Annotated in this window: 77 protein-coding genes, 1 tRNA gene and 5 pseudogenes (1 of these 83 running past the window's edge); 52 read left to right on the plus strand and 31 right to left on the minus strand. The window is 71.7% G+C overall.

Annotated elements, in window-relative coordinates:
* Nucleotides 1-430: 430 nt before the first annotated feature.
* Nucleotides 431-604 carry a DUF6104 family protein gene (locus tag ACH4OW_RS17670; RefSeq protein WP_398028685.1) on the minus strand — a complete coding sequence of 58 codons (174 nt, stop codon included), beginning with the start codon at nt 602-604 and terminating at the stop codon, nt 431-433.
* Nucleotides 605-771: 167 nt separating this feature from the next.
* Here ACH4OW_RS17670 and ACH4OW_RS17675 point away from each other — a divergent pair, with 167 nt between their 5' ends.
* From ACH4OW_RS17675 to fxsT, 7 genes are all read left to right on the plus strand, one after another.
* The gene (locus ACH4OW_RS17675) at nt 772-1,125 is read left to right on the plus strand and encodes a CU044_2847 family protein (protein WP_360141375.1); all 354 of its coding nucleotides are present in this window, start codon (nt 772-774) and stop codon (nt 1,123-1,125) included.
* Nucleotides 1,125-3,236 (plus strand): trypsin-like peptidase domain-containing protein, encoded by a 2,112-nt coding sequence (locus ACH4OW_RS17680; protein WP_398028689.1) that lies wholly within the window; start codon nt 1,125-1,127, stop codon nt 3,234-3,236. Before ACH4OW_RS17675 ends, ACH4OW_RS17680 begins: the two co-directional genes overlap by 1 nt.
* Nucleotides 3,237-3,421: 185 nt before the next feature.
* Complete coding sequence (locus ACH4OW_RS17685; RefSeq protein ID WP_398028691.1) at nt 3,422-4,468, plus strand: AAA family ATPase; 1,047 nt, start codon at nt 3,422-3,424, stop codon at nt 4,466-4,468.
* 6 nt (nt 4,469-4,474) lie between these two features.
* Nucleotides 4,475-7,777, plus strand: coding sequence for an SAV_2336 N-terminal domain-related protein (locus ACH4OW_RS17690; protein ID WP_398028694.1), 3,303 nt, complete (start codon nt 4,475-4,477; stop codon nt 7,775-7,777).
* Between the two features lie 82 nt (nt 7,778-7,859).
* Entirely contained in the window at nt 7,860-8,087 is a 228-nt protein-coding gene (locus ACH4OW_RS17695) for a YxD-tail cyclophane-containing RiPP peptide (RefSeq protein ID WP_360141363.1), read from the plus strand.
* Nucleotides 8,088-8,167: 80 nt separating this feature from the next.
* Nucleotides 8,168-9,409: an FxsB family cyclophane-forming radical SAM/SPASM peptide maturase gene (locus ACH4OW_RS17700; protein WP_398028697.1), complete on the plus strand. Its 1,242-nt coding sequence runs from the start codon at nt 8,168-8,170 to the stop codon at nt 9,407-9,409.
* Nucleotides 9,410-9,567: 158 nt separating this feature from the next.
* Nucleotides 9,568-12,573 (plus strand): FxSxx-COOH system tetratricopeptide repeat protein, encoded by a 3,006-nt coding sequence (gene fxsT / locus ACH4OW_RS17705; protein WP_398028699.1) that lies wholly within the window; start codon nt 9,568-9,570, stop codon nt 12,571-12,573.
* Between the two features lie 89 nt (nt 12,574-12,662).
* On the opposite strand, the gene ACH4OW_RS17710 is transcribed toward fxsT, so the two are convergent.
* The 4 genes from ACH4OW_RS17710 to ACH4OW_RS17725 form a co-directional block, all read right to left on the minus strand.
* On the minus strand, nt 12,663-16,478 hold the full coding sequence (locus ACH4OW_RS17710) for a multifunctional oxoglutarate decarboxylase/oxoglutarate dehydrogenase thiamine pyrophosphate-binding subunit/dihydrolipoyllysine-residue succinyltransferase subunit (RefSeq protein ID WP_398028701.1): 3,816 nt from the start codon (nt 16,476-16,478) through the stop codon (nt 12,663-12,665).
* Nucleotides 16,479-16,716: 238 nt separating this feature from the next.
* Nucleotides 16,717-17,919, minus strand: coding sequence for an ATP-binding protein (locus ACH4OW_RS17715; protein ID WP_398028703.1), 1,203 nt, complete (start codon nt 17,917-17,919; stop codon nt 16,717-16,719).
* A complete protein-coding gene (locus tag ACH4OW_RS17720; protein ID WP_360132296.1) occupies nt 17,916-18,656 on the minus strand; it encodes a response regulator transcription factor in 741 nt (246 codons plus the stop codon). The genes ACH4OW_RS17715 and ACH4OW_RS17720 overlap by 4 nt, the downstream gene beginning before the upstream one ends.
* Nucleotides 18,657-18,733: 77 nt before the next feature.
* A complete protein-coding gene (locus ACH4OW_RS17725) occupies nt 18,734-19,480 on the minus strand; it encodes a spermidine synthase (protein ID WP_398028706.1) in 747 nt (248 codons plus the stop codon).
* A 234-nt stretch (nt 19,481-19,714) separates the two neighbouring features.
* Between ACH4OW_RS17725 and ACH4OW_RS17730 the strand changes: the two genes are divergently transcribed.
* The 4 genes from ACH4OW_RS17730 (at nt 19,715) to ACH4OW_RS17745 (ending at nt 24,278) form a co-directional block, all read left to right on the plus strand.
* Entirely contained in the window at nt 19,715-20,617 is a 903-nt protein-coding gene (locus ACH4OW_RS17730; protein WP_398028709.1) for a rhomboid-like protein, read from the plus strand.
* Nucleotides 20,618-20,656: 39 nt separating this feature from the next.
* Nucleotides 20,657-21,046 (plus strand): VOC family protein, encoded by a 390-nt coding sequence (locus tag ACH4OW_RS17735; RefSeq protein WP_398028711.1) that lies wholly within the window; start codon nt 20,657-20,659, stop codon nt 21,044-21,046.
* A gap of 122 nt (nt 21,047-21,168) precedes the next feature.
* Complete coding sequence (lon, locus tag ACH4OW_RS17740) at nt 21,169-23,577, plus strand: endopeptidase La (RefSeq protein WP_398028713.1); 2,409 nt, start codon at nt 21,169-21,171, stop codon at nt 23,575-23,577.
* Nucleotides 23,578-23,705: 128 nt separating this feature from the next.
* Nucleotides 23,706-24,278 carry a Uma2 family endonuclease gene (locus ACH4OW_RS17745; protein ID WP_360132281.1) on the plus strand — a complete coding sequence of 191 codons (573 nt, stop codon included), beginning with the start codon at nt 23,706-23,708 and terminating at the stop codon, nt 24,276-24,278.
* Between the two features lie 32 nt (nt 24,279-24,310).
* Here ACH4OW_RS17745 and ACH4OW_RS17750 read toward each other — a convergent pair whose 3' ends face one another.
* Nucleotides 24,311-25,165, minus strand: a complete 855-nt coding sequence (locus ACH4OW_RS17750) for a lysozyme (protein WP_398028715.1) — start codon at nt 25,163-25,165, stop codon at nt 24,311-24,313.
* Between the two features lie 266 nt (nt 25,166-25,431).
* Here ACH4OW_RS17750 and ACH4OW_RS17755 point away from each other — a divergent pair, with 266 nt between their 5' ends.
* On the plus strand, nt 25,432-25,911 hold the full coding sequence (locus ACH4OW_RS17755; protein ID WP_360132326.1) for a MarR family transcriptional regulator: 480 nt from the start codon (nt 25,432-25,434) through the stop codon (nt 25,909-25,911).
* Between the two features lie 117 nt (nt 25,912-26,028).
* Here the strand turns inward: ACH4OW_RS17755 and ACH4OW_RS17760 are convergent, their stop codons facing one another.
* The 3 genes from ACH4OW_RS17760 to ACH4OW_RS17770 all read right to left on the minus strand — a co-directional run bounded on the left by ACH4OW_RS17760 (nt 26,029) and on the right by ACH4OW_RS17770 (nt 29,141).
* Complete coding sequence (locus ACH4OW_RS17760) at nt 26,029-27,384, minus strand: cytochrome P450 (protein ID WP_398028718.1); 1,356 nt, start codon at nt 27,382-27,384, stop codon at nt 26,029-26,031.
* A 36-nt stretch (nt 27,385-27,420) separates the two neighbouring features.
* Nucleotides 27,421-28,131, minus strand: a complete 711-nt coding sequence (locus ACH4OW_RS17765) for a TetR/AcrR family transcriptional regulator (RefSeq protein ID WP_398028720.1) — start codon at nt 28,129-28,131, stop codon at nt 27,421-27,423.
* 164 nt (nt 28,132-28,295) lie between these two features.
* Nucleotides 28,296-29,141 carry a protein phosphatase 2C domain-containing protein gene (locus ACH4OW_RS17770; RefSeq protein ID WP_398028722.1) on the minus strand — a complete coding sequence of 282 codons (846 nt, stop codon included), beginning with the start codon at nt 29,139-29,141 and terminating at the stop codon, nt 28,296-28,298.
* Nucleotides 29,142-29,624: 483 nt separating this feature from the next.
* Between ACH4OW_RS17770 and ACH4OW_RS17775 the strand changes: the two genes are divergently transcribed.
* The 5 genes from ACH4OW_RS17775 to ACH4OW_RS17795 all read left to right on the plus strand — a co-directional run bounded on the left by ACH4OW_RS17775 (nt 29,625) and on the right by ACH4OW_RS17795 (nt 35,276).
* Nucleotides 29,625-32,435: a nitrate- and nitrite sensing domain-containing protein gene (locus ACH4OW_RS17775; protein ID WP_398028724.1), complete on the plus strand. Its 2,811-nt coding sequence runs from the start codon at nt 29,625-29,627 to the stop codon at nt 32,433-32,435.
* Nucleotides 32,432-32,920: a roadblock/LC7 domain-containing protein gene (locus tag ACH4OW_RS17780; protein WP_360132264.1), complete on the plus strand. Its 489-nt coding sequence runs from the start codon at nt 32,432-32,434 to the stop codon at nt 32,918-32,920. The genes ACH4OW_RS17775 and ACH4OW_RS17780 overlap by 4 nt, the downstream gene beginning before the upstream one ends.
* Nucleotides 32,917-33,318, plus strand: a complete 402-nt coding sequence (locus ACH4OW_RS17785) for a DUF742 domain-containing protein (protein WP_360132261.1) — start codon at nt 32,917-32,919, stop codon at nt 33,316-33,318. The genes ACH4OW_RS17780 and ACH4OW_RS17785 overlap by 4 nt, the downstream gene beginning before the upstream one ends.
* 4 nt (nt 33,319-33,322) lie before the next feature.
* Entirely contained in the window at nt 33,323-33,964 is a 642-nt protein-coding gene (locus tag ACH4OW_RS17790; RefSeq protein WP_360132258.1) for an ATP/GTP-binding protein, read from the plus strand.
* Nucleotides 33,965-34,025: 61 nt separating this feature from the next.
* The gene (locus ACH4OW_RS17795) at nt 34,026-35,276 is read left to right on the plus strand and encodes a styrene monooxygenase/indole monooxygenase family protein (protein WP_398028727.1); all 1,251 of its coding nucleotides are present in this window, start codon (nt 34,026-34,028) and stop codon (nt 35,274-35,276) included.
* Here the strand turns inward: ACH4OW_RS17795 and ACH4OW_RS17800 are convergent.
* The 6 genes from ACH4OW_RS17800 to ACH4OW_RS17825 all read right to left on the minus strand — a co-directional run bounded on the left by ACH4OW_RS17800 (nt 35,273) and on the right by ACH4OW_RS17825 (nt 41,792).
* Entirely contained in the window at nt 35,273-36,811 is a 1,539-nt protein-coding gene (locus ACH4OW_RS17800; RefSeq protein WP_398028730.1) for an alpha/beta hydrolase, read from the minus strand. The genes ACH4OW_RS17795 and ACH4OW_RS17800 overlap by 4 nt on opposite strands.
* A gap of 105 nt (nt 36,812-36,916) precedes the next feature.
* Nucleotides 36,917-38,053 carry an NlpC/P60 family protein gene (locus tag ACH4OW_RS17805; protein ID WP_398028732.1) on the minus strand — a complete coding sequence of 379 codons (1,137 nt, stop codon included), beginning with the start codon at nt 38,051-38,053 and terminating at the stop codon, nt 36,917-36,919.
* A gap of 260 nt (nt 38,054-38,313) precedes the next feature.
* A complete protein-coding gene (locus tag ACH4OW_RS17810; RefSeq protein ID WP_398028733.1) occupies nt 38,314-39,468 on the minus strand; it encodes a chitinase in 1,155 nt (384 codons plus the stop codon).
* A 181-nt stretch (nt 39,469-39,649) separates the two neighbouring features.
* Nucleotides 39,650-39,913 carry a hypothetical protein gene (locus ACH4OW_RS17815; protein ID WP_360132243.1) on the minus strand — a complete coding sequence of 88 codons (264 nt, stop codon included), beginning with the start codon at nt 39,911-39,913 and terminating at the stop codon, nt 39,650-39,652.
* Between the two features lie 85 nt (nt 39,914-39,998).
* Entirely contained in the window at nt 39,999-40,739 is a 741-nt protein-coding gene (locus tag ACH4OW_RS17820; RefSeq protein WP_398028735.1) for a TetR/AcrR family transcriptional regulator, read from the minus strand.
* Nucleotides 40,740-40,844: 105 nt separating this feature from the next.
* Nucleotides 40,845-41,792 (minus strand): diiron oxygenase, encoded by a 948-nt coding sequence (locus ACH4OW_RS17825; RefSeq protein WP_398028737.1) that lies wholly within the window; start codon nt 41,790-41,792, stop codon nt 40,845-40,847.
* 170 nt (nt 41,793-41,962) lie between these two features.
* On the opposite strand from ACH4OW_RS17825, the gene ACH4OW_RS17830 reads away from it, so the two are divergent.
* Nucleotides 41,963-43,078: a ferritin-like domain-containing protein gene (locus ACH4OW_RS17830; RefSeq protein ID WP_398028739.1), complete on the plus strand. Its 1,116-nt coding sequence runs from the start codon at nt 41,963-41,965 to the stop codon at nt 43,076-43,078.
* Nucleotides 43,079-43,091: 13 nt separating this feature from the next.
* Here the strand turns inward: ACH4OW_RS17830 and ACH4OW_RS17835 are convergent, their stop codons facing one another.
* A complete protein-coding gene (locus ACH4OW_RS17835) occupies nt 43,092-43,508 on the minus strand; it encodes an ATP-binding protein (RefSeq protein WP_398028742.1) in 417 nt (138 codons plus the stop codon).
* A 166-nt stretch (nt 43,509-43,674) separates the two neighbouring features.
* Here ACH4OW_RS17835 and ACH4OW_RS17840 point away from each other — a divergent pair, with 166 nt between their 5' ends.
* The 3 genes from ACH4OW_RS17840 to ACH4OW_RS17850 are packed head-to-tail and all read left to right on the plus strand — an operon-like array spanning nt 43,675 to nt 45,024.
* Complete coding sequence (locus tag ACH4OW_RS17840; RefSeq protein ID WP_398028744.1) at nt 43,675-44,550, plus strand: helix-turn-helix domain-containing protein; 876 nt, start codon at nt 43,675-43,677, stop codon at nt 44,548-44,550.
* 11 nt (nt 44,551-44,561) lie between these two features.
* Nucleotides 44,562-44,753, plus strand: a complete 192-nt coding sequence (locus ACH4OW_RS17845) for a DUF397 domain-containing protein (RefSeq protein WP_398028746.1) — start codon at nt 44,562-44,564, stop codon at nt 44,751-44,753.
* Nucleotides 44,746-45,024 (plus strand): DUF397 domain-containing protein, encoded by a 279-nt coding sequence (locus tag ACH4OW_RS17850; protein WP_398028749.1) that lies wholly within the window; start codon nt 44,746-44,748, stop codon nt 45,022-45,024. Before ACH4OW_RS17845 ends, ACH4OW_RS17850 begins: the two co-directional genes overlap by 8 nt.
* On the opposite strand, the gene ACH4OW_RS17855 is transcribed toward ACH4OW_RS17850, so the two are convergent.
* The 4 genes from ACH4OW_RS17855 to ACH4OW_RS17870 form a co-directional block, all read right to left on the minus strand.
* Nucleotides 45,021-45,857 (minus strand): ABC transporter ATP-binding protein, encoded by an 837-nt coding sequence (locus tag ACH4OW_RS17855; RefSeq protein WP_398028752.1) that lies wholly within the window; start codon nt 45,855-45,857, stop codon nt 45,021-45,023. The two genes, ACH4OW_RS17850 and ACH4OW_RS17855, sit on opposite strands and share 4 nt — an antisense overlap.
* A gap of 68 nt (nt 45,858-45,925) precedes the next feature.
* Nucleotides 45,926-46,378 carry an HD domain-containing protein gene (locus ACH4OW_RS17860; RefSeq protein WP_398028754.1) on the minus strand — a complete coding sequence of 151 codons (453 nt, stop codon included), beginning with the start codon at nt 46,376-46,378 and terminating at the stop codon, nt 45,926-45,928.
* A gap of 89 nt (nt 46,379-46,467) precedes the next feature.
* The gene (locus tag ACH4OW_RS17865) at nt 46,468-47,922 is read right to left on the minus strand and encodes a penicillin-binding transpeptidase domain-containing protein (RefSeq protein WP_398028757.1); all 1,455 of its coding nucleotides are present in this window, start codon (nt 47,920-47,922) and stop codon (nt 46,468-46,470) included.
* Nucleotides 47,919-49,439 (minus strand): FtsW/RodA/SpoVE family cell cycle protein, encoded by a 1,521-nt coding sequence (locus ACH4OW_RS17870; protein WP_398028760.1) that lies wholly within the window; start codon nt 49,437-49,439, stop codon nt 47,919-47,921. Before ACH4OW_RS17870 ends, ACH4OW_RS17865 begins: the two co-directional genes overlap by 4 nt.
* A gap of 622 nt (nt 49,440-50,061) precedes the next feature.
* On the opposite strand from ACH4OW_RS17870, the gene ACH4OW_RS17875 reads away from it, so the two are divergent.
* Entirely contained in the window at nt 50,062-51,300 is a 1,239-nt protein-coding gene (locus ACH4OW_RS17875) for a cytochrome P450 (RefSeq protein ID WP_360132323.1), read from the plus strand.
* Between the two features lie 68 nt (nt 51,301-51,368).
* On the opposite strand, the gene ACH4OW_RS17880 is transcribed toward ACH4OW_RS17875, so the two are convergent.
* Nucleotides 51,369-52,601: a cytochrome P450 gene (locus ACH4OW_RS17880; RefSeq protein WP_398028763.1), complete on the minus strand. Its 1,233-nt coding sequence runs from the start codon at nt 52,599-52,601 to the stop codon at nt 51,369-51,371.
* Between the two features lie 740 nt (nt 52,602-53,341).
* Between ACH4OW_RS17880 and ACH4OW_RS17885 the strand changes: the two genes are divergently transcribed.
* The 10 genes from ACH4OW_RS17885 to ACH4OW_RS17930 all read left to right on the plus strand — a co-directional run bounded on the left by ACH4OW_RS17885 (nt 53,342) and on the right by ACH4OW_RS17930 (nt 65,354).
* The gene (locus ACH4OW_RS17885; protein WP_360132203.1) at nt 53,342-54,175 is read left to right on the plus strand and encodes a sugar phosphate isomerase/epimerase family protein; all 834 of its coding nucleotides are present in this window, start codon (nt 53,342-53,344) and stop codon (nt 54,173-54,175) included.
* The gene (locus ACH4OW_RS17890) at nt 54,168-54,563 is read left to right on the plus strand and encodes an acyl carrier protein (RefSeq protein ID WP_398028766.1); all 396 of its coding nucleotides are present in this window, start codon (nt 54,168-54,170) and stop codon (nt 54,561-54,563) included. The genes ACH4OW_RS17885 and ACH4OW_RS17890 overlap by 8 nt, the downstream gene beginning before the upstream one ends.
* Nucleotides 54,560-58,021, plus strand: coding sequence for a thioester reductase domain-containing protein (locus tag ACH4OW_RS17895; protein ID WP_398028769.1), 3,462 nt, complete (start codon nt 54,560-54,562; stop codon nt 58,019-58,021). The genes ACH4OW_RS17890 and ACH4OW_RS17895 overlap by 4 nt, the downstream gene beginning before the upstream one ends.
* Before the next feature lie 37 nt (nt 58,022-58,058).
* On the plus strand, nt 58,059-58,919 hold the full coding sequence (locus ACH4OW_RS17900) for a 3-hydroxyacyl-CoA dehydrogenase family protein (RefSeq protein WP_398028772.1): 861 nt from the start codon (nt 58,059-58,061) through the stop codon (nt 58,917-58,919).
* Nucleotides 58,916-59,209, plus strand: a complete 294-nt coding sequence (locus ACH4OW_RS17905; RefSeq protein WP_398028774.1) for an acyl carrier protein — start codon at nt 58,916-58,918, stop codon at nt 59,207-59,209. Before ACH4OW_RS17900 ends, ACH4OW_RS17905 begins: the two co-directional genes overlap by 4 nt.
* Nucleotides 59,206-60,324 carry an acyl-CoA dehydrogenase family protein gene (locus ACH4OW_RS17910; RefSeq protein ID WP_398028776.1) on the plus strand — a complete coding sequence of 373 codons (1,119 nt, stop codon included), beginning with the start codon at nt 59,206-59,208 and terminating at the stop codon, nt 60,322-60,324. The genes ACH4OW_RS17905 and ACH4OW_RS17910 overlap by 4 nt, the downstream gene beginning before the upstream one ends.
* Nucleotides 60,321-61,319 (plus strand): 3-oxoacyl-[acyl-carrier-protein] synthase III C-terminal domain-containing protein, encoded by a 999-nt coding sequence (locus tag ACH4OW_RS17915; RefSeq protein ID WP_360132185.1) that lies wholly within the window; start codon nt 60,321-60,323, stop codon nt 61,317-61,319. Before ACH4OW_RS17910 ends, ACH4OW_RS17915 begins: the two co-directional genes overlap by 4 nt.
* A complete protein-coding gene (locus ACH4OW_RS17920) occupies nt 61,316-62,467 on the plus strand; it encodes an HAD-IIIC family phosphatase (protein ID WP_398028778.1) in 1,152 nt (383 codons plus the stop codon). The genes ACH4OW_RS17915 and ACH4OW_RS17920 overlap by 4 nt, the downstream gene beginning before the upstream one ends.
* Nucleotides 62,464-63,717, plus strand: coding sequence for an MFS transporter (locus tag ACH4OW_RS17925; protein WP_398029077.1), 1,254 nt, complete (start codon nt 62,464-62,466; stop codon nt 63,715-63,717). The genes ACH4OW_RS17920 and ACH4OW_RS17925 overlap by 4 nt, the downstream gene beginning before the upstream one ends.
* An 80-nt stretch (nt 63,718-63,797) precedes the next feature.
* The gene (locus tag ACH4OW_RS17930; RefSeq protein ID WP_398028780.1) at nt 63,798-65,354 is read left to right on the plus strand and encodes an AMP-binding protein; all 1,557 of its coding nucleotides are present in this window, start codon (nt 63,798-63,800) and stop codon (nt 65,352-65,354) included.
* A gap of 10 nt (nt 65,355-65,364) precedes the next feature.
* Here ACH4OW_RS17930 and ACH4OW_RS17935 read toward each other — a convergent pair whose 3' ends face one another.
* A complete protein-coding gene (locus ACH4OW_RS17935) occupies nt 65,365-66,102 on the minus strand; it encodes a 4'-phosphopantetheinyl transferase family protein (RefSeq protein ID WP_398028782.1) in 738 nt (245 codons plus the stop codon).
* A 108-nt stretch (nt 66,103-66,210) separates the two neighbouring features.
* Between ACH4OW_RS17935 and ACH4OW_RS17940 the strand changes: the two genes are divergently transcribed.
* The 7 genes from ACH4OW_RS17940 (at nt 66,211) to ACH4OW_RS17970 (ending at nt 88,844) form a co-directional block, all read left to right on the plus strand.
* The gene (locus tag ACH4OW_RS17940; RefSeq protein ID WP_398028784.1) at nt 66,211-76,950 is read left to right on the plus strand and encodes an amino acid adenylation domain-containing protein; all 10,740 of its coding nucleotides are present in this window, start codon (nt 66,211-66,213) and stop codon (nt 76,948-76,950) included.
* 97 nt (nt 76,951-77,047) lie between these two features.
* Nucleotides 77,048-77,527 carry an MSMEG_6728 family protein gene (locus tag ACH4OW_RS17945; RefSeq protein ID WP_398028786.1) on the plus strand — a complete coding sequence of 160 codons (480 nt, stop codon included), beginning with the start codon at nt 77,048-77,050 and terminating at the stop codon, nt 77,525-77,527.
* A 640-nt stretch (nt 77,528-78,167) separates the two neighbouring features.
* The gene (locus ACH4OW_RS17950) at nt 78,168-78,656 is read left to right on the plus strand and encodes a hypothetical protein (RefSeq protein ID WP_398028788.1); all 489 of its coding nucleotides are present in this window, start codon (nt 78,168-78,170) and stop codon (nt 78,654-78,656) included.
* Between the two features lie 147 nt (nt 78,657-78,803).
* Nucleotides 78,804-79,115, plus strand: a complete 312-nt coding sequence (locus ACH4OW_RS17955) for a hypothetical protein (protein WP_398028791.1) — start codon at nt 78,804-78,806, stop codon at nt 79,113-79,115.
* A 171-nt stretch (nt 79,116-79,286) separates the two neighbouring features.
* Nucleotides 79,287-86,306, plus strand: coding sequence for a toxin glutamine deamidase domain-containing protein (locus ACH4OW_RS17960; protein WP_398028794.1), 7,020 nt, complete (start codon nt 79,287-79,289; stop codon nt 86,304-86,306).
* The gene (locus ACH4OW_RS17965) at nt 86,303-86,572 is read left to right on the plus strand and encodes a DUF6406 domain-containing protein (protein ID WP_398028796.1); all 270 of its coding nucleotides are present in this window, start codon (nt 86,303-86,305) and stop codon (nt 86,570-86,572) included. Before ACH4OW_RS17960 ends, ACH4OW_RS17965 begins: the two co-directional genes overlap by 4 nt.
* A gap of 49 nt (nt 86,573-86,621) precedes the next feature.
* On the plus strand, nt 86,622-88,844 hold the full coding sequence (locus tag ACH4OW_RS17970; RefSeq protein WP_398028799.1) for an SUKH-4 family immunity protein: 2,223 nt from the start codon (nt 86,622-86,624) through the stop codon (nt 88,842-88,844).
* Between the two features lie 106 nt (nt 88,845-88,950).
* On the opposite strand, the gene ACH4OW_RS17975 is transcribed toward ACH4OW_RS17970, so the two are convergent.
* From ACH4OW_RS17975 to ACH4OW_RS17985, 3 genes are all read right to left on the minus strand, one after another.
* Nucleotides 88,951-90,258 (minus strand): SUKH-4 family immunity protein, encoded by a 1,308-nt coding sequence (locus ACH4OW_RS17975; protein WP_398028801.1) that lies wholly within the window; start codon nt 90,256-90,258, stop codon nt 88,951-88,953.
* 147 nt (nt 90,259-90,405) lie between these two features.
* Nucleotides 90,406-92,451: an ATP-binding protein gene (locus ACH4OW_RS17980; RefSeq protein ID WP_398028803.1), complete on the minus strand. Its 2,046-nt coding sequence runs from the start codon at nt 92,449-92,451 to the stop codon at nt 90,406-90,408.
* Between the two features lie 557 nt (nt 92,452-93,008).
* Nucleotides 93,009-93,194 carry a hypothetical protein gene (locus ACH4OW_RS17985; RefSeq protein ID WP_398028805.1) on the minus strand — a complete coding sequence of 62 codons (186 nt, stop codon included), beginning with the start codon at nt 93,192-93,194 and terminating at the stop codon, nt 93,009-93,011.
* A 1,698-nt stretch (nt 93,195-94,892) separates the two neighbouring features.
* Here ACH4OW_RS17985 and ACH4OW_RS17990 point away from each other — a divergent pair.
* Nucleotides 94,893-95,600, plus strand: a complete 708-nt coding sequence (locus ACH4OW_RS17990; RefSeq protein WP_398028808.1) for a tyrosine-type recombinase/integrase — start codon at nt 94,893-94,895, stop codon at nt 95,598-95,600.
* A gap of 650 nt (nt 95,601-96,250) precedes the next feature.
* Here the strand turns inward: ACH4OW_RS17990 and ACH4OW_RS17995 are convergent.
* Nucleotides 96,251-97,294: pseudogene (locus ACH4OW_RS17995) on the minus strand (IS701 family transposase); the annotation flags it as partial.
* 143 nt (nt 97,295-97,437) lie between these two features.
* Nucleotides 97,438-98,430 (minus strand): aldo/keto reductase, encoded by a 993-nt coding sequence (locus tag ACH4OW_RS18000; RefSeq protein ID WP_398029079.1) that lies wholly within the window; start codon nt 98,428-98,430, stop codon nt 97,438-97,440.
* Between the two features lie 943 nt (nt 98,431-99,373).
* On the opposite strand from ACH4OW_RS18000, the pseudogene ACH4OW_RS18005 reads away from it, so the two are divergent.
* The 3 genes and pseudogenes from ACH4OW_RS18005 to ACH4OW_RS18015 all read left to right on the plus strand — a co-directional run.
* Nucleotides 99,374-99,790 (plus strand): annotated as a pseudogene (locus tag ACH4OW_RS18005) (transposase); the annotation flags it as partial.
* A 101-nt stretch (nt 99,791-99,891) separates the two neighbouring features.
* Nucleotides 99,892-101,064, plus strand: coding sequence for a DNA cytosine methyltransferase (locus tag ACH4OW_RS18010; protein ID WP_398028810.1), 1,173 nt, complete (start codon nt 99,892-99,894; stop codon nt 101,062-101,064).
* A 17-nt stretch (nt 101,065-101,081) separates the two neighbouring features.
* Entirely contained in the window at nt 101,082-102,161 is a 1,080-nt protein-coding gene (locus ACH4OW_RS18015; protein WP_398028812.1) for a restriction endonuclease, SacI family, read from the plus strand.
* Between the two features lie 527 nt (nt 102,162-102,688).
* Here ACH4OW_RS18015 and ACH4OW_RS18020 read toward each other — a convergent pair.
* Entirely contained in the window at nt 102,689-103,006 is a 318-nt protein-coding gene (locus ACH4OW_RS18020; RefSeq protein ID WP_398028814.1) for a hypothetical protein, read from the minus strand.
* Nucleotides 103,003-103,467: pseudogene (locus ACH4OW_RS18025) on the minus strand (transposase); the annotation flags it as partial. The gene ACH4OW_RS18020 and the pseudogene ACH4OW_RS18025, both read right to left, overlap by 4 nt.
* A 277-nt stretch (nt 103,468-103,744) precedes the next feature.
* Here ACH4OW_RS18025 and ACH4OW_RS18030 point away from each other — a divergent pair.
* A pseudogene (locus ACH4OW_RS18030) lies at nt 103,745-104,008 on the plus strand (transposase); the annotation flags it as partial.
* Here the strand turns inward: ACH4OW_RS18030 and ACH4OW_RS18035 are convergent.
* Nucleotides 103,984-104,414, minus strand: a pseudogene (locus tag ACH4OW_RS18035) (IS5/IS1182 family transposase); the annotation flags it as partial. The pseudogenes ACH4OW_RS18030 and ACH4OW_RS18035 overlap by 25 nt on opposite strands.
* Before the next feature lie 475 nt (nt 104,415-104,889).
* On the opposite strand from ACH4OW_RS18035, the gene ACH4OW_RS18040 reads away from it, so the two are divergent.
* Complete coding sequence (locus tag ACH4OW_RS18040; RefSeq protein ID WP_398028816.1) at nt 104,890-106,071, plus strand: tyrosine-type recombinase/integrase; 1,182 nt, start codon at nt 104,890-104,892, stop codon at nt 106,069-106,071.
* Between the two features lie 292 nt (nt 106,072-106,363).
* Here ACH4OW_RS18040 and ACH4OW_RS18045 read toward each other — a convergent pair.
* Nucleotides 106,364-106,435 (minus strand) — tRNA-Arg (locus ACH4OW_RS18045).
* A 189-nt stretch (nt 106,436-106,624) separates the two neighbouring features.
* On the opposite strand from ACH4OW_RS18045, the gene ACH4OW_RS18050 reads away from it, so the two are divergent.
* The 7 genes from ACH4OW_RS18050 to rho form a co-directional block, all read left to right on the plus strand.
* On the plus strand, nt 106,625-107,179 hold the full coding sequence (locus ACH4OW_RS18050; RefSeq protein WP_398028818.1) for a response regulator: 555 nt from the start codon (nt 106,625-106,627) through the stop codon (nt 107,177-107,179).
* A gap of 74 nt (nt 107,180-107,253) precedes the next feature.
* Nucleotides 107,254-108,618, plus strand: a complete 1,365-nt coding sequence (nrtL, locus tag ACH4OW_RS18055; RefSeq protein WP_398028821.1) for an ArgS-related anticodon-binding protein NrtL — start codon at nt 107,254-107,256, stop codon at nt 108,616-108,618.
* 257 nt (nt 108,619-108,875) lie between these two features.
* Nucleotides 108,876-110,267 carry a diaminopimelate decarboxylase gene (gene lysA, locus ACH4OW_RS18060; RefSeq protein WP_398028823.1) on the plus strand — a complete coding sequence of 464 codons (1,392 nt, stop codon included), beginning with the start codon at nt 108,876-108,878 and terminating at the stop codon, nt 110,265-110,267.
* A gap of 179 nt (nt 110,268-110,446) precedes the next feature.
* A complete protein-coding gene (locus tag ACH4OW_RS18065; protein WP_360132126.1) occupies nt 110,447-111,775 on the plus strand; it encodes a homoserine dehydrogenase in 1,329 nt (442 codons plus the stop codon).
* An 8-nt stretch (nt 111,776-111,783) separates the two neighbouring features.
* A complete protein-coding gene (thrC, locus tag ACH4OW_RS18070) occupies nt 111,784-112,860 on the plus strand; it encodes a threonine synthase (protein ID WP_360132124.1) in 1,077 nt (358 codons plus the stop codon).
* Between the two features lie 363 nt (nt 112,861-113,223).
* Nucleotides 113,224-114,141: a homoserine kinase gene (gene thrB, locus ACH4OW_RS18075; protein ID WP_360132121.1), complete on the plus strand. Its 918-nt coding sequence runs from the start codon at nt 113,224-113,226 to the stop codon at nt 114,139-114,141.
* Nucleotides 114,142-114,502: 361 nt separating this feature from the next.
* Nucleotides 114,503-115,343, plus strand: partial view of a transcription termination factor Rho gene (gene rho, locus ACH4OW_RS18080; protein ID WP_398028828.1) — the 5' end (the start) only. The gene runs 1,217 nt beyond the window's last position; 841 of the gene's 2,058 nt are visible here — the first part of the coding sequence; its start codon is at nt 114,503-114,505; its stop codon lies off the right edge, out of view.

Below are 115,343 nucleotides of genomic sequence, written 5' to 3' on the forward strand. Positions count from 1 at the left end.
CTGGTGTTGCGAGCTGTCGGCTGCGGGGACACCCCCCTGCACGTCCCCTCCGGCCGGTTCGGCAGCCCCGCGCGAGTGGGGGTGGGGGAGGGAAAAGACACCAGCAGCGCAGCAACCAGGAGGCGGTCTCCTCGCCACCGGGGGCCCACCCGGGGAAAGGCAAAGAACTGCCCCCCTTCGGGGGGCCTCGGCCACGACGGCGGGGTGGCCGCTATCCGGGCCCGGGGCCGGGGACACGCAGGGGGCTCCCCGCAGCCGACACGTCGCAACGCCAGGTTCAGCGTTCCAGACAAGGCTTCCGCGACTGCGGTGAGGAGAGACCCCTGCGGGGCCCCGGCCCCCCCACCCACCGGGCCTAACGCGCAAACGCGCGCCAGCGCGAAACGCGCGCAGCGCGACCAGGCAAGTGGGAAACCGCCCGCGTAGCGGGCTATTCCTCGTCGTCCAAGCGCGCCAGCCACGTCGCCAAACGTTCCACCGGGACCTCGAAGTCCGGGTTCAGGTCGACGAAGGTGCGCAGCTGTTCGGCCACCCAGCCGAGGGTGACCTCCTCCTCGCCGCGTCGGCTCTCCAGTTCCTCGATACCGCGATCCGTGAAATACACGCGCTCTCCACCAGGGTTCTTCGGGACGTACCCGGCCAGGATAGGCAGGCGCCCGACCCTCTCGCGTCACTCGCACCCTGGGGATAACCTGATCACCTGTCAGGGGAGACCATTACCACGGCCCTGTAGCAGTGTGCGTTGCCGCTCAGGGGGAGCAGGAGGCCGTGATGCGCGATCGCGCACATCTCATCGAGCTGCCCGACGGGACGGCGGTCTGGGCCCGGGTGTCCCGGCTGGACGTGGCCGGTGAGCCGGACGGGGAATTCGACGACGTGGGGGCCTGGGAGACGCTCGGCGCCCGGGTGGAGGGGCTGCGGGAGCTGGTCGGCGGGGTCGCCGCGAGTCTGCGGGAGGCGACCGAGCGGGTGGCGCCGGACGAGACCAGCGTGAGTTTCGGGGTGGAGGTGTCGGCGAAGCCGGGCCGCGCCGTGGCGATGCTCGCGGACGGTGAGGCCAAGGCGAACCTGTCGGTGACGCTCACCTGGCGCCGCCAGGAGGCGCCGGGCGATTCGGGTGCGTGATGGCGTCCCCGGAGGGCGGTCACGGGCGTGGTGAGGGGCGGGCGGACCGCGAGAAGTACGCGCGTCTCCTGGGGCACGCCGGGCGCGCCACCGTCGCCGTCTGCCCGCCACCGGGTGCGGGCGTGCACCCGGCGCAGCTGTGGGGCAGTGGTGTTTTCGTGGCCCCGGGGTGGGTGCTGACCTGCGCCCATGTGCTGGCCGCCGGTGACGGCCGGCGGCGTCCCACGGGGCCGGGCGGGGAGGTCGGGGTGGAGTTCGACGGCCGGGTGGTGGCGGCGCGCCTGGAGTACGACCTGAGCCGTCCGGCGCCCGTGGGCCCGTCCGGCGAGGACGCGGGGCAGGAGGCGGACGACGCCGGGCCCGGCGCGGAGCCGGGGCCGCGGGTCGACCTGGCGCTGTTGCGGCTGCTCGATCCGGGGGTGGTGCACCCGTGTGCCTGGCTGAGTGACCAGCCCGCGGCGCTTCTGGAGGACGCGTTCATCTTCCGGGGGCACGACCGGAGCGCGGTCGATCCGTTCATCGCGGTCCGGTTCGGTGCCCGGGATGCCCGCGGCCTCCAGTTCGGCAGTGACGTGCGCGTCACTCCGGGGGCGTCCGGCGGCCCGCTGCTGGACTGCGACCGGGGCGAGGTGGTCGGGATCGTCAAGGGCAGTCACCGCGAGGACCTGGTGGGTCTCGCGGTGCCGGTCACCGAGCTGCGCCGGCTGGCGCCGCACCATCTGGTGCCGGGGGCCGCGGGGCTCGGCGAGGACCCGTATCACGCGCTGATGTGCGGGCACGACCGCTGGCACTGGGCGGGGCAGGATCTCGGGGGTTCGGGCGAGCCCACCTGGTTCGACGCGCAGCACGCGATCATGTCGGGGCGCGGCCGCCTGTGGGGTGTGCAGGAGCGGCTCCAGGCGCTCGACCTGCTGGCGTCGCTGCCCGCGCCCCGTGACCCGCTGGTGGTGGGCGCTGCGGTCGCCGAGGCACTGGGCCGGGCGGATCCGGCGGGCCGTACCGGCCGTGCCGGGCCGTGGACGCTGCGTACCTGGCGGGACGGTCACGGCGCGCTGTACCAGGGGAGCGACCCGTATACGGAGCTGTGCGCCTTCGTGCACTACCTGCGCATCGTCGCGCAGCGCACGGCCGACGAGGCGCGCGGCGCGCCGGGGGACGAGGGCGCCGGGGCGCGCGCGGCGGCGGAGCGGCTGGCGCAGTTCGTGACGGCCAAGGCGGTGGTGCTGCTGCCCAGGGACCGTGAGCGGATCGGCCCGGTGCGGCGGCGCCCGGACGCGGTGCTGGTGGAGTTCGAGCCGCTGCACTACGACGACGCCGGTGGGCGGCAGCTGTTCAACTGGTCGGTCAGCGAGGGGTACGGGAAGGGCCAGTGGCAGCGCGTGGAGGTTCAGGAGGCGCACGAGGGGATGACCTTCGAGCAGGCCCGTGACCAGGTGTTGCAGCGGCTGGGCCCGCGGCTGCTGCGTGCCGACGACGCGGCGGGCGGCGTGCGGGTGCGCCTGGAGGTGGCGGTGCCGGAGGATCGCTGGCACACGCCGGCGGACCGCTGGCGGGTGCCGGCGTCGACCCGCCGTGCGGCGCGCTTGCGGCCGCTGGGCCCGGCGCGTGCGGTGGTGCTGCGCGACCAGGGGCGCCGCCAGGAGGTGGACCCGGCCTGGCTGCGCCGCTGGGAGGGCCTGGTCGCGGCCGGGCGGCTGACCGCGCTGCGGGTACCGGCCGGCGCCCGGGCCTCGGCGTCGGGGCTGTCGCGGCTGCTGGAGGAGGCGGCCGAGGGGGCGGTGCCGGCGATGTGCCGTTCGGTGGTGGAGGGGGTGGGGCAGGAGGCCGTCGGCTGGACCCTGGACACCGGCCATCCGGTCGCGCTGTGGGTCGCGGAGGGGCACGGCGCGCGCGACTGCGACCGGGTGTGTGACGAGTTCCACCGTGAGGTGCGGCAGTTGCTCGGCGCGCCGAAGGCGGTCGCCGAGATTCCCGAACTGGTCCGTGAGCTGCGGGCGAAGGCGGCGGAAGGGGGCGCTTCCTGGGCCCGGGACCTGGTGCTGCTGTACGACGATCCGGGCAACCCGATCCCTCAACTGTTCGCGCGGGGGGCGCAATTGTCGCCTCCGTGACACCCCTGGAGACCGGAAAACGCCCCGTATGCTTCCGTCCGGCTGGCTACTGTCCTAGCGTCGTGAGAGATTGCTAGAGGGCGGGTTCGGGGAGGACGGGAGAAGCGGGTGTCCACGCTTCCCCGGGGTCTTCCGCGGTCTTTCGCCCCCTGCCCGACGGCCGGCCGGCGACGAGGAGTTCCGACGTGAGCGACTGGCTCATCTACCGTGGCGCAGGGGCCCCGCACGACGGCATCGAGCAGTTACCACCGCCCCCGCCCTGGCGGGATTTCGACGGCGGCCCGCTCGTGGCGCCGCCCGCCGCCCTGGACCACGCCTCCGAGCGCAGGCTCGGCGTACAGCGCCGCGAGGCGAGTTACCACCGGCCGGGCGAGACGGAGCGCGAGCTGGTCAACGCGGCGCTCTACCTGCGCCGCCCCCTGCTGGTGACGGGCGCGCCGGGCAGCGGCAAGTCCACCCTGGCGCACTCGGTCGCGTACGAACTGGGTCTCGGGCGGGTGCTGAACTGGTCGATCGTCAGCCGCAGTTCGCTGCGCGACGGGCTGTACGAGTACGACGCCATCGGCCGCCTCCAGGACCTCCAGATCGAGCGCGCGGCCCGGTCGGAGCCGGAGTCGGCGGACGGCCCCCGGGTGCAGGAGCCCGGGGGCGGCATCGGGCGCTATATCCGCCTCGGTCCGCTCGGCACGGCTCTGCTGCCGGCCGCCAAGCCGCGTGTCCTGCTCGTCGACGAGCTGGACAAGAGCGACATCGACCTGCCGAACGATCTGCTCAACGTGCTGGAGGAAGGGGAGTTCCGGATTCCGGAGCTGGAGCGGCTGGCCGGATCCGCCCCCGAGGTGCCGGTGCTCGGCGACGACGGCAGCCAGGTCACCGTGCGCGACGGCCGGGTGCGCTGCCGCGCCTTCCCGTTCATCGTGCTGACCAGCAACGGCGAGCGGGACTTCCCCGCGCCGCTGCTGCGCCGCTGCATCCACCTGAACATACCGACGCCCGACAAGGAGCGCCTCGCCGACATGGTCAGGGCGCACTTCGGCGAGAGCGCGGCGGCCGATTACGAGTCGGTGATCGACCGCTTCCTGGACCGCGAGCCCGGCGACGTGCGCGCCGTCGACCAGCTGTTCAACGCCATCCACCTGACGCAGAAGGCCGGCTGGGCGGACGAGGACGAGGAGGAGACGCGGCGGCGCCTGACGGCCGAACTGCTGCGGCCCCTGGATCGGACCAGGTGAGCCGCGGTGCCGGCCGGCGAACCGGGCTTCGGCCCCCTCGGTGAGATCGTCGCGCGGCTGCGCGCGGCCGGTCTGCCCGCCGATGCCCGCGCCATGGCGGACGCGCTGTGGCTGGCCCGGTGGATCACCCCGGAGGCGCCCGGAGGCGGGCAGCCGCCCGCCGACGATCCCGGCCAGGCCGGCACACACAGGCCAAAACCGGCCACTTTCTCCGTCGATCCCCGCGGCCGGGAGCCGGCCCGCGACGCCCCTTCCCGTACGGAGCCCGCCGCGCGCGACCGCCCCCGCCGCACGGAGGTGGAGCTGCTGCCGGCCCAGGACGACCGCGCCCTCGCCCCCGGCCGCGGGCGGCTCGGCGAGGTCGGCATCCCCGTCGCCTCCGCCTTTCCCGGCCTGCTGCCGCTGCAACGCGCCCTGCGGCCGGTGCAGCGCTACCACCCGCCCGTGGCCCCGGCCCGGCGGGAACTGGACGAGGCCGCCACCGCCGACCTCTCCGCGCACGCCGAGCTGATCATCCCGGTGCTGCGCGGCGTCCGCCGCCGCGCGGCCGGCATGCGCCTGTTGATGGACGGCTCCTCCTCGATGGCCGTATGGGAACAGATGCTGCACGACCTGCGGCAGGTCTGCGAAAGGGTGGGGGCCTTCCGCGACGTGACGGTGCACTGGCTCCACCCGTACGGCGACGAGGTCGGCGTCGCGGCCGGGCCGGGGCGGGACGCCCCGCTGCGCCCGGCCGACCAGCTGCACGACCCCACGGGCCACCACCTCACCCTCGTCGTCAGCGACTGCGCGGGCCCCCTCTGGCGCGACGGGCGCATCCAGCGGCTGCTCTACCGCTGGGTGGCCGACGCGCCGCTCGCCGTCGTGCAGCCCCTGCCGCAGCGCATGTGGTCGCGCACCCTGTTCCCCGCCCTCGCCGGCACCCTCGTACGCCGCCAGGGCCCGTACTGCGCCCTGGACTTCAAGCCCGCCAGGCGCCGCCGCCGTGCTCCGTCGGCGGACGGGCGCGGGCGCGAGGAGGGTCGCGAGCGCGCCGTGCCGGTGCTCTCGGCGGCGCCCGCCGCCCTCGGCTCCTGGGCCAGGCTGGCCGCGGCCGAGTCCGGCCTCTCGCTGCGCGGCGCCGCCGCCCTCGTACGCCGCGACCACGGCCTGGGCGCGGACCTCACGCGCCGCCACGAGCTGCCCGAACCGGCGCGGCTGGTACGCGAGTTCGAGCAGACCGCCTCGCCCGACGCCCGCCACCTGGCCGTCCACCTCTCGGCCGTGCCGCTCGCGCTGCCCGTCATCCAGCTCGTGCAGCGCGCCATGCTGCCCCAGACCGGCCCGGCCGAGCTGGCGGAGGTGCTGCTCAGCGGTCTGGTCGAGCAGCTCACCGACCCGGCGGTACCGGCCGGGCGCGAGGCCGGCGGCCCCTGGTACGAATTCGCGCCCGGCGTGCGCGACGAGCTGCTGAGCCGCCTGAGCGCCGGCGAGGCCGCCCTCGTCCTCAAGCACTGCTCCCTCTACATCGAGCGCACCTTCGGCCGCAGCGCCCGCAACTTCCCCGCCGTCGCCGTCGCCATGCTCTCCGGCAGCGGCCGGGAACCGGCGACCGGGCAGCGGGCCGTGCCCGAGCCGTTCGCGCGGGTCTCCGAGCGGGTGCTGCGCCGCTTCGAACCGGCCCTCAGGACGCCCGCACAGCTGACGTACGCGCCCGACGGCCCCGCCGCCGAGGGCGCGGCCCTGCTGGAGCGCTACGAAAGCGACGGCACCGTACGGGACTTGATCGAAGCCGTACGCCTGCTGCGCGCCGCGACGCAGCAGCTGCCCGCCGCGGGCACCGACCTCGCCCGCGCGCTGCTGCACGGCTGGGCGAAGTGGCGGCAGCCGGACGCCCTGGAGGAGGCGGAGCGGGCGGTACGGGCGGCGGCCGAGGCCGTCGGCGAGGACCCGGCCCAGTCGCCGGACGGGGACGGCGAGGCGCGCGTCAGGGCCCTGATCGTGCTCGCCAGGGTCCGCTACGCCGGTGCGCAGGAACGCGGCGCGGCGGGGTACCCGGACGGCGAGCGCGGTGCGCTGGAGGACGCCGCGCGCCACCTGCAGGACGCCTGCGGGCTGATGAGCCTGCTGGACCCCCGCGTATTGGAGAGCATGGTGCTGCGTACCGAAGTGCTGCGGCGGCTCGCCGCGCTGCCCTCGGCCGCCGTGTCCGGGCACGGGCGCGCCGGCGACCCGCTCGGCGAGGCCGAGGAAGCCCTGACCACCCTCCTCGAACAGTGGCCCAGCGGCGAACAGGTGCCCGGCGAGATCTACGCCGCGCGCGGCGGCGTCCTGCTGGACCAGGCGCGCCGCGCCGCCGGCCGCGAAACCGGCGCCGACACGCCCACCGGGGCGCTCGCCCTGCGCGCCACCGCCGACCTGGACACCGCCACGGTCCTGCTGCGCCGCCGCGGCAGCGGCGCCGACCGCAAGGTGTGCGAGACGCTGCTGGAGCTGGCGCAGGCCCGCAGCCTGCTCGGCGGCGCGCACGGCCCGCCCGCCGTGCTGCCCGTCCTGGAGCGCGCCCGCGCGCTCGCCCGCGAACTGGACGACCCGAACCTGGAGGCGGAGGCCCTGGCCCGTACGGCGACCGCGCACCGCTCCCTGCACACCCGCACCGGCGACGTCCACGCGCTGGACGCGGCGATCGACGCGCTGGCCGCCGCGCTCCGGCTGACCACCCCCGACTCGCCCGAGCACAGCTCCCTGCTCGCCGAGCGCGGCGCGGCCCTGCTGCTGCGCGCCCGGCTGGAGCCCCCGGGCGAGCCGGGGAAGCGGCTGGCCAACGAGGCGGTGCACGTGCTGCGCGAGGCGCTCGCCCGGGTCGCCCCGCACGATCCCGCGCTGGGCTCCCACCGGCTGCTGTTCGGGCGCGCCCTGCGGCTGCGCAACGACCGGCAGCCCTCGCTGGCCGACCTGCACGAGGCCGACTGGGTGCTGGAGCTGGCCGCGCGCGGCTCGGAGGACCCGGCCGTGTGCGCGGAGGCGTGGCTGGAGGTCGGCGACGTCCAGCTGTCCCTGGACCGGCGCTTCGGCTCCCGGGAGCGGCACGACCGCGCCGCCGCGAGCTACCGCAGGGCGGCGGCCGACGCCGAGCGGGCGGGCAGCCCCCTGCTGGCTGCGCGCGCCCACCACCGCAGGGCCGGGGTCCTGGAGGACACGGCGGGGCCGCAGGCGGCGCTGCCGGCGTACCGGGAGAGCTGGGAGCAGTGGCAGCGCGCGGCCGAGGAGAACGGCCCGGAGGCCCGGCGCACGAGGGAGCGGATGCGCGCCCTGGAACCGTCCGAATGACCGGCTGACCCGGCCGGTCCGGGGGTTTCCGTGCCCGGGCGCGCGGGAAAACACCCGTCCACCCGGCCCAGAGGAGAACAGCGTGGCGACAGTCCCCGTCACCGGTACGGCCCCGGCCGCACCGGCCGAGCCGTCCGGCCCGTCGGCCGAGCCGCTGCCGGACTTCGGCGGTGTCGATGTGGCCGCGGTGGCCGCGCGGACGGGCCACCCGGTGCTGGGGGCGGTGGCGTCCCTGCTCCTGCGCAACTGGACACCCGCGGCCGAGGCGGTGGCGTACTACGACGACGGGCCGGGCCCCGACGTACGCTGAGAGGCTGGCGCGTACCGGCCGCCGACGGCGGTTTTTGGGCAATCGGGCGGCGGATCCGGCCAGTTGTCGTTGCCCTGTGCATGACTCCCGGTGGCCGAGCCAGATATGGCCACAGCGGGGCCCCTGCCGGGGTGCCCGGACGTCGGAAGCAGGCAGGGGGCGGCGTCGTGGTGTGCCAGAGCCGTCCAGACACCGCGGTCCCCTTCCGGCAGTTCGTCCTGAAGACCCACAGCCGCTGCAACCTCGCCTGCACCTACTGCTACATCTACGCGGGCCCGGACCGCAGCTGGCGCGACCGCCCGCCGCACGCGCCGCCCGGCACCGTACGCCAGACCGCCCTGCGCATCGCCGAACACGTACGCGCCCACGGCCTGCGCGACATCCGCGTCGACCTGCACGGCGGCGAACCCCTGCTCACCGGGCCCGGACCGCTGCTCGACCAGGCGGCCGCGCTGCGCGCGGCCCTGCCGCCGGACTGCCGCGCGCACCTCGGCGTGCAGACCAACGGCACCCTGCTCACCGAGCCGGTGCTCGACGCCCTGGCCGGCGCCGGGTTCCGCGTCGGCCTCAGCCTGGACGGCGGCACCCCGGGCCTCAACCGCCGGCGCCTGGACCACGCGGGCCGCGCCTCCTGGCCCGCGGCCTCCCGCGCCGCCCGGCTGCTGGCCCGCCGCCCCGGCGTCTTCGCCGGCATCCTGTGCACCATCGACCTCACGTCCGACCCGGCCCTGGTCTACCGCTCGCTGCGCGCGCTCGGCCCCCCGATGCTCGACTTCCTCCTGCCGCACGCCAACTGGACGAGCCGCCCGCCGGTGCCACCGGGACCGGCGGGCCCCACCCCGTACGGCGACTGGCTGTGCACCGTCTTCGACCTGTGGTGGGGCGAGCCGGGACCGGCACCCCGGGTCCGCCTCTTCACCGAGATCATCGGCCTGCTGCTGGGCCGCCCGAGCACCAGCGAAGCGGTCGGCCTGTCGCCCGTCGTCGCGCTCGTGGTCGACACCGACGGCGCCATCGAGCAGGTCGACTCCCTCAAATCGGCGTACGAGGGTGCCGCCGCCACCGGCCTGGACGTCTTCCGCAACAGCTTCGACGAGGCGCTGGGCCATCCGGGCATGACCGCCCGCAGGCTGGGCGCCGACGGCCTGTGCGCCCAGTGCCGCTCCTGCCCGCTGCTCACGGTGTGCGGCGGAGGCAACTACGCCCACCGCTACCGCGCCGGCGGCACCGGCTTCCGTAACCCGTCCGTGTACTGCGCCGACCTGGAACGGGTGATCCGGCACATCGCGTCCCGGCTGGCGGCCGAGGTGCGCGCGGGCTGACGACCACGGCCGGTACGGCACCGGCGCCCTTATCCGTCAACTGGCGTACTGTAAACACGTCCTGACGTGGCGTCGCCGCGAGGGAGGACACTTGGGCTATCGTGCCGAACAGCCAGCTCGCGCACGCGCGGACCACCGCACCCCGAGGAGACGGTCGCATGGTCGGTACGTCCGGTAACACCGGCTCCGGAGAGCACATCACCATCAGCTACGCGGGCTTCAACCGGCCGTGGGCGGCGTGGATTTCGCACCAGCTCGAACAGCTCGGACACGGCACCACCATGCTGCGCTGGGACCCGCCCGCCGACAGCCCCCTCACCGAGGAACTGGCCGGCCTGCTCGCCGCCGAGGGCCGCCTGCTGATGGTGCTCGACGACTGGTACTTCAAGCTCGGCCCCAAGACCCACGAGGAGTGGACGTCCGCCCTCCAGGAGGTGGTGCCGGACCACTCCGAGCGGTTCGCGGCCGTCAGCGTGGCCACCCAGCGGCTGCCCGCCACCGCGTCCGTGCTGCGCCCGGCCGACCTGCGCGACCTGGACGCCGTCGAGGCCAACCGGCGCGTCCTGAACCGCCTCGGCGTGCCGGCCGCCAAACGGCGCCCCGCCGACCCCGACGCCAACGCGCCGCGCTTCCCCAACGACCCGCCCGAGATCTGGAACATCCCCCGCCGCAACAACCGCTTCACCGGCCGCGACACCGCGCTGGAGGAGCTGCACGGCAAGCTGGCGGGCCCGGTCCCCGGCCTCGGCCAGCCGCTGGAGACCCGGATCGCCCTGTACGGCATCTCCGGCGTCGGCAAGAGCCAGATCGCCGCCGAGTACGCCCACCGCTTCGGCAACGACTACGACGTCGTGTGGTGGATCAGCGCCACCAACCGGGGCGCCGCCCGCGAGCAGCTCGCCGAGCTGGCCACCCGCCTCGGCCTGCCCGTCGGCCAGGAGCTGGGCGACCGCATCCGCGCCGTCCACGAGGCGCTGCGCGTCGGCCGCCCGTACCGCCGCTGGCTGCTGATCTTCGACAGCGCCGACGACATGGAGCAGATCGAGGACCTGGTGCCGGACGGCCGCGGGCACGTCCTGATCACCACCCTCACCCGCGACTGGTCCGGCTCCGGCAGCGCCCAGGAGATCGAGGTGCTGCCCTTCACCCGCATCGAGTCGGTCGCCTACGCGCGGCGGCGCGCCCCGCGGCTGACCAACATGGAAGCCGACAAGCTCGCCGACGCCGTGCAGGACCTGCCGCTGCTGCTCGCCCAGACCGCCGCCTGGCTGGACGCCAACCCGATGGCGCCCAAGGAGTACATCGAACTGATCCGCCGCGGCGAGCCCAGCCTGGTCGGCATCCGCATCTCCACCGACTACCCGATGGCCTTCCAGACCAGCTGGGCCATAACGCTGAACACCCTGCGCGAGCGCAGCCCCGCCGCGGTCGAACTGCTCAAACTGTTCGCCTTCTTCGCGCCCGACGCGATCCCCGTGCCCATGCTCGCCCGCGCCCGGCGCGGCGACCTGCCCGAGTACCTGGCCGACCTGGCGGCCGAGCCGATCAGCTGGAACACCGCGCTGCGCCGGCTCACCGAGTCCACCGCCGTACGCCTGGACTACCAGGTCGCGCAGACCACCACGGACCCCGCCGTGGAGACCGCGCAGATGCACCGGCTCTACCACCGGTTCCTGCGCAGCGACATGCCCGAGGACGAGCGGGACGCCATGTCCGCCACGGCCTGCCGGGTGTTGGCCACCGCCGACCCGCAGAGCCCCTCCGACACCAGGACCTGGGAGCGCTACGCCGCCCTGATCCCGCACCTGGAACCGGCCGGGGTCCTGGACAGCCCGGAGACCTCCGTCCAGGAACTGCTGCTGAACTGCATCGAGTACCTGCGGGTACGCGGCGAGTACCGGATCGGCCTGCGGCTGTGCGAGCAGTTCCTCTCCCGCTGGCGCACCCGCATCGCGCCCACCCAGCGCACCATGCTCGTGATCACCCACCAGCACGCCAACATGCTGCGCAGGCTGGGCCGCTACCGCGAGGCCGAGGCGGTCGGCAGCGCCATCGTCGAGGAACTCGCCGCCGAACGCGGACCGGAAGACGGCTCGCTGCTGCGCGCCCAGGACGGCCTCGCCGGCACCCTGATGGCCCTGGGCTCCTACAGCCAGGCGCGCGACATCTTCGACTCGGTCGTCCGCGGCCGTACCGAGCTGCTCGGGCCCGAGGCGCCGCTGACCCTCTCCTCGCGCAGCAACCTCGCCTCGGCGCTCAGCGCGCTCGGCCGCTACGAGGAAGCGCTCACCCTCTTCGGCGAGGTGCTGCTGGTCTGGGAGCGCGAACTGCGCTCCCGGCACCACCTCACCCTCGGCGCGGTCTCGTCCTACGCCCGCGTGCTGCGCCTGCTCGGCCGCTACACCGACGCGCTCTCCCGCCAGGAGATGAACGTCCGCCTCTATCACCAGGTCATGGGCCGGCACACCCCGATGACCCTGCGCGCCGAGCACAACCTCGCGCTGTGCATGCGCCGCTCCGGCGCCGTCACCCAGGCCGACGCGCTGATGGCCGACGTGGTGGAGCGCTCCCGCCGGGTGCACGGCCCCCGCCATCCGGAAACGCTCATGATGCAGGCCAACTACGCCACCTTCCTGCGCGAGCACGGCGATCTCGGCGAGGCCAAGGAACTGGGCGAGGAGGCCGCAGACCGGTACCGCACCCTGGTCGGCGAGGCGCACCCGTTCACCGTCGGCACACTCGGCAACACCGGCCTGGTGTGCTGGGAGTTCGGCGAGCGGGACAACGCCCTGGCCATCGCCGAACGGGCGCTGAGCGGCATGACCGAAGCGGTCGGTCCCGACCACCCCTGGACGCTGGGCTGCGCCCTGAACGCCGCCGGCGCCCGCAACCGCGTCGACGACGAGGAGAGCGCCGCCGAGCTGAGCCGCGACACCCTGGAGCGCGCCAAGCGGGTGCTCGGCGACACCCACCCGCTGACGCTCTCCGCCAAGACGGCCCTCGCCGACGACCTGCGGGCGCTGCGGCGCGGCCAGGAGGCGTCAAAGCTGGAGCAGGAGGCCGTACAGCAGCTCACCGAGACCCTGGGCGCCGAGCACCCCCACACCCTCTCCACCCGCCGCCGGCGCCGCCCGTACTGGGACTTCGAGCCGCAGCCGGTCTGAGAAGCCCGCAGGCGAACGGCCAGGGGCCCCGCCGCGAACGAGTGACGTTCGCGGCGGGGCCCCTGGCTATCACACCGGTGGGGTGCGGGCTACGCGTCGAACGCCTCGGCGATCAGCGCGGCCTGCTCGGCCTGGTGGCGCTTGGCCGAACCCACGGCCGGCGACGAGGAGTGCGGCCGCGAGATGCGGCGCAGGCGCTCGCCGTGCGGCACGTCGGCACCGACGGACAGGTCCAGGTGGTCGATCAGGTTCAGACCCAGGAACGGCCACGCACCCTGGTTCGCCGGCTCCTCCTGCACCCACAGGTACTTGCCCGCGTTCGGGTACTTGGCGATCTCCGCCTGGAGCTCCTTGCCGGGCAGCGGGTACAGCCGCTCGATACGGACCAGCGCCGTGTCGAACGCGCCGCGCTTGACCCGCTCCGCCTCCAGGTCGTAGTAGACCTTGCCGGAGCAGAAGATCACCTTGGTGACGTCCCCGGCCTTCGCCGCGTCGTCCCCGATGACCGGGCGGAAGCCGCCCGTGGTGAACTCCGCCGTCTTCGACGCCGCGGCCTTGAGACGCAGCATCGACTTCGGGGTGAAGACGACCAGCGGCTTGTGGTGCGGGTTGTGCACCTGCCAGCGCAGCAGGTGGAAGTAGTTCGACGGGAGCGTCGGCATGGCGACCGTCATGTTGTTCTGCGCGCACAGCTGGAGGAAGCGCTCGATACGGGCCGAGGAGTGGTCCGGGCCCTGGCCCTCGTAGCCGTGCGGCAGCAGCAGGGTGACGCCGGAGGTCTGGCCCCACTTCTGCTCCGCCGAGGAGATGAACTCGTCGACGATGGTCTGCGCGCCGTTGGCGAAGTCACCGAACTGCGCCTCCCACAGGACCAGCGCCTCGGGGCGGGCGAGCGAGTAGCCGTACTCGAAGCCCATCGCCGCGTACTCGCTCAGCAGCGAGTCGTAGACGTTGAAGCGCGCCTGGTCCTCGGACAGGTAGAGCAGCGGGGTGTAGTCCTCGCCGGTCTCCCGGTCCACCAGCACCGCGTGGCGCTGGCCGAAGGTGCCGCGGCGGGAGTCCTGGCCCGACAGGCGGACCGGGGTGCCCTCCATCAGCAGCGAGCCGAAGGCGAGGGTCTCGCCGGTGCCCCAGTCGATCGTGTCGTCCTCCACCTGGGCCGCGCGGCGCTGCAGCTGCGGCAGCAGGCGCGGGTGGACGGTGACCCGCTCGGGGATGTTGACCTGGGACTCGGCGATCCGCTTGACGACCTCCTGGGAGATCGCGGTGTCCACGGCGACCGGGAACTCGGCCTGCGGCTCCGGCACCTCGGGGGCGGCCGGGGCGGTGGTGGCCTCGCGGACCTCCGTGAAGACCTTCTCCAGCTGGCCCTGGAAGTCCTGGAGGGCCTGCTCGGCCTCCTCCAGCGTGATGTCGCCGCGGCCGATCAGCGACTCGGTGTAGAGCTTGCGCACCGAGCGCTTCTTGTCGATCAGGTCGTACATCAGCGGCTGCGTGAAGCCCGGGTTGTCGGTCTCGTTGTGACCGCGGCGCCGGTAGCAGATCAGGTCGATGACGACGTCCTTGTTGAACGCCTGGCGGAACTCGAAGGCGAGGCGCGCGACGCGCACCACGGCCTCCGGGTCGTCACCGTTCACGTGGAAGATCGGCGCCTCGATCATGCGGGCCACGTCCGTGGCGTACATGGAGGAGCGGGCCGACTCCGGCGCGGCGGTGAAGCCGACCTGGTTGTTGATGACGATGTGCACGGTGCCGCCGGTGCGGTAGCCGCGCAGCTGCGACATGTTCAGCGTCTCGGCGACCACACCCTGGCCCGCGAAGGCCGCGTCGCCGTGCAGCTGGACCGGCAGGACGGTGAAGTCCGTACCGCCCTTGCCGATGATGTCCTGCTTGGCGCGGGAGACGCCCTCGACGATCGGGTCGACCGCTTCGAGGTGCGAGGGGTTGGCGGCCAGCGAGACCTTGATCTGCTCGCCGTCCAGGCCGGTGAAGGTGCCCTCGGCGCCCAGGTGGTACTTCACGTCGCCGGAGCCGTGCATCGACTTCGGGTCGAGGTTGCCCTCGAACTCGCGGAAGATCTGCGCGTACGACTTGCCGACGATGTTGGCGAGCACGTTCAGGCGGCCGCGGTGGGCCATGCCGATGACGACCTCGTCCAGGCGCGACTCGGCGGCCGAGTCGATGACCGCGTCCAGCAGCGGGATGACGGACTCGCCGCCCTCCAGGGAGAACCGCTTCTGGCCGACGTACTTCGTCTGGAGGAAGGTCTCGAACGCCTCGGCGGAGTTCAGGCGGCGCAGGATGCGCAGCTGCTCCTCGCGCTCCGGCTTGGAGTGCCCGCGCTCGACCCGGTCCTGGATCCACTTGCGCTGCTTGGGGTCCTGGATGTGCATGAACTCGATGCCGGTGGTGCGGCAGTACGAGTCGCGCAGCACGCCCAGGATGTCGCGCAGCTTCATCATGGTCTTGCCGGCGAAGCCGCCGACGGCGAACTCCCGCTCCAGGTCCCACAGCGTCAGCCCGTGCTCGATGATGTCGAGGTCGGGGTGCTTGCGCTGCTCGTACTCCAGCGGGTCGGTGTCGGCCATGACGTGGCCGCGCACCCGGTAGGCGTGGATCAGGTCGAAGACCCGGGCCGCCTTGGTGACGTCGTCGTCGTGGGAGACGTCGATGTCGCGCAGCCAGCGCACCGGCTCGTAGGGGATGCGCAGCGACTTGAAGATGTCGTCGAAGAAGTCGTTCTCGCCGAGCAGCAGTTGGTTCATGATGCGCAGGAACTCGCCGGAGGCGGCGCCCTGGATCACGCGGTGGTCGTACGTGCTGGTCAGCGTCATGACCTTGGAGATGCCCAGCTTGTTCAGGGTGTCCTGCGAGGTGCCCTGGAACTCGGCCGGGTAGTCCATCGCGCCGACGCCGATGATGAGGCCCTGACCGGGCATCAGGCGGGGCACGGAGTGGACGGTGCCGATGCCGCCCGGGTTCGTCAGCGACGCGGTGACCCCGGTGAAGTCGTCCATCGTCAGCTTGTTGTTGCGGGCGCGGCGGACGATGTCCTCGTACGCCTGCCAGAACTCGAAGAAGCTGAGCGTCTCCGCCTTCTTGATGGCCGCGACGACGAGCTGGCGGTCACCGTTGGGCTTGACCAGGTCGATGGCCAGGCCGAGGTTGACGTGCTCGGGCTTGACCAGCGTCGGCTTGCCGTCCTTCTCCTGGAAGGAGTAGTTCATCGACGGCATGGCCTTGAGGGCCTGCACCATCGCGTACCCGATGAGGTGGGTGAAGGAGACCTTCCCGCCACGGGCGCGCTTGAGGTGGTTGTTGATGACGATGCGGTTGTCGAACAGCAGCTTCACCGGGACGGCGCGCACGGACGTGGCCGTGGGCAGCTCCAGGGAGGCGTTCATGTTCTTCGCCACGGCGGCGGAGGGGCCACGGAGGGTGACCAGTTCCGGGCCTGCGGGCGCCTCGTCGGGCTTCACGTCGTCCTTCTTGGCTGCGGGCTTTGCGGGTGCGGTCTTCGCGGGAGCGGCCTTGGCGGGCGCCGGGGCGCTCGCGGCGGGCTCGGCCGGGGCGGCGGGCTGCGCCGCGGCGGGCTCGGCGGCCTTCGGCGCGGGCTGCTGCGCGGCGGGGGCCGCGGGCGCGCTCGGTGCGGCCTGGGGCGTTCCGGCGGCCGGAGTGGCGGGGCTGCCGGCACTCGCCGGGCTCGGCGCGGTGGCGCCCGCTCCCGGCTTGTAGTCGGCGAAGAAGTCCCACCAGGCTCGGTCTACCGAGTTCGGGTCCTGGAGGTACTGCTGGTAGATCTCGTCGACGAGCCACTCGTTCGGACCGAACGCGGCAGCAGGGTTCTTACCCTGCCCCTCTTGGTCAGTCGAAGTGCTCGAACTGTTGGGGGACTGTGGCGACACGGCGGCAACCGCCCTCTTCCGCTTCCTAAGGTGGTGGACAGCGGGAATAAAGGCTACGCCTCTCCCGACCTTTGGTGCAGTCCGGGAGGGTCAGTCGTCGTGCACGTCACATTCAGCAAGAGGTTTCGGGGCATGACTTGGCGGGAAACACCCATGGTTCGCCTGCATCCGGGTAGGGGGTATCACCGTCGCACCCCGGATGTGAGTGCTTCCACCACCGACCCTACGTCACCCGGCGTCAGCCCCGCGTGGAGTCGCTCCCCGGAAGAGTGACCCGGATGCGGCAGCCGCGCGGGGATTCGGCCACTCCTATCCGCCCGCCGTGCAGATCCACCGCCCAGCGGGCGATCGCCAGGCCCAGCCCCGTACCGCCGTCGCTGCCCGGGCCGGGCGCCGCCGGGTCCCCCCGGTTGAAGCGCTCGAAGACGCGGTACCGCTCGGCCGCCGGAATGCCCGGCCCCTCGTCCTGCACCTCCAGCTCCAGGCTCTCGGGCGTCTCGCCGCGCCGCGCCCGCACCGTGACCCGGCCGTGCCGCGGGCTGTGCTTGATGGCGTTGTCGATCAGGTTGGCCACGACCTGGTGGAGCCGCTCGGCGTCCGCGTGCGCCGTCAGTTCGGGTGGCGAGACATCCAGGTGCAGGTGCACGTCCGTACGGGTGTGGGTGCCGGAGCCGGCCAGCGTCGCGGCGCCCCGGCTCATGTTGGCCTCCTTGAGCACCCCGGACAGGTACGGCCACACCTCGAAGCGCCGGGAGTGCAGCGGGACCACTCCGTTGTCCAGCCGGGACAGGTCGAGCAGGTGCTCGACCAGCCGCCCCAGCCGCTCGGTCTGCTTCAGCGCTGTGCGCATCGTCTCCGGATCGGGGTCGCAGACGCCGTCCACCACGTTCTCCAGGACGGCGCGCAGCGCCGCTATCGGGGTGCGCAGCTCGTGCGAGACGTTGGCCACCAGCTCCTTGCGGTGGGTGTCCACCGCCTCCAGGTCGGCGGCCATCCGGTTGAAGGCGTCGGCCAGGTCGCCGAACTCGTCGCGCCGCCCGCCGCGCACCCGGCGGGTGTAGTCGCCGTCCGCCATCGCCCGCGTCACGTCCGTCATGTCGTCCAGCGGCGCGGTCAGGCCCTGCGCGACGAACTGGGTGACCAGCAGCGAGGCGATGATCGAGAAGACCGTGATGACCCGCAGCTCGGTGTCGGAGTGGATGGCGACGAACACCAGCAGGGTCGTGATGACGACCGAAACGATCACCAGCGCGCCGAGCGCCGCCTTGACCGAGCGGTACGGGTCCAGCGGGCGCAGCCCCTCCCAGACCCGCTTCCAGGTCGGTTCCCAGAACCGCTCCCGCAAGCCGCCGAGCCCGTCCCACGCGCGCTCCCGCGCCCGGCCGGCGCCCGGCTCCCGGTCCTGGTGCGCGGCCGGCCTGCGGCGGGCGGGAGCCGTCATACCGGCGGGGTCTCCAGCGCGTACCCGACGCCGTGGACCGTACGGATGCGCTCCGCGCCGATCTTGCGGCGCAGCGCCTTGATGTGGCTGTCGACCGTACGGGTGCCGGACGCGTCCGCCCAGTCCCACACCTCGGCCAGCAGCTGCTCACGGGAGAGCACCGCGCGCGGCGTGTTGGCCAGGCACACCAGCAGGTCGAACTCGGTCGGCGTCAGGTGTACGTCGGTGCCGCGCACCCGCACCCGGCGCTGCGCGTGGTCGATCTCCAGCTCGCCGAGGCGCAGGATGCCGCTGCGCGGCGTGTGGGCGGCCAGCGCCGCGCGCTCCACCCGGCGCAGCAGCACGTGCACGCGCGCCGCCAGCTCCCGCATGGAGAACGGTTTGGTCATGTAGTCGTCCGCGCCGACGCCCAGCCCGACCAGCATGTCCGTCTCGTCGTCGCGCGCGGTGAGCATCATGACCGGGACCGGGCGCTGGGCCTGCACCCGGCGGCACACCTCCAGTCCGTCGAAGCCCGGCAGCATCACGTCCAGGACCAGCAGGTCGGGCTGCCACGCCTCGGCGGTGTCCACCGCGGCGGGGCCGTCGGTCGCGGTCTGCACCTGGAAACCCTCGGCGCGCAGCCGGGCCGCGATGGCATCCACGATCGTGGGGTCGTCCTCCACGACAAGGACCCGGCGCTGGGCGCCGGGCGTGGCCGCGGCGGTGCCGCCCTGGGTGGTCTGAGTCTGATCCATCGCCCGCCCCTGCGTGTCCCCGTGTGCGTGGTCGCATCCTGCTGGGGAGCAGCGTAAGGGCAGGGTGTGACCGTCGGCTACGCGCCCTTGCGCGCGAGGTGCACCACGTCGGGGACGCCTCGGACAACGGGGATCTCTTCGGTACGTACGCCGGTGAACCCGGCATTTCGCAGCGCGGCTTCGAACGCGGCGGAGGGCTGCGCCGACCACACGGCGAGCACCCCGCCGGGCCGCAGCAGATCCCGGCAGGCGGCGAGACCGGCGGGGGAGTAGAGGCCCCCGTTGTCCTCGGTGACGGTCCACTCCGGGCCGTTGTCGATGTCCAGGCACAGTGCGTCGAAAACCCGCCCGCCGGCGCCCTCGCGCACGTACGCGACCAGGTCGGCGGCGACGACGTCGGTACGGGGGTCGGCGAGCGCCGCCCCGGACACGGCGGCCAGCGGCCCCGCCCGGTGCCAGTCGATGACCGCGGCCTCCCTCTCCACCACGGTGATCCGCCCCCACCGGTCCTCCTGCACGGCCCTGACCAGGGAGAAACCCACGCCCAGCCCGCCGATCAGCACCTCGGGCGCCGCCGGCCCGCCGGCCAGCTCCGCCAGCGCCGCGTCCACCAGCAGCCGTTCGGACCGCCCGTCGGAGGTGTCCATCAGAAAGCACCCGTTGGCGATGATCTCGAAGTGCTCCCCGCGCTGCCGCAGCACCACCTCGCCGTACGGGCCCTCGCGCCGGTCGAGGGTCAGCGGACCCTCCGGCGGGGCACCTCCTGGGACGGGGGAGCCGGGTACGTGCACGGGGTGAGGCACGGCGTGCGCGGGGTGAGACATGGCGTCCATCCTGGCGAACACCCGAAGGCCGGGTCCAGCCGATTAGGCCCGCCGCCGGGACGCGCCGGTGACGCACGTCACTGACACAGCTCGCTCATGGGTTGAACGTGCAGGCTGTCCAGGACGTAGATCCAGTGGACGGGGATCGACCACGCGGGGCACGCGGCCGAGGGGGTACGGGCGCGGCCCGCCGGCGGCGCCACCCGGCGCCACGACGGAAGGGGCCTGGAACCAGTGAGCCGGGTTGCGACGGCAGACACCACCGCCTCCGAGCGGACGGCCGCCGAGGGGACGACGTCCCCCGACAGGGCACGCGCCCAGGAGACGGCGTCCCTCGAAGGGGTTCCCAGACAGCGGAGTGCCGCGACACCCGAAGAGCCCGCCCCGGACACCACGCCCCCGCCGCCGCTGCCGGACCCCGCGCCCATACAGGCACCGGCATCCACACCCACACCCGAATCCACTCCCACACCCACCCCCGCATCCATACGATCCCTGCCGCGGCCCTGGCGCCTGCTGCCCACCCCCCTCGGCGCCCCCTTCACCTTCGGCTACGCCCTCCTGCTCGTCGTCACCTCGCTCTTCGCCGAGCACGCCGACCCCGACCTGGTCTACGCCCTGCTCCAGGCATCCAGTACGGACGTCGAGCACCTGGCGCAAGCGCCCCTGCTGGTGCTCGTCGCCAGCGCCCTGTGGATCGCCGGCGGCATGACCTCCGCGTTCGCCATCGCCTTCCTCTTCGTCCTCACGGCACTGGAACGCCGCGCCGGCCCCCTGCGTACGGCCGCGGTCTTCTTCGGCGGCCACGCGATCGCCACCCTCGCCACCGAACTCCCCGTGGGTGCCGCGGTCGCCCTCGGACACCTCCCCGCCGATTCCCTCCAGCGCCTCGACTACGGCATCAGCTTCGGCGTGATGGCCTGCACCGGCGCGCTGGCGGGCCTGCTGCCCGCCTGGGCCCGGTGGCCCCTCCTGGCGGCCGTGACCTGGTTCGCCGTCGACAACCTGCTGATCTCCGTGGACCCCGTCAGCGACTCGGGCCACCTCCTGGCCCTGATCCTCGGAGTGCTCACCTGGCCGCTCCTGCGACGCCGCCGGGAGCCGCGCGAACCCGCGATTGTCAGTGCCTGCCGCTAGCTTCCTGGGCAACACACCTACGGGAAGAAGAGGCACACCATGCGCATGATCTTCGTCAACCTGCCGGTCAGGGACATCGCCGCGTCCCGTGAGTTCTTCACCCGCCTGGGCTTCGCGTTCAACCCGGAGTTCTCCGACGAGCAGACGCTCTGCATGGTCGTCGAGGAGAACATCTGCGTGATGCTCCTCCAGGAGTCCCGCTTCCGCGAGTTCATCAACGGCGACATCAGCGACGCCGCGAAGACCAAGGAAGTCCTCACCTGCCTGTCCTGCGACAGCCGCGAGGAGGCCGACGACCTGCTCGCCAAAGCCCTCGCCGCCGGTGCCACCCCCTGGAAGCCGGCCGTCGAGGCGGGCCCCATGTACGGCGTCAGCTTCCAGGACCCCGACGGTCACGTGTGGGAACTGATGCACATGTCCCAGGACTGAGGTCCCGCCCCGCCGGGTGGCACGCGCAGCTGATCGCTCACAGCGAACACGAGTAAGGGAACATCTCCGGGCTCAGCAGCATTGAGTGGGTATTGCTCAACTTGCCTGCCGAAGGGGAGATCATGGCTTCGACGTCCGCCTCGCTCACTCTGCCCGTGCTGCCCCTCGACGACGAGGTGGTCCTGCCCGGCATGGTGGTGCCCCTGGACCTGTCCGAAGCGGACGTGCGCGCCGCGGTGGAAGCCGCGCAGTCCGCCGCCTCACCGGGTAACAAGCCGCGGGTGCTTCTTGTGCCGCGGGTCGACGGCGCCTACGCCGGCGTCGGCGTGCTCGGCCGCGTCGAGCAGGTCGGCCGGCTGTCCGACGGCGACCCCGGCGCGCTCATCCGCGGCCTGGGCCGCGTGCGGATCGGCGCGGGCACCACCGGCCCCGGCGCCGCCCTGTGGGTGGAGGGCACCACCGTCGAGGAGACGGTGCCCGACCCGCTGCCCGGCGCCGTCGCCGAGCTGGTCAAGGAGTACAAGGCCCTGACCACCGACTGGCTCAAGAAGCGCGGCGCCTGGCAGGTCGTGGACCGGGTGCAGCAGATCGAGGACGTAGCGCAGCTCGCGGACAACTCGGGCTACTCGCCGTTCCTGAGCACCGAGCAGAAGGTGCAGCTGCTGGAGACCACCGACCCGGTGGCGCGGCTCAAGCTCGCCACCGAGGCGCTGCGCGACCACCTCGCCGAGCAGAACGTCGCGGAGTCCATCGCCAAGGACGTCCAGGAAGGCGTCGACAAGCAGCAGCGCGAGTTCCTGCTGCGCCGCCAGCTGGAGGCCGTCCGCAAGGAGCTGGCCGAGCTGAACGGCGATCCGGAGGACGAGGGCGAGGACTACCGCGCCCGCGTCGAGGCCGCCCAGCTGCCCGAAGAGGTCCGCAAGGCGGCCCTCAAGGAGGTCGACAAGCTGGAGCGCTCCAGCGACCAGAGCCCCGAGGGCAGCTGGATCAGGACCTGGCTCGACACGGTGCTGGAGCTGCCGTGGAACGAGCGCACGGAGGACGCGTACGACATCCCCGGCGCCAAGGAGATCCTGGACGCCGACCACGCCGGCCTGGAGGACGTCAAGGAGCGCATCACCGAGTACCTGGCCGTGCGCAAGCGGCGCGCGGACCGCGGCCTGGGGTCGGTCGGCGGCCGGCGCGGCGGCGCCGTGCTGGCGCTGGTGGGGCCGCCCGGCGTCGGCAAGACGTCGCTGGGCGAGTCCGTGGCCCGTGCCATGGGCCGCGAGTTCGTCCGGGTCGCGCTCGGCGGCGTACGGGACGAGGCGGAGATCCGCGGCCACCGGCGTACGTACGTCGGCGCGCTGCCCGGCCGTATCGTCCGCGCCATCAAGGAAGCCGGTTCGATGAACCCGGTCGTCCTGCTCGACGAGATCGACAAGGTCGGCTCGGACTTCCGGGGCGACCCGGCCGCCGCCCTCCTCGAAGTCCTCGACCCGGCGCAGAACCACACCTTCCGCGACCACTACCTGGAGGTCGAGCTGGACCTGAGCGACGTGGTCTTCCTGGCCACCGCCAACGTCCTGGAGGCCATACCGGAGCCGCTGCTCGACCGCATGGAACTGGTCCGACTGGACGGCTACACCCAGGACGAGAAGGTCGTCATCGCCCGCGACCACCTGCTGCCCCGCCAGCTGGAGCGGGCCGGCCTGGAGCCCGGCGAGGTCACGCTCACCGACGAGGCGCTGCACAAGCTGGCCGGCGAGTACACCCGCGAGGCGGGCGTACGGAACCTGGAGCGCGCCGTCGGGCGCCTGCTGCGCAAGGTCGCGGCCCAGAGCGAACTGGGCGAGCGCGACCTGCCCTTCGCGGTGGGCGTCGACGAACTGCGCCCGCTGATCGGGCGCCCGCACCACACCCCCGAGTCGGCGCAGGACCCGGCCGAGCGGCGTACGTCCGTCCCCGGCGTGGTCACCGGCCTCGCGGTCACCGGCGCGGGCGGCGACGTGCTGTACGTGGAGGCGTCGCTCGCCGACCCGGAGACCGGCGCGTCCGGGCTCCAGCTCACCGGCCAGCTGGGCGACGTGATGAAGGAGTCCGCGCACATCGCGCTGTCCTTCCTGCGTTCGCACGGCGCGGAACTGGAGCTGCCGGTCGGCGACTTGAAGGAGCGCGGTGTCCACCTGCACGTACCGGCGGGAGCCGTGCCCAAGGACGGGCCGAGCGCGGGCGTGACGATGACGACCGCGCTGGCCTCGCTGCTCTCCGGGCGGCAGGTGCGCCCGGACGTGGCGATGACCGGTGAGGTCTCGCTGACCGGGCGGGTGCTGCCGATCGGCGGCGTCAAGCAGAAGCTGCTCGCGGCGCACCGGGCGGGCATCACGACCGTGGTCATCCCCAAGCGCAACGAACCGGACCTGGACGACGTCCCCGCCGAGATCCTGGAGAAGCTGGACGTCCACCCGGTCTCCGACGTCCGCCAGGTCCTCGACCTGGCCCTGACCCCGGCCTCGTCCCCGGCCCCCCGGGAGGTCCCGGCCGCGGCGTGACGGACGCGACCGGCCACGGCGGCCCGGAGTTCCCTGACACGGGGGCTCCGGGCCGCGCGTGTCCCGGTCACCGTGCGTATCGTTGTACTGCGCGACTGCCCGCACTTCGCGGCGGTGGGGAGGAGCGCATGATGACCATCGAGCCGGCGGGCGGCTGCCCGCTCAGTCTGGACCTGCTCTTCGACTGGCTGGAGCGGATGCCCGTGCCCGAGGGCTACAAGTCCGAGGTCGTCGGGGGAGCGGTCTGTCTGTGGCCGCAACGGGACTGGCACTGGCACAACACCATCGGGACGATCGAGCAGTTGATGGGTGCCTACCCGAGGAAGCGGCTGAAGTCCGACGTCCGTATCGATTTCCCCGGCCACTTGAACGGCTTCGCGAGCGATGTGGTGGCGATGGCGGAGGACGCGGCCGCGGACGACGAGGGGCGCTGGTGCTGCCGGGACATCGACTTCGTCGCCGAAGTGACGTCCCGGGAGACAGCGCGGAACGACTACGGTCCCAAGAAGGACGCCTACGCGCTGGCGGGTGTGCCTGTCTACCTCGTTGTCGATCCGCACCTCGGCCAGTGCCACCTCTTCACCGATCCCGAGCGCGGTACGTACCGTCTCCACCCGGCCGTCGCCTTCGGTGATCCGGTGGACCTGACCCGGACGGTCGTCGGGCTGACGCTGGAGACGGCGGACTTCTGCCGCGCGTGACGGTCCGTGCCGTGCCGGGACCCGTCGGCGTCTCACCCGTTCGCCAGCGCCTGCAACCGGTCGTACGCCCCGTTGAACCGGTTGCGGTCGCCGACCGTGGTGCCGGACGACGTGTACTGCCAGATGGTGTGGAAGTCCCAGCCCGCGGGGAGTTCGCCGGCCGAGGTGCCGTAGCGGGGGAGCCACAGCGGGTTGACGGCGCCGAAGCCGGTGTAGTTGCCGGTGCACTGTTTCCACCAGCTGGTGGAGGTGTAGATGACGGCGTCCCGGCCGGTGCGTGCCTTGTAGGTGGCGAAGAAGTCCTTCATCCAGGCGACCAGGCCGGCCGCGGTCTTGCCGTAGCAGGTCGGGCCGTACGGGTTGTACTCCATGTCGAGGGCGCCGGGCAGGGTGCGGCCGTCCTTGGACCAGCCGCCGCCGTGGTCCGCGAAGTAGTCGGCCTGGGCCGCGCCGCTGGAGGTGTCCGGGGTGGCGAAGTGGTAGGCGCCGCGGATCATGCCGACGTTGTAGGAGCCGTTGTACTGCTGGGCGAAGTAGGGGTTGGTGTAGCTGGTGGACTCGGTGGCTTTGACGTAGGCGAAGCGGACGCCGCCGTTCCAGAGGGTCTGCCATGGGACGTTGCCGTTGTGGCTGCTGACGTCGACGCCTTCGACGGAGGCGAGGGACGGCGGCGGTGCCTCGCCCGGCGCGTCGCCCTCGTGCTTGGCGATCTGGGAGCCGGCCCAGTCCAGGCCGGGGTGGGTGGGCTCGGGGGCCGGTCCGTGCGGGGCGGCGCCGGCGGTGCCCGGCAGGGTGAGGAGGAGGGCGGTGACGGTGAGGAACACGCCGGCGAGGGCCGCGTACGAGCGGGGGCGGCGGTGGGAGGGGCCGGATCTGTGCACGGGCATACGTGCCTCCGAAGATCTCGGTGAACTGGCCGTACCGGCGACGGCTTGGCGTAGGGGCTCGGTGCGGCGCCTTGGTGTGGCCATGTCAGGAACGTCCATCGACGGTACGCGCGTAGATGCGGGCCGCAAAGAGGGGAGCCGGGGTTCCGTTGGTCTACTCCTGCGAAATACTGGACACGCTGCGGCTTCGGCCGCCGCTGGCAGAAACTTTCACGGTCCGGAAAGCGGGAGAGGGCGCTGACGTGCACGACACCAGAGCCGACAAAATGCCGGGAGGCGACGAGCCCAGTGGCGTGGACCAGGTGTTCCTGTCCCTGGAGCGGGAGTTGGCGGTCTTCCTGCGCCGCGCCCGCGCCACCTCCGGCGAGCTGGCGCGGGACATCCACCCGGAGCTGGAGTCGGCGGCGTACGGCCTGCTCGTACGCCTCGCCGACGCGGGCCGGCAGCGCGCCACCGACCTCGCCGGCTACTTCGGCGTGGGCAAGGCGACGATGAGCCGGCAGCTGCGCGCCCTGGAGGACCTCGGCCTGATCGCCCGCGAGCCGGACCCCGCCGACGGCCGGGCCGTCCTCGTGCGCCTCACCGACGAGGGCCACGACCGGTTCAGCCGCGTACGCAACGGCCGCCGCGCCCAGTACGCCCGCAGGCTCGCCTCCTGGGACCGCCGCGAGGTCGCGGAACTGGCCAGGCTGCTGCACCGGTTGAACGCGGAGCAGGACGCGGAGGAGAGCTGCGCCAAAGGCTGAGAGCCGGCGCGCGGGCCCCGGCGGGACCATACGCACCGGCTCCCGGCCCGGTGCCCGGCGGGCGGAGGACGGCCGCCTCCTCCGCGGACGGCCGGCGTTCCGTCCCGCCGGTCACGCCTACGGGTGCAGCCTCAGCGGAAGCCGGCGCAGCCGCCAGGTGCCGGGCCGCCGCATGCGCTCCTGCTTCTCCAGTTCCTCCGGGGTGAGGGCGAGCGCCATGTCCGGGTAGCGCGCGAGCAGCTTGCCGAAGGCGACCTCCGCCTCCTGCCGGGCGAGCGAGGCCCCCAGGCAGTAGTGCATGCCGTGCCCGAAGCCGACGTGGTCCTCCGCCCGGCCCGCCGGCTGCCGTGTCAGGTCGAGCCGTTCGGGGTGGGTGTAGTGGCGCGGGTCGTGGTTGGCGGCGACGAGGCTGAACATCAGCATGTCGCCCTGGCGGACCTGCGTGCCGGCCACCTCGGCGTCCTCGGTGGCGTACCGCGGCTGGGTGGCCTGGATCGGCCCGCACCAGCGCATCAGCTCGTGGACCGCGCGCGGCAGCAGGGCCGGGTCCTCGTCGAGCAGGCGCCGCTGGTCGGGGTGGGTGAGCAGGGCGACGGTGCCGTTGCTGATGAGGTGGGCGGTGGTCTCGTGGCCGGCCAGCACCAGCGTCAGGACCAGGGTGGCCATCTCGGTGTCGCTCAGCCGGCCGCCGTCGTCGTCCTGCACCCGGATGAGCGCGCTGAGCAGGTCGTCCCGCAGGTTCGCGCGGCGCCGGCCGATCAGCTCGTGGAGGTGCTCGACCATGGCGGGTACCGCGGCGCCGACGCGGCTCGGATCCAGGGAGGCGAAGGCGGCGCCGAACTGCCGCCACAGCCCCCGGTCCGCCTCGTCGATGCCGACCAGCTCGCAGATGACGGTGATCGGGAGCGGGTAGGAGAAGTGCTCGATGAGGTCGACGACGCCGTCCTCGGCGTGGCCGGGCAGCCGGTCCAGCAGCTCGTCGGTGATGAGTTCGACGCGGGGCCGCAGGTCCTGGATGCGGCGGGCGGTGAAGGCGCGCGAGACCAGGCGGCGCAGCCGGGTGTGGTCCGGCGGGTCGCTGGACAGGATCGACTTCACGATGTACTCGCGCAGGTGGCTGGGTACGCCGAACAGCTTGACGAGCCGTTCGCGCGGGTCCTCGCCCTGGTGGCCGGGCACCCGGCTCGGGTCGTTGACGAACCGCGGGTCGCGCATCACCTCGCGCACCACGTCCAGGCGGGTGACGAGCCAGAGGGGCGTGTCGTCGAAGAACCGGGCGCGGACGAGCGGGGCCTGTTCGCGCAGCTTGCCGTAGCCGGTGTACGGGTTGTCGAGCAGCTCGGGTTCCATGAGGTTCGGCTCACCCGGGTGCAGGCCGACGTAGTTGGGCAGCGTGTCGGGCACGGCGACGGAGTCGGAGGCGGACGCGCCCGGCGGGGTGGCCGCGGCGGATTCGGTGGACGATGTGGTCATCGTGCGTTCTCCTCTCGATCAGGGTGTGACCGGGGATCACTGGCGTAGTTGCCGCCGGGTTTCCTGCCGGCTCAGTTCCTCCAGGCGCGCGTAGCGCGCGATGATGCCGGGCGCGGCTGCGGCGGTGAGCCGCGGGTCGGGGTCGGCGTGGGTTTCCAGCGCGTTGCGGATCGTGTGGCACAGGAGGTCGGCCCGTTCCTCGGGCCGGCCCGGCGCGCGTTCGGGAAAGAGCACCTCGGCCTGGAAGAAGCCGCCGGCCGTCGCGAGGCAGGTGTACATCTGCCGGTCGATACTCAGGTCCTCGCGCACCAGGCCGTGGGCGCGCAGGTCGGTCAGCTGCGAGCGCAGCGTCTGGTGGCTGGTCTCCACCAGCTCCGCCATCTCTTTCTTGGCGACGTCGTGCAGCCGCCCCATGATGTCGGAGTCGTCGAGGTACAGGGCGCGCAGTACGGGGTCTTCGACGAAGTCCAGGAGGGCTCCGCGCAGCAGGCGGCTGGGCAGTATGTCCCGGCTGTCGGCCCGCATGCGTTCCAACTGCCTGCGGTGCTGCCCCGACTGGGCGCGCAGGACCACGGCCAGCAGCAGCGCGTCCTTGTTCTTCCAGTGCAGGTAGACCGTGCCCTTGCCGACGTCCGCGCGGCGGGCGATCTCGTCGGTGGTCACGCGGCGGTAGCCCCAGGCGAGCAGCAGCTCGCACGCGGCGTCCAGGATGCGTTCGCCCCGTTCCGTACGCTCCGCTGCTTCCACGTTCCCCCCTGACCGCGTGACCGGATTTCTCATCTGGTCACACAGTCAAAGTTAGGCCGGGCGGAACCCGTCGTATAAGGCCGTTTTCAGCCGCCCCCTGCCCGCCCCTGCCCGCCCCTGTCGCCTCTGCCGGTCTCTGCCGCCGCTGCCCGCCCTTGCCCCTCTTACGGCTCGACCAGGATCACCGTTGCGTCGTCCCGGGACTTGCCGCGCGGGAACCGGGCGCCCGCCGGGTCGGCGGCCTCCGCCGCGCGCACCCGGTCGACCAGGGCCTGCGGCCCTTCCTTGCGCACCACCGCGAGGCAGTCGGCCCAGGACCCCTCCCCGAAGACCTCGACCCACCGCGACGCCCCGTCACTGAGCGCGGTCAGCGACCGCACTTCGGAGCGCGGGAAGGAGCCGGTGACCGCGCGGGCGGCCACCGCCGGGTCGGCCGCCGCGGTGAAGAAGCCGCCCTCGGCGTTGCGCAGCGCCTCGACCGCGGCCCCGTACTCGCGGCCCGCCGCCGCGCGTTCGGCGGAGCCGCGCGGCAGCGCCCGTACGGCGTCGCGCAGGGCCTGCACGGCGGGCGGCAGTTCGTCCAGGCGGGAGTCCAGGACCGGCCGCACCGAGCCGTCGGGGTGCTCGACGAGGAGGACGGAATCGGACAGGACCAGGTACTCGACGGTGCCGGGCGACCACCGCGCGGCCACCACGGTTGCCTGTGGCGTGCGTGCGTGAGAAAGGTCACAGGTGGAGCGGTGAACTTCGGCCGTCCGGGAGAGGGCGGCCGAAAGTGTCTCAGGGAGCGTCATATCCCGGAATGAACCGGACAGTTCGAGCAATGCGCCGCCCAGCCGGGCGGTGAACCACGGCACTCCGTGGGCGCACCCGACGTCGTCGGGCGGCGGGGTCACGCCGTCCAGCAGGACCAGGACTCCGCCCTGGCCGGAGGCGGGAAGGGCGACGGACGCGTAGTCCTCGTTCGGGTGTTGGGGGTCTCCCGGCTCGGTGGCCAGTTCGATGCGCATGCGGGCCAGTCTGCCGCAGCGGGTCCGGTTTCCCGCGGTGTGCGCCGTTCGCCGGGCCTGGGTGCGTAGCAGCAGGTCAGAGCCGTAACAGGGGCTTGAAATCGCGGTCGGCCCGGATGCGGGCGCGCATCTTTCCAGGACTCCGTACGGTTCTCCAAACCCGTCCGGGGGTTGCGGAGGGTTGCACGCCGCGACGGCCAAGATCGGAAGTTGATGGTCAACTTCCGATTGATGTTCACTCATTCGAGTGGCCGGGTGTGCGTTGCCGGGCCGCTGCGCGATGCCGGTGGAATGGTCGTGGCCCGGATCTTGGGTGGGGCCGGAACGCTCGTCGCGACGCGCAGAGCCGGGCTGTTTCCCTCGCGGACGTGCGAATTGCTGCGGACCTCGCGGCCTTCGCACGGATACGCGCCGCGAGCGGAGAGCGATCCGGGTCCGCGGAACCACACGGTGTGGGCAGGCGAGACAGGAATGCGAGCAGCGGTGCGGAAGAAGCGGCTTCGGGACGGCGCGGTCGGGCCGGAAACACCGGCCGGTTCGGTTTCGGGTACGGCTCAGGGCGTCGGCCCGGCCGCACCCCCGGGGACCGTTCCGGCACCGGCAACCGGCACCGGGCCCGGCGGCAACGGGTCCGCCGCCCCCAAGAAGACCCCGCCCAAGGGCGCGCCGCCCGCCCCCGTCCCGGCGCCCGCCGGCCGCCCCGCACGGGTGCGCAACCGGCTCGTCGTCGCCGTGGCCGTCGCCGCGGCCGCCGTTCTCGGCGCGGGCGCCCCCGCCGTCCTGTCCGCCGTGGACGACGCCCACGACTCCCAGCGCCTGGTCGACCTCGCGGGGCTGAACGCCCGCGCCGTCACCCTCGCGCACTCCCTCGCCGACGAGCGCGACGCGATGACCGAGTACGTCGCCGCGGGGCGCACCGCCAAGTCCGGCGCCGGCGTCTCGGAGTCCCAGCGGGCCCGCGTGGACCGGCAGATCAGCGAACTGCGCGCGGTCTCGCACGGCGCCGCCGGAGCCACCGACACGTACCGGGCCGCCGACAAGCTCCTGCGCGCGCTGCCGGAAACCCGCCAGAAGGCGTTGTCCGGCCCCGGCCAGGCCACCGACACCCTCAACGACTACACGGCCGCGATCCAGGCGCTCGGCGCCCTGTCCGACGCCGTCGCCCGCGACCTGCCCGCCCGCGCGAACGAGGCCGCCCCGGACGCCCGCGCCCTGCCGCAGCTCGGCCGCGCCACCGACCAGGCGTCCGTCACCCGCGCGCTGCTGGTGCCGGCCCTCGCCAACGGCGGCCCGCAGGCCCGGCTGACCGCCGCGGCCCAGCAGTCGTACGTACGCGAACAGGCCGCGCTGGCCGCCTTCAAGCAGTCGGCGAGCACCAAGGCGCAGGACGCCTACGAACGCACCGTCAACGGCGGCGACGTCAACACCGCCGAGCGCTACCTCACCCGGCTCACCGACCAGCCGCGCCTGGACACCGCCGACCAGAGCCTGAGCAGCGCGCGCGTACAGGCCGCGCTCACCGCCCGGATCGGCCTGATGCGCGGCGTCGAGGCGTCGATGGCCACCGCCGACATCGACCGGTTCGGCGCGCTGCGCGACGACGACGTGACGGCCATGGAGCTGCGTATCGCCCTGGTCGGCGCCTGCCTGCTGATCGCGGCCGGCGCCGGTATCTCCGCGTGGCGCTCGGTGACCCGGCCGCTCGCGGCGCTGCGCCTGGGCGCCAAGCGGGTGGCGGCCGACCCGGCGGGCGAGCCGCCGGTCGGGTTCAAGGGCCGCAACGACGAGTTCGCCGACGCCGTACGGTCCGTCAACGCGCTGCACGCCCACGTGGGCGAGACCGCGCGCCGGGTCGCCGAACTGGAGGCCGAGCGGGCCCGGCTGATCGGCGGACGGCAGCGGCTGGCCACCGAGCGCGCGGCGCTGCGGGAGGAACGGGAGTCGCTGCGGCAGGAGATCGCGGACCTCACCGGGCGGATGACGGCGCTGCGCACCGGCGTCCAGGGCCGGTTCGTCAACCTCGCGCTGCGCACCCTGGGCCTGGTGGAGCGCCAGCTGACCGTCATCGAGTCGCTGGAGGAGAAGGAGCAGGACCCGGACCGCCTGGAAACCCTCTTCAAGCTGGACCACTTCGCCGCCCGCATGCGGCGCAACAGCGAGAACCTGCTCGTGCTGGCCGGCGCCGAGCACAGCACCGCGCACCCGGGCCCGGTCCCGCTGCTGGACGTGCTGCGCGCCTCCGTCAGCGAGATCGAGCGGTACGAGCGGGTCCGCGTCCAGTCGCTGCCGCCGCACTCCCAGGTCGCCGGGTTCGCCGCCGACGACGTCAGCCACCTGGTGGCCGAGCTGCTGGAGAACGCCACCGCCTTCTCGCCGCCGGACTCGCACGTCGAGCTGTCCGGCTGGCTGCTGGAGAGCGGCGAGGTCATGCTCTCCGTCCAGGACGAGGGCATAGGGATGACCGCCGACCGGCTGGCGGAGCTGAACGCCCGCCTGGCGGACGCGGCGGAGCCCGCCGGCGACAGCCTGGAGGCGGCGGACGAGCCCCTCGGGCTCGGCCTGTACGTCGTCGTCCGGCTCGCCGCCCGGCACGGCGTGCGCGTACAGCTGCGGGACCAGAAGCAGGGCGGCATCACGGCCGTCGTCGTGCTGCCCGCGTCCATCCTGCCCACCCGGCCCGTACCGGCGGCCGCCGCGCCCGCGCCGCCCGGCGAGTCCGGCGCCGGCCAGAACCTGCCCGGCTCGGTCGCCGAGGCCAACTCCAACACCCTCCAGGCGCGGCTGCCGCGCCTGGACCCGGCGGCCGGGAGCGCGGACCAGGGCGAGCGCGCCCCCACGGGCGACCCCCTGGTGGCGGCGGCGGAGCGCGCCGTGGACACCGCCGAACACGACAGGGCCCAGGACGCGGCACGCCCGGCGCCCGGGACCGCGGCCCCGGCCGCGGAGACGACCAGCGGGACCGGCGCGGCAGGACCGTACGCCGCCGGGCCCGGCGAACACACCCGGGCGGACGCCGCGACGCCGCGCCGGGTGACCGATCAGGGACTGCCCAAGCGCACGCCCCGGATCGTGGCACGGAAGCCCCCCGCCGCACCCCGCACGGGCAACGCGGCGGCCACCGCCGACGCCCTGCGGGCCCGGCTCGGCGGCTTCCAGCAGGGGGCGCGGGACGGCCGGCGCGACGTCGAGGCCGAGATCGCGGAACGTACAGCGGAGCAGACCATCCCACAGACGGACACCGACGGAGCGGGGGCCCCGGGAGAGAGCCACGTTGTCGAGGAGGCACGCGATTGAAGGCGCAAGCGACCACTGCTTACGGACTGAGCAGTCAGGCACGGAATCTGCACTGGTTGCTGACCAACCTGGTTGACGAGGTACCGGGCATCCGCTCGGTCGCGGTGGTCTCCTCCGACGGACTGCTGCTGCTCTCCTCCGACCCGAAGGCCGCCGCCACGGCGGCCCCGGGCGGGCAGCCGGCGGGGCCCCGCGGGTCCAGCGCGGATTTGGCGACCATCGTCTCCGGGCTGGGCAGCCTGACCACCGGCGCCGCCAAGCTGATGGACGGCGGCGCGGTCAAGCAGACGATGGTCGCGATGGACGAGGGCAGCCTCTTCGTCATGTCGGTCAGCGACGGCTCGCTGCTCGGGGTGCACGCCGCCCCGGACTGCGACATGAGCGTCATCGCCTACCACATGGCGCTGTTCGTCGGCCGGGCCGGCCACGTCCTCACCCCCGAACTCCGCAGCGAGCTGCGCAAGTCGATGGAGAGCGCCCAGTGAGCAACGCCCCCAAACTCCCCGTGCGCGGCGGGGACAGGAAACCCTCGCGCGTGCGCCCGTACTCGCTCACCGGCGGGCGCACCCGCTTCGGCCACGTGCTGCTCGTCGAGACGTTCGTGGCCGCGCTGGACGGCCCCGAGGAGCGGCGCGAGCTGACCTCCGGCGGCTGGGGCGACCGGGTGATGCCGGAGATGCGCGCGATCGTCGAGCTGTGCCGCCGCATGCGCTCGGTCGCGGAGATCTCCGCGCTGCTCAAGATGCCGCTGGGCGTGGTCCGCGTCCTGCTCAGCGATCTCGCAGACCAAGGAAAGATCCGCGTCTACGGCACCGGGCACGGCCCCGGCCGGCCCGACCGCGCGCTGCTCGAAAGGGTGTTGGGTGGACTTCGCAGGCTCTGACACGATGACGGCCACTGCGGCCGGGGCCGCCGGAGCGCCCGAGGTGTCCGCGGCGGCCGACGAGGCGGGGCTGCAGAGCTGGCAGACGGATCGTTCCCGCGCGCCCATCGCGACCAAGATCGTGGTGGCGGGCGGCTTCGGCGTGGGCAAGACGACCTTCGTCGGCTCGGTCTCCGAGATCACCCCCTTGCAGACCGAGGCGGTGATGACGCAGGCCAGCGAGGGCACCGACGACCTGTCCGCCACTCCGCACAAGACCACGACCACGGTCGCGATGGACTTCGGGCGGATCACCCTCGAATCCGACCTGGTGCTGTACCTGTTCGGTACGCCGGGGCAGCAACGTTTCTGGTTCATGTGGGACGACCTGGTACGCGGCGCGATCGGCGCCGTCGTGATGGCCGACACCCGCCGCCTGGACGACTGCTTCCCCGCGCTGGACTACTTCGAGAGCTGCGGCCTGCCGTACATCGTCGCGGTCAACCACTTCGAGGGGACGGCCGAGTACGCCGTCGAGGACGTACGCGAGGCGCTGACCGTGCCGCCGCACGTGCCCGTCGTGATCATGGACGCGCGCAAGCGGATCACGGTCGTCGACGCGCTGCTCGCGCTCGTCGCCCACGCCCTCGAAGCCACTCCCGAATAGCCCCGAGCCGCCCCCCCCGTACCGCCGCCGCCCCCCCCGTACCTGGGAAGAGAGCACCACCATGCGGAAGATACTCATCGTCGGAGCCGGCCAGTCCGGTCTCCAACTCGCCCTCGGACTCCAGTCCGCGGGCTACGAGGTCACCCTCATGTCCAACCGCACCGCCGACGAGATCCGCTCCGGCCGGGTCATGTCCACGCAGTGCATGTTCCACACCGCGCTCCAGCACGAGCGCGACCTGTCGCTCAACTTCTGGGAGAGCCAGGCGCCGCGCATCGAGGGGCTGGGCGTCTCGGTCGCCGCCCCCGGCAGCCACGCGGAACCCGGCGGCACCCAGCGCGCCGTCGACTGGGTCGGCAAGCTGGACGGCTACGCCCAGTCCGTCGACCAGCGCCTGAAGATGGCCGGCTGGATGGAGACCTTCGCGCAGCGCGGCGGGCAACTCGTCATCCACGGCGCCGCCGTCTCCGACCTCGACTTCTTCGCGAGCCGCTACGACCTGACGCTGGTCTCGGCGGGCAAGGGCGAGCTGGTGTCGATGTTCGGCCGCGACGCGTCCCGGTCCCCGTACGACGCACCGCAGCGCGCCCTGTCCGTCGCGTACGTGCACGGCCTGGGCCCGCGACCCGAGCACCCCGACTTCGACGCGGTGCGCTGCAACCTCGTACCGGGCGTCGGCGAGCTGTTCATCATGCCGACGCTGACCAACTCGGGCCGCGCCGACATCCTCTTCTGGGAAGGCATACCCGGCGGCCCGCTGGACGTCTTCGCAGGCGTCCGGGACCCCAACGAACACCTGGCGACCACCCTGGAGCTGATGGAGCGCTTCACTCCCTGGGAGTACGCGCGCGCCACGAAGGTCGAGCTGACCGACGCCAACGGCACCCTCGCCGGCCGCTACGCGCCGACCGTGCGCCACCCCGTCGGCCGGCTGCCCTCGGGCGGCCTGGTCCTCGGCGTCGCGGACGTCGTCGTCGCCAACGACCCGATCACCGGCCAGGGCTCCAACTCCGCGTCCAAGTGCGCCGCCTCCTACCTCGCCTCGATCATCGAGCACGGAGACCGCCCCTTCGACGCGGACTGGATGCAGACCGCCTTCGACCGCTACTGGGAGACCGCCCGGCACGTCACGAGGTGGACCAACGCGATGCTGGCGCCGCCGCCGGAGCACGTGCTGAACCTGATCGGCGCGGCCGGACAGCTCCAGCCGGTCGCCGACCGGTTCGCGAACGGTTTCAACGACCCGGCCGACTACGACAACTTCTTCTTCGAGCCGGAGAAGACCGAGGCGTACCTGGCTTCGCTCGGCTAGCGGACCGACCCGGGCGCCGGGCAGCCGGCGTCCTTCGCCGGCGCGGCCCCCGTGAGCAGGTACCGGTCCACCAGGGTGTCCACACACCGGTTGCCGTTCCCGTACTGGCCGTGGTCGCCGCCGCCGACGGTGACCAGACGGGAGCCGCGCAGGGCCCGGTGGGCCGCGAGCGCGCCCTCGTAGTGGGCGGCCGGGTCGTGCCAGGAGGCGAGCATGAGCGTCGTCGGCAGGCCCTTGCCGGTGACGTGGACGCGCGGGGCGCGGGAGGCGGGCCAGGCGGCGCAGGTCGCAGCAAAGGCCAGGGACCGCGCCCCGACCAGCGGGTACTTCGCGGTGTACGCGGCGGTACGGCGCACCCAACCGTCCATGTCCCGGCTCCACGGGGTGTCGTTACAGGTCACCGCCGTGTACTCGGCCAGGAACTCCGGGCTGAGGTAGCCGCTGAAGACCTTCCGGGCCGCGCCGCGCCCGGCCGGTGCGGCGGTGTCCCAGTGGTCGAGGGCCGCGAGCGCGGTGGCCAGCGGCGCGAAGCCCTCGGCTGCGTTGTAGACGGCCTGGCTGGTGCCGAAGTCCAGGCGGTTGGGGGTCACCCGCTGCCCATTGCCCAGGTCGGCGGGGTGGTCGCGCAGGGCAAGCCGCCGCGCCTCCCACTTCGCCTTCGCCTCGGGGGCGGTGCGCCCGTAGTGGTACGTGGCGTCGCGCGCGGCCAGCCAGGGCAGAAAGTCCTGCTCGAAGCGGCGCTGGAAGCTGAGCGGCTGGCCCTCCTCGAAGGTCTGCCACGTGCCGGCGAAGCCGACCGGGCTGTCCAGGACGAGCCGGTCGACGCGGTGCGGGAACTCCGTCGCGTAATAGGCGCCGATCATGGTCGCGTACGAGGGACCGTAATACGCGATCTTGCGGGCGCCGAGCAGCGCGCGGAACAGGTCCATGTCGCGCACGGTCTGGTCGGTGGTGACGTACGGCGCCAGACCGCCGCCCCGCTCCTGGCAGGCACGGGCCAGCTGCCGCGAACGCCGCACGACGCCGCGGACCGCCCCGGCCGAGCGGTCCCGTGAGTCGTCGCCGAAGAACGCGTCGAACTCCTCCTGGGTCTGGCAGCGCAAGGGGGCGCTGAGCGGCAGCCCGCGCTGGTTGAAACTCACGATGTCGTACGCGGCGGCCACCGCGGGCGACCTCCCGGCGAACTCCGCCGGTCTGCGAAGGCCCTGCCCGCCCGGCCCGCCCGCCGCCATCATCAGGACGCCCCGCCGGGCGGCCGGACCGGCCGCCCGGTGCCGGGACACGGAAACGCCGATGTCCGGGCCGCCCTCGGGGCGGTGCCAGTCGCGCGGCACGGTCATCGTCGCGCACTCCAGCGACGGCGCGCCGTCACAGGTGTGCCAGTCGAGCCGCTGCTCCGTGTAGCGCGCGGGAACGTGCCCGCCGCCCGCGGCAACGGCGGACCCGGTGGCCGCCGGCAGCAGCGCGGCCGTCGCCACGGTCACCAGTCCCGCCACGGAGACGCTTCGCCACCGGCGCTTTCCGAACACCCGCATACGTTCCTCCCCTGTAGGCACGTACGGCTGTGTGCCGTACGGGAACGATGCTGCGCTGCGCGGCCGGGGACGTCGATGAAGCAGGTGTGAGTCCCGGGGGTGGTGTCAGTACCACCGCGGCGGCACGTACGCGCTGAGCGCCGCGGCGTCCCGGTCCGGGCGTACGGCGCCGAGCAGGGGGTTCGCCGCGATGGGGGAGACCTTGACCCGGGCGCCGGGGCGCGGGGCCTGGACCACCTTGCCGTCGCCCAGGTACATCGCGACGTGCGTGGCGCCGGGGAAGTAGAGCACCAGGTCGCCGGGGCGCAGCCGGCTCAGCGGTACGTGCGGCAGCTGCCGCCACTGCTCCTGGCTGGTGCGCGGGACGGGCCGGCCGGCGTGGGACCACGCCTGCGAGGTGAGGCCGGAGCAGTCGAAGGAGTCGGGCCCCTGCGCGCCCCAGACGTACGGCTTGCCGACCTGCCGCAGGCCGTACCGGACCGCCCGCTCGCCGCTCGCCGAAGGGGCGCGTGCCCCGCGCAGCTCGCCGGACGACAGCAGGCTGCGCTGAGCGTCGTCCGTGCCCTCCTGTTCCATCCGGCCGAGTGCGGCGAGCTGGTCCTCGGAGAGGCCGGAGAGCAGTTCCTCGACCTCTTTGAGGCGGCCTTGCACCGCGTCCCGCTGCTGTTTGCGCTGCTCGGTGAGCACCTGTTGCCTGTCCAGCGCCGCCCGTGACGCCTTCGCCAGCTCGTCCGCCCGCTTCTCGTTGCGGGTGAGCCGGCTGACGACGGCGGCCTGGCCGCCGGCCGCCTCCTTGAGCAGGTGCCCTTCCTCCAGTACGTCCCGCGGGTCGTCGGCGAGCAGCATGCGCAGGTACGCGGAGAGCCCGCCGGCGCCGGTGCCCTGGTACTGCTGGCGGGCCAGCCGTCCCGCGTCGGCCTGCCCGTCGGCGAGCCGCGTACGGGTGCGGGCCAGCCGGACGTTGAGGTCCTGGGACTTCTTCCGCTGTGCCTTGAGGCCCTCCTCGGTGGCGTTGTACTCCTCGGTGGCCTGTTCGGTCCGCCGGTAGAGGTCCTGGAGGCGGGTGAGCAGGCGGCGGAGCGACACGTCGCCGGAGCCGCCGGGCTCCGGCGACGCACCGGCATGGTCCGGGCCCGGTTCGGGCGCTTCCCCGGTGGCGGACGGGTCCGGTTCGGGCGCGGCGTGCACGGGGGCCGCGGGGAGCGTCAGGGTGACCGCGCCCACCAGCGCCGCCGCGCACACCGACCGTACGATCCGCCCCGGCGCCGACCGACCTGGTCCGGGCCGTACCGACGGGCACCGCTGCGACACCTGTCCACCTCCGACGAACTGCTGCGGCCGCGGCGGACCCGCGGTCCGCCGCCCGGTTCGTTCGGATCGTGCCACGGTCGTCTTATCTTCGCCGTGGGGGTGGGGCCACCGGAGCGGTACGGTCACCCGATCGGCGGCCGGTGGCGTGTCGCCGTACCCGACGCCTCGTCAGCCGTGCCGCTGACGCGGGATCAGCTGCCGAAGTACCTGTCGAAGTTCTTCTGGAACTCCCAGCCGCCGAAGCGGTCCCAGTTGACGGACCAGGTCATCAGGCCGCGCAGCGCGGGCCAGCGGCCGTGCGTCCGGTAGCTGCCGCAGTCGGTGGACTTGGTCAGGCAGTTGAGGGCCTTGGTGACCTCGGCGGGCGGGGTGTGGCCGTTGCCCGCGTACGGGGAGGCGGGCAGGCCGACGGCGACCTGGGACGGCTTGAGCGCGGGGAAGACGTTGTTCTGGTTGCCGGCGACCGGGAAGCCGGTCAGCAGCATGTCGGTCATCGCGATGTGGAAGTCCGCGCCGCCCATGAAGTGGTACTGGTTGTCCAGGCCCATGATGGGGCCGGAGTTGTAGTCCTGGACGTGCAGCAGGGTCAGGTCGTCGCGCAACGCGTGGATGACGGGGAGGTACGCGCCGGCGCGCGGGTCCTGGCCGCCCCAGGGGCCCGAGCCGTAGAACTGGTAGCCGAGCTGGACGAAGAACGTCTCCGGCGCCATGGTCAGGGTGAACCCGGCGCCGTACCGGGCCTTGAGGGTCTTCACCGCAGAGATCAGATGGACGATCGACGGCGTCTTCGGGTTCTTGAAGTCGGTGTCGCCGTTGGCCAGCGAGAGGGAGTGGCCCTCGAAGTCGATGTCCAGGCCGTCCAGCCCGTACCGGTCGATGATCGCGCCGACCGACTGCACGAACCGGTCGCGGGCCGCGGTGGTGGTCAGCTGCACCTGCCCGTTCTGCCCGCCGATCGATATCAGCACCTTCTTGCCCGCGGCCTGCTTGGCCTTGACCGCGGCCTTGAACTCGTCCTCGGTCTCCACGCCGGGACACTCCGCCCTGGGGCAGAGCGAGAAGCGGATGTCGCCGGAGGTGACGGAGGTCGGCTCGCCGAAGGCCAGGTCGATGATGTCCCAGCTGTCCGGGACGTCGGCCAGCCGGGTGTAGCCGGAGCCGTTGGCGAAGCTCGCGTGGAGGTAGCCGACGAGGGCGTGCTCGGGGAGTGCTTGTGCGCGGGCGGTCGGTGCGGGGGCGGGGGCCGGGGTGGCGTGGGCGGGGGAGGCGAACAGGGCCGTGGCGCCGAGGAGGCCGGCGGCGACGGCGGCGAGGGGTCTCTTGGCGGGCCTGCGTCTGCGGCGCATGGGGGGTGCTCCTTGTCGACGGCGGTACGGAGGGGGCGTACACGGGTGCCGAAGGTGGGAGGGGGCCGCCCCTGCGGGGGTGGGGCCTTGCCAGGGAGGCGCAAGCGCGGCTCCCCCCTGGGCAGGCAGCAAACAGGACTAGACCAGTACTGTCAATGGTCCGGACCAAGATGGGTGTGCCTCAACGCCGCCGCACCCACGGCCACTTGGGGCCGCCGGCCGGCTTGCCCTCCGGGTCGTACTCGTACTTCCACCCCCGCGGCAGCCCCAGCCGGCCCACCCGCCCCGGCGCCCGCCGGTACAGGTGCACCGTCGGCGGGCGGCCGTCGTCGTTCGGCACCGGGATCTCGTACGTCTTCGGCGGCTGGCCGGTCGCACCGACGAGGACCGGCAGCACCCGCCCATCCAGCGGACCGCCGATGAACGGGGTGTTCTCACTTCTCACCCCACCAGTCTCACATCGATTCCCGGACCGGTGAAAGCGCAGGTCAGGCCATGCGCCGCCGAGTAGGCCGAACGGCGGCGCGCGCTCAGATCAAATGCGCGGCCTCGGCCACGATCGGCAGGATCCGCCGGGCCAGCTCGCCGACCGGGCCCTCGGAGGTCTCCATGGCCAGCGCCGCCCGCGCCACCTGCGCGGCCTGCTCGTCGGTCGCCGCGGTCGCGGTCAGCAGTGCGACGAAGTGGTCGACCAGCCAGTCCCGCAGCTCGTCCAGCGGCGGCTGCTTGTCCTCGTCCAGCCAGATCAGGGACGCCGCCTCGACGGCCGTTATCCACGTACGGACCGCCATCCGCAGCCGCGGCGTGGGGGCGGTCGCGCCCAGGTGGTGCAGGATCTGCTCGGCGGCGGTGCGCCGCACCTCGTCCACGATCGCGGACGTGCGGGTGGTCTCGACGACGCTGCCGCCCTGGAGCAGCGCGCTGAAACCCGCGTCGTGCTCGTCGACGAAGGCGAGGTAGCGGTCCAGCGCCCGGCCGAGGCGCTGCGTCAGCGGACCGTCCTCGGGCTCGTCGAAGCAGCCCTCCAGTATGTCGGCCGCACTGCGCAGCGCCGCCTCGTACAACTGCTGCTTGCCGCCGGGGAAGTAGCGGTAGACGAGCGGCCGGGACACCTGCGCGGCACTCGCGACGTCGTCCAGCGAGACGTCCTCCGGGGCGCGCTGGGCGAACAGGCCCAGGGCCGCGGCAAGGAGTTGGGAGCGGCGCTCCTCGACGCTGAGCCTGCGATAGGCGGGTCGGGGTACTGCTGGGGCGGTGCCGCTGCCGTTCATCCCAGCAGCGTAACCGCCCCGTCGGCGAAGCGCCGGGGCGGGTTCGGGCGCACTCGGGAGCACCCGCCGCCCGAAGAGCGGGCGCCCCCGGCCCGGCCGCCGCCGCTACGCCAGCAGCCCGGAGCTCTTCCAGAGCCTGCGGCCGACGCCCCGCAGCACGCCGATGTCGTCCAGGAACTCCGTCAGCCGGCCCGCGCCGGACTGCATCACCTCGCGGCGGTGCCCGCTCGCCTTCACCTGGGCCACCGCCTCCCGCCGGTCCAGCCCGACGTTCGTGTAGACCTGCGGGTTGACGAAGGCGATCGAGAAGACGCGGGCCGCCTCCCCGCAGCTGAGCCGGGTCAGCTCCTGCTCCCAGCGCGGCGCCGTGACCATCTGGCGGCGCAGCTCCTCACGGGCGTACCGGACGTGCCGGGCCTCCTCGACGACGTGGATGCGGGTGACGCCGCGCACGATCGTCTGCACCCGCTCGTCCGGGAAGGTCAGCCGCTGCATCCAGTCGAGTATCTCCTCGCCGAGCAGCGTGCAGGCGAAGGAACCGGGCGTCGTGGAGACGGTCTTGAGGATGCGCGCCAGGTTGTGGTTGAGGCGCGAGACGGGGTACGAGGGCGCCCCGCCCTTCTGGATCATGCGCGCGAACATCTTCGAGTGCCGGCACTCGTCGGCTATCTCGGTGAGCGCGTAGCGGACGTGCGCGCTGGTCACGGACTTGTCGTAGATGTGCCGTACCAGCAGCTGCATCAGGATGATCTCGAACCAGATGCCCAGCGAGGCCAGCGAGGCCGCCTCGTGCCGGGACAGCTCCATCCGCTGCTCCTCGGACATCTTCTTCCACAGCGGGGTGTCGTAGAGGGACACCAGCTCCGGCGGCCAGTACCACTTGCCCTCTTCCAGGGGCGCGTCCCAGTCGAGTTCGGTGTCCGGGTCGAAGGAGTGCTTCGCGGAGGAGTCGAGCAGCCGTTCCGCCACCTGCTCGCGGTTCTTGAGCAGCCCGAGGGCGTCCCGGAGGACTTCCGGCTCCGTCACGGTGGTTGCTGTCGTCACGGTCGTCATGGCTGTGGTTACCTCGCTCGTGGGTTACCCGCGGTCACGTCTTATGAGACTGCTTGTCAGCAAGCGCGTCAATCCCCTGCGCACGACTTATTGACCCGCCGGTAAGTCCCGTGTGAGCCTGCCAACGACCGCCTCCGGCGCTGGGGGGCGGGTGAAGCGAGGAGGCGCGTGTGTCGAGCCGCGAGCTGTACGCGATGGACCCGGGCGACGGGCTGTGGACCGTACCGGCGGGCAGCCCGGCCCGCTTCAACTGGGAGTACGACGGCGGCCGCGAACGGCTCCTGGCCCTCTACCAGAAGGGCAAGGACAAGCAGTGGGACGCCAACCTGCGCATCGACTGGACGCAGGAGGTCGACCCGTACGACCCGCTCGGCACCCCGGACGAATCGGTCTCCCTGTACGGCACCCCCTATTGGGACCGGATGTCGGACAAAGAACGCGGCGAACTGCGGCAGCACTACGCGTCCTGGCAGTTCAGCCAGTTCCTGCACGGCGAACAGGGCGCGATGGTGTGCGCGGCGCGCATCGTGGAGACCGTCCCCGACCTCGACGCCAAGTTCTACTCCGCGACCCAGACCATGGACGAGGCGCGCCACGCCGAAATCTACAGCCGCTTCCTGAAAGACAAGATCGGGATGCTCTACCCGGTCAACGACAACCTCCAGTCCCTCCTGGAGGACACCCTCACCGACTCCCGCTGGGACATGCCCTACCTGGGCATGCAGGTACTGATCGAAGGTCTGGCACTGGCCGCCTTCGGCATGATCCGCGACACCACCACCAAGCCGCTGCCCAAGCAGATCCTGGCGTACGTCATGCAGGACGAGGCCCGCCACGTCGCCTTCGGGCGAATGGCACTGCGCGACTACTACAAACAACTCACCGACGCCGAACGCCGCGAACGCGAAGAATTCGTCATCGACGGCTGCTACCTCATGCGCGACCGCCTACGCGGCCTCGAAGTCCTCGAAAACTTCGGCATCCCCGCCCACGAGGCCGCCGAATACACCGAGAACTCCGAATTCCTCCACCTCTTCCGCAAACTCCTCTTCAGCCGCATCGTGCCCTGCGTCAAGGACATCGGCCTATGGGGCGAACGCCTCCAACGCGCCTACGTCGACATGGGCGTCTTCGACCTGGGCGACTCCAACCTCGACCAACTGATGGCCCAAGACGAAGAACTAGCCGAACAACTCGACGCGGCACGCTTCGCGAAGGAAGAGCACGACCGAATCGCTGAGGTGGCGGAGGCGGTCGCGAAGGGGGCGGAGGAAGGCGAGGGCTGAACCCGCCCGTCCCTCACGCCCGGCCCATCAACGCCCCCACCTCGAACCATGTCGCCTTGCCCGGCCCCACGCCGTGCCGGCACACGCCCCACGCGGCGGCGTTAGCCGAGATGAGCAGTATGCCGCGCCCGGTCTCCGCGGCCTCGGCCCCGGCCGAGGCCGCCGCACACACCGGCAGCCCGGCGGCCTCGTCATGGACCAGCACCCGGAGCTGACTGGGTACGGACCACTCCGCGTACACCGTGACCGGCGCTGAGCAGTCGCTCGTACGACACGCGTTGACGGCATTGGTGACCGCCTCGGACGTGAGCAGCAGCGCGTCGTCGGCAAGATCCCCCCGCCCCACCGCCGCGAGCAACGCCCGCACGGCTTCCCGCGCGACGCGGACCCAGACGGGGTCGGGTGGGAAGACGAGGGAGCAGGTGTGCATGGGGGTCTCCTGCCGAAAGGGGGTGGAACGGTGCCGAAAGTAGGGAACGGTCGTCGTTTGTTGCAACCGTTCCCGCGTCATTCCACCCGCGCGGGTGAAGCGCCGACTCCCCGCCGGGTAGGCCGTGTTGGGTTCGGGAGACTGCGCAGGAGACGAGGAGGTGCGCATGCCACCCAGAACGCGTCCCACGGAGCGCCAACGGAGACTCGGACTGGAGCTACGAAAGCTGCGGAACCGCGCGGGACTCTCCGGCGATCAGGCCGGATCCCTGCTGGACGCGGACCGCACCCGAATCAGCAATATCGAGGCGGGCCGCGTGGATGTCGCGCGCAATCGGCTCTACATGCTCCTGCGCCGCTACGGGTGCCCGCACGGCCCACTGTTCGAAGAGCTCATGGCCATGGCTCAGGAGACGGGAAGGGGCTGGTGGGGCGACTTCCGCGATGTGGTGGCGCCGGTCGGGCGCGACCTGGCCGAGTTGGAGGCCCGGTCCGCGGGCATTCGCGTCCATGAGCCGCTGTTCGTGCCTGGGCTGCTGCAGACGGCGGACTACGCACGTGCGGTCATCGCGGAATCGGAGCAGGACGAGCACCGGGTGGAGCGCTTCGTGGAGTTCCGGATGGCGCGGCAGCGCATCCTGGCCGGTGTGGTCACGTATCGGGCCATCGTTCACGAAGCTGCACTGCACGTTCAGATCGGTGGACCGAAGGTCATGCGTCGGCAACTCCTGCGCTTGATCGAAGCGGCTCGGCAGCCGAACGTCACGGTGCAGGTCTTTCCGTTCGAAGCGGGTTCGTACTCGTCCTTCAGCCGGTCCTTCGGGATCTTCGGCGGATCGGTGCCCGAACTCGACACGGTGCACCTGGAGCATCCGATGGACTCCGTGTTCCTGCGGGATGGCGACCACATCGAGGAGTACGCCAAGATGTTCGAGCGACTGTCCGGGCTGGCCCTTCCTGCTGTCGATCCGGAGTCGACACCTGAGTCCCATGAGTCTCGGGACTCGCTCAGTCTCATCCAGCACGTGATGTACAGGATGTAAGAGGGAGACGGATGTACGAGCTCGTGTGGCGCAAGTCCTCGTTCAGTGGCGGGGGTAACGGCGACTGTGTGGAGACGGCCGTCGGTCCTGGCGGGCGGGTGTGTTTCCGGGAGGGCGACGAGCCGGCCGTGGTTGCGTCGACCGGCTCGGGGGCGTGGAAGGCTTTCGTTCGGGCCGTCCAAGGAGGTCAGTTGGATGGTTGAGCCAGGGCTGCTGGACCGGTGCGTGCGAGCAGGGTGTCCGTCTGGCCGTCATGGCCGACACGCCTGCTTGGCGTGCGAAGCGGAAGAGGTCGTGTGGCGCAAGTCATCATTCAGCACCGGGGACCACGGAGAGTGCGTGGAGGTGGCCGCGAGCTCCGGCGGGCCCGTCCGCTTTCGGGAGAGCGACGAGCCGGCCGTCGTCGCGGCGGCCGGCTCGGGGTCGTGGGGGGCGTTCGTCCGGGCGCTTAAATGTGGCCGGTTGGACGGTTAGTGGCGTCCTGAGTGGGCGTGCCAGCGGTTGTTGTGGTGGGTTACTTGGATGGGGCGGCCGAAGCAGGCCGTTAGGCGGGAGTCGGTGAGGGTGTCCGCCACCGGTCCTGCCGCCTGCACGCGGCCGTCGCGTAGGAGCAGGGCGTGGCCGATGGCGGGGGAGAGTTCTTCCAGGTGGTGGGTGACCGTGACGGTTGCCAGGTCGGGGCGGGTCTCGGCCAGGCGGTGCATGGTGTCGATCAGGTCTTCCCTGGACGGCAGGTCGAGTGCGTTGAACGGTTCGTCCAGGAGGAGCAGCGAGGGGTTGGCCATCAGCGCGCGGGCGATGAGGAGGCGGGCCCGTTGTCCGCCGGAGCACACGCCGTACGGCCGGTCCGCCAGGTCCTTGCACTCCAGCTCGGTCAGCAGCTCGTGCGCGCGCTCGCGTGTGGCGTCGTCGTACTTTCCCCACAGCGGCTGCACGGTGCCGGTCGCTCCGGTGAGGACGACGGTGTTGCCGGTGGCGTCCTGGGGGACTTTCTGCGCGCTGGAGACGAGGCCGATCGCGGCGCGCAGTTCGCGTACGTCCACGGTGCCCAGGCGGTGGCCGAGGACTTCGACCGTGCCGGTGGTGGGGAACATCAGCGCGCCGACGAGTCGTAGCACGGTGGTCTTGCCCGCGCCGTTGGGGCCGAGGAGGGCCCAGTGTTCGCCGGCCCGTACGGCCCAGTCGATGGCGTCGAGGATGACCTGGCCGGTGGTGAGGCGGCGGACGCTCGCGTCGTGGAGGGCGGCGATCACGCGGTTTCCGGGGGCCGAGGGGGCGGGGGTGTCCGAGGGCTCCGAGGTCGTCATGGCGGGCAGGGTAGCTGTGTGGGGCAGGTTTGTGGGGTGGTGTCCGGGGGGTGGAAGGGGGAGTGAGGTTAGTGGGGGAGGTTCAGGAGGGTGCGGGTGTGGGTGTACTTGGCGGTCAGGCGGTCGCGGGTGACGGGGGGCAGGGCGGCTAGCCGTGCCGGGTCGGCGTTGTGGGCCAGGTCCGCTTCCTTGACCAGGAGCGCGCCCGGGGTGGCGAGGATGCGGGCCGTGTACGCCTCGACCGGTTCGCCCGGGCGCTTGGTGACCGCGCGGATCATCGCTTTGGTGTGCTCGGTGAGCGCGGCCCCGGCCAGCCACGCGGGCGTCAGCGCGTCGTCCTCGATCGCGTCGTGCAGCCAGGCCGCGGCGATCTGTTCGTCGCTGCCGCCGCGCGCCCGTACGCCCTCGGCGACCGCGGCGAGGTGCTCCGCGTACGGGCGGCCCGCCTTGTCGGTCTGTCCTTCGTGCGCGCGACGGGCCAGCGCCTCGACCTCGGTGAGGGAGAGGTGTGGTTGGTTCATGAGTGTCCCCCTGTTTCCCCGGCCCCTGTGTTTCCCCGGCCCCGGTGCTCCCCGGCCCCGGTGCTCCCCGGCTCCCGTGTTCTCGTACGTCACCGTAGCGCCGCCCGCATCACCGCGCGGGCGATGGGGGCCGCGCTGCCCCCGCCGCTGATGTCCGCGCGGTTGGCGGACGCGTCCTCGACGACCACCGCCACGGCCACCGCCGGGTCCCGCGCGCCGTCCTTCTTGGCCCAGGAGACGAACCAGGCGTACGGGGTGCCCTCGTTGCGTACTCCGTGCTGCGCGGTGCCGGTCTTGCCGCCGACCGTGGCCCCGCCGATCGCCGCGCCGGTGCCGGTGCCCTGGGTGACGACGCCGGTCATCATCTCCTGGAGGCGTCGGGCCGTGCCGGGGCTCATGGCCCGGTGCAGGGTTTTCTGCCGGGTGGTGGAGACCGTCTCGCCGTGCGCGTCGGTCACCTTGTCGACCAGGTAGGGGGACATGACGGCGCCGTCGGCTGCCACCGCCGCGGCGACCATGGCCATCTGGAGCGGGGTGGCCGTGGTGTCGTACTGGCCGATGGCGGAGAGCGCGAGCTGTGCGTCGTTCATGTCGGTGTCGAAGTTGCTGCGGGCGGCGGTGGAGGGGATTTTCAGGTCGGTGGAGTTGAAGCCGAAGTTCTCGGCGGTGTCGATCATGTCTTCGAGTCCGACGTCCACGCCGAGGTGGGCGAAGACGGTGTTGCAGGAGACCTCGAAGGCGTGCCGGAGCGTCGCGTTCTCGCAGCCGCCCGCCTCGTTGGTGAGCTGCGTCGACGTCCCGGGGAGGGGGTACGGGCTCGGGGTGTCGGTGGCCGCGTCGGGGTCGGTGACCTTGCGGTGGTCCAGTGCCGCGGCGGCCGTGACGATCTTGAAGGTGGAGCCCGGCGGGTACGTCTGGCGCAGCGCGCGGTTGAGCATCGGCTGGTCGCCGTCCCGGTTGAGCCGGGCCCAGGCGTCGGCGGCCGGCTGTCCGGTGCCGGCGATGTCGTCCGGGTCGTACGAGGGCGTGCTGACCAGCGCCAGGATCTTGCCGGTCCGCGGCTCGACGGCGGCCACCGCGCCCTTTTTGCCGCCCAGCCCCTCGAACGCGGCCTGTTGCGTCGCGGCGTCGATCGTGGTCAGCACGTCACCGCCGGGCTGTTGCTCGCGCGTGATGTCCGTCCACAGGGGGACCGGGGCGAGGCGGGGGTCGGTGCCGGACAGCACGCCGTCCTCGGCGTTCTCCAGGAGCGTGGTGCCGTAGGTCTGGGAGGCGTAGCCGGTGACGGGGGCGTAGCGCGGGCCCTGGGTGTACGTGCGTTCGTAGCGCAGATGCCCGCCGCTGTCGCGGGATCCGGTGACCGGTTCGCCGCCGACCAGGATGTTGCCGCGCGGCTGGCTGTAACGGGCCAGTACGGGGCGCCGGTTGGCGGGGTTCTTGTCGTACTCGTCGGCCTTGAAGACCTGGACGCGCGCGGCGTTCAGGAGCAGCGCGACGAGCAGGAGGAGGCAGAAGACGCTGGCGCGGCGGATGTAGCGGATCATCGGGCACCGCCCTCGTCGTCGTGGTCGGTGCGGCCGGTGGCGGGGGGTTCCGGGCCGGGGCCGCCGGGTTCGCGCGGGCCGCCCGCGTACCCGGTGAGGTACGGGGCGTCCCCGTCCGGCTCGGCGGAGGCCCCCGACGGCGCGCCGCGGGTGCGTACGGGCGCGACGACGCCGGTCTCCGCGGCGTCCGGGTGGGGTCTGCGGGCGCTGTCGCTGATCCGGACGAGCAGCGCGATGATGATCCAGTTGGTGACGACGGACGAGCCGCCCTGGGCGAGGAACGGCATCGCCATGCCGGTCAGCGGGATCAGGCCCATCACCCCGCCGGCGATGACGAAGACCTGGATGGCGAGCAGGGAGGCGAGGCCGACGGCGAGCAGCCGGCCGAACGGGTCGCGCAGCGCCAGGCCCGCCCGGTAGCCGCGGGCGACCAGCAGCGCGTACAGGAGGAAGAGCCCGGTGAGGCCGACCAGGCCCAGTTCCTCGCCGAAGGTGGCCAGGATGAAGTCCGACTTCATGGCGAAGCCGATGAGGGCGGAGTGGCCCTCGCCCAGGCCGGTGCCGAGCAGCCCGCCGGCGGCGAAGGCGAACAGCGACTGGGCGAGCTGGCCCGCGCCGCGGCCCGCCTCGATGCTGGCGAACGGGTGCAGCCAGTCCGCGACCCGGCTGTGCACGTGGGGTTCGACGGAGCCGACGGCGGCGGCTCCGACGGCGGCGAGCAGCAGGCCCACCGCGATCCAGCCGGTGCGCCCGGTGGCCACGTACAGCAGGACGACAAAGACGCCGAAGAAGAGCAGCGAGGTGCCCAGGTCGCGTTCGAGGACCAGGACGCCGACGCTGACCAGCCAGATGGCGGCGATCGGGCCGAGCACCCGGCCGGTGGGGAACTGGAATTTCCACATCCGTCTGCCGGTGTGGGCCAGGGCGTTGCGGTTGGCCGCCAGGTAGGCGGCGAAGAAGACGGTGATCAGGATTTTCGCGAACTCGCCGGGCTGGAAGGAGAACCCCGCCACCCGGATCCAGATCTTGGCCCCGTTCACCGCCGGGAAGAGGATCGGGACGATCATCAGGACGAGTCCGGCGGCGACCGACACGTAGGCGTAGCGCTGGAGGGTGCGGTGGTCGCGCAGCAGCAGGACCACGGCGGCGAACAGGGCGACGCCGAGCGCGGACCAGACCAGCTGGGTGGGTGCCGCCTGGTCCCTGGGTGTCTCCAGGTCGAGCCGGAAGATCAGGACCAGCCCGAGCCCGTTCAGCAGGATGGCGATGGGCAGCAGCAGGGGGTCGGCGAACGGAGCGCGCAACCGTACGGCGAGGTGGCCGAGGAGGGCCAGGGCCCCCAGCCCCGCGCCGTAGCTCGCCGCGTCGCCCGGCACCGCGTTCTGCCGGGCGAGTCCGACGTCGATGTACCCGTAGACGCTGATGAGGACGGCTCCGACGAGGAGCAGCAGCTCGGTGCCCCGGCGTCTGGGCAGTCTCAGGCCCGGTGGGGGAGTGTCCGCCGCGGTAGCCGTCATGGCAGGCAACGTAGCAAGCGTGGGGATATATGTCCTTTATGTCGGTGTGTGTGGGGTGTGTGGTGCGAGGTTGTTGCCGATGGCCGGGTGGGGTGGCGTGGCCCCCGGGGGCGGGAGGGCCGTACGGGTACGGCTTCCCCGGCGGGCGGGGCGCGTGCCGTTCCGCGCGAGGCGGCCGCACGGTCTCCGATTCCGGGCCGGGTGGGCACTCTTTCCGCGCCGGCCCGGCCGTGCGGCGCCCTGGCGACCGGACGCCGAGACGGCGCCCCACCTGCTCCGGGCCGGGCCCGGCCGGCGTGGTGGGCCGGGGTGTCGCGGCTCCGTCGGGGGCGCCCCTAGGGGACGAACAAGGGTTGATCCGTGATTGGCCGCAATGGCAGTTTGTAAACTCGCCCTCAGACCACGCGCACACATATGTACAAGGCTGAGCTCGTCACGCTGGATGCGGCCGACCGGTTCATGGCGCACGTCACATCCGCGAACGCCGAGCGGATGTCCCGGCGTTCGGCAGCCCTTACCGGGGCCCGCCGAGGGCGGGTGACCGTCCCCCTCGACGAAAGGCAGTATTAGCGTCATGACGACTCTCCGTTCCCGGATCATCGCCTGGGCCGGCCGCTTGTATATGGCAAGAACGAGGAAGAAGGGCTTCGACCTGTCTCGGATGTCTTTCTTGCCCGAGTCTGTGCTGATGCCCTTGCGGCGGGACGGCCTCGACCCCGTGGGCGAGCTGGCGACGGTGCGCGAGAAGGAGCCCATCAGCAAGCTGCCGGTGCCGATCGCCGCCAACGTGTGGCTGGTCACCGGTTACGACGAGGTCAAGGCGGTGCTGGGCAAGGGCAACGCCTTCAGCTCCGACTTCACCAACCTCATCGGCCAGGCCGGTGCCAGCACCGACCAGAACCCCGGCGGCCTCGGCTTCGCCGACCCGCCGGTGCACACCCGGCTGCGCCGCCTGCTGACCCCGGAATTCACCATGCGCCGGCTCGGCCGGCTCACGCCGCGTATCCACGAGATCGTGGAGGAGCGGCTGGACGCCATGGAGAAGGCCGGCCGGTCCGGCGAGCCGGTCGATATCGTCGAGCACTTCGCCCTGCCGATTCCGTCCCTGGTCATTTGCGAACTCCTCGGGGTGCCGTACGAGGACCGCGCGGACTTCGAGCGGCTGAGCGCGGCCCGCTTCGACCTTTTCAGCGGCGCCAACGCGTCCTTCGGCGCCATATCGGAATCGCTCGCCTATTTCCGCGAGGTGGTCAAGAAGCAGCGGAAGGACCCGGGCGACGGCCTGCTCGGCATGATCGTGAAGGAGCACGGCGACACGGTCAGCGACGAGGAGCTGGCGGGCCTCGCCGACGGCGTGCTGACCGGCGGCTTCGAGACGACCGCGAGCATGCTCGCGCTCGGCGCCCTGGTGCTCCTCCAGGACTCCTCGCACTTCGCGGCCCTCAAGGACGGCGACGAGGCGGCCGACCGCTACGTCGAGGAGCTGCTGCGCTACCTCACCGTCGTCCAGGTGGCCTTCCCCCGGTTCGCGCGCGAGGACCTGGAGATCGCCGGGGTGCAGATCGCCAAGGGCGACGTGGTGCTGTGCTCGCTGAGCGGCGCCGACCGGGACGGCAAGCTGGGCCCGGAGATGGAGCGCTTCGACCCGTCCCGCAACGTTCCCTCGCACCTCGCCTTCGGGTACGGCATCCACCGCTGCGTCGGCGCCGAGCTGGCCAAGATGGAGCTGCGCGCCGCCTACCCCGCGCTGGTGCGGCGCTTCCCCAACATGCGGCTCGCGGTCGGTCCTGACGAGCTGGCGTTCCGCAAGCTGTCGATCGTGTACGGCATCGAGTCGCTGCCGGTCCGCCTCGACGGCTGAGCGGGTCCTTCGCGCGGCGGCCCGGCACCCTGCCTTTCGCAAGGGTGCCGGGCCGCCGCCTTGCCGCCTCACTCCGGCCGCAGGGCCACCGGCATGCTGGTCACGCCGCTCAGCAGATTGGAGTAGTTGCGCCGGATGTCGCCGCGCTGTTCCACCGAGGCGACGACCTCCCGCAGCCCGGTCAGCATGGCGGCGATCTCGGCCCGCCCGAGGTAGGCGCCGAGGCAGAAGTGCGGGCCGTAGCCGAAGGACAGGTGCTTGTTGGGGGTGCGGCCGAGCAGGAAGCGCTCCGGGGCCTCGAAGACCTCCTCGTCCATGTTCGCCGAGTCGTTCCACAGCGTCACGACGTCCCCGGCCCTGATCACCTGCCCCTGCCCGCCGGCCGGTACGTCCTCCAGGGCCGTACGGCCGAAGTGCAGCGCGGGCGTGGTCCAGCGCAGGATCTCGTCGACCGCGGTGGCGATCTCCACCTCGCCGTTCTTCAGCGCCCGCCACTGCTCCGGGTGTTCGACCAGCGCGAGCACCCCGCCGGTCATCGACATCCGGCTGGTCTCGTCGCCGCCGATGATCAGGCTGTAGCAGTTGACCACGATCTCGTCCATGGTCAGCGGCTCACCCTCGATCGTCCCGGTGGCCAGCACACTGACGGCATCGGTGCCCGGGTTCCTGCGGCGCTCCTCGGCCAGCGTCCCGAAGTACGCGAGGATGTCGTTGCGCGCCTGCCAGGCCGCGACGGGCGACTGGGCGGCGCCGTCGTTGCCGAGGGCCGTCGCGGTCAGCTCCAGCACCTTCGCGCGGTCCGCCTCGGGCACGCCCATCAGGTCGCAGATCGCGGTGAGCGGGATGTCGGCGGCCACGTCCCGGGCGAAGTCGCACTCCTCGCGCGCGACGGCCTCGGCGAGCAGCGCGCGGGTGGACCGCCGGATGTTCTCCACCACGCCTTCCAGCGCGCGCGGTGAGAACGCCTTGAGCAGGATCTTGCGGATGTCCGCGTGCCGCGGCCCGTCCGTCACCGCGGCCATCATGCCCGCGGCGGAGTCCCCGCCCATCAGCAGCGTGGTGAGGACGTTGCCCTTCTCCGACGTGAACCGCTTGTCGTCCCGGTAGATCTCGGAGACGTCCGCGTGCCGGGAGACGACCCAGAAGCCCGGGGCGCCGCCGGTGGACGGGTGCCAGTAGAACGGCTGTGTCTTCCGCAGATGGCGCCATACCTCGCGCAGGTCGTACTCGGCGTGGGTGCGCGGGTCAGTCAGGTCGAGTGTCGCCGTGTCCCCCGGGCTCAGCATGATGCGGCTGGGCATGGATTCATCTGCTCCTTAGGCTCCCCGCCGGAGTCGCCCGTACGGCTGCTCCGCAACGCGCGCACAGTAGCAACCCGCCGTGTCGCGGCGGGGCGTGGAGCCGCCCCCGGCGGGCGGCCGCTCGCGACCGTGGCCGCCGGTGTGCGCCTCCGTGCGGCGGGCGCGGCAGGCGCAGTCCGGTCCCGACCGTTCGGACCGCCCGCTCCCGCTTTCGTTCGATACGTCCAACTACCCCCTGTGACCTGCGAGTTCGTTGTCCCGCGCGACGTCATAAGGGGATATTCCCCCATAGGGTGCGCACAGGGATGCGTGCTAGCATCCGGGTGTTCGACAGGGCTGGAGCAAGTCGACAGGATCGTTGGCCGACGGGGGCGCGCATGATGGCAATCAACGAGAGAACGGCCGCGGTGGCGGACACCGCCGCCCGCGCGGAGGGTACGCACCGGTGTGCGGCCGTCCGCCGCACCGCACCAGTGCCTTCCGCGGCGATTCCCGCGGCATAGCGGACAGACGCAGCGGATACCGGCCCACGGCGTCCGGTTCCGGTTTTCCCACCACCGACCACCACCCGCGAGCGGCCGACGCGCTGCCGGAAACGGCACCGGCCCGCACGCGCGGTGTCATGCGGCAACCACCACTACAGGCAACGCAATTGTGTGCCGCCCTGTTCCGCGGGAACGAGGCCGAGGCTTCCTCCGGGCCCGGGCCGGGAAGCGCACCGACGAGGAGCGGGACGAGCCATGACCGGTCAGACAAGTCTCGGGTTGCTGGTCGACCAGGCGTTCTACGGGTCCCCTTACCAGGGCAAGGACGCGTGGCGGGCCGCGGCTGAACTGGGCGCCGAATGGATCTGCATCGTCGAAGAGGCGATGGAGCTGAAGCCGGACCGGCTGCTGCAGTTCCGCAACGACGCGGACGCGGTGGGCCTGCCGATCAGCCTCACCGCCTGCCACGCCTTCGGGCTCAGCGATTTCCGCGACGTCGTACGGGAATTCCACCTCAAGCGGGCCGAGGCGCACGTCGACCTGACGCGCGAACTGGGCGGCCGGGTGATGAAGATCCTGCTGGGCGACTGGTTCTGGCGCGCCATGTGGCCCGAGGAGGCGCAGTGGCAGCTGCTGGCCACCTCGGTGCGCCGCCTCGCCGACTACGCCGAGGCGTGCGGCATCGGGCTCAGCGTGAAGCCCGAGCCGATGGACACCTCCCTCGTCACCGACGTCGACGACCTGGTGCGGCTGCTCGACGACGTCGGCTCCCCGGCCCTCCAGGCGAACGTGGACGTCTCCCACCTGGTGGTCGCCGGCGTGGCCGCGTCCGAGGTGGGCCGGCTGGCCGGGCGGGTCAACAGCGTGGACTACTCCGACTCCAACGGCACGTACCACGAACACCTGGTGCCCGGCGAAGGCGTCGCGGACATGCCCGCCTTCACCGAGCAACTGCTCGCCGTCGACGCCGCGTGGGTCGGCGTCGAGGTCGGCCCGTTCGCCGACCCGGAGAACGCCTACGACAAGGTCGGCCGGGCGATGGCCCGGTCCCGCGAACTCTTCGACACCGCGGCGGCGCGGCGTGGCTGAGAACAGAACCCTCCCGGAGGACCCCGTGGTGAACCCCGAAGACAGCGCGTCCGCACCCGAAGACCCGCTGCGGCTCGTCAGCGGGGCGTGGCAGGAGGTGCTGGGCATCGACGAAGCACCCCTGGACACCGGCTTCTTCGACGCGGGCGGCAACTCGATGCTGCTGGTGATGCTCAGCGACGAACTCTCCGACCTGACGGGCCGGGAGCTGGAGGTCGCCGAGCTGTTCCGCCACGACACGGTCCGCGCCCAGGCCCGGCTGCTGGACCCGTCGTACGAGCCGGCGGCGCCGGCCCCCGCGGCCTCCCCGGAGGGCCGCGGCCGCCTCCTCGGCAGCGCCCGGCGCGGTCGCCGGGACGACGCGGCCGGGCAGGCCGCCGCGCGATGAACAGCGAGACCGCCGTAGCGGTGGTGGGCGTCGGCTGCCGGTTCCCGGAGGCCGCGACCCCGGAGGAGTTCTGGGACAACCTCGACAAGGGCGTGGTCTCGCTCCGGGACATCCCGGCCGAGGACCTGCGCCGCTGCGGCGTGTCCGCGGAGACGGCCGCAGCGCCGGGCTTCGTGACCCGGTCCGGCTGGATCGAGGACCCGGAGCTGTTCGCCGCCGAGTTCTTCGGCTACACCCCCGTCGAGGCCGAGCTGATCGACCCGCAGCAGCGTCTCTTCCTCGAAGCGTGCAGGGACGGCCTGGAGCGCGCCGGGCACCTGCCCGACGGCGAGCACGGCCCGCAGGTCGGCGTCTTCGCCGGGGCGAGCAACAGCACGTACAACACCCTGCTCCAGTACGCCCGCGCCCGCACGGAAGGCCCCGCCGCCTTCGACGACCTGACCCTGCAACTGGGCGGCGGCATCGACTTCATGGCGACCCGGGTCGCGTACAAGCTCGGCCTGCGCGGCCCCTCCATGGCCGTGCAGACCGCCTGCTCCTCCTCGCTCACCGCCGTGCACTACGCCGTCCTGAGCCTGCTGTCGGAGGAGTGCGACATCGCCCTGGCGGGCGGCAGCGGACTGTCGTACCCGTCCGTCGGCTACCACTACCAGCCCGGCGGCGTGCTCTCCGAGGACGGCTTCTGCCGCGCCTTCGACATCCGGTCCACCGGTACGGGCGCGGGCTCCGGCGTCGGCGTGGTCGTGCTGCGCCGCCTCGCCGACGCGCTCGCCGACGGCGACCCGGTGCTCGCCGTGATCGGCGGCAGCGCGGTCGGCAACGACGGCGCCCGCCGGCCCGGCTTCACCGCGCCCAGCCCGGACGGCCTGGCCTCGGTAGTCGCCGCCGCGCTCGCGGTGTCCGGCACCGACCCGGCCGACCTGCGGTACGCCGAGGCGCACGGCTCCGGCACGCCCCTGGGCGACCAGGTCGAGCTGCGCGGCCTGATCGACGGCCTGCGCGCCGCGGGCGGACGCGCGGCCGACCGCAACTACTGCGCGCTCGGCACCGTCAAGGCGAACATCGGGCACGCCGGATCGGCCGCCGGCATCGCCGGGCTGATCAAGGCGATCCACGTCGCCCGCACCGGCACCATCGCGCCGCACCCGATGTTCGAGCACGCCAGGGACCCCGGCGTACTCGCCGACAGCCCCTTCCGCGTCCCCACCGACCTGGAGCGGTGCGCCGACCCCGGCCGCCGCGTGCTGGTGAACTCGATGGGCCTGGGCGGCGCCAACGCGTGCGTCGTCCTGGCCCCGCCGCCCGCGCCGGTGCGCCCCTCGGCACCCGCCAGGCCCGTCGTACGGCTCCAGCTCTCCGCGCGCACCCGTACCGAACTCGACGCGCTCTCCCGCCTCCTGGCCGACGAGATCGACCAGGACCGCGCGGCGGCCGGGGACATCGCCCACACCCTGCGCACCGGACGGCAGGACTTCGCCGAGCGCCGGGTGGTCACCGCGGCCCCCGACCGGCTGGCCGCCGCCCTGCGGCTGCCCCGGCCGCCCGCCGTCCGCACGCACCGCGCCGGTACGCGCCGCGCCGTCCTGGCCGTCACCGCGGCCGGCGAGCGGGCCGAGGAGATACGCGCCGCCCTGGCCGGCGCCCTCGGGCCGCGCGTCGAACAGCACGACTCCATACCCTCCTCGCTACCCGCCGACGCGTATCTGCTGATCGTCGGCGAAGGGGAGGGCGGCACCGGCCGGTACGTGCTGCCGGTGGAGGAGGACGAGGACCGCTCCGCACGCGACGAGCGGATCGCCGCGGCGCTCGCGGACGCCTGGCTGCACGGCGTCCCGGTGGACCCGCGCGCACTCGACGACGGCACCGGGCGGCGCGTCACGCTCCCCACGTACCCGTACACCCGGCGCCGCTGCTCGGCACTGGACGAGTCGGTGTTCACCGTGCCGGGGGCCGCCGCCCGGGAGCCCGCACCGCGTGCGGAGGCGCCCGCGTCCGGCGACCGGCCCGGCGGCCTCGAAGGCGAGCTGGTAGCCCTCTGGGAGGAGCTGTTCGGCGTCGGCGGCATCGGTGTGCACGACGAGTTCGGCGCGCTCGGCGGCACGTCCCTGCTCGGCCTGCGGATGACGCTGGAGGTGCAGGAGCGGTACGGCATGCTGCTCAACCTGCACCGCACCGGCGGCAGCCAGGCCACCGTCACCCGCGTCGCCGAGGCGATCCGCGCCGCCCGCGCGGACACCGGCGACACGGCCGGCCAAGCCCCCGGGACCCGCCCCTCCGACGCCGCCCTCCTCGACGCCGACCTCGCCCTCGAACTGCCGCCCCTGGCAGCGCGCCAGGCACCGCCCGGCACGGACGTCCTGCTCACCGGCGCGACCGGCTTCGTCGGCGCCTTCCTGCTGCACGAGCTGCTCCAGGACCCCGGCCGCCCCGGCAGCCGCGTCTACTGCCTGGTCCGCGCCGACGACGAGGAACACGGCCGCAGGCGCCTGCGCGAGACCGCCGCACGCTTCCGGCTCCCCGAGCCCGACCCCGCACGCGTCCACGTCGTCCCCGGCGACCTGCGCGACATCGCCGAGATCTGCGAGACCTTCCGCGACGGCGAACTGGCCCGCCGCACCGGCCACGTCGTCCACTGCGGCGCCCACGTCGTCTTCACCGAGCCGTACGAGGTGCTGCGCCCGGCCAACACCCTGGCCACGTACCACCTCCTCGGCTGGATGCGCCGCCACGGCGTCACCGACATCAGCTACGTCTCCACCCTCGCCGCCTGCGGCCAGGCCCTCGGCTCCGAGGGACGGCTGCTGGAGCGCAGGGAACAGCCCCTGGACCCCGAGGCCGGCGGCTACGGCATCTCCAAGTGGGCCAGTGAAAGGCTCCTGGACAAGGCCGAGCGGGACGGCATGCGGGTACGGGTCTTCCGGCCGGGACTGATCGGCGGCGCCACCACCACCGGCGCCTGCAACGACCTGGACATGCTGTGGCGGCTGGTGGCCGCGTGCCTGGCCGTCGGCGCCCACCCGGCGGACGACATGCCGCTGCCGGTGGCGCCCGTCGACCTGGTGGCCCGCGCGATCGTCCGGCTCGGCCGGGAGCCCGGCTCCGCGGGCCGCGCCTACCACCTGGTCGGCGCGGAGCCCACCACCTTCTCCGCGCTCTTCGCAGAGCTGGACGGGCTGGGCGTGCCGACCCGCGGCGTACCGGTCGCGGAGTGGGCGCGCCTGGCGGGACGGCGGGCGCTGGAGACCGGCGACCCGGTGCTGTCGACCATGGCGCTGTACGAGACCCACGACCTGGACACGCCCCGCGTGGACGTGGAGGCCCGGCTGTGGCGGGACTGGCTGCGCGCACAGGACCTGGACCCCCGCCTGGACGGCGAACGGACCCTGCAAGCCCTGCGGTACCTCGCCGGACGCCCGGCCTTCGCCGCTCTGCTGACCGATGTGACGGAAGGCGCCTGACCCAGTGAGTACCGACGGGACGACGGACGGAACGAGGATGGACGAGGAATGGGGCGGCCGGCTGGCCGTCGTCGGAGCCGGCGTCATGGGCACCGCGCTGACCACGCTCGCCGTGGGCCGCGGCCTCCCGGTCCTGCTGATCGACGTGTCCGAGGCGCAGCTGGAACGCGCCAAGGACGCCGTACGCCAGCAGCTGCGGCACGCCCGGCTGCTGGGCAAGCTCCCCAAGAGCCCCGACGGCGACCTGGCCGTGACCACCTCCTACGCGGAGCTGGCCAACGCGGCGGCCGTCGTGGAGGCGGTCACCGAGACCACCGAGGCCAAGGCCGGGGCGCTCGCCGCGATCAGCGCGGCGGTCGCCCCCGGCACCCTGATCGCCTCCAACACCTCCGCCGTGCCGGTCGACGAGCTGGCGGGCTACACCCAGCACCCCGAGGACGTCGTCGGCACCCACTTCATGAACCCGCCCTACCTGATCAGAGCCGTCGAGGTGATCCGCGGCCCGCGCACCGGCGACGCGGCGATGGCCTCCCTGGACCGGCTGCTGGGAGCCCTGGACCGCGAGGCGATCGTGGTCGGCGACGGCCCCGGCTTCGTCTCCAACCGCATCCTGATGCGGGTCATCAACGACGCGGCGCGGCTGGTCGCCGAGGGCCGCGCCCCGGCCGAGTCCGTGGACCGCGTCTTCACCGGCTGCTTCGGGCACCGCACCGGGCCGCTGGCCACCGCGGACCTGATCGGCCTGGACAACGTCGTCGACACCCTCAAGGTGCTGCACGACCGCACCGGCGACGACGGATACGCGGCCTGCGACCTGCTCCTGGACAAGGTGCGGGCCGGCGACTTCGGCCACAAGACCGGCAACGGCTTCTACTCCTACGGAGGAACGCGCGCATGACCACCGTCGACAACCAGGCCGACGCGGCGACCGGCTCCGGCGAGGAGGTACAGCGGCGCCTGCTGGCGTTCCTCGGCTCCAGGACCGGCGGCGACTGGGCCGTGGACCAGGACCTGTTCGCCTCCGGGGCGTTCTCCTCGCTGTTCTCCCTGGAACTGCTCCAGTACGTCGAGCAGGAGTTCCACATCACCGTCGAGGGCGACGACCTGACCCTGGACAACTTCCGTACCGTGCCCGCCATCACCGCGCTCGTCGTGCGGCTGCGCGGCGGGGAGGCGGCGGGGCGGTGACGGCACAGGCGACCGCGGACGAGGCGGCCCGCGCCGCGCTCGGCGAACTCGTCGGCGACCGCGCCGGGGAGTGGGACCTGACCGGGCGCATCCCCGCGGAGACCGTACGGGAAGCGTCCCGGCGCGGGCTGCTGTGCGCCCAGGTCGCCACGGAACACGGCGGCCTGGGCCTGGACAGCCGGGCCAACGGCGAACTGACCGCGTACGCAGGTTCCCTGTGCGGTTCGCTGCGGTCGCTGATGACCTCGCAGGGCATGGCCGCCTGGACCGTGCAGCGCTTCGGCACCGCCGCGCAGCGGAGCGCGTTCCTGCCCCGGCTCACCGGGGGCGAGACGGCCGGGGTCGCGTTCTCCGAGAGCGGCGCGGGCAGCGACCTGGCGGCGATGCGCACCGAGATCCGCCGCGCGGGCGACACGGTGCGCGTCAGCGGCTCGAAGGTCTGGGTGACCGGCGCCGCGTACGCCGGCCTGCTCGTGGTCTTCGGCACCTGGGGCGACGGCGCCGCGGTGGCACTGGTGCCCGCCGACGCGCCCGGCGTACGGATCGAGCGCGTACCGGACCCGATGGGCTGCCGGGCCGCGGGCCACGCCGACGTCCACCTGGACGACGTGCGCGTACCGGCGGACCACGTGCTGTCCGGCGCCGGCCTGCCGGTCGCCCTGCTCGCCACCGCCGCGCTGACCTACGGGCGGCTCTCCGTCGCCTGGGGCTGCGCCGGCATCCTGCGGGCGTGCCTGGACAGCACCGCCTCGCACGCGCGCGAGCGGCAGCAGTTCGGCAAGCCGCTCGCCGACCACCAGCTCGTCGCCCGGCACCTGGCCGAGCTGGCCGTCTCCGAGCAGATCGTCCTCCGGTGCTGCGAACACGCCAGCGCCTGCTGGGACGGGAACCGCCCCGAGCTGGGCACCCAGGCCGTCGTCGCCAAGTACGTCGCCTCCAGGGAAGCCGTCAAGGGCGCCGCCACTGCGGTGCAGGTGCTGGCCTCCCGCGGGGCGCGGGACGGCCACCCGGTGGCGCGGGCCTACCGCGACGCCAAACTCATGGAGATCATCGAGGGCAGCACGGAGATCAGCCAGCTGCTCCTCGCGGACCACGTACGGACGGGCCGGGGATGAGCACGGACAGCGGCGCCAGCGCGGACACGGCCGTCGGGGTGGGGGCGATCCACTGCCTCCTGCCCGACGAGCGGGTGCCCGTCGAGAAGCTGGACGAGATCGACCAGCTGCCGCGTGAGGAAGCGCAGTTCGCGCGCGACTGCGGCATCCGCACGGTCGGCCGGTTCGCCGACGAGCCCGCCGCCGCACTCGCGGCCCGGGCGGTGCGCGAACTGCGGGAGAAGGACCCGGCGGCACCCGGCCCCGACGTCCTCGTGGTGGTCGGCGCCCGCGCCCCCGAGGTGCTGCTCGGCTCCGACTCCGGGCGCGTCGAGGCCGAGGCCGGACTCGGCTCGGCGTTCTCCTTCGTCCTGGACGGCCTGGGCTGTACGGGCTCCAGCGCCGCCTGGTCGCTCGCCCGCGACCTCCTGGTGGCCGACCCCGCCCGGCACTCCGTCATGATCGCGCACGCCAGCCGCCCGGTCGGCCTGGACCGGGTGCGCTACCCGGTCACCGTCGTCGGCGACGGCGCTTTCGCCATGACCCTGGTGCGCGGCGGCCGCCCGGTGCTGCGCGCCCACCGCCAGCACACCGACGGCAGCTTCCACGACCTCCTCCAGGTCGACTACAAGAGCGCGCCTTGGTACGAGTGGCGCGAGGAGGTCCAGTCCGCCGACCGCTACCGCTTCGAACTGGCCATGCACAGCAGGCAGCACCTCAAGCGCCTGGTCGGGCAGGTCCTCCAGGACGCGGGTGTGGAGCGGCAGCAGGTGGCCGCCACCCTCATGCAGAACGTCACCGCACCGGCCTTCGAGTTCTACGAGACCCTCCTCGGCCTGAGCATCCACCCCGTGTGCACCGAACACCTCCAGGCGTACGGGCACCTGGGCGCCATGGACGTGGTGCTCAACCTCGACCGGCTGCTGGCCCGCGGCGAACTGGCGCCCGGAGACCTCGTCCTCGTCCTCAACAACAGCCCCGTCGCGGCCTGGGCCGTGACCCTCTGGGAGGTATGACCGGCATGGCGGGCACCGAGACGGCGGAGACCACGACCACCACGGAGGCGGCCGGGAAGCCCGCGAGCCCCGCGGTGAAGTGCCTGGTCTGGGACCTGGACAACACCCTGTGGCAGGGCGTCCTGCTGGAGAACGACGACCTCGTGCTGCGGCCCGGCGTCCTGGAGACGCTGCGCGCCCTCGACGAGCGCGGCATCCTCCAGTCGGTGGCCAGCCGCAACGAGTACGACGACGCCTGGGCCCGGCTGGAAGCCCTCGGCGTCGCCGAGTACTTCGTCCTGCCGCACATCGGCTGGGGCCGCAAGTCCGACGCCGTACGAGCCGTCGCCGAGCAGCTGAACTTCGCGCAGAACACCATCGCCTTCATCGACGACCAGCACACCGAGCGCGCCGAGGTCGCCTACCACCTGCCGGACGTGCGCTGCTACGACGCGCCGGAGGCGGCGGCCCTGCCGGACCTCGCCGACTTCACCCCCACCGTCACCGGCGACGCGCGCCGCCGCCGTGCCATGTACCAGGAGAAGTTCCGCCGGGAGGCGGCGCAGAGCGAGTTCAACGGGCCCGACGAGGACTTCCTGCGCTCCCTGGAGATGCGGATGCGCATCGCCCGCGCGGACGAGAGCGACCTCGCACGCGTCGAGGAACTGACCCTGCGCACCAGCCAGATGAACGCCACCGGCGTGCACTACTCCGACGCCGACCTGCGCGCCCTGCTCACCGACCCGGACCACGAGGTGCTGGTCACGACCGTCGAGGACCGCTTCGGCTCGCACGGCGCGGTCGGCGTGGCACTGCTGGAGCGGCAGCGGGACAGCTGGCGCCTGAAGCTGCTCGCCACCTCCTGCCGGGTGGTCAACTTCGGCATCGGCACGCACCTGCTGCGCTGGATCGCCGACCGGGCGGCCCGGGCCGGCGTGCACCTGGAGGCCGACTTCCGGCGCACCGAACGCAACCGCATCATGGAGGTCGCGTACCGCTTCGCGGGCTTCGACTCCAAGCCCTGCCCCTGCCGGGACGGGCAGGACCCGGCCACGGCCGGCGTACAGCGCCTGCACCTGGTGCCCCAGCGGCAGGCCGCCCCCGCGACGCTCACCGTGACCGGGCCCGCCCTGTGGTCCGCCGACGGCACCGGGACACCGTGGGCATGACGGGCGGCGCCTTCGGACGGCTGTGGGCCTCCACCGCGGTCTCCGCGCTGGGCGACGGCGTACGGCTGACGGCCCTGCCGCTGCTCGCCGTCTCGCTCACCTCCGACCCGCTGCTGATCTCCCTGGTGACGGTCGCCAACTGGCTGCCGCTGCTGCTCGCGCCGCTGGCCGGCGTCTGGGCGGACCTGGCCGACCGGCGCGCGCTGCTCATCGGCGTCGACCTGGTGCGCGCCGCCGCCGTCCTGGCCCTCGCGCTGACCGTGGCCGCGGGTGTGGTGAGCCTGCCGGTGGTGTGCGCCGTGGCGGCGGTGCTCGGGCTGGGCGAGACGGTGCACATCGTCGCCTCACAGTCGTTCCTGCCGATGGTCGTCGACACCTCCCGGCTCGCCGCCGCCAACGGCCGGCTGCACGTGGCCCAGCTGGTCTTCCGCGACTCGGCCGGGCAGCCGCTGGGCAGCCTCGCCTTCGTCGCGGGCGCGGGCCTGCCCTTCCTGATCGACGGGGTGTCCTTCCTGCTCGGCGTGGTCCTGCTGTGCACGGTGCCGCGGTTCGCCGGTAAGCGGGGGCCCGCCGCAGGTACGGGCCCCGGCGCGGCCCCGCGCTGGCGCACCATGATCCTCGACGGGGTACGCCTGCTCCGCGCCGACCGGCTGCTCGTCACCCTCGCCGTCATGCTCGGCACGCTGAACTTCTTCATGGCCGTCACCGGAACGCTCGAAGTCCTCTACGTCGTACGGTGGCTGGGCCTGCCGGAAGCCGCCTTCGGCGTGTTCCTGGCGGTCGGCGCGATCGGCGGCATCGCCGGCGGACTGCTGAACGCGCGGCTGGCGGACCGGTTCGGCACCTTCCCGGCCGCGCTCGGCGGCATGGTCCTGATGGGCCTGGCGATGCTGCTGACCGGCCTGGTGCGGCACACGGTCGCCGCGGCCGCCGGCTTCGCCGTGATGGCGCTCGGCGCCGCCGTCTACCAGGCGCTGACCGTCTCCTTCCGCCAGGCCACCACGCCGCCGGACCAGTTGGGCAGGCTCAACGGCGTCTACCGGCTGATCGGCACCGGCACCATCCCGCTGGGTGCGCTGGGGGGCGGCGCCACGGCCAAGCTGGTCGAGGTCAACGTCCCGTATGTGGCGGCCGGTGCCGGTGTGCTGCTGCTGGCCGTGCTGGTCACGCGCCCGGTGCTGCGGATGGGCGCGGCACAGCGGCGGCGGGCCGGGGCCCCGGACGGCATACCGGCGGAGGCCGCTCCGTGAGCCGACCGCCCACCGCGAGCAGCGACCCCGCACCGACGCACCCACCGTTCCCCGCCGGAACCGTCCCCGTGGAGCACGTCTTGGAAGACCGCACCCTCTACCAGTGGTTCGCCGGGTCCGCCCGCCGGTGGCCCGACGCACCGGCCCTCGAACTGGGCGAAGAGACCCTGACCTACGGCGAGCTGCACCGCAGGGTGCTCGCCCTGGCGGCCCGCGTCCTGGACGGTCAACCCACCGCTTCCGGGCCCGCCCGGCCGCCCGCCAGGATCGCGCTCGTCGCCTCCCGCACGGTGGCCGCGTACGTGGCGTACCTGGCCGTCCAGCGCCTCGGCTCCTCCGCCGTGCCGCTCAACGCCGAGCACCCGCTGCCCCGCAACCTCGACATCGCGCGGCGCGCCGGAGTGGGCGCCCTCCTCCTCGACGAAGCGCACCACGAGGCGTTCGCCGGGCTGCCCGAGGACTTCCGGCCCCCGGTGACCGTCGTGCCCGCGGACGGCGGCGGCCTCCCCGAGCCGCCGCCCGGCGCCCTGCCCGCCCACCCGGGCGACCCGGAGGCCGAGGCGTACCTCCTGTTCACCTCCGGCTCGACCGGCCGTCCCAAGGGCGTGCCGGTCCGCCACCGCAACGTCTCCCCGTACGTGGCGTACAACATCGCCCGCTACGAGGCCGGCCCCGGCTGCCGGATGTCCCAGACCTTCGGCCTGACCTTCGACCCGTCGGTGTTCGACCTGTTCGTCGCCTGGGGCTCGGGCGCCACCGTCGTCGTACCGGACAAGGACGAGCTGTACCGCCCGGTGGACTACGCGGTACGCCGCCGCCTCACCCACTGGTTCTCCGTACCGTCCCTGGTCACCACCGCCCAGCGGTACGGGAACCTGCCGCTCGGCGAGGTCGCCACGCTCCGCCACAGCTGCTTCAGCGCGGAGCCGGTCACCGCACAGCTGACCGCGCTGTGGGCCGGGGTCGCGCCGGGCAGCCGGATCCACAACCTCTACGGGCCGACCGAGCTGACCATCACCTGCACCGACCACGAACTCGCCGACGCGGGCGCCGGCAGCTCCAACGGCACGGTGCCCATCGGGACGCCCCACCCCCACATGGAGGCGGTCCTCCTCGACGAGCAGGGGCTGCCCTGCGACGACGGGGAACTGTGCGTACGCGGCGCCCAGCGGTTCGACGGCTACCTGGACCCGGCCGACAACGCCGGGCGGTTCGTACGGTACGAGCCGGGCGCGCCCGCCGTCCCGTACGACGGCACCGGGCCGCTCACCCGCGACCACTGGTACCGCACCGGCGACCGGGTCCGCCGGGAGGACGGCCTGCTGGTGCACCGCGGCCGGCTGGACAGCCAGGTCAAGATCATGGGGCACCGGGTGGAGCTGGGCGAGGTCGAGGCCGCGATGCGCCGCCACCCGGGGGTGACCGAGGCGGCCGTGGTGGTCGTCAGGGCCGGGGACGAGGTGCGGCTGCTGGCCGCCTACCTGGGCAAGGAGATGCGCGGGCGGGAGTTCAGCCACTGGCTGCGGGAGCGCATTCCGCTGCACATGGTGCCGCGCCGCATCCGGCGCCTGGAGGAGCTGCCGCACAACGACAACGGCAAGCTGAACCGCCGGCGCCTCGCCGAGCTGCTGGCTTGAGGGGCGGCGATCAGGTGCGCCGGACCTTCGGACTGCCCGGACGCCGCGGACCGGTGAGCGTGGCCGCCACCGGTCCGAAGCGCGGGCGTGCCGTGCTCACGACCGCGGCCACGGCGTCCCGGCGCGCGTCGGTCCGGTCCAGTACATACAGGTCGCCGTGGCGGGAGAGGCGCTCGGGGCCGCTCCCGGCACCGACGGGGAGGGCCGAGAGGTCGACGGCGGCCAGCCCGCCCAGCGTGGTCCTGCCGAGCTTGACGAGGCACTCCTTGCGCACCCACTGCCGCAGGAAGTACGCGTCGCCGTCGGCGTGTTCGCGCATCGCCGCCAGCTCGGCCGCGCTCAGCACCCGCCCGGCGGCCCCGCGCACACTGTCCGGCAGCGCCCCCCGCTCCACGTCGACACCGACCGGTGCGCGGCCCGCGGCGGCAGCCACCACGCCCGCCGTGTGCGACAGGCTGACGTACACCTGCGGCAGCCCGGCGAGCGCGGGCCTGCCGTGCTCGCCGGAACCGCAGCCGGGACAGTGCTGCTCCAGTACGAGGGAGTCCGCGGGCCGGCCCAGCACCCGGGCCGCGCATAGCCGCACCAGCACGTGCGCGGCGACGAAGTCGGCCCGGCCGCCCGCGGTCAGGAACGCGTCGGCGCGGCGCCGCTCGGCGCCGGTCAGCAGCCGCTCGTACGCCGGATCACTACCGAGCACCTCGTCCGTGCCCGCCACCACTGCCACCGGCCGTCCGCTCGTCCCCACGGAGATCACCTTTCCAGCGGGCGCACGGGCGGGGCAAGACCACCGCATTTCCGCTTTCGAACCTTTTGAGCGGCCCGCTCCGCGCGTCGGCCGACGAGTGGAGGACCAGTGAACGACATGACGCGGGCGGCGGCCCCCTTCCCGGAACTCTTCGCCGAGCAGGTGGCACGCACGCCGGATGCCACGGCGCTGGTCTTCGAGGACGCCGTGCTCTCCTACCGCGAACTGGACGCGCGGGCCAACCGGCTGGCGCACTGGCTGGTCGCGCAGGGCGTGGGCCCGGAGGCGCGGGTGGCGCTGATGCTGCCGCGCTCGGTGGAGCTGGCGGTGGCGCTGCTGGCCGTGCTCAAGGCGGGCGGCGCGTACGTCCCCGTGGACCCGGAACACCCGCAAGCACGCCGCGCCCACGTCCTCGGCGACGCCGCCCCCGTCCTGACCCTGGACGAAGCGGCCCTGCGCCAGGACCTCTCCGCCTGCCCGGACACCGCCCCCGAGGTGCCCCTCACCCCGGCGAACGCCGCCTACGTCATCTACACCTCCGGTTCGACGGGCGTCCCCAAGGGCGTCGTGGTCTCCCACGCGGGCCTCGCGGGCCTGGCGGCCACGCAGATCGAACGGTTCGCGGTGACGGCGCACAGCCGCGTGCTGCAATTCGCCTCGCCCGCCTTCGACGCGTCCGTGTCGGAGTTCTGCACGGCGTGGCTGTCGGGCGCCGCCCTCGTCATGGCGCCCGCCGCGCGCCTGCTGCCCGGCGCCGGCCTGGCCGACCTGGTCGCCGGACAGCGCGTCACCCACGCCACGCTGCCGCCGTCCGTCCTGGCGGCCCTGCCGCCGCACACCACCCTGCCGGAGATCACCTCGCTGGTGGTCGCGGGCGAGGCGTGCCCGCCGGACGTGGTGGAGCGCTGGTCGGCGGGCCGCCGCCTGGTCAACGCGTACGGCCCGACGGAGACCACGGTGTGTGCGTCGGCGGGCGAGCCGCTGTCCGGACGGGTGGTGCCCGCCCTCGGCGCGCCGGCCGGGGACGCGTGCCTGCACGTGCTCGACGAGCGGCTGCGCCCGGTACCGGACGGCGGCACCGGCGAGCTGTACGTCACCGGCACCGGCCTGGCCCGCGGTTACCTGGGGCGTGCCGCGCTGACCGCGGAGCGGTTCGTGGCCTGCCCGTTCGGCCCGGCGGGCGCCCGGATGTACCGCACCGGCGACGTGGTGCGCCGCCGCGCCGACGGCGGGCTGGAGTTCGTGGGCCGCGCCGACGACCAGGTCAAGGTGCGCGGCCACCGCGTCGAGCCGGGCGAGGTCGAGCAGGTGCTCGGCGCGCACCCGGCGGTCGGGCAGGCCGTGGTCACCGCACGCGAGGACCGGCCCGGCGACGTGCGCCTGGTCGGCTACGTCGTGCCCGCCACCGGCGCCGGGCCGGACGCGGCAGGCGACGCGCACCGGGTCGGCGAGTGGCAGGACATGCACGACCTGGTCTACGCGGACGAGGCCGGCCAGGACCGCGACGCGGTGCCGTTCGGCGAGGATTTCAGCGGCTGGAACAGCAGCTACGACGGCACCGTCGTCCCGCTGGACGAGATGCGCGACTGGCGCGCCGAGACCGTACGGCGCATCCTCGCGCTCAAGCCGCGCCGGGTCCTGGAGATGGGCGTCGGCAGCGGCCTGCTGCTGTCGAAGGTGGCACCCGAGTGCGAGGCGTACTGGGGAGCGGACTTCTCCGCCGCGGCCGTCGAACGGCTCCGCCGGCAGGTCGCCGCCGTGCCGGAGCTGGCGGGCCGGGTCGAGCTGAGCTGCCGGCCCGCCGACGCCGTCGAGGGCCTGCCCACCGGCTACTTCGACACCATCGTGATCAACTCGGTCACCCAGTACTTCCCCAACGCGGCCTACCTCCTGCGCGTCCTGCGCCGGGCCGTGGACCTGCTGGCCCCCGGCGGCCGGGTCTTCGTCGGCGACCTGCGCAACCTGCGCACGCTCCGGCTCTTCCGTACGGCCGTCGAGCTGGCCCGCGCCGGGGCGGACGCCGGGCCGGACGCCGTACGCGCGGCCGTCGACCAGAGCGTCAGGCTGGAGAAGGAACTCCTGGTCGACCCGGAGTTCTTCGCGGCGCTGACCGCCGAACTGCCGGACGTGACCGGCACCGACCTCCAGCTCAAGGGCACCCGCCACCACAACGAACTCACCCGCCACCGCTACGACGCCGTCCTGCACAAGCACCCGGCCCGCACGGTCTCCTTCGCCGACGTGCCGTGCCTGCGCTGGGGACAGGACGTCACCGACACGGCCTCCCTGGAAGAGGCCCTGCGGGAACGGCCCGGACAGCGGCTGCGCGTGACCGGCGTACCCAACCCGCGCCTGGCGGGCGAGGCGGCGGCGGAGGCGGCCGTGGCCGCCGGCCTGCCCGTGGGCGAGGCGCGCACCCTGCTCGCCACGGCCGACGCCACCGCCGGCGCCGAACCGGACACGTGCGCCGAGACCGGCGACCGCCTCGGCCTGTGGACCGCGGTCACCTGGGCGGCCGACGGATCCGACGGCCGGTACGACGTGCTGTTCGCGCCGCGGGAGGACCTGGCGTCGGCGGCCCCCGCCGGCCTCTTCCTGCCCGCCGGCGACCGCACCGCCGGCCTCGCGGACCTCACCACCGACCCCGGCGTCGCCCTGAACACCACCGCCCTGGTCACCGACCTCCACCGGCACCTGCGGGACCGGCTGCCCGCCTACCTCGTCCCGTCGGCGATCGTCGCGCTGGACACCCTGCCCCTGACGGCGAACGGCAAGGTGGACCGTGCGGCCCTGCCCGCGCCCGGCCCCGCCCGCCTCGGGGCCGAAGCGGGCGGCCGGGCACCGCGCACCCCGCGCGAAGGCGTCCTGTGCGAGCTCTACGCGGACGTCCTCGGCGTGCCGCACGTCGGCATCGACGACGACTTCTTCGCCCTCGGCGGCCACTCGCTGCTCGCCACCCGCCTGATCGGCCGCATCCGCACCGCCCTGGACGTGGAACTCCCCATCACCGCCGTCTTCGAGGCGCCCACGATCGCCCGGCTCGCGGAGCACGTCGACGCGGCCGCCGCCGCTGGCCGCCCGGCGCTGCGGGCGGCCCCGCGCCCCGACGCGCTCCCGCTGTCGTACGCCCAGCGCCGCCTGTGGTTCCTGCACCGCCTGGAGGGGCCGGGCGCCACGTACAACGTCCCGCTCGCGCTGCACCTGTCCGGCGAGCTGGACCACGACGCGCTGCGGGCGGCACTCGGCGACCTGCTGGCCCGGCACGAGAGCCTGCGCACCGTCTTCCACGAGACGGCCACCGGCACCCCGCGGCAGGTCGTCCGCGACCCCGGCGACCTGCCCGGCACGTCGTCCGTGTGCTCCGTCGTGGAGACCGGCCCCGGCGACGTGCGGCGGCTCCTCCACGAGGCCACCCGTCACGCCTTCGACATCGCCACCGAACTGCCGCTGCGCGCCACCCTGTTCGCGGTCGGCCCGGACGAGCACGTACTGCTGCTCGTGCTGCACCACATCGCGGGCGACGGCTGGTCCATGGCCCCGCTCTCGCGCGACCTGGCGGCGGCCTACGACGCGCGCCGCCAGGGCGCGGCCCCGCAGTGGTCCCCGCTCCCCGTCCAGTACGCCGACTACACCCTCTGGCAGCGCGACTTCCTGGGCGACCCGCAGGACCCCGGCAGCGTGCAGGCCAAGCAACTTGTCTACTGGAAACAGCAGTTGCGCGGCCTCCCCGAGGAGATCGCCCTTCCGTACGACCGGCCGCGGCCGCGGCGCGCGACGTACCGGGGCGACGCGTTCGGCCTGGAGCTGCCCGCCGGCCTGCACAAGCGCCTGCACGCGCTGGCCCGCGACACCGGCACCAGCCTGTTCATGATCGTGCAGGCGGGCCTGGCGGCGCTGCTGACCCGCCTCGGCGCGGGCACCGACATCCCCGTCGGCAGCCCCGTCGCCGGCCGCACCGACCAGGCCCTGGACGACCTCGTCGGCTTCTTCGTCAACACCCTCGTGCTGCGTACGGACACCTCGGGCAACCCGACCTTCCGCGATCTGCTGCGCCGCGTCCGCGACACCGACCTCGCCGCCTGGTCCCACCAGGACCTGCCCTTCGAACAGCTCGTGGAGGCCCTCAACCCGGCGCGCTCCGCGGGCCGGCAGCCCCTCTTCCAGGTGGTCGCCGCCGTACAGAACGCCCCCGAAGGCGGCTTCGACCGGCTCGGCGTCCGCACCCGCTCCGAACTGCTCAGCACCGGCACCGCCAAGTACGACCTTTTTTTCAGCCTCTGGGAGCGCCAGGGCCCGCAGGGCGAGCCGGGCGGCCTGGACGGCTTCGTCGAGTACAGCACCGACCTCTTCGACCGCCGCACGGTCGAAACCCTCGCCGGCCAGCTGGTACGCGTACTGCAAACGGCCGCCGCCACCCCGGACGTGCCCCTCGCCCACCTCGACGTCCTGACCACCGAGGAACGCGAGCGGCTGCGCCTGGACGCGACCGCCCCCCGGCCCGCGGTGCGCCACAGCACCCTGCCGGAACTCTTCGCCGAGCAGGTCGCCCGTACGCCCGACGCCACGGCGCTGGTCTTCGAGGACGCCGTGCTCTCCTACCGCGAACTGGACGCGCGGGCCAACCGGCTGGCCCATTGGCTGGTCGCGCAAGGCGTGGGTCCGGAGGCGCGGGTGGCCGTGGTGCTGCCGCGCTCGGTGGAGCTGGCGGTGGCGCTGCTCGCGGTGCTCAAGGCGGGCGGCGCGTACGTCCCCGTGGACCCCGCGTACCCCGCCGAGCGGCGCGCCTTCGTCCTCGCCGACACCGCGCCCGTCCTCGCCCTGGACGCCGAGGCGGTGCGCCAAGACCTGTCCGCGTACCCGGACACCGCCCCCGCGACCGGACTGCGCCCGGCCCACCCCGCGTACGTGATCCACACCTCCGGCTCGACGGGCACGCCCAAGGGCGTCGTCGTCTCCCACACGGGCCTGGCCGCACTGGCCGCCTCGCAGGCCGAACGCTTCGCGGTGACGGGGGAGAGCCGGGTGCTCCAATTCGCCTCGCCCAGCTTCGACGCGTCGGTCTCCGAGATGTGCGTGACCTGGCTGTCGGGCGCCGCCCTCGTCATGGCGCCGGGGGAGCGGCTGCTGCCGGGCGCCGGCCTGGAAGAACTGCTCGCCGGACAGCACGTCACCCACGCCACCCTCCCGCCCTCCGTCCTGGCCGCGCTGCCCCCGCAGGCGACGCTGCCCGGTGTCGTCTCCCTGGTCGTAGCGGGCGAGGCGTGCCCCGCCGACCTGGTGGAACGCTGGTCGGCAGGCCGCCGCATGGTCAACGCGTACGGCCCGACCGAGGCCACGGTGTGCGCGTCGGTGGGCGAGCCGCTGTCCGGCCGGGTGGCGCCCTCACTCGGCGCGCCGATCGGCGACGTACGGCTGTTCGTGCTCGACGCGCTGCTGCGGCCGGTGCCGGACGGCGGCGCGGGAGAGCTCTACCTCGCGGGCTCGGGCCTGGCCCGCGGATACCTGGGGCGTGCCGCGCTGACCGCGGAGCGGTTCGTGGCCTGCCCGTTCGGCCCGGCGGGCGCCCGGATGTACCGCACCGGCGACCTGGTACGGCGCCGGAGCGACGGCGGGCTGGAGTTCGTGGGCCGCGCCGACGACCAGGTCAAGGTGCGCGGCCACCGCGTCGAGCCGGGCGAGGTCGAGCAGGCGCTCGGCGCACACCCGGCGGTGCGCCAGGCCGCCGTGGCCGCGCACGCCGACCACCGCACCGGCGACCTGCGCCTGACCGGCTACGTCGTACCCACCTCCGACGCCGCCCGGCAGACCCTCGCGGCCGACCTCCGCCGCGACCTGCTCGCCCGGCTGCCCGAGCACCTCGTGCCGTCCGTGATCACGGTGCTCGACGCGCTGCCCCTGACCCCCAACGGCAAGGTGGACCGCAAGGCGCTGCCCGCCCCCGACCCGGCACGCGCCGGAGCCGGCGCGGGCGCCCGTGCCCCGCGCTCCCCACAGGAAGAGATCCTGTGCGAGCTGTACGCCGACCTCCTCGGCGTCACGAAGGTCGGCATCGACGACAGCTTCTTCGCCCTCGGCGGCCACTCGCTGCTCGCCACCCGCCTGGTCAGCCGCGTCCGCGCGGTACTCGGCGTGGAACTGCCCGTCGCGGCGCTCTTCGAGGCCCCCACCGTCGAAGCCCTGGTCGAGCGCCTCGGCCTGTCCACCGCGCGCGCCCGCGGCGCCCTGCGGCCCATGCCGCGCCCCGACGTCCTGCCGCTGTCGTACGCCCAGCGCCGCCTGTGGTTCCAGTACCGCCTCGAAGGCCCCAGCCCCACCTACAACATCCCCCTCATGCTGCGCATCCAGGGCCCGGTGGACGAGGAAGCGCTGCGCGCCGCCCTCGGCGACCTGCTCGCCCGGCACGAGAGCCTGCGCACCGTCTTCCGCGAGACCGGCGGCACCCCGCAGCAGATCGTCCTCGACCCCGCCACCGACCCGGACGCCTTCGACATCCTCACCGTCACCGAGGACACCCCCGACGACCCGGAGGCATTCCGCGCGCTCCTTAAGGAAGGCGCCCGGCACCGCTTCGACCTGACCGCCGACCTGCCGCTGCACGTGAAGCTCTTCCGCGTCGGCCCGGACGAAAACGTGCTGCTCCTGCTGCTCCACCACGTCGCCGGAGACGGCTGGTCGATGGCGCCGCTGTCCCGCGACGTGGCCACCGCCTACGACGCGCGCCGCGCCGGACGGGCCCCGCAGTGGACACCGCTCCCCGTCCAGTACGCCGACTACACCCTCTGGCAGCGCGACCACCTCGGCGACCCCGAGGACACCGACAGCGTCTACGCACGCCAGACCGCCTACTGGCGCGAACAGTTGAAGGGCATCCCCGAGGAGATCGCCCTGCCCTTCGACCGCCCGCGCCCCCAGCGCGCCTCCTTCCGCGGCGACTCCATCACCTGGGAGATCCCCGCGGCACTGCACCAGCGCCTGCACGCCCTCGCGGGCGAGACCGGCACCAGCCTCTACATGGTGCTCCAAGCCGGCCTGGCCGCCCTCTTCACCCGGCTCGGCGCGGGCACCGACATCCCCCTCGGCAGCCCCGTCGCAGGCCGCACCGACCAGGCCCTCGACGACCACATCGGCTTCTTCGTCAACACCCTCGTGCTGCGTACGGACACCTCGGGCGACCCCACCTTCCGCGAACTGCTCCAGCGCGTACGGGACACCGCACTCGCCGGCTGGGCCCACCAGGACCTGCCGTTCGAACAACTCGTGGAAGCCCTCAACCCGGTCCGCTCCGCGGCCCGCAACTCCCTCTTCCAGACCATGCTCACCCTCGACAACGCGCCCGAAGGGGAGTTCACCCTCGGCGGCCACGCCGCCCACACCGAGCCCGTGCACGTCGACGCCGCCCGCTTCGACATGTCCGTCTTCCTGACCGAACGCCGCGGCGCACGCGGCACACACCCCGGCATGGACGGCGCCATCGAATACAGCACCGACCTCTTCGACCGGCGTACGGTCGAGGCGCTGGCCGCCCGGCTCGTCGCCCTCCTCGACACGGTGACCGCCGACCCCGACCAGTCGCTCGCCCGCCTCGACGTGCTCACCGCCGACGAGCGCGCCCTGCTGCTCGGTGAGGTCAACGCCACCGACCGGCCCGTCCGGCGCACCTCCCTCGCCGAGGCGTTCCAGGCCCGGGCCGCCGCACACCCCGACGCCCCCGCCCTCACCTTCCAGGACACCACCCTCACCTACGCCGAGCTGAACGCCCGCGCCAACCGCCTGGCCCGGCACCTGGCCGACGCGTACGGAGTCGGCGCCGAGCGCCGCGTCGCCGTCCTCATGGAGCGCTCCGCCGACCTGGTCGTCGCGATCCTCGCCGTCCTGAAGGCGGGCGGCGCCTACGTACCGCTCGACAAGCGCTACCCGGCCGCCCGCATGCGGCTGATCGCGGCCGAGACCGAAGCCGTCGTCGTCCTCACCCAGCAGGACCTGCCGGCCTCCGCCTACCTCCCCGACGTCCCCGCGCTGGCCGTCGACGCCCGGGCCCAGACCCTGGCGGACCTGCCCGGCACCGACCTCCCGGCACCCGCCGCCTACGCCGACTCCGTCGCGTACGTCATGTACACCTCCGGCTCGACCGGCGCGCCCAAGGGCATCGCCGTCACCCAGGGCGACGTGGTGGCCCTGGCCGCCGACCACTGCTGGAGCGAAGACGGCCCCGGCAACGGCACGGGCAACGCCCCCGGCAACGGCATCGACAACGGCATCGACAACGGCTTCGGCGACCCCCGGCACACCGTCCTCGGCCACGCCTCCACCGCCTTCGACGCCTCCACCTTCGACCTGTGGGTACCGCTCCTCAACGGCGGCCACCTGGTCATGGCCCCGCCCGGCGACCTCACCCCCGACGACTACCGCGAACTCCTCACCACCCACCACATCACCGCGGTCCTCCTCACCACCGCCCTGTTCAACCTCCTCGCCGAGGAGTGCCCGGGCGCGCTCGCCGGCGTCCGCCAGGTCTGGACAGGCGGCGAGGCCGCCTCCCCGTCCGCCGTACAGAAGATCCTCAACGCCTGCCCCGACACGCGCGTCTGCAACGTCTACGGGCCCACCGAGGTCACCATGTCGGCCACGTACCACGCGATGCGGGCACCCCAGCGGATCGCCGGCACCGTCCCCATCGGCCGCCCCATGGACAACATGCGCGTCTACGTCCTCGACAGCACCCTGCGCCCCGTCGCCCCCTCGGTGACCGGCGAACTCTACGTAGGCGGCACCGGCCCGGCCCGCGGCTACCTCAACCGCCCCGCCCTCACCGCCGAACGCTTCGTCCCCGACCCCTTCGGCGCCCCCGGCGCCCGCATGTACCGCACCGGCGACCTGGCCCGCTGGACGGCCGACGGCCGCCTCGACTACATCGGCCGCGCCGACTCGCAGGTCAAGATGCGCGGCTTCCGCATCGAACTCGGCGAGATCGAAACGGTCCTGGACGCCCACCCCGCCGTCGCCCAGGCCACCGTCAACCTGCGCGAGATCACCCCCGGCGACGAACGCCTGGTCGCCCACCTCGTCCCCGTATCCAGGGAAGCCTTCGACTCCACGGCCCTCCGCCGCCACCTGCGCGACCGCCTCCCCGCCTACATGGTGCCCGCCGCCATCGTGGCGCTCGACGCCATGCCGCTCACCCCGAACGGCAAGGTGGACCGCAAGGCCCTGCCCGCCCCCGACCCGCGCTCCGAACTCGGCGGCCGCGGCCCCCGCTCCCCGAAGGAAGAGATCCTCTGCGGGCTGTACGCCGACGTCCTGCGCGTCCCCCGCGTCGGCATCGACGACAGCTTCTTCGTCCTCGGTGGCCACTCCCTGATGGCCACCCGCCTGATCAGCCGCATCCGCACCGCCCTGAACGCCGAACTCCCCATCGGCGCCCTCTTCGAGGCCCCCACCGTCGCCGCCCTCGTCCAGCGCATCGACAGCGCCACGGCCGAGGCCCGCCCGCCGGTCAAGCCCGCCGTACGCACCGACGCCGCCATCCCCCTCTCCTACGCCCAACGCCGCCTCTGGTTCCTGCACCGCCTCGAAGGCCCCAGCCCCACCTACAACATCCCGCTCGCCCTGCGCTTCACCGGCAAAATCGACCAGGAAGCGCTACGGGCCGCCCTCGGCGACCTCGTCGCCCGGCACGAGAGCCTGCGCACGGTCTTCCCCCGCAAGGCCCGCGCCGCGCGGCAGAACATCCTGCCGCCGGACTCCGGCCGCGACCTGCTGACGGTTGTCGAGACAACCACCGACAACCTGGCCGCCGACCTCCACGCGGCCGCCACCCACTCCTTCGACATCGCCACCGAACACCCCCTGCGAGCCACCCTCTTCCCGCTGGGCCCGGACGAGTACGTACTCCTCCTGCTCCTGCACCACATCGCGGGCGACGGCTGGTCCATGGCCCCCCTGTCCCGCGACCTCGCCGCCGCCTACGACGCCCGCAGCGCAGGCGAGGACCCGCAGTGGTCCCCGCTCCCCGTCCAGTACGCCGACTACACCCTCTGGCAACAGGACTTCCTGGGCGACCCCGCCGACCCCGACAGCACCTACAGCCGCCAACTCGACTTCTGGCGCCGCGAACTGGCAGACCTGCCCGCCGAAATCCCACTGCCCCTCGACCACGCCCGCCCCGAGGTCACCACCTACCGCGGCGACATGTTCCCCCTCCGCCTCCCCGCCGACCTCCACCAAGGTCTCCACACCCTCGCCGGCGACACCGGCACCAGCCTCTACATGGTCGTCCAAGCGGGCCTCGCCGCCCTCCTCACCCACCTCGGCGCCGGCACCGACATCCCCGTCGGCAGCCCCATCGCAGGCCGCACCGACCAGGCCCTCGACGACCTCGTCGGCTTCTTCGTCAACACCCTCGTCCTGCGCACCGACACCTCGGGCGACCCCACCTTCCGCGACCTCCTCGCCCGCGTCCGCAACACCGACCTCGCCGCCTGGTCCCACCAGGACCTCCCCTTCGAACAACTCGTGGAAGCCCTCAACCCCGCCCGCTCCACCGCCCGCCACCCCCTCTTCCAAACCCTCCTCACCCTCGACAACGCCCCCGAACGCCACTTCACCCTCGGCGGCAACCACGCCCGCCCCGAACCCGTCGACATGCACGTCGCCCACTTCGACCTCTCCATCGGCCTCACCGAACACCGCACCCCCCAAGGCACCCCCGAGGGCCTCGACGGCTTCGTGGAATACAACACCGACCTCTTCGAACGGAAGACGGTGGAGGAAATGGCGGAAAAGCTGGTAACGCTCCTGACGGCGGCAACCACCGAACCCGACAGCGCAATCTCGAAACTGCTGCCCTGACCGATGGGGGAGTCGCACTAGGCCAGAAGCGGAGGGGCTAGACCAAAAGAAGCAACCGCCCCTGCACCATCACCACGCAGGGGCTACACCTGACCCCATGCAGACCTTCCTCCCCTACCCCGACTTCGCGGCGTCCGCCGCCGTCCTCGACGCGCGCCGGCTTGGCAAGCAGCGGGTGGAGACCCTGCAGGTCCTGCGGGGCCTCACCGTCCCCGGCTACGGCTGGCGTCATCACCCGGCCGTCCGCATGTGGCAGGGCTACGAGGAGGCGCTGGTCCGGTACGGCCTGGAAATGTGCCGCGAATGGACCGCCACCGGCCGCCAGGACACCTGCGCCACAACTCTGGCCACCGACTTCACGTCCTACCGCCCGGGGGTACCGGTACGGGCGTACGCCGAACTGGCCGAGGCCGGCGACCTCCCGAACTGGCTCGGCGACCCGGCCTTCCACCGCAGCCACCAGTCCTCCCTGGTCACCAAGGCTCCGGAGCACTACCGCCAGTACTTCCCGAGGGTACCCACAGACCTGCCGTACGTCTGGCCGACGTCGGACCGGGGGGTAGCGGGGGACGGGTGACGGGAGGGCGGGCGACCAGAGACACACCTCCGCTCCCTCGGTTCCGCTCCCACCCGTAACCAAGACCACCCTCAACGCGTCGATCAGGTTGATCACCACCTGAAACGAGCCACCAGACAGGAGGGGCGTTCCATGGCCGACCCAACCAACACAGATCGAATATCGGATGGCAACCAACCGCCCTTGATGCCGCCCTACCCCGGCGGCAGCAACGCCGTCATCGCCAAGGCCGACGCCTCCCGGGGCCGCGGACACCAGATCACCGCTGGCATCTCCTACGTCGACGGCGTTCCGTCCGGCCCGCACACCCGGTGGCACAACCGCGCTGAACAGAAGAGAAGCCTGACGGAACAGACCTTCCCCGCGTCCCCGACCACCCCAAATCGGCGGACGACTCTCCTGCGCCGATGCACGCCCACAAATTCGACATCGGCTACCGACACTGGATCAGGGGAGAACGGGGGCAGCCAGCGCCACAGCCATCGCGAGCACGGTGATCGCTTTGTCCCGGAAGGTGCATCGGCCGGACGCGCCCGGGACAGCATTGTGACGTTCAGGGGTTGAGAGCATGTCAGTGCCACTGGGTACGCTGGCGCAGACGTGAGACGGATGTGAACCGGCGGCGCGAGGACGCCGGGTGGTGAACGGGGGCGCAGCCATGGGCGACGGGTTCAAGAGCAATTCGGAGACACTGAAGGTCGAGGGGAAGAACTTTTCCGAGATCGCCAGGGATTTCTACCAGGCGACCGCCAAGTTGAAGAACGGCTTGGCCGCGCAGGGTGACGGTGGAGGCGGCGGAGGCGAAGCGCCGAAAGAGACGACCTTTTCGAGCGTTGCCCAGGACGCCTGGAAGGGCCTGACCACCTTCAGTGACAAGGAAGGCACCCCACCGTGGGGTGACGACGAGCTCGGCGAGAAGTTCGGCGTGGTCTACGAGGGCCTGCGCGACGGCATGACGGACTCGATGGAGCACCTTGCCACCAAGCTCAACGAAATCGGCAAGGCGTTGGAGCGGATGGCGAAGAACCACGAGGAGAACGAGGACTTCAACCACGCTCTCATCAAGGAGCAGAAGCCGGAGAACCAATTCGGCGGCGAGGTGCGGATCCTCAAGTCCATGAGCAAGTGACACGTGGCAGCCAAGGGCGAGAGCTTACGCCGTATCGGCTCCGGCTCGACGTCTAGGTTCCCAACCGCCCCGCGCCCAGCTCGACCACGTTCGACCGCATGACTGCGCCTGCCCCACAGCCGTCCCCTCACTGCTAGGAGAGATCCCGTGTCGCATCCCGACGCGCCGGAACCGGTACAGCCCGTCCCCGCCACCGCCGAAGAGGCACTGGCTGCCGCCCGCGCCCGATTCGAAGTACTGGATATGGAAGGAAATCCGGCGCCCTTGTACGTGGCGGAGTTCGACATCGGCTTTCTCGTCCACGCCGTCATGCCCCCACCGCCGCCCGGCACTCAGGCGCCGTTGGGTGGCAGTCATATGGTGATCTCCAAAATCGACGGAGCCGTCACCTATGTCCCCAACTTTCCGCCGGACTCCGCGATCGAGCTGTACCGCAGCCTGCGCCGGCCCAACGGCTAGGACCGTCGCCTGACGGCTCGACGGCTCGACGGCTAGTCGGTGGTGCGGAAGGGCTTTTGAGTAGGCTCTGGCATGGGCATGGCTCTGCGCCGGTGGTGAGGCGGATGGGGCCGGTCGGCCCGCAGGGTCGGGACGACACGAATCACATGGGTGACAACGGGGGACTTTGTCATGGCTTTGATGCTGCCGAACGCACTTGAGTGGGTTCTCGAAATGTGCGGCTTCGAATGGCCCACAGGCAACGAAGACAAGATGATGGAGTGCGCCAACACCTGGCGCCAGTTCGCCGCTGACGTGTCGAGTCTCCAGGCTCGTGGCATGAGCGCCGCCGGCAACGTACTAGCCGAGAACGCCGGCGACTCCATCGAGGGCTTCAACAAGACCTGGGACAAGTTCGGCGGCGGCTCGGGCTACTTCGACGACGCCCGCCAGGGCGCCGAGCTGATCGCTATTTGCCTGGACGCAGCGGCGATGCTCATCATCGGGCTAAAGGTGGCGGTGATCGCCCAGTTGGTCATCCTGGCGATCGAGATCGCCGCGGCCCAGGCCGCCGCTCCCTTCACCCTGGGTCTGTCCGAGCTCGGCGCGATGGGCGCGGCCGCCGCCACGCGGATGATCCTGCGCAAACTGCTCAAAGAGGTAGCCCAACAGATATTGCAGGCGGTGTTGGAAACTGCCAAGGAACCCTTTGTCTCCGCTATGGAAGCCATGGTCTCCGACCTGGTCGCCCAGACCGTCGAGCAGAACTTCGGCAAGCAGTCGGGCTATGACCTGGGCCGCACCGCCAAGAAGGGTTACGAGGAGGGCAAGGAGGCCCTCAAGAACTCCGGTTCCACCTTCGGCGAGTCCCTGCGCGACGGCGCCGGCTCCCGTGCGGGGCATGGCGCCCGCCACGGGCTGACCCACAGTGGAAGCCACGGCGACGGCGACGGTGGCGGCGACGGCTCGTCGGGCTCCGGCAACGGCAGCTCGTCGAACTCCAACAATCCGGCGTCGAACAATTCCTCTTCGTCGAGCAACAACGCGTCGAACAGTAACTCTTCGAGCAACAACTCGTCGTCCAACGACAGCAGTTCGTCGAGCAGCTCCCCGAGTTCCAATAGTTCGCCGAGCCCGAGCAGCGGCGACTCCGGGCGCAGGGCCCCGGATATCGGCGGCCCGTCGCCCTCGTCTTCGTCTTCGGCGTCGGCTTCGTCTCCGTCGAGTGGTTCGGGCAGCTCGTCGTCGAGTCCTTCCTCGTCATCCGATGGCCCGCCGGCTTCGAGTTCGCCCTCCTCATCCTCGAATACGGCGTCCAACAGCAGCACGGGCAGCACGGGCAGTACCGGCAGCCCGGACTCGCCGAGCCCCTCCTCGTCCTCGCCCTCACCAAGCCGTGGGTCCGACTCGCCCAGCCCCTTCGACGTGGGCACCCATGCCTACAACGAAAGCGTGGGGCGTCCTTCGGGCGACGACTCGTCCACCCCCCACTCGTCTCCGGACTCGTCCACGTCGTCCAACACGACGAGGGCTGATGTCGGAGGCGGGCCAGCCCCCGACGCCACCCATGACTCAGGCCGCCCGGCCAGCACACCGGACGCCCCGCCGAGCACGGCGCCGGACACCACTCCGGACAGCGCTCGACCGAGCCGCCCGGACGGTGTCGGCGCGCACACCCCGGAGCAGGGCGCGTCGATTCCGGACCCGCGCAACGCCGAGCCCGCGCCCATGCCGTCCCCGCCGCCGGAGACAGACCGTCCCGAGGCCGCACCGGCCCCGGCTCCCGACAACTCCCGTCCCGAGCCGGGCGTGCACCAGGTTGACCGCGACCCGGGCGCCACCACGCCCGCACCGGCCCAGGGCCCCACGCCGGGCGACTCCAACGACAGCAACAGCAACGGCAACGGCAACGACAACCAGGGCAGCGGTCGCGTCCGCATGCCGAGCGGCGCCATGCCTGGCAATGCGCCCACCGCCAACCCCAGCCCTGGTCAGGGCCACGCACCGACTCCATCAACACCGACCCAGCAACACCCGGACGACGAGAACCTCGGCCTCATGGGCAACGTCGCCACGGCGGCGCCCCCGGGCCTCGGTACGCAGCCCGGTGAGGCGGGTATCCCGCAGCAGGCGGCCCCGTCATCCGCGACGCCCTCAACGCCGACCCCAGGAGCCATGCCACCGCCGACGGCCGGCCCCATCCCGACGCAGGCGCCGGCGGCAGGCAACCCCACAAGGACACCACGGGCCACCAGACCCAGCGCCACGACGCCGCGTGCCGAACAGCCGAGCACCAGGCCCACGACGCCGTCGCGGGACACCCAGCAGAACCGCCCCGCATCGCCGCCACGCACCGAGACGCCACGCAGCGCGACGCCGCGTACTGAGAGGCCACGTACCGAGGCACCGAGCCGCTCGACCACGCCGCCCCGCGGCGAGCGGCCGCCGGCCGAGTCCCCCACGTCCACGCCGAACAACCAGGGGATGCCGGCACCGATCAACAACCAGCCGGACAACAACCAGCCGAACAGTCAGCAGCCGGACGTCACCAACCAGACGCCCGATCAGACCCAGCCCCCCTCTGAGCAACCCACGGCGCCCCCGCCTTCGCCCCAGGCAGACAGCCTCTCGGACATCCGTAATGATCTGAACACTCCGTTCGAAGGTCTGACCGCACCCGACCCTGCCCATCAGCAGGACCTTGAGAACGCCCACCCGAGGAACGCCGACGGCACCCCGCAGGTGTACGCGGACCCGCGGCAGGGAAACTGGGCCGCGCTGCAGAACGACGGCGGCGTAGGGGTGCCCGGCCGATCCAACAACTGCGCCGACTGCACCCGCTCGTTCCTTGAGACATGGTTCGGCCGCCCTACGGTGTCAGCCCCGCGCACCTTGGACCTCAACGCGGACGGCAGCCTCAACACCTTCTCCGCGGAGCGAGACTCGGTCGACAACCAGGCGCGTTGGGCCGGCGCCCCCAGTACGTACGCGGGCAAGGACCACCCCAACCCGTACGCACGTATCGCCTACGACCTGTCGCAGGCCGGGCATGGCTCGGCAGCCGTGATCGGCGTCAACTGGCCCGGCGGTGGCGGCCACGCCTTCGCCGCGGTCAACCACAACGGCCAGGTTCTGTTCGTCGACCCGCAAACAGGCGTCGTCAGCGAGAATCCGATTCACCTGGGCGCCCAAGAGGTCTTCTACACCCCGCTGGACGCCAATCGAAATCCGATTACCCCGTACTTCCTGACCCCGTCGACGCCTCAACCTTCAACTCAGCACACTCAGAACACCCAGAACTCTCCGGACACCAACAACAGCTCGGATCCCGGTTCATCGACGGATCAGTCAGCCTCCGACGCTCAGTCGGACGGACCTCCCAACACCTCGCCGTCCACTGATGAGGCCCCCTCCCGCAACGACAATTCGACCACCGCTTCCACCACCGACCGCAGCACCGACACAGCCCGGCCGTCGACGACCCCGGATTCCTCCCCAACGCCGGAGCCGACGCCGACCCCCGGAATGACGCCAACCCCGGAGACGACGGCACCGCAGAACGACGCCGTCTCTCCGGAAAGGAACACCACCCAGGACGCGCAGGACAACCAGAAACCCCACGACACCCACGACACCCACGACACCCACGACACCCACGACACCCACGACACCCACGACACCCACGACACCCACGACACCCACGACACCCACGAAAGTCACCCCCCTCAAGACACCGACCAGCAAGCGGAGCCGAGGGAACCGGTCTTCCCGTCCACCGCCACGCGCCCCTCCGGCCCCCCGGACGGCTACGACGACCCTGCCGACGCCGACAACCGCGCGCAGCAGGAGCGATTCCCGCGTAACGAGGACGGATCGTTCCAGCAGGCCCCTGACCCGCGCGAGGGCACCTGGGTCGACGATCTGCGCGGCCAGAACCCGGACGAGTCCGGCCGCGACGTCAACTGCCCCGACGCGTCGCTGGCGTTTGTCGAGTCGTACGCGGGCAACCCCACGGTCGCCGCCCGCCGCAGCCCGAACGCGGACGGCACCCCCGCCGACACTCCCGAGCCCAACGGCCGCGACCGTATCGAGAACGCCCTGGGCGCCCAGTTCGACGACTTCGGCGACGGCCGCGACGCGTACAAAAACCTGGAGACCGCCCTCCTCAGCGAGGGACACGGCTCTCAGGCAGTGATCATCACCCAGAACGCCGACGGCCGTGCCCACGCCTGGAACGTGGTCAACCACAACGGGCAGATCGTCTACGCCGACCCGCAGACAGGCCAGCACGGCACCACCCCGCTCCACAGCGGCAACAACGGCGTCTTCGCGATCCCGTTGGACGCCAACCGTCGCCCCATCGCGACCACCAACCAACCCACCAGCCAACCCACCACCCAGCCCACTACGCACAACCAGAGCCGGACCACACCTGCCGATACTGATCACGCAGCCCCTCAGCGCCCGGCCGGTTCGCCTGCTGATTCGAACGACCCCAGCGCGGAGGCCACTCGCGAGCGGCGCAACCAGAGCCTTCCCGACCCGGAGGCAGGAACCGAGTCGCATGCGAACCTTCCTCCGGACACAGCACAGAGCGAGCTTCGAGACGTACGCAACGTCCATCGGATCGGCCTGGACCCGGTCCAGGCGCAGATGCGGCAGTGGGCCCAGCCACAAGGCGACCCGCCCCGGGTGCCCTTGGCCGACGTACTGCGGGAATCCAACTCTCGCCGCCAGGCGCACGCGGAGTCTGCGCAGCTGGTACGCGAAGCCAGGCAGGACTATGACAGGGCACTGAAAGAAGTCGCCGACGCCAAGGCAGAGCGGACCAGGGCGGCGACCGCGGCGCGGAAAGCCAAGACCGACGACGCGAAGCAGGCGGCTCAGGCCAAGCGTGCGGCGGCGGAGCAGCGGCTCGCCAACGCCCAGCAGGCGCTGCCCCAGGCCGATGCCGCCCACAAGGCCGCGATGGCGGCGCACCGCAATGTTCCGATGCCGTCGACAAACTTCACCGACAGTGATCTCCGGCAGCATCTCGATCCGGCGTGGTCGCACATGAACGACGGCCAGCGGTACGCCGCGATCGCCGCTCTGGCCCGCATCAGCCAGTCCTTCCACGCCAACAACGCCGTCGGCGTGACCCCTGACCCGGCCGCGCACAACGATGCGTACGACAACGGAAAGTTCCACGAATCGGCGGCTCCCTGGCGACGGGAACTCGCATCGCACCCGGATGGGACGAACCTCCGGGACGTGGAGGACCTCAAGCGGCTGCTTGAGGAGACGGAGAGTAATTCGCCCGACTTCTCCGGCAAGAACTACGCGGTCGTGGAGGTTTTCGACCCGGACACCAAGGAAAGTCACTACATCGTCGATTCGTCGGTTCCCCCTGCCGTGGACGGCGCCGACCCGATGCACTCCGAATCCCACATTCTCAATTGGATCGACCAGCTCAACGAGAATCGTGAAGCTCGGAAGCAGGCCAAAGTCGAGGTCAAGGGTCTCTACACCGAACGTGAGCCCTGCGGCCTGCCCAAAACCAAATCCGGTCATCCCACCGGGCACGCCAACTGCTCCAAGGCAATCAACGATTCCCAGGCGATGGACGGTGTTCCCGTCCACTACAGCACGACCTATCGAGCGGACCCGGACCTCAAGGCTCTCAAGGCGGCCGAGCGGGACAGACTGCGCGCAGAAGGCAAGACCGAGTCCCAGATCAAGACTGCGCTCGGCAGGTACCGTACGCCGAGCCAGCAGATCCAGGACGGGGAGATTCAGCAACACCTGAAGTTCGTCAACGAACTGGCACAGACGCTGGCGAACCTCGGCCAGGACACACCGCCACCCCCGACGCCCGACCAGAAGACGCCGCCCACTCAGGCGCCTCAGTCGGGCCCGTCCCACCCCACGGACCCCAACCGCACACCCTCGTCGAACCCGGACCCGGCAGGCACGGACCACCGTCCCCCGTCGAACCCGGCAGGCACAGACCGCCGTCCCCCGGCGGACCCCTCCGGCACGCCGACCACCACCCCGGCCGGTGGCGAGCGCACACCTGCGGCAAACTCCGCGAGCGTCGCTCCGCACACGGAGACCGCAACCGCGGGCACGGGAGAGGCCCCGCGTCCCACCACCACTGCCACGGGGACTGCCGAGCAGGCCGGCGCCCCGAACCCATCCGCCGACGAGCCTCGCGAAGGCTCCCCCGCCTCGGACAACCAGCCCGAGAAGCGCGGCCGGTTGAAGCAGTTGTGGCAGTCCCTGACCCACTCAGGTACGGCCGAGCCCACCGAGATCACCACTGAGGTGGACCAGCCGCGCTTCGGCAACCACAAGAAACCGCCGGAGTTCCAGCCCGACCGCTACGGCACCCCGCTGGACCGGCCCGACGGGACGCGCGTGCCGCTGTTCGACGGGCCTCCGTCGCGCGAGCAGACGCAGCAGGGCGCCATCGGCGACTGCGGCATCATCGCCACCTTGGGTGCCCTCGCAAGCAGGTACCCGGATCTCCTCCAGGACATGATCCGGGAGACGGAGGACGGCAATTACGAGGTTCGCTTCCACGAGGTGCGGCGCAACAACTACGGCAACCAGGCTCCGACCGGCCGCATCCTCACCGTGCGCGTCACTCCCGACGTGCCCGTGTACAGCGACTTCCCCAACACCACCGCCTACGCCAACGCCAACGACACGGGCGTGGCCTGGCCGGCGATCATGGAGAAGGCCATCGCAGGTCTGGACCAGTTCTGGGACGACAAGAAGCGCGAGAACGAGTCGCAGTACCCCGGCAACAAGGACTTCGACGGCAACCTGTTGACGGGCTACTCGCGTATCGGCCAGGGCTCCACATCAGGTGACCGCGCCGAGCTGCTCGCCCAGCTGACGGGACGTACGGCGGAGAACCACGATTTCCCGACGCAGTACGATATGCACGGCCGCAGCCCGGAAAAGCAAATTTTGGCCCATCTGCGGGAGCTCACGGAAAGCGGCAGGCCGGTCGTCATCGGCACCCGCCCCAAGGGCACCGGAGTGGAGAACAAGATGGAGAAGAACCTCCTGAGTTCCCACGCCTACGAGATCGTCTCGGTCGACGACAAGGGCATGATTCAGCTGCGTAATCCGCACAACCGGCGGCATCCCGAGCCGCTGAGCATCAAGGAATTCATGAAATACTGCAGTAACCAGTACGCATCTTTGGAGGATGAGAAGTGAGCGTCGACACGATTCGCCTCTGGCACGGAATCCAGCGCAATACCGAGAATGCGAGCTTCGCGGTGATGGACATCTACAGAGAGTCCGACGCCTCGGCTAGGGTTCGGCTCGGGATCGTCACCACTGAGGAGCAGTATCACACCCTCCGCGTTGGCGAGACCTTCCCCGTGGGTGACGAGACATGGCAGCTCGCCGACTTGACCGGTTGGCCGAGCGAGGACGACTGGACCGTGACGCTCCGCCGCGTCACGGCCGCCCCGGCCTGACGGCGTCGCCGCCACCGCCACCGCCGCGCAACTCAGGAGGATCATGCCCGTGCCCACGACCGACACCCCCGACACCCCCGGAAACCCCGGAAATGCCGGCCCCGGAATTCCCGAGGAAGAGGTCGCCGGTCGCGTCGGCGCGTGGTGGCGTGCTGGTGGGCTGGGTGGCCACGTGGCCTTTCTTGTTGCTACGGGAGGCCATGACGCTTCGGCCGTTATACGGGAGACACACGAGCACGTGCCCGGCAGTGTTGTCGTCGATGCCACCGGTCTCACCGCCGAGCAGGTCATGCAGCAGGCCCTCACGGCGCTCGGGGTCGATCTGTCCGTGGACGAGCGGGACGACTGGCGTTTCGCGCTCGGCTCGTGGCCCGAGGAGCGGTTGCTGCTGGTTGTCAACGCCCATCGTGCCGGGCCGACGCGGAGGTCGTACGAGCCCGAGCGGTTGGTGACCCGGACTCTTCCGTGGCTGGCGCGTGGCAAGTTGGCCGTGATGGTCCATGTGGTTCCCGAGTTGCTGCCGGCCCGCGTCGATCCCAAGGCGGTGTTCCGGCTGTCCGCCGCAGCCGTCGAGTCGCCACCGGCGGTGGCGGAGTCCGTTGCCGTGCGGGCGTTGGCGCTGGCCGAGCCCCGCTCCGTACCCGTTCCGGTCTGGGCCCAACTTGTCACCGCGCTGACCGGTGAAGCGGCATCCGAAGACGAACTCGCCGAATTCGCGGGGGAAGAGGCCGGAATTCTTCGGCTCGGGCCTCTCGGGGTTTCCTTTGCCGACGAGGGGCTGGCCGAGAGCTTGCGCCGGGAGATCGAATCTGCCGACCTCGCCCGTGTCAATAGGCATGTGGTTGCCTGGCTGATGCGCTCGGCTCCGGGTTTTCTCCACCCCGAGGGATGGTCCAAGCGCGGTGCCGTCGGCCTGTACGCGGCCACCGGGCTCGCCATGCACGCCGTGCAAGCGGGAACGTACGACGAAGTCCTTCGGGACGGACGTATCGTCGCCAATCTGCCGCAAACCGCGCTCATGGACGCGGCGCGAAGCATTACGTCCCTCATCCCCGGAAACACGGCCGCCGCCGACGCAATTCACCTGTGGGGCTGGGGAATCACCCCGCGACATCAGACAGAGTGGGCCTCGTGGCTGCACTTGATGGCGCTTTCGCGTGGCGATCTGGAATTCGCGTCGGCGGTCGCCTCCTCTGGCGTGACACTGCCCTGGCAGGCCAAGTGGGCTTATTGGCGGCCGCCGGGTGGCTACCATGCGCGCTATCTGCGGGCCGGGAGATTCGCGGCACTGGCGGAGGTGCGCTGGCAGGGGCGACCCGCCGTTGCCGGTTTGCAGCAGCGGACGGTGGACGGAGCACAGCAGCCGTATGTCTCGGTCTGGGACGCGGAGACGGGAGACCGTGTCGCAGGCCCTTGGGAGAACGACGAGATTCCGCAGGAGCATCGTGCGGATCTCACCTGGCCCGCGTCACCGACGGACGGCTCCGCTTCGCCCGCTCTCGTCCGGGAACTGTTCGGCTCGTCGTCCCCCCGGCGAAGCGAGCAGGATTTTGTACTGCCGTGCGCCCCATTGGACGTGGGTGACGTCGCCGTTTTCGGGGGCGACGCGGGGCTGATCGCCATCCGGCCTGCGGGCGGCGTGGACGTATCCGAATTCGGTGCCCGGAAGCAGCCCCTGAGCTGGGATTACACGGACGCGGGCCCGAGCCGTCCGAGCGAAGCGCCGGCCCCGGGCCACGAGGATGTCAGCACCCTGTTCGGCGAGGACGCGATCTATCCCGTCGAGACCGAGGATTTCCCGGATCGGCTCACCCACGCGGCGACCCGCGAACTCCTCCTGGAATTCGGGCTGCCGGACATGAACGAAGGGGCCATGGGGCTTTTCCCGTACGGCAACTGGGAGATGGGCATTCTCGACGAACTGCCCTCCTGGCCCGAGGGAATCGAACCTGTCCCCGAAACCGGTCCTTTCTTCCAGATCGGCAAGTGGATGGGCGGCAAGCTCGTCATCGACGGGCCCACCGGACACGTCCTACGCGTTCCCACGAAACCGGGCCAGGATCACCTCGCCGGCCTTCCCGCAGCACACAGTCTCGAAGATTTCCTCACCATGGTCGCGCTGTGGGTCACCGGGCTTCGTACGCGGGATGTTCTGCCCCCGGCCAGTTCAGAGCGAGAGCAGCTCACCTATTGGGTCCTGGGAGCGCTGGCCGAAATCGACGAGACGGGCAGTGAGCAGCCCGCCTGGTCGTACGTACTCCACAACACGTGACGCCGATCAGCCGGAGAGGCAGGCGAGGTCGCGTCACGAGACGCCAGCGCCGCGCCTCCACGGCGGCCGGGAGCGATCAGAACAACCCGACGGCGGCCGGGAGCGATCAGAACAACCCGTGCCACATCTGTTCGACGATCACCGACCACCAGTTCCTCGGATCGTCCAGGGCCGTCGCGTCGATGGCGACGAGCTGAGCCTGGAAGCCGGCGACGGCCCTGCCCGCCATCACCGGGTCGAGCCCGATCATCCCTTCGCGCGTGGTGTGCAGGAGCGCGAGGGAGCGGGCGAAGGCGGACACCGAGGCGTTGACGCGGCGGCCCGCGCCGTTCTCCGGAGTGACGGCCCAGAGCTGGCCGACCGGCTCACCCTCCAGATCCGACCCCGTGCACTGGACGGTGATCAGCGCGGCCCCGTCCGTGCCGATCCTGACGTGACCCTCCAGGAACGCGAGGGAGTCGGCGCTCGCCTGAGAGCCGACCCGGCGCAGGTACACCCCCACATTGGCGAACAGCCCGGCCTCCGGGCTGTCGGCCGTGAAGAAGAACGGGATGTCGGTCGGAAGCCCGGCCCCTACCAGCGTGGCCTTGGCGTCCTCGGGGAGCGGGGTGCCCGCCACGTCGTCGGCGTCGTAGCGGAGTACGCCGTCAGCGCCGAAGACCTCCGTCAGCTCGCGGCCCAGGGCGACATCGCGGAGCGGCTCGGCCGGCTCGACATCGGCCGGCACCGGCGCGCGGTGAGGCCGTGGCGGCGGCTGCTGCCCCGCGATCTGGTGCACCGTCTCGACGTGCTGGAGCAGCCCGGCGATCGCCTCCGCGCGCTCCTCGGCCCGCAGGCCGTACTCCTGCGTGCAGGAGAACCGGGCGTTGGGGTAGGCACTGCCGACCAGCCGGCCCGGGTACCCGCCGGGGAGCAGACTGGAGCTGAGGTCGGTGTGGATCGCGACCACGTTCTGCGCGGGGACGCCGAGGTCCTGGATCTCCATCATGGCCTGGAACTCGGAGTGCGGCAGACCGGGGGCGGAGTTCTTGAAGAGGCTCGTCTCCTCGCCGGTGCCCGGGTCGACGTAGGTGATGACCGTGGTGTTGCCGGGGCCGGTGACCGGCGGCTGCGCGGGCGGTACGGCCTCCTGGCTGCCGCCGTGCTTTTGCTGATACATCCGCACGACCTCCTCGACCGGCACGGACGGCCAGGTGCTCAGCTCGCCGGTGCGGCGGTCGACCACACCGCAGGAGTGGCCGATCGTGGCCGGCGGCCGGCGCTTGCCCGTGACCGGGTCACGCTCGATCGGCGGGGCCGCGGCCCACACCACCCAGCCCAGATCGAACTCCTGCATCCGCACCTCACGGCGCTCCTGCCCCTCGGGGTTGAGCCACCCTTCGGCGGTCGCGAGCGCCTGCTCCTGGCTGATCACGGGAACTCCCTTCGAGTCTTCGGACGGGCGGGGCCGGTGCGGCCGGGGTCGGCGCCGGGCGGGGTCGGTGCCGGGCGAGGTCGGTGCCTGGGGCCACTGCTTGCGGCCGCCGCCTGGGACCGTATACGGAGCGCCAAGCGGCCGTGGCTAGGGCTGTGCCGGGCGGATACGCAGCGCCTTCACACCGCTTTCCGTGGCAACAAGGAGGATGCCGTCGGGGGAGAGGTCGGTTCCCGTGAGGGGCGTGGCGGAGATCAGGGTCGTGACGATCTTCCCGTCGCCCTCCTGCTCGCCGCGACGCCATACGCGTACGTAGTCGGCGCCGCGGCTGAACCCGAGCGGCCCGGTGGCGCGCTCGTCATCCGAGGGGCGCAGGATCCGGGCCGGGTCGGCATCGATGACGGAGCCGGTGGCGAGGTCCTGCACCAGTACGGCGGGTGCCTTGGGATCGCCGGCCTTCAACGGGCGCGCACCCGGTGTGCCTTGAGGCACCGCGCTTACGGCGACCGCGAGCGTGGCCGACTCCGGGAGCTCCGGCTTCGCAGGCGTCCGAGCGGCGCTGTCCGACGCAGCCGCCGTCGGGGCCAGTTTGCCGACGGTCACGGCGTCGACCCCGGTGACCCGTACGCTCCACAGGGTGTGCCAGGGAAGTCCGGGCACCGTGCGGCGCAACACCGCCGCGTACTCCGGCAGCCCGTCTTCGACGAACGCGGTCTCCAGGAGCGCCGCTCGCAGGACGGCGGGTGCCTGGGTGCGGGTGAGCAGCGGGGCCGTACGCAGATAGGTGCGCGCCGGCGCGTCCAACTGCTCCGGGGGTACGGCCTCCACCGCTGCGCGCAGCCACACCGGCTCGGCGTGGGCGAACAGGCCGGGATCGGTGAGGAGCCGGGGGAGCAGCCCGGCTTCCAGGGTGTGTCCCGCGATGTGATCGCGAACGTACGTCCCTGCCTTCGCCCAGTCCTGATCGGGTACGGCCTCCAGCAGCTCCACGGCGATACGCGCCTGAGCGCCCGGAATATCCGGAATCCCTGCCCGTATGGCCTCGCCGATGCCCGGATGCTGCAACCCAAGGAGCGTCCGCTCGCCCTCGGGGATACCTTCGCCGGCCCTCTCGATGGGCTCGGCGGGCTCGGCCCTCCAGATGGGGCGGATGAAGGGGGCGACGAGCAGCATGCCCCGCGCCATGTCCTCGCTCATATCCCGCTCGGCGACTGCGGAGGCGAGCGGGGTCAGCAGGTGCACGGGCAGGCCGTCGCCCTCGGCAAGGGCGAGGGGAGCGAGGATCTGCCGCAGGGTTCGAGGGTGGGCGCCGAGTCGGTGGGCGTGCAGATCGATCGCTTCGCCGACGCTGCCGGGCAGGTGGCTCGCATCCGCCGGGTCGAACCCCTCAGGGTGCATCAGGACCGACTGCACGGCGAGACGCACGGTCAGGCGGCTGCCGGCGCCGTCTCCCGCGCGCCGGGCGATCACCTCGGCGAGCGCGCGTCGAGCGTCAGACTCGATCGTGAAGGGCAGTTCCGGGGCGCCGAACTGGGGATTGAGCAGCGTCTCGGCCTGCAACACCAGCCCTTCGGGGTCGGCCCACTCGGGTGCGTCGAGGTCGATGACCTGGGCCACGCCGGGCGGCAGACCCTCGGCGAGCTCGACGGCGAGCTTCCGGGGCACGTCGGCGAGGAGGCGTATGGAATCGACGGCGGCGAGGGGCTTCAGCACGTCCCGCACCACGCGCGCGGGCTCACCCGCCCCCCGAACCGGACCGGCCCGGTCCACATCCGCCACCACAATCGTCACCGGCTGTCCGGACGACGCGAGTCGACCGAGTTCGGGGACGATGTCGGCGGTGCGGCTCGCGGACAACTCGTAGTGATCGGCGAGCAGCCACAGGGTCTGCGCTGCCGTCAGCCCGGCGGCGCTCGGCACCGCGGGTGCGGGCAACTCCGCAGGCACGGTCGCCGGATCGAGCGCGTCCAGCTCAAGCCCCTCGCGATGCTCCGGATCGCAGAGCATCAGGAACCCCGTGAGCAGCCGCGAACACCCGGTGCCCGGGCTCCCGGTCAGGACGACGACCCGAGGCGCACCCGGCCGCTCCATCCGCCACGCCGTGAGCGCGCGCAACGCGGCATTGCGCCCGCCGATGTAGGGGTGGGGCTCATGGGCCTTGGTCCGTTCAGGGGCCTGGGTCGGGCTGGTCATCGTCTCCCCGTTGTCCTGTCCGTCCGGCACCGTCAAGCCGCGTTGATCGTACGCCGTTCATGCTTACGCCGTTCATGCTTACGCCGTTCATGCTGGTGGGAGGCGAGCCTGAGCCGGTACACGGAGCCGCCATCGACCTGGGCGGGGGCCCGACGGCGGCGGCGACGCCCCAAGATCCCGCCCACGCCTCGTCCACACGCCGACATGCGGCCACCTCGCACGGCATGCGCCCGCACATACGCGAAGACCCCGGCCTCAGCGTTTCCGCTGGTGACGGGGTCTTCGGACACCTCACACAAGGTGCCCCCGGCAGGATTCGAACCTGCGCACACGGCTCCGGAGAGCATTCACCGTTCCGCGCTCACAAGCCTCTGACCTGCGCCGGAGCTGGTCATGGTCGCCGGTCGCGGCCAAGAGTGTCGGGCATGTGCCGTAGGGCGCCCGGAAGACGGCCCCGGGGCCGACCGCCACCCTCTAGCGCCCTGAACGGCACCTGATCAGGTCGTTAGACGTCAGAGGCCGTCTGCTGGCGCGCGGCTGTGCGGTCGTCGGCCGCACTATGGACCGCCCGTCCTGCTGCGGGTGCGGACGCACTCGGGGCAGGTCCACGCCCGCCCGAGGACGCGCACCAGCCGTGTGCCCGGGTGTTCGGGGCAGTGCAGTTCGACCGGTCGCCCTGGCTTGTGCGGCTGGCGGACGTAGGACGCGAACCAGCGGCGCCCGTCGGGGTCGCGTTCGATCATCCGTCGTCGTCCTCGGCCTCGTCATCGTCCGGTTCGGGTTCCGGCGCACTCACCGTCTCCTCGTTCCCCAAGTCGTACCCGGCGATCTCCCTGCCACCTCCGGCCATGGCGCCCGCCTCCACTCGTCGGCCGTCCCCCCATCGTCCTCCGGTGGGCGCCGCGTCCACAATGCCCCGCTCACGCTCTGTGCTTGTTGCCGCTTATAGCGACAACAAGCGGGCAACAAGCAACGCGGAGTGATGGTCGGGTCGGGGGAAGCGGTCAGGGATACGGGGAGAGGTCCCTGATCATTGCCCTGGCCCCGCCTCCCCGCCTTGATCGGCGCAAATGCCCGTCAGGGAGCCGGGAACGTACACGCCGACAGGCGTCGAGAACGGCTAGGTACGCGGTTTCCCGCCCCGGACTGCCGCTCCTTCCCCATCACGGTGCGTGCGGGTCAGGGCGGGAAGGGCATGAGCGAGCGGCCTACGGCCGCACGACCCTTGGCAGGCTCGCTGCGCTCGCGCGCGGCGGCCGCCGCGCACGAGCGCAGCCCGAGCACTTCCTTGCCTTCACTGCCATCACGGCGGCCCTCATGTGCCACCGCTGCATGGCAAAATTACACGGCTTTTTAAGCCGACGCTAAAAAGGTTGCCAGTGGCGCGACCGTCCTGGATCACTCACCCATTTCCTGGTGGCACACTGTCGACCTACCCATACAAAACGCCTGGCGGATACAAGCGCACCATGTGCGTAGTGGATGACGCAAATAACTTCAACTTCCATGGAAAGAATTACGGCCCCAAGGGAATTGTCACGGCGTTCTGGGTCGAGGGGCACACAGGGCGAGCGGGTGCAGCAAGAAGGGGTGACAAACACGGCTACCGCGGCCGAGACTGATTTGGAAGGGAGTCGTGATGCGCAGTTGGTCAGTCGGCGACCGGGTCACTGTGCCCAGGGATACCGATCATCCAGAAAAACCCGTGGCGTAGTTTCCATGGTGACGGCCGACGGTGGAGTCCTCGTCTGGTTCCCCCGGTCGGGCGCTGAGGTCTACCATCCAGACGACCTTGTGCCTGCGCACTCGGAAGACTTCTCAGAGGGTGCGCCGTAGCGTCAGCGTCGCGTGCATTCTCTGCAAGTGCTGGCCCCCTTTGGGCGTACTGGGAAGCTGCCTCCCCGCCTCCCTCGCGATTCCCCGGCCGTCTCGCCGGTTCCGCTGTCACTTTGCGTTGCTTGTTGTCGCTTGTAGCGACGACCAGCAACGCAGAGCGTGAGCGGAGACATTGTGGGCTCGGTGTCCACCGGAGGACGATTGGCAGGCTCGCGGCGGCGGCCGTCCGGGCCGGGCGTCGCCGCGCGGTGCGGGCCCCCGGGCAGGGACGGCATTTTCAGAGAGGGCAGGCCGACCTGGCCGCCGCGGCCGGCCAACCGTCGCCGCCCCGAACAGCAAGAAGAACACCCGTCGCCGTGCCCCGGGGTGCTCTTCTTGCTTGTCTCGACATGCTCCGCGCGCTCTGCTCATCGAGCACCACACGCGAGTGAAGCCGCGCGTGCAGGTGAACGCCACGGTGCGCGGCACCGCGCGGCGGAACTCACCGGCGACGCGCGCGGCGCGCGGTTGGGGTGCGCGGCTGCGCGGCAAGTGCGTGGCGGCGCGCGGCACTACGCCCGTGACCGAGCGGTCGCGTAAGTCTTGCCCCGCTGCCGGAAGCATCCGTGACCGGCACCGCCCGCGACTACGCCGCAGGCGTCACGCCCTCACAGGGGCGGCAGTTGCTGGCGGCCGTGACCTACGTGGGGTCGTGGCACCGTGCCCGCGGGCGGCGGCTGGCTGCGTTCTTCGCTGTCATCTACTTTGCGGCGCTCCGGCTGGCGGAAGTGGTCGGACTGAGGAGGGCTGACTGTCACCTGCCGGAAGCGGGCTGGGGCACGTTCACGCTGCGGGAGGCCCGGCCGGTTTCCGGCAAGCAGTGGACCGATTCCGGGGAGTGGCACGATCGCCGTGGTCTCAAGGCGCAGGAGGCGAACACGGACCGTCCGGTGCCCATCCCTCCCGTGCTGGTCACCATCCTCCAGGCTCATCTGGCGGAGTTCGGCACGGCCAAAGACGGGAGGGTGTTCGGCAACGAGCGCGGCGGAGTGGTCGGGTCGTCCACGTATTGGCGGGTGTGGGAAGAGGCGCGGGAGTACGCGTTGCCCCCGGACCGTGTGGAGTCGCCTTTGGCCGGGCGCCCGTACGGCCTGCGGCACGCCTGCATCACGCGATGGCTGAACGCCGGGGTGCCCATTGCCGAGATCGCGCGGCGGGTCGGCAACTCGCCGGAAGTGATCCATCGCCGGTACCACGGCTGCGTGGACGGGCACGAAGCAGCGGCCAACGCGAAGATCGCAAAGGTGCTGGAAGAGGAGGGCGACACGGCGTAGTCAGAGTGTGTCGCGTATGTGTCGCGACCAGTGAGAGAGTAAGAAAAAGCGGGAGTCAGTGAGACTGACTCCCGCTCTCTGTGCCTGGCATCTACGCTGGTCAACCGCTTGATCGTGCTGGTTGAAGCGAAGTGTCCCCGGCAGGATTCGAACCTGCGCACACGGCTCCGGAGGACGCGGCAGTCCCAGGTTTTTGTGCAGGCGACGTGCCTAACTGACAGTTAGTCAGCCTTGTGGTCCCGCGCATGTCTTGCGAAAATGAAATGCCCCATATGGCACATGGCTCTGTGGTTTGGCGGCCCTGCGGTGGAAAGTGCCGAAGGGGTCTGGCGCCGTAGGTGAGAGCCGATGGTTAGACCTTGATGACGGTGATGCGAGAGCCGCACAGGGCGGTTAGTACTCAAGTGCGGCTTCGTGATCCATCCAGCCGGCTCGTCGGTGGCCCGTCGTCGGCAGTGGCTGCGTCGGGCTGTTGCCTGGTGGTGTCGGCGCCAGGTGGACCAGTGCAGCAACTTGGCCACTGACAAGGCCGGTGGGTGGAAGGCGACGGCAAGCGGGTGGCGGATTTCCGGGACGGTCAGCGCAATGGGGTCCCGGCTGCGGGCGGGATGGTGCGGATTGGCGGGACGGTCGGGGGCGGCGAGGGCGGTCAGGAAGGCCAGGGCGAGCATGGCGAGGGTGACGTGCCGGTGCCAGGAGGTCCAGTTGCGGACCTGGTAGTGGTCGAGTCCGACCTGGCCCTGGGCGGCCTGGAAGCATTCCTCCACGCTCCAGCGGATGCCGGCGACGCGGACCAGTTCGGCCAGGGGCACCTGGGCGGGTGACCAGCACAGGTAGAAGGCGAGTTCGCCGGTGGTCCGGTTGCGGCGGATGAGCAGGTGGCGGTGGATGCCGGCGCCGATGTGGATCCAGGCCCAGTCGTAATAGCGCGGGCCGCTTGCTCCGTTGCCGGCGCTGTGGCGGTGCCAGGCCGTGGCGGGCAGACGGCCAGCGATGGTGTCCGCGCGGACGGGGGTGCGGCCGTGGTTGATGCGGACCCGGATCGAGCAGGCGATGGCCATGACGTAGCCGATGCCGCGTTTTTCCAGGGTTGTTCGCATCTGCGGGTCCTCGCCGTAGGCCTCGTCGCCGGTCACCCAGGAGGCGGTGCTACCGCCGTCGAGCGCGGCAGCGGTCATCTCAACGGCCAGGCGGGGCTTGGTGGCGAAGGCCACCTCGTCGGGTATCCCGGCAGCCCGGCGGCGCTCGGGATCGGTGCACCAGGAGTGCTCGGGCAGGTAGGGCCGGCGGTCGATCAACGCCCGTCCCCGGCGGGTGGCGTAAGCGAGGAGCACACCGACCTGGCTGTTCTCGATGCGTCCGGCGGTGCCGGTGTACTGCCGTGGCACGCCCGCCGAGGCGGACCCCTTCGTCACGAAGCCGGTCTCGCCCACGACCAGGACACCGCCGTCGGTGCCGAGGTGTTCGGCGGCGTAGGCGCGCAGGTCGTCGCGGACGGCATCGGCGTCCCAGCGGGCGTAGCGCAGCAGGCGCTGCATCAGCCCGGGCCGGGCGTGGCCGGCTTGTTCGGCCAGCTGCCAGCAGTTCTTCCGCTCAACGCCCGACAGCAGCCCGAGCAGAGAGGCGCGGGCGGTCCTCCGTGGCTCAACCCGCCCGAACCGGCCCGCGATCCGGACCGTCACCCGGTCGAACATCGCCCACCAGCGGGCAGGGTCTACGCTGTGGCTCGCGGCCATCGCACGATCTTCAGGAGTCCACACGACCCCCGATGATCAGGCGGTGGCCGTACCCGTTCCCGGCCGGGTCCGCGACAAGATCGCGAAGTCGGACTGGCGTCCTAACCCCGGGCGACCTCAGCGGTGTGTGCGGGGGTGTAGCGCTCGCCCGTCACCTGGTCGCTCAGCGGGTCCAGCGCGGCCAGTGCCTCGGCGTCCAGGGTGAGCTCCAGCGCGGCCGCGTTCTGCTCCAGCCGGGCCGGGCTGCGGGTGCCCGGAATAGTCGCCACCGCCACCCCGAGCCGCTCGGTCTGGGCGTACACCCAGGCCAGCGCCACCTGGGCGGGGGTGGCGCCCAGCCGGTCGGCCACCTCGCGCACGGTCTGCGTGATCTTCTCGTTGGCCTCGCCCGCCTCGCCGGTGAAGCGGGGGTTGGTGCGCCGGAAGTCCTTCTCGCCCAGTGTGGAGCGGTCCAGGGTGCCGGTCAGGAACCCCCGGCCCAGCGGCGAGTACGGCACCAGCCCGACCCCCAGCTCGGCCATCACCGGGGTGATGGCCTCGACGTCGCGGGTCCACAGCGAGTACTCGCTCTGCACCGCGGTGATCGGGTGCACCGCGTGCGCCCGGCGCAGCAGCTCGCCGTCGACCTCGGACAGGCCCAGATGGCGGACCTTGCCCGCCTCGACCAGCTCGGCCATTGCCCCGACGGTCTCCTCGATCTCCACGTCCTGGGGCGGGCGGTGGGCGTAGTACAGGTCGATCACCTCGACGCCCAGCCGCAACAGCGAGGCGTCGCAGGAGCGCAGCACGTAGTCCCGGGCACCGCGGATGCGGCGTGCTCGGTCGCCGGCGCTGCGGTCGATGCCGAACTTGGTGGCCAGCTGCACCTGGTCCCGGCGGCCGTGGATGGCCCGGCCCACCAGCACCTCGTTGTGGCCGGTGCCGTAGGAGTCGGAGGTGTCCAGGAAGGTGATGCCCAGCTCCAGGGCCCGGTCGATGGTGGCCAGGCCGCCGTCCCAGTCGGGGGCGCCGTAGCTCTCGCTCATCCCCATGCACCCCAGGCCCATCGCGCTGACGGTGAAGCCGGGCGAGCCGAGCGCGGTTCGGGTGATCATGCGCGGATACTCCTCCTGCCCGGCGGAGCGGGCGATACCTTGAGCACTGACGAACGCCTCGGACGCTAGGACTTGGAGCGCCCTCGAAGTCAAGCCGGAGGACCGGCCCCCGCCGGCGGGGCAGGCGCGGCGGGAGCGGGTGAGGGTGAGGGTGAAGCAGTCCACCGACAGCAGGTCGCCACAGGGCCCGGACACCGCGTATTTCCCGGCCGTCCTCACCAGCGGGTGCAGCGGCCCAGCGGCCGTACCCGTTCCCACCAGGGTCAGCGACAAGATCGCGAAGTCAGACTGGAGTACTAGGGCGGTGGCGCCGAGCATGGCGTCGATGGCGTACTTGTGACCGTGCAGGCCGGCGGCGAGGAGGGCGGCGGCGTGACGGGCAATGGGCTCGGTGATCGGTTCGATGACGAGGCGGGAGAGGATCCACTCCAGGGCCGGGCGGTTGATCCGAGGGTGGACCACTTCCACAAGGGTGGCCGCGGAAGTGATCACCCGCAGGTCATCGGCGCGAGCGAGGGTGAGCCAGCCGGTGACGGTGAGGTCGCGAAGGACGGCCTTGGCCAGCCCTTCGCTGTCGAGGATCAGAGTGCCGCCGGGGGTAGCGGCGGATGAGCGGGTCACGCGGCGTTCGCCCCGCCTTGCGTTTTGCGGATCCTGGCCGAGCTGCAGATCGAGGCCGATGCCGGAGATCCCGACGGCGCCCTGACCCGCGAGCTGGCGCGGGAGTGGGCGGTGAACATCGACTCCACTCCTGCCGGGCCCACCCGCACGCGGTCGGGGCCCGGCACCGGCCGCCGCGAGACTTTCCCGAAAAGGGGGCGGGACGCGTGTGGAGGCCGATGGACGGGAGGGGCTGGGACGCTCACGGGGCGGGGTGACCACCAAGGGCCACCTGCTGGCCGACGACCGGGCCCGCCCGCTGACCTAGCTCACCTCGCCGGGCCAGCGGGGCGACAGTCCCATGCTCTGGCCGGTGCTGGAGTCGCTGCGCATTGCTCGCCGCGGGCCCGGCCGGCCACGCCGTCGCCCGGACCGGGTGCGCGGCGACAAGGCGTACTCCAGCCGCGACAACCGCGCCTGCCTGCGCCGTCGGGGCATCAAAGCAACGATCGCCGAGCCGGACGATCAGCGGGCCAACCGCCGCAACCGTGGCCGGGCCGGCGGCCGACCGCCCGCTTTCGACAAGACCCAGTACCGGCGGCGCAGGGCGGTCGAGCGGTGCATCAGCAAGTGGAAACAGTTCCGGGCGGTGGCCAGCCGCTACGACAAACGCGACTACATCTTCAACGGCACCCTCACCGTCACCGCGATCGTCATCTGGCTCCGCGACACCATCCAAGAGCCATCAGAAACGGCCTAGCAGCCATCTTCGCATGGCACGCAGAGGGACAGCGGCGAGGTAACAGATGTCACGGTAGCGATCACGGCCGCCAGGAGGCCGCGATACGTTAGGGTGGCGCGGTGAACCGTGAGCTTCCTGTGATCAGTCTGTTCTCCGGGGCCGGTGGCCTCGACTGTGCCGTCGAGAGCTGTGCTGAGCCACCGCTGGTCCAGGACGGCTCCGGGTCTCCGCTACGCGTCGCGGTTGCCACTGACTATGAGCAGACGGCCTTGGACACGCTCTCGGCTAACTTCCCGCACACCAAGACGCTGTGCGGGGATATCCAAACAATCCCGACCGCAGAGTTGCTGGAAGCTGGAGGGCTGCAGCCCGGCGATCCGACCCTGGTCATCGGTGGCCCTCCCTGTACACCGTTTAGCAAGTCCGGATTCTGGATCGAGGAGAAGCGTAACAGCGCCGACCCCAATGCCTCTCTCCTTGACGAGTACGTCCGCGTGGTCCGCGAGAGCAAGCCCGAAGCCTTCATTCTGGAAAATGTACAGGGCCTGACGTACAAGACTCATCAGGCTCAGTTCGACCGGCTTATTGCGGGCCTTAGGGAGGCAGGTTACAATCCGACTTTCAGGGTGCTCCTTGCGGCCGAGTATGGAGTTCCGCAGCTTCGCCGACGAGTATTCGTCGTGGGGCGTCGTGATGGTAAGCCTTTCCGCTTCCCCGAGACCACGCATTCTGGCGAGTCAGAGCGGGATCGGGTGATTGATCACGCCAAAATTCCATTCGTGAGCCTTCGCGATGCGCTTGCCGGGCTCCCTGACGTTCCCGACGCCGGAGAGATTGTCGAGGGGACCTACGCCGAACTCGCTGCGGAGGTACCTCCAGGGCAAAACTACCTGTGGCACACTGATCGGTATGGCGGTCGCAACCAGTTCAAATGGCGTAGCCGCTACTGGACGTTCCTACTGAAAGCAGATCCCGATCGCCCTTCTACGACGCTGCAGGCTCAACCGGGCCCCTGGGTCGGGCCGTTTCACTGGGAGAATGTGAAGAATGCCAGCGGGGAAGAGCGGGCCCGTCGGTTTCGCGTTGCCGAAATGAAGCGCATCATGACTTTTCCTAACGGGTTCACTTTCACCGGAGGGAAGCGTGAGGTGCAGCGGCAGATCGGTAACGCCGTCCCGGTGGAGCTTGGAAAGGTTGTCGTCCGGGCTCTAATGGAGCAACTTGGGTACCTCGATTCTCGCGGTACCCATATTCCTGATCAAGTTGACCACGAACAGCTTGAACTGACATAGAGCGACATGGGGGGGCAGTGGGAATAAGAATCGAAAAGAGTGAAGCTGAGCAGGTTCTGCGTAAGGCGCACGAGGCAGCCGCTTCGGGTGATGACTTCGTCGAATACTGGACGTCCCTGGCCAGTTCGCTACGCGAGGTAAATGCTCCAAAAACGTACACGGCTGCGCTTGTGACAGCGTTGCTTGCCCGTTCGTGTGATGACAGAGTTGACCCTCGCTCTATCAAAGAGAAGTATGGTGACAATGCCTTCTCTCTGCGCACTCTTTGTCACGGTGTAGTGGTTCCGATGTCTGTGGAACTTGGCTTCGATCTGGGCGCGACGGGGCGTGAACCCATCAATAATCAGCCATTTTTCCGTTATGACCATTACAGTGAGATTGTCAGGGTCACAAAGAAGGCGCGTCCCTACCTGAACCGAGTAAGTGATGCGCTTGCTTGGGTGGGGGAAGAGGGCTTCTCCACCGAAGAGTCGTTCCAGGCGCTCATTGCCGTCCTGGCAGTGTGCATCGATGTGGCGAACAAAAAACGTCGTGTTGCCGTCGGTGGTGCCACCGTTGAAGCGAGCATGATCTCCGAGACGCAGAATTTCGTCGTGAGTGGCTACGATGTTCCGCGAAAGCTGCAGGCCTGTGTTGCGGCTGGGCTTGATATGGTCTATAGCGAGGTCATCTCGCGAAGGATAAACGACCCTTCCCGTGATTTTCCCGGTGATGTCCAGATAATTTTGGACAGCGACCCATTGCTGACGGTAGAAGTGCGTGGGAAAAGCGTCTCGGGGGAGGAGCTTGAGCAGTTCGTCAGCAGGGCAGCGTATGCCGGGTTCCGTCGAGTTGCCCTCATGGTCGACGCGGCGTCACATGTGTCGCTCATGTCAGCCGCCGATTTGACCAGCGATCTTGAGCGGAAGTACGAGTGCATCGTTAAGGTAAATGAGAGCGTATCGAGCTTCCTGCGTGATGTATTTGCGTGGTCGTCCCGCGACACTCACTCGATCCTGTCGACCTTTCCTGAGAGAATGTACCGGCGAATGATGGAGATTGAGGTAAGGGACAGCGAGATGGAGCGGTGGGCTCAGCTCTTTCCCGAAGAAGTCTGAATCCGTGCCGGAGCAACCCGCAGCCGGTCGCTAATGGAGTTCGCCTTTGGGCATGGAGCTGTAAGGGTTGTCGCTCCATGGAGAACGGTGCTGCGGCATAGACGTTCACGTTAGGACATCCATCTGGGTGCTCAATTGGCGCTCTCTAAACGGGAAGCGACGGCAGATGTACAAGCGCGTGAGGCCGGTGGAGCGGCTGCAAGCTGGAGCTGCTTTGGGCGCATATCATGACCGCTTAAGCTTCGCTTTTATCCCTGTAGGTAAGGCTTCGCTGGTCATGCGGTGGGTTTGACCGCTGGATGGCGGGGTGCTGGGCCTCGGCGGGTGCCTTGAGGTCGTCCGGGTGAGCGCCCGCAGGGTTTCGGTGGGCTGGCGGGCGTGCCCGCTGCCGCCTGAAGCGAGCGAAATCTGCGCCGGATCCGGTTGGGCGTCAGCTGCTGCGGTGGCAGTGGTTTCTCCCAGGGCAGCCGGAGTTCGGCCGCCAGAGGCCGGGCGAGGCGGAGTTGGGTGTAGGCGGCGAGGATCAGTCAGGTCCAGCGGTCCGCCTGGCTGGGGGTGCGGGGACGAGGCAGGGTCCAGTTCAGCGTCTGCCGGACGAAGCGGAAAGTGTGCTCGATGTCGAAGCGTCGCGTGTAGGCCCGCCAGAGCAGGTCGGGATCGGGGGTGTGGCCGGGTGGCCCGGCCACACCACAGCCACAGAGTCTTCGGCGCTCGGCTGCGGCCGGGAAGCCGGTCCACGCCGAGCCGGACCAGGGTGCCCGGGATAACCGGGCGGGGGCCGCGGCTGCCGTGCCGTCGTACTGCTGGGTCTTGGCGTGCAAGCGGTGCCACAGTTGCACAGTCACCGCGCCGTACTGCTCATCCGCGCACGTATGCACGTCGAAGACGAACAGCGGAGTGCGCAGGCCAGTCCGGGGCACAGTTGCAGCAGCTCGCGGATCTGGTTGGCTGCGACGGCACTGGGGTTTTCGCCCGGGGCCAGTCGCCGGGCGTCCACCGGCGCGGCCCACGAGTTGGCGGCCAGTTCCAGGCCGGCCAGCCAGGAGTAGGCCCAGCCGGCCATGATCGGCTGCCCCGCCGAGTGCTTGGAGGGGTGGTAGTAGTAGCTGCGGCCGGGCGAGCACTCGGCATCGCTGCGGGCCCACACGCTCACATCCACCGCGAACACTGGATGGGCGGCGCCGGGCAGTGAGCCCGCGAGCAGGCCGCGTGTCGCTTCGGTGTCCACGCGGCCCCTCGCCAGGGCCGCGTAGGTGCTGCCGTGGCCCCCGCCGGTGCAGCCCGTCCAGCCACAGATACGGCAACGAGATGACCGGGCCGGCCGCCAGGAGGGCGTCGGTCAGCTCGAACAACGCGTCCGCCCGTCTGGTCAGACATGCATGTCACCCCTGGCGGAAGCGTTGCAGGGCGGTGCGGCTCTGGCGGGCCGAGCCAGCCCCGAGCACACTGACAGCGACGGCCATGGCGTCCTCCCCGGTCTTCATCTACCTGGAGAGTCCCGCGATGGCCGTTCCACGTCTCCGCCCATACGCCGACCAACCGCGGACGACCACGGAGCAGGGATAAAGCGAAGCTAAGAGTGGATGGTGCCCGACGGCTCATGGAAACTGTTCCAGCGCGTCGTGCCGTCAGCTTCCCTTTGTTCGCAGTGCGGCGGCCGCAGACGGCACAGAAACCGCGAAGTCCTGGGCTACTCCATCTTCGTGGTCGCATCGGGCTGCATGCGGAGCCAGCCGCCGCCGGGGTTCGGGCCATCTAGTGTGACAGCCTTCCGCTGGTTCACCGAATGGTCACAGGCCCGGGTGCGGGCAAAACTGCACCGGATCGGCCTTGACGAGCTGGGATCCGAGGCGATCTGGACCTGCATGTTCGCGGAGAAGCGATAGTTGCGGCTGGACGCGTCGACACGGCGGTCACGGGCCGGGACCAAAGTGCCGTCGACGATCCACAGACCGTCGGCGGCATCGGCCGGGCGGGTATCCAGCTCGAGCGCAAGCAGCGGCCCGAGTCGGACCATGCGGCACACCGTGGAGGACGAAACCTCGCACAACGGCGCCAGCTGCATCGTAAGATTCGTGCGGTAGCCGCGACCACCAATGCCCGCTCGGCCAGCGGCAGGCTCCACGGTCGGCCCATCATCGTGCCGTTGCCGCCCCGCTCTCGCACCATCTTCAACAGCCGCGCAAGCCTCAGCCCATGGGCGCTGCCTGCGTCGGTTCTCGGATGCGGTGATGCCCGCGCCGTGGCCCTCACTGTCAGCCGTCGGCGGGATGCCCCCTTCGAGCGGCCCCGCAAGGGGCGGCATGCCAGGAAGGCCGCGAACGTGCAGGGACTGCTGCTCGCGGCGGTCGATCGGAACCCTTATGTGCTACTTGTTGGCATTTGATCGCTCCTTTCCAGACCACCTCCGTCAAGCATTTGCGATCGGCTTACACCCGTCGGAGCCACCTTGTTCCGTACGCACTCTGCCCGCCGGGTCGGGAAGAAAGGATCACGCTCGACAGCATCTGCTACACGAGGAGCGTGCATGGACTGTTTCGGGCATCGTCATACAGGCGCTGGGCATTCCGGCAATAGGGCGGGCCGGTGTCGTGCGCCGGCGCGGGGCAGCACGCACGGCGAGGGCGCTGGGTTGGCCGGACAGTTGGCGGAGCAGTTCGGGTCGGAGTTGGTACGGGCGCTGAGGGCAGGGTTGGCGTCCGGGCCGGAGGCGGCCTTCGGGGCCCGGATGCCATCCGAGATCAGTTGGTACGCGTTCGCCGTGGAGTATGCGCAGGCGCGCTGGATCGGCCGCTCCGCCCATACCCGGCGGGAAACGAGCGAGGCACTGGCCGCGATTACCCGAGCGATGCTATATCCGGTGGCGCGACGGCCAAACGAAACTCTGCTGCACCGCTCCCTGCAGAGCTGGGCGTTCACCGAGCGAGGGCCGGCGGCAGAAGAAGTGCCGACTACGGCCCGGCAGGTACTTGATTGGGTGGCACGCGCATCGCGTCCACTGGTCGACCTTCATGACCCCACCGTGGCCCGCGCCGTGATGGATGCGTTGCGCCGCAAACGCGACGGCACTGCCGCTGCGGTGGAGACATGGCGGCGCAAACGCAAGGTTCTCTCCAGCGTGCTGCACTACGCCATCGAGCGCGGCGAGCTGACCAGTCACCCGCTCAAGCAGATCCGCTGGAGCACCCCTCGGCAGGTCAAAGCGGTGGATCCGCGCGTGGTAATCAACCCTCTACAGGCCCGCATCCTGCTAAACGCGGTCTCCTACGTCGGTAACTACCACCGCGCCAAGGGCCGTCGACTGGTCGGCTTCTTCGCCGGCATGTACTACGCCGGACTGCGCCCCGAGGAAGCGGTGGCCGTAGCAGTAACCGACTGCACTCTGCCTGCCACCGGCTGGGGGCGCATGGTTGTCAACCGTGCGTTGCCGCAGGTAGGCAAGAAGTGGACCGACAGTGGGCGCAGGCACGACGATCGAGGTCTCAAGAACCGCCCGCCTGGTGATACCCGCGTGGTACCGCTGCCGCCGCACCTAGTGGCCATCTGGCGCGAAAGCATCGCCGCCTTCGGTATCGCAGAGGACGGCCGACTGTTCTTTAACGAACGTGGCGGCATCGTCGGCTCCACCACCTACTACCGCGTCTGGGAAGAAGCCCGCACTCTCGCCCTGCCGCCGCAGTGGATTCCTACCCCGCTCGCCGCCCGCCCGTACGATCTACGCCATTCGGCACTGTCCACTTGGCTGTGCTCCGGTGCCGACCCCGCAGAAGTCGCCCAGGGCGCGGGCAACAGCGTCGAGGTTCTCCTCACTCGCTATGCCAAGTGTCTCTACGACCGGCAGTCCATCGCCAACAACCGGATCGAGCACCTGCTGACCGCGTACGACTCACCCGTCCAAGACGAGGGATAGTCACGCTTACCGCCAGAGGAACGTCCCGCGAATCCGTTCTCATTTCACCGCTGGGCACGGCATCACGCCAGGTCGGGTTGAGTAGACGCGGCAAGCCTTCCTCAGCGGCCAGCGACCTTCGTCGATCAACGACGACATCCCCATAAATCCCTGACCAGCGATGAAGGGGCTGGGCCAGCGGTCGCCCTCTCCGGGGCTGCGAAAGTGCAACGGTCAAAGGACCGTGTGTCTTTTGGCATGCACGCAAAAGGTCCTGGCCAGCATTTTTGCTGGTCAGGACCTTAATCCGGAGTGCCCCCGGCAGGATTCGAACCTGCGCACACGGCTCCGGAGGCCGTTGCTCTATCCCCTGAGCTACGGGGGCGTGTCTGCTGCTCTCGCGGCGACGGGTAGAACACTACCAGCTCTGACGGGGTGTTCATGAACGGGTCGGGGGAGGGGGGCGTAGCGCATGTGGGGGCGGGGGTTCCGGTGGTCGGGGAAAGGTCCCTCGCACGGGGCGGAAGTGGGCAAAACCCGGACGCAGCCGGAGGCGCGCGCCTAGTCTCAGGGTGTGCCTGGCTTGTCCGGCCGGGTCCTTGTCGTCGACGACAACAAGGTCATCCGGCAGTTGATCAGGGTCAACCTGGAGCTTGAGGGCTTCGAGGTCGTGACCGCGGCTGATGGTGCCGAGTGCCTGGACATCGTCCATCGGGTGGCTCCGGATGTGGTGACGCTCGATGTGGTGATGCCCCGGCTCGACGGGTTGCAGACGGCGGCCCGGCTGCGGGCCGATCCGCGGACGCGGGAGATCCCGCTCGCCATCGTCAGCGCCTGTACGCAGACGGAGGTGGAGAACGGGCAGGCGGTGGGGGTGGACGCGTTTCTGGCGAAGCCGTTCGAGCCGATGGATCTGGTGCGTATCGTGCGGCGGCTGATGAGTCGGGGTGGGGAAGGGCGTAGGGAAAGAGAAGGGGGAGGGGGAGGTGGAGGGGGAGGGGGAGGGGAAGAGGTCGGGGTTGTGGGCGAGGGTGAGGGGTTGGTTGGTGGGGATGGTGGGGGTGGCGCTGGGGTTGGGGGTGCTGATGTCGAAGGAGGCCCGGGGGCTGCGATTCGGCCTGCGGGATGAGGGGGCAGCGGGGTCTTGTCCGGTGGGTGAAACCGGGTGGCGGGTAGGGGGCGCTTCTCCCATACGCTTGGGGCGTGACCCCCGCTGAGTTCTCCCGCGCCGTGCTGCGTTCCGTGCGCGGCGCTGTGGAGGACGGGGAACTCTCCGTGACCGTACCGGCGCGGGTCGTGGTGCGACCCCCGGTGCGTGGCCAGGGAGGCGGCGAGGCCGACTTCGCGTGCAATGTCGCGCTCCAGGTGGCCAAGGAGGCCGGGCGGCCGCCGCGTGAGGTGGCCGGGGTGCTGCGTGAGCGGTTGGTGGGGGTGCCCGGGATCGCCGGTGTGGAGGTCGCCGGGGCGGGGTTCTTGAACGTCACGCTGACGGAAGCGGCCTGGGTCGCGCTCGTGCGGAGTGTGCTGGCGGAGGGGCGGGGGTACGGGCACGCCACCGGTTCCCAGGGGCAGGCCAACGGTCAGGAGCGGGTGGTGTTGCGTGCCGCTGCCGGCGTGCGGGCCGCTGTCACGGTTGAGGTGTTGGAGCGGATTCTGCCCGCGGCGGGAGTCGCGGTACGCGTCGCGGCGAGAGCTGTGGGGGAAGCTGCGGAGGACGTGGCGGTGGAGTCGAACGGGGAGGAGATCCGGCCCCGGCCTGTGAGTGTCCTTCCCCAGCCGGGCTCGCTGCCCCTCGTCGGCCACGCCCAGCCGGGCTCGCTGCCCCTCGTCGGCCATGCCCAGCCGGGCCCGCTGCCCCTCGTCGGCCACGCCCAGCCGGGCCCGCTGCCCTCCGCCGGCCACGCCCAGCCGGGCCCGCTGCCCTCCGCCGGCCACGCCGACCCGATCCATCCGCCGCACCCCGCCTCGCCCCACCCCACCCTGCCCCACCCCACCCTGCCCCACCCCACCGACCCCCGCGCCCACCAAGAATGGCGCGCCCTCGCCGACCGCCTGGGCCCCGACGAAGTGCGCTGGGCCCTGCTGCACCCCGCGCAAACGGATGCCGTGCGGCTTCCCGAGAGGCCGGTGCAGCGGGAGAGCAATGGGCGGTTCCGGGTGCAGTACGCGTATGCGCGTACGTGTGCGATGACGCGTAACGCCCGGGAGCTGGGGTTCACGGCCGAGCCGGCCGAGCCGGCCGAGGTGGGCGAGGCTGGGAACATGGGGCAGGCGGGGGAGCCGCGAGGGGAGCGGGGTGCGCTGCGGGCGCTTTATGCCGCCCTCGCCGAGTACCCCGCTGTCGTCGAGGCCGCCGCGCGCTACCGGGCGCCCGACCGGATCGCGCGGCATCTGGAAGTGACCGCCGACGCCTGGCTGCGATGTCACGACGTGTGTCCGCCGCTGCCCGTCGGGGAGGAGAAACCCTCGGCCGTGCACCGCGCCCGGCTGGCCCTCGCCGAAGCCGCCGGAACGGTGCTCGCCAACGGCCTGCACCTGCTCGGCATCTCCACGCCCGAACGTCTGTGACCGCCCGAACGTCTGTGACCGCGCGCATGCCCGTGACCGCGTGACTGTCCGGACGCCCGCGACCGCCCGGACGCCCGTGCTCGTCCGGACGTCCGCGACCACCCGACCGTCCGCGACCACCCGACCGTCCGCGACCACCCGACCGCCCGCGACCACCCGACCGTGACCCACCCGAACGTGATCCACCCGACGACAGACCGTGACAACGCCGTACGCGCGACGTCGTCGTACCCGTACTTGAGGGGAACACCCACGCCATGAGCCGCTCCGCCCACCCCGCAGGCCCCCGGCACGGTGACGTGCTGCCCGAGGGGCACTACGCCGCGCCGCCCGCCGACCTGAACAGCCTCGACCCGCGGGTGTGGTCCCGTACGGTCGAGCGCAACGCCGACGGGGTCGTCACCGTCGGCGGGATCGACGTCGCCACGCTCGCCGAGGAATTCGGCACGCCCGGCTACTTCCTGGACGAGGACGACTTCCGGGCCCGGTGCCGGGCCTGGAAGGACGCGTTCGGGGAGGGGGCGGACGTCTTCTACGCCGGGAAGGCGTTTCTTTCGCGGGCCGTGGTGAAGTGGCTGGCGGAGGAGGGGATGCATCTCGACGTGTGCAGTGGCGGGGAGCTGGCCACCGCGCTGGCGGCCGGGATGCCGGCCGAGCGGATCGCGCTGCACGGGAACAACAAGAGCACCGAGGAGATCACCCGGGCCGTGGAGGCCGGGGTCGGGCGGATCGTGCTGGACTCGTTCCAGGAGATCGTGCGGGTGGCGCACATCGCGGACCGGCTGGGGAAGCGGCAGCGGGTGCAGGTGCGGGTGACGGTCGGCGTCGAGGCGCACACCCACGAGTTCATCGCGACCGCGCACGAGGACCAGAAGTTCGGGCTCGCGCTGGCCGGCGGGCAGGCCGCCGAGGCGGTGCGGCGGATCCTGAAGCTGGACGGGCTGGAGCTGACCGGCATCCACTCGCACATCGGGTCGCAGATCTTCGACATGGCCGGGTTCGAGGTGTCCGCGCGGCGCGTGGTGCAGCTGCTGACGGAGGTGCGCGACGAGCACGGGGTCGAGCTGCCGGAGATCGACCTGGGGGGCGGGCTCGGCATCGCGTACACCTCGGACGACGACCCGCGCGAGCCGCACGAGATCGCCAAGGCGCTGGGTGACATCGTGACGCGCGAGTGCGAGGCGGCCGGACTTGCGGTGCCGCGGCTCTCCGTGGAGCCGGGGCGCGCCATCGTCGGACCGACCGCCTTTACCCTTTACGAGGTCGGCACGGTCAAGGAGCTGGACGGACTGCGCACGTACGTCTCCGTCGACGGCGGGATGTCGGACAACATCCGTACGGCGCTGTACGACGCGGAGTACAGCGTCGCGCTGGTCTCCCGCGCCTCCGAGGCCCCGCCGATGCTCTCGCGTGTGGTCGGCAAGCACTGCGAGAGCGGCGACATCGTCGTACGGGACGCGTTCCTGCCCGCCGATATCGCCCCGGGTGACCTGCTCGCCGTGCCCGCGACCGGTGCGTACTGCCGGTCGATGGCGAGCAACTACAACCACGCGCTGCGGCCGCCGGTGGTCGCGGTGCGCGGCGGCGAGGGACGGGTCATCGTCCGGCGCGAGACGGAGGAGGACCTGCTCCGGCTCGACGTCGGCTAGGACGGGTGCACGAGTGAGGAGGCGGGGCGCCGGGCCCCGCCTTTCCGGCGGGTGTCGCCGAGCCTGCCGGGTGACCGACAATTGTGGAACAGATGTCTCGGCATCCGGACCGGGGGCCGAATCCCCGGTCCGGTGGGTGAGACTGGGGCATTACCGAGCATGAAAGCGAAAGAGGTCGAATGATGCGTACGCGTCCGCTGAAGGTGGCGCTGCTGGGCTGTGGAGTGGTCGGCTCAGAGGTGGCGCGCATCATGACGACGCACGCCGACGACCTCGCGGCACGCATCGGCGCGCCCGTGGAACTGGCCGGTATCGCGGTGCGGCGGCCGGACCGGGTGCGCGCGGGGGTGCCCGCCGAGCTGATCACCACCGACGCCACGGAGCTGGTCAAACGCGACGACATCGACGTGGTCGTCGAGGTCATCGGCGGCATCGAGCCCGCCCGTACGCTGATCACGACCGCTTTCGAGCACGGCGCGAGCGTGGTTTCGGCCAACAAGGCGCTGGTCGCCGCCGACGGCGCGGCGCTGCACGCCGCGGCCGAGGCCAACGGCGCCGACCTGTACTACGAGGCCGCCGTGGCCGGCGCGATCCCGCTGGTCAGGCCGCTGCGCGAGTCGCTGGCCGGCGACAAGGTCAACCGGGTGATCGGCATCGTCAACGGGACGACCAACTTCATCCTGGACAAGATGGACAGCACGGGGGCGGGCTACTCGGAGGCGCTGGACGAGGCCACGGCTCTGGGGTACGCGGAGGCCGACCCGACGGCGGACGTCGAGGGCTTCGACGCGGCCGCCAAGGCCGCCATCCTGGCCGGTATCGCCTTCCACACCCGGGTGACCATCGACGACGTGCACCGCGAGGGGCTGACCGAGGTCACCGCCTCCGACATCGCCTCCGCCAAGCGCATGGGCTGCACGGTCAAGCTGCTGGCGATCTGCGAGCGGGCCGCCGACGGTGCCTCTGTGACGGCACGCGTGCACCCCGCCATGATTCCGCTGACGCACCCGCTGGCCTCCGTGCGCGAGGCGTACAACGCGGTCTTCGTCGAGTCCGAGGCCGCCGGGCAGCTCATGTTCTACGGCCCCGGCGCGGGCGGTTCGCCGACCGCCTCCGCGGTCCTCGGCGACCTGGTGGCGGTCTGCCGCAACAAGCTGGCCGAGACCACCGGACCCGGCGAGTCCGCTTACACGCGGCTGCCCGTGGGCCCCATGGGCGACGTCGTCACCCGCTACCACATCAGCCTGGACGTGGCCGACAAGCCCGGTGTCCTCGCCCAGGTCGCCATGGTCTTCGCCGAGCACGGCGTGTCCATCGACACGGTTCGCCAGCAGAGCAAGGACGGGGGGACCTCCCGCTCGGGCGAAGCCGAGACCGGGGGAGAGGCGTCCCTCGTCGTCGTCACCCACCGGGCGGCCGACGCCGCCCTGTCGTCGACCGTCGGCGCGCTGCGCGACCTGGACACCGTCCGGGGCGTCGCCAGCATCATGCGGGTCGAAGGGGAGTAAAGGAACCCATGTCTGCCATTTCCACCGCGAGCCGTCAGTGGCGCGGAATCATCGAGGAGTACCGCGACCGGCTGCCCGTCGGCGCGTCGACCGAGGTCGTCACGTTGCGTGAGGGCGGTACGCCGCTGGTGCCCGCGCAGGTGCTCTCCGAGCGCACGGGCTGTGAGGTGCATCTCAAGGTAGAGGGCGCCAACCCCACCGGGTCCTTCAAGGACCGTGGCATGACCATGGCCATCACCCGGGCCAAGGAGGAGGGTGCCAAGGCGGTCATCTGCGCCTCCACCGGCAACACCTCGGCCTCGGCCGCCGCCTACGCCGTACGGGCCGGGATGGTCTGCGCCGTGCTCGTCCCGCAGGGCAAGATCGCGCTCGGCAAGATGGGCCAGGCGCTGGTGCACGGCGCGAAGATCCTCCAGGTCGACGGCAATTTCGACGACTGTCTGACGCTGGCCCGCGGCCTCTCGGAGAGGTACCCCGTCGCACTTGTGAACTCCGTCAACCCGGTACGGATCGAGGGCCAGAAGACCGCCGCCTTCGAGATCGTCGACATGCTGGACGACGCGCCGGACATCCACGTGCTGCCCGTCGGCAACGCCGGCAACATCACGGCGTACTGGAAGGGCTACCAGGAGTACGCGGCCGACGGCATCGCCTCGCGCACCCCGCGCATGTGGGGCTTCCAGGCGTCCGGCAGCGCCCCGATCGTACGTGGCGAAGTCGTCAAGGATCCGCACACGATCGCGACCGCCATCCGCATCGGCAACCCCGCCTCCTGGCAGTTCGCCGAGCGCGCCCGGGACGAGTCCGGTGGCTTCATCGACGAGGTGACGGACCGTCAAATCCTGGCCGCCTACCGCCTGCTGGCCTCCCAGGAGGGCGTCTTCGTGGAGCCCGCCTCGGCCGCCTCGGTGGCCGGCCTGCTCAAGGCGGCCGACGAGGGCAAGGTCGACCCCGGGCAGCGGATCGTCTGCACGGTCACCGGCAACGGCCTCAAGGACCCGGACTGGGCCGTCGCGGGCGCCCCGCAGCCGGTCACGGTCCCGGTCGACGCCGACGCCGCGGCCGAGCGCCTCGGTCTGGCATAGCGCGGCGGCGCGCCCGGCCGTACCCGTACGGCCGGGCGCGTGTTCCCGCGCCGAACGGCGCGCGAAAAGGGGTTACGCGACCGGCGGGAACCCCGTAACCTCGGGATAGAGCAAACCCTGCAAAGGCTGCAAAGGCGGCCGTGGACGGCCGGCGGCGTGCGACACGCATCGCGCGCCTCCTGTGCGCCCTATGTCGCCACAGAACCTTCCTTCGATAGGCTGGCAGCCAACTCCCCTCCCCACGGCATGTCGCAGTGGTGTGCAGGGCAGGTCAGAACGGTCCCCACGAGCCGGCCGGGCACCCTGGTGCTGCGGCGCTCCGGGGCAGTGCCGCAGCATCACATCAAGGAGAGTCATCGAGCGATGGCCGGTCCAGCGTTCCGCGCCGCCGCCGTCCGGGTGCGCACCCCCGCGACCAGCGCCAATCTCGGTCCCGGCTTCGACGCCCTCGGGCTGTCCCTCGGGCTGTACGACGACGTCGTGGTGCGCGTGGCCGATTCCGGCCTGCACGTCGACATCGCGGGCGAGGGCGCCGAAACCCTGCCGCGCGACGAGAGCCACCTGCTCGTACGGTCCCTGCGCGCCGCCTTCGACCTGCTCGGCGGGCAGCCGCGCGGCCTGGAGATCGTGTGCGCCAACCGCATCCCGCACGGCCGTGGCCTGGGCTCCTCCTCCGCCGCGATCTGCGCCGGCATCGTCGCGGCCCGCGCCGTGACCATAGGCGGCGAGCAGCGGCTCGACGACGCGGCGCTGCTGGAACTGGCCACCGAGATCGAGGGCCATCCCGACAACGTGGCCGCCTGCCTGCTGGGCGGCTTCACCCTGGCCTGGACGGACACCGGCGCCGCGCGGGCCATCAGGATGGATCCCGCGGATTCCATCGTTCCGGTGGTCTTCGTGCCCGGGAAACCGGTGCTCACGGAGACCGCACGCGGACTGCTGCCGCGTACCGTCCCCCATGTGGACGCCGCGGCCAACGCCGGTCGCGCCGCGCTGCTCGTGGAGGCCCTGACCAGGCGCCCCGAGCTGCTGCTGGCCGCGACCGAGGACCGACTTCACCAGGAGTACCGTGCTCCCGCGATGCCCGAGAGCGTGGCCCTGGTGAACCGACTGCGCGCGGACGGCGTCCCCGCGGTCGTCTCCGGCGCGGGCCCCACGGTGCTCGCGCTGGTACAGGAGGAAGCGGCCGACAAGGTGGCCGGCCTTGCGGGCGAGGGGTGGGCGGCCAACCGGCTGGCCCTCGACGCGGCGGGCACCTCGGTGCTGCCGCTCGCCGGGTGATCGTCGATTGCCGGTCTTCGAGAGGGGGAATGTTTGTTGGATCCGGTAGTGTTAACCTCAAGTGAGTACGTGACGCCTCAGCGGCGCGGTACTTCGTGTCCCCCATCGGGACCACCTTTCTTCCGGGAGCCTCCCAAACTGCTTGGAGCAGTTGCCTGAGCAGAAGCGAGCACGCTCCGGAATCGGCGTGACGGACATGAGTCACAGACATCTCTTCGCGCCGGAACCATGAACTGATCTCTCCGCCATTTCCGGCGGGACCACCGCCCCGGCCAGGTCCGCAAGTACGGGACCGCAGCCGGACAGCACAACCGGTCGCCGAGCCAGACAGGCCGACGCCCGCTCCAGGGAAGGACCCTTCGTGAGCGACACCACCGATCTGATGGGCGTACGCACCGATGGCAGTGCCACCGCGCCCGCCACGGACGCTCCCGCCGCGCCTGCGCGGCGCCGCCGTTCCGGCACCGGCCTGGACGGCATGGTCCTGGCAGAGCTGCAGCAGGTCGCCTCCAGCCTCGGTATCAAGGGCACCGCGCGGATGCGCAAGAGCCAGCTGATCGAGGTCATCAAGGAGAAGCAGGCCGCCGGCTCCGGTTCCGGCGCCGCGGCCAAGGGCGACGCGCCCGCCGAGACCGAGACCAAGCCCAAGCGCCGGGCCACGTCCAAGGCCCGTACGGGCGAGGACGGCGACGCCAAGGCCGCGGGCAAGACGGCCAAGGCCGCCGCCGACAGCTCCGCAGGCCAGCAGCAGATCGACATCCCGGGCCAGCCCGGAGGCACCGCCACCGACGAGCAGCCGGCCGGCGAGCGCCGCCGGCGCCGCGCCACCGCCGCCGCGGGCAGCCCCGACGGCGCCGGCGAGGCGAAGGCCGAGGGCAAGTCCGAGGCGAAGGCCGACACCCGTACGGCGCCGCGCGAGGACGCCAAGGCCGAGGCCGCGGCGGACAGCGCCGAGGGCCGCCAGGGCAAGGGCGACCGCCAGGACCGCGGGGACCGCCAGGACCGCGGCCAGAAGGGCGACCGCCAGGGCCGCGGCGAGCGCGGCGAGCGCGGCCAGCGCGACCGCCGCAACAAGAACAACGACGGCGGCGACGGCGGCAACCAGCAGGGCGGCGGCAACCGCCAGCGCGACAACCGCGACAACCGTGACAACCGCCAGGACGACGACGACTTCGAGGGCGGGCGCCGCGGGCGCCGCGGCC

The organism is Streptomyces sp. NPDC017056 (assembly GCF_044332485.1).
Classification (GTDB): domain Bacteria; phylum Actinomycetota; class Actinomycetes; order Streptomycetales; family Streptomycetaceae; genus Streptomyces.

Coding starts and splice junctions, on each gene's coding strand:
- ACH4OW_RS17800 (WP_398028730.1), bottom strand. CDS start 36,811: ATGCGGGTGTTCGGAAAGCGCCGGTGGCGAAGCGTCTCCGTGGCGGGA.
- ACH4OW_RS17875 (WP_360132323.1), top strand. CDS start 50,062: ATGGCAAGAACGAGGAAGAAGGGCTTCGACCTGTCTCGGATGTCTTTC.
- ACH4OW_RS17835 (WP_398028742.1), bottom strand. CDS start 43,508: ATGCACACCTGCTCCCTCGTCTTCCCACCCGACCCCGTCTGGGTCCGC.
- ACH4OW_RS17795 (WP_398028727.1), top strand. CDS start 34,026: ATGCGGAAGATACTCATCGTCGGAGCCGGCCAGTCCGGTCTCCAACTC.
- ACH4OW_RS17840 (WP_398028744.1), top strand. CDS start 43,675: ATGCCACCCAGAACGCGTCCCACGGAGCGCCAACGGAGACTCGGACTG.
- ACH4OW_RS17945 (WP_398028786.1), top strand. CDS start 77,048: ATGCAGACCTTCCTCCCCTACCCCGACTTCGCGGCGTCCGCCGCCGTC.
- ACH4OW_RS17680 (WP_398028689.1), top strand. CDS start 1,125: ATGGCGTCCCCGGAGGGCGGTCACGGGCGTGGTGAGGGGCGGGCGGAC.
- ACH4OW_RS17900 (WP_398028772.1), top strand. CDS start 58,059: ATGGACGAGGAATGGGGCGGCCGGCTGGCCGTCGTCGGAGCCGGCGTC.
- ACH4OW_RS17905 (WP_398028774.1), top strand. CDS start 58,916: ATGACCACCGTCGACAACCAGGCCGACGCGGCGACCGGCTCCGGCGAG.
- thrB (WP_360132121.1), top strand. CDS start 113,224: ATGGCCGGTCCAGCGTTCCGCGCCGCCGCCGTCCGGGTGCGCACCCCC.
- ACH4OW_RS18040 (WP_398028816.1), top strand. CDS start 104,890: ATGCCATCCGAGATCAGTTGGTACGCGTTCGCCGTGGAGTATGCGCAG.
- ACH4OW_RS17980 (WP_398028803.1), bottom strand. CDS start 92,451: ATGACCAGCCCGACCCAGGCCCCTGAACGGACCAAGGCCCATGAGCCC.
- ACH4OW_RS17715 (WP_398028703.1), bottom strand. CDS start 17,919: ATGACGGCTCCCGCCCGCCGCAGGCCGGCCGCGCACCAGGACCGGGAG.
- fxsT (WP_398028699.1), top strand. CDS start 9,568: ATGGTCGGTACGTCCGGTAACACCGGCTCCGGAGAGCACATCACCATC.
- ACH4OW_RS17700 (WP_398028697.1), top strand. CDS start 8,168: ATGACTCCCGGTGGCCGAGCCAGATATGGCCACAGCGGGGCCCCTGCC.
- ACH4OW_RS17735 (WP_398028711.1), top strand. CDS start 20,657: ATGCGCATGATCTTCGTCAACCTGCCGGTCAGGGACATCGCCGCGTCC.
- ACH4OW_RS17810 (WP_398028733.1), bottom strand. CDS start 39,468: ATGCGCCGCAGACGCAGGCCCGCCAAGAGACCCCTCGCCGCCGTCGCC.
- lysA (WP_398028823.1), top strand. CDS start 108,876: ATGAGCCGCTCCGCCCACCCCGCAGGCCCCCGGCACGGTGACGTGCTG.
- ACH4OW_RS17750 (WP_398028715.1), bottom strand. CDS start 25,165: ATGCCCGTGCACAGATCCGGCCCCTCCCACCGCCGCCCCCGCTCGTAC.
- ACH4OW_RS17885 (WP_360132203.1), top strand. CDS start 53,342: ATGACCGGTCAGACAAGTCTCGGGTTGCTGGTCGACCAGGCGTTCTAC.
- ACH4OW_RS17755 (WP_360132326.1), top strand. CDS start 25,432: ATGCCGGGAGGCGACGAGCCCAGTGGCGTGGACCAGGTGTTCCTGTCC.
- ACH4OW_RS17960 (WP_398028794.1), top strand. CDS start 79,287: ATGGCTTTGATGCTGCCGAACGCACTTGAGTGGGTTCTCGAAATGTGC.
- ACH4OW_RS17920 (WP_398028778.1), top strand. CDS start 61,316: ATGACCGGCATGGCGGGCACCGAGACGGCGGAGACCACGACCACCACG.
- ACH4OW_RS17760 (WP_398028718.1), bottom strand. CDS start 27,384: ATGACCACATCGTCCACCGAATCCGCCGCGGCCACCCCGCCGGGCGCG.
- thrC (WP_360132124.1), top strand. CDS start 111,784: ATGTCTGCCATTTCCACCGCGAGCCGTCAGTGGCGCGGAATCATCGAG.
- ACH4OW_RS17825 (WP_398028737.1), bottom strand. CDS start 41,792: ATGACGACCGTGACGACAGCAACCACCGTGACGGAGCCGGAAGTCCTC.
- lon (WP_398028713.1), top strand. CDS start 21,169: ATGGCTTCGACGTCCGCCTCGCTCACTCTGCCCGTGCTGCCCCTCGAC.
- ACH4OW_RS17675 (WP_360141375.1), top strand. CDS start 772: ATGCGCGATCGCGCACATCTCATCGAGCTGCCCGACGGGACGGCGGTC.
- ACH4OW_RS18000 (WP_398029079.1), bottom strand. CDS start 98,430: ATGATCACCCGAACCGCGCTCGGCTCGCCCGGCTTCACCGTCAGCGCG.
- ACH4OW_RS17850 (WP_398028749.1), top strand. CDS start 44,746: ATGGTTGAGCCAGGGCTGCTGGACCGGTGCGTGCGAGCAGGGTGTCCG.
- ACH4OW_RS17845 (WP_398028746.1), top strand. CDS start 44,562: ATGTACGAGCTCGTGTGGCGCAAGTCCTCGTTCAGTGGCGGGGGTAAC.
- ACH4OW_RS17860 (WP_398028754.1), bottom strand. CDS start 46,378: ATGAACCAACCACACCTCTCCCTCACCGAGGTCGAGGCGCTGGCCCGT.
- ACH4OW_RS17895 (WP_398028769.1), top strand. CDS start 54,560: ATGAACAGCGAGACCGCCGTAGCGGTGGTGGGCGTCGGCTGCCGGTTC.
- ACH4OW_RS17770 (WP_398028722.1), bottom strand. CDS start 29,141: ATGCGCATCGAACTGGCCACCGAGCCGGGAGACCCCCAACACCCGAAC.
- ACH4OW_RS17985 (WP_398028805.1), bottom strand. CDS start 93,194: ATGATCGAACGCGACCCCGACGGGCGCCGCTGGTTCGCGTCCTACGTC.
- ACH4OW_RS18065 (WP_360132126.1), top strand. CDS start 110,447: ATGATGCGTACGCGTCCGCTGAAGGTGGCGCTGCTGGGCTGTGGAGTG.
- ACH4OW_RS17855 (WP_398028752.1), bottom strand. CDS start 45,857: ATGACGACCTCGGAGCCCTCGGACACCCCCGCCCCCTCGGCCCCCGGA.
- ACH4OW_RS17820 (WP_398028735.1), bottom strand. CDS start 40,739: ATGAACGGCAGCGGCACCGCCCCAGCAGTACCCCGACCCGCCTATCGC.
- ACH4OW_RS17870 (WP_398028760.1), bottom strand. CDS start 49,439: ATGACGGCTACCGCGGCGGACACTCCCCCACCGGGCCTGAGACTGCCC.
- ACH4OW_RS17745 (WP_360132281.1), top strand. CDS start 23,706: ATGATGACCATCGAGCCGGCGGGCGGCTGCCCGCTCAGTCTGGACCTG.
- ACH4OW_RS17725 (WP_398028706.1), bottom strand. CDS start 19,480: ATGTCTCACCCCGCGCACGCCGTGCCTCACCCCGTGCACGTACCCGGC.
- ACH4OW_RS17915 (WP_360132185.1), top strand. CDS start 60,321: ATGAGCACGGACAGCGGCGCCAGCGCGGACACGGCCGTCGGGGTGGGG.
- ACH4OW_RS17925 (WP_398029077.1), top strand. CDS start 62,464: ATGACGGGCGGCGCCTTCGGACGGCTGTGGGCCTCCACCGCGGTCTCC.
- ACH4OW_RS17720 (WP_360132296.1), bottom strand. CDS start 18,656: ATGGATCAGACTCAGACCACCCAGGGCGGCACCGCCGCGGCCACGCCC.
- ACH4OW_RS17790 (WP_360132258.1), top strand. CDS start 33,323: ATGACGGCCACTGCGGCCGGGGCCGCCGGAGCGCCCGAGGTGTCCGCG.
- ACH4OW_RS17865 (WP_398028757.1), bottom strand. CDS start 47,922: ATGATCCGCTACATCCGCCGCGCCAGCGTCTTCTGCCTCCTCCTGCTC.
- ACH4OW_RS17880 (WP_398028763.1), bottom strand. CDS start 52,601: ATGCCCAGCCGCATCATGCTGAGCCCGGGGGACACGGCGACACTCGAC.